A 112,375-nucleotide genomic window follows, 5' to 3' on the forward strand; every position below is an offset into this window, starting at 1 on the left:
ACCACAACGCACGATCGGAGAAGCTCCGCAAGGCCACCACAGGAACCCGCCAACCACTACAGTGAAGACCGCTCACAGGTGATGAATTTCGCCGAGCACATCTGCTGAAGTTCGCTGAGCCTCGTCAGGAGTGAAGCGGCGTGGGAGAAACTTCTTCTTTGCGTCGGCCTTGGCCATGCCGAGGGTTACGGGGTCCATGTCAGCTCGCGATTCCGGTCAGGTTGCCCGACCCGTCGTAGGTGTAAGTGCGAGTGACCCCGGCCCGAACGTCGGTCGCAACGGTGCCATCGGAGTTGTACGTGTAGGTCGTCGTGACGCCGTTCTCGGTGACCGTGGCGACCGAACCGTCCGAGTTGTAGGTGATCCCGGTCGTCGGAGAAACGGGTGCATAACGGACGTCATGTGCCGCGTGCTTTAACGGACGGGTGTCTGCGGCCGACCCGGGATGTCGAATGTGATCCAACCCGTCCGGCGTACACACGGATTGGATCTAACAAGTTGGCGTTAATCAACTGCAGTGTGCAATTGCGGTTGCGGGTCCTACCGAGGGTGACTCAGCCGTCGTATTTGGATAGGTATCCGGCGGTGATGGCGTCGGCGAGCGAAGGTGCGGCTTTGTCCTTGTCTGACAGTTGGTAATCGAGGGGTTGTCCGTTGCGGCCGTGGGTGGGCCAGGTGATCGCCAGGTCCGGATCAAGTGGGTTCAGGTCGCGGTCGAGGGACGGGGTGTACTCGATCGAGCACAGGTACATCACCGTCGAGCCGTCTTCGAGGGACAAGATCGCATGCCCGAGACCTTCGGGCAGATACACCGCGCGCCGGTCGACGTCGTCGATGAGCACACTGTCCCACTGCCCGAACGTAGGCGAACCAACCCGCAGGTCGACGATCACGTCGAGGAACGCGCCCTTCACGGCGGTGACGTATTTCGCCTGCCCGGGAGGGGTGTCGGTGAAATGGATACCGCGCAGCACCCCGGCCGCGGACACCGAACAGTTCGCCTGCTGTAGCTCGAGCGGCCGCCCGATCGCTTCTTCGAACGCGGTTGATTTGAACCATTCGAAGAACACGCCACGATCGTCACCGAACTGGCGTGGGGTGAACTCGTAGGCGCCGGCGATCTTCAACTCGCGAAAAGTCACGTCTTATTTCCCTCGGTCGAGCAGTTCGAGCAGGTACTGCCCGTAGCCGGATTTGACGAGCTTCTCCGCCCGCTCACGCAGTTCGTCATCGGTGATGAACCCGCGACGCCACGACACCTCCTCGGGGGCGCCGATCTTCATGCCCTGGCGTTCTTCGATGGTACGGACGAAGTTCGAGGCGTCGAGCAGCGAATCGAAGGTGCCGGTATCGAGCCAGGCGGTGCCGCGGGGCAGGACTTCGACGCACAGTTTCCCGGCATCGAGGTAGTGGCGATTGACGTCGGTGATCTCGTACTCCCCGCGCTCGGAGGGCTGCAGATCGCGGGCGATGGTGATGACGTCGTTGTCGTAGAAGTACAGGCCCGGCACCGAGAAGTTCGACTTCGGGACCTTCGGCTTCTCCTCCAAAGAGATCGCTCTGCCGGCGTCGTCGAACTCGATGACACCGTAGGCGGTGGGGTCCTTGACCTCGTAAGCGAAGACGGCGCCGCCGTCGATGGAATCGAAGCGCGACAGCTGCGAACCCAAGCCGGGGCCGTAGAAAATGTTGTCCCCCAGGACGAGGGCGGCGCTGTCGCTGCCGATGTGATCCGCGCCGAGTACGAAGGCTTGCGCGAGACCGTTCGGCTCGTGCTGGACCTGGTAGGTCAGGTTGATGCCGAACTGCGAACCATCGCCGAGCAGACGTTGGAACTGGTCTGCATCCTGCGCGGTGGTGATGATCAGAATGTCGCGGATGTTCGCCAGGATCAACGTCGAGAGCGGGTAGTAGATCATCGGCTTGTCGTAGACAGGCACCAACTGCTTACTGATCCCCATCGTGATCGGATGAAGACGCGAACCGGTACCACCGGCCAAAATGATTCCCCGCATCTTTGCTCCAATCACCACCTCGGTTCTAAGCAGGTTCGATACACTCACCGTCTTGCTCTCTCGGCAATGGCTGTACCTCGCCTAGAATCCGCTGCGAACGCAAGCGCGTCGGCGTAAGACCGGCATACAGAATCCCAGGTGTAACTGTCGAGAGCTCGTTGATATCCCGCTGCACCAAGCGAACTCTGCAACGCGCGGTCCTCAATGACACTGATAACGCCGTCGGCAATTGAAGCAGCGGTGGGTTCGACAAAGACCGCACATGATCCAAGAACTTCCCGGTTAAAGACGGTGTCCCGAGCGACGATAGGTGCACCACACGTCATCGCTTGCACCAACGCCGGATTGGTTCCTCCGACACTGTGGCCGTGGAAATAAGCATTTGCATTCTGCCACAGCGAAAACAGCTTCTGATCGTCACTTACGTGGCCATACCAGTGAATGCGGTCGTTTCGAGACGCCATCGCCTCAACACGCACGTCAAATTCGCCGCCATAACCGGACGATCCTACGATTACAACATCGCACTTTTGAGTGATTGATTCCGCCGCATCGAGAAACTCTGAGACCGTGTTCTCGGGCACAAATCGTGCCACCATTAGAGCGTATGATCCAGTGGAAGGTTTGAACACGGGATCCAAGTCTCCCGGATCAGTGCCTCCATACGGAATAAAAAAACCTGTCCGTCCAAAGTCACGCTCCCATCTCTTGCCCAGTTCGATCGAGTCGTAAACTAAATGATCTGCAAATCTTGCGGTCAGTGACGCGCCGCCACGAAACACCGCTTTGGCGTTCCGGCCCCACTTCTGGCGCTCCCACTCAATACCGTCGACGTTGAGAACACTGGGGATTCTGCGCGACCGCAACAACGGCAGCCAGTAACCGTTAGCCACATTCATAATGAGGGCTACATCGGGCTTCTGCCGTGCAGCCGCTGCGGTCGAGCTGAGTCCATACGACAGCGTGCTCAGTGACCTGGACTCGACACCGCGAGTCATTAGCGACCTCACGCGGTCGTCAACCTCCACATCGTCTGGACGCGTAGCACCGTGCCGCCCGTAGACGGTCACATCCCACCCATCATTTACGAGATAGGGTGCTAGTTTACGAACTAACGTCTCAAACCCGCCATAATAGCTCGGATAGCCCCTAGTACCAATTATCGAAACAGACCTTGACATAGCTCTCTCCTTAACACCCGAGGACACACTCTAAGCTCAACCTGCAAACTAGGCTGCCCCCCACCGTTCGGGGCTTACGACGATAAATCTTTTTCACATTAGGGCGTCCAACCAAAACGAACCAGTCGACAACTATTGCAAGACACCAACCGGCCACTGCACGGACTCGTCTTTCCGAGGCTGAAACAGCTACCCATGCTATGGAGGCTTCAGCAAGTACAGCCATTTGCAACGGAAGATTGAGGGCAGCAGGAATCACGAAGGAGAAGGTGAAGGTGCCCAGAAAGACGTAATAATAGGCAGGGATTCGGCTCTCAGTCGACCTAGCAGAAACCACATGCACTGCGACTAAATTGACCGCCGCTCCCCCGAGTAGCACTCTCCAGTCTGCAACCGCCGATAGGGCGCCCGCGCCTGCTCCAAGGAGGGTGAGGCAAAGGTATATCGTCGACTTAGACATGGTCGTCTGTTAAACGATCGTAATTGACTAACGCTCGATCAAACAACGGATTAAGTACGTCAAGGGTCTTAGTGCCCCATCGCATTTCCGCTGCGATTCTCTCAGGAATGCGAGCCACCCGCGTCCGCCCGGCTAGCTCGGCGTCGAGAAATGCGATGTGCTTTTCCGCTGCTAGAACCGTGACGGACCCCAGGCCACGGGATCCAGCTCCGGCCACGGGCGTGCTTAGCACGGGCAAGCCTGCAGCGCGATACTCATAGGTTTTGATGACGTCACCGCCGACTTCTCCCTCGCCGACTCGGTGCGGTACCCATCCGATGTCAAAAGTTTGCAGGAGGCTTGGCATCTCGTCGTAATGCACATCCCCGATGAGCTTTACATTGGGAATAAACTCGAGACCCGTTTTATATTCCGCGTCCAGAACGGGACCTGCCATCACAAATTGAAAATTTGGCAGCTGTCGTGCCGCTTGTTGAATCAGCTCCAAATCAAGCCGACGCCCAATTTTACCGACATAGCCCACAGTGATCGGTCCTTTAGCGGCACTTATGGTACTGAATCTTTGCGGGTCCACGCCGTTTAGGATCATTGTAACGTCTGATCGCCCGAATCTTCGGGCTAATGCTGCGGTGCCCTCAGAATTCGCGGTGACGTAGGTTGCCGACTCAAACGCGGCAGCGTAGGCTGCCTCAACCTCTTTCTTAATGGCCCCAAAAGCAAAATGGTGTGTCCAGTCGTCTAACAGATCGAGATGGACCATTCGTTGTCCGTTGAACACGATATCCGCAACATTTGAAACTGCTACGAACGGGTTCCACACTAGGGCTGGAATCCGGCCAGAATCTGCACGCGGCCTTCGATATGAATTCTTCGATGTTTCCCACCACCGCTGCCGGTCCGATAGCGACGGCAGGCGCATGGAGTATGAGTTCATCTCGTTGAGGCTCGCATGCTTCGCCGTAAGCGTCATCCGTCGATAGTCACGATACGCAAGCACGGCTGGTTCGGGTCGCGAGTAGACATCGATACGATGGCTGCTTCCGAGTATCTTTGCGGACCACTCTAGAAAGTGACCATCGCGAGTTCGGAACCCCTCACGTATCAATTTTCCACTGCCATGCATAGGGAACGCCAATAGGGTAGGCTCAATTTCCATCTTTAGGCTCCCGGTTCCACATGTTGATCGATATCCTCAAATTGTTCTTTTACTCTCCTGGTTGTCTTCCGTTGCTTACATAAGAGTGCTAGGCCTGCAATCCAGCACACGTAGGAGCAGAGAAGCACTAAGGACACCGCATTGCTGCCACCGACGCGAACCACAGTGAAATTCACCGCGACACTTGCGATAGCGATGGCCAATGACATGAAGGCGGCCAACTTTGTACGGTTAGTCGCAATGACTTTGAGGTAAAGCGGTGCGCTTGCAAACATCACAGCAGATGCCGAGCACAGCGTGATTGCCAGCGACCACGTCGCTGTATACCGGCCGCCTGATACCAAGAAGGTTACCTCTGGGATGAGCAGCACAGCTACCACGCACAACGACACCGACAACAGAATCCAATTGCGCGTCGACTGCCGAAATCTGCCTTCGAACGCATTGGCTAAGTTCCTCGCAACATAGGCTGTTTGTATGGATCGAAACCCTCGGTCCGTCAACGCATAAGCCAGCGTGAATACGGCAATCTCGGGTGCTGGCACCCTTCCGTCCATTACAATCCGGCCCGCGCCACTTACTATCCAAAGCCCAAAATTTAGAATTCCGATCCACTCTGTAAAATAATCGGTCTCTCGCATTGGCTTTGAGATCCACACGGAAGTTCCTAGGCCGACGGCTCCGAATAGATTTCCGACCATTATACAGACCATGGCCCAAGACAGGGATACCGACGGTGCAAGAATAGACATTCCTAGTAACGCAAACACTGGGAATGACGACTTTAGAGCTACTACCAGCAGGTATGAACTGTATTTTCGGCGCCCCAACTCAAGGGAAGCCCGAGCCTCAGCAAGAACAAACGATGCCATTGTCAGCGCAGCAATCACACCAACTGCAACAGATTGCCAGGCTAAAACGCTGTAGAGCGTGCTAGCAAGAGAAGCTAATAATATCGTTAGAACGTCTCGTTGCGTCAACTGTATCTTCGCACCCGACAGCACGGCCGAACGGGCGACACGCGTTCCAATACTTGTCCCAATGACAGCGTTTCCAATGGCCCATATGGCGGTGAGAACGCCATACTTTGCATAATCACTGACGTCTAAGACACGAGTCAGAATCAGTATCTGCCCCAGGGCGAAAAGTACATTCAGAAGCTGTGCTAGGAGAGTTGGCTGCGCGAGCCGATGCGTAAATCTTCTTAGATTATTATTTTCCAAGGCCATGTCAAACTCCTGACGCTGCGCTTGAGGGCGCCTGCTCCAAGAGACACACGAGCTCAGTCGCAACAACCGCTGGTGTCGCCAAGTTCTCGAACCGCAGCCTAGACTGCTTACCGTCTAGCCCAGCAGCCTGACATATCAGGCTTAGAGCCTCGTCGACAGTTGCCCGTTCGCCCAAGTAGGTGACTGTTTCACCAGCAATCTCACGGATTGCGCGTGTTGGGGAAGTAACGATCGGCACCCCAGCCCGCATGGCGTCGATTAACTTCGCCGGAAGTTGAACATCCGCGCCTAGGTCCTCGTTCATCGGGATGAATGCCACATCGATCTGTGAGTAGATTTGAGATAAGCCAGCGTCGGGTGATTCCTCGACGATCCGGTCAGACACAACTCCAGCCTCGACTAGCCCCGACCCCTTGAACACATGTAGTTCAATACTGTCAGAGCCGTTGACAAGGTCCACCAGCAACTTCAGACCCTTGTGGCTTCGCAGGGTTCCGAAAGTGCCGACTCGAATCGGGCGCTCGTTCGAACGCGTGGCCGGCACCACAGGTTCAAGGGCACGGACGTGCGGAACCCTCACTCTCGGCACGAAATTTGAGTCGAAGTTCTCTGCGAGAGCGAATGTTGAAAACGTAAAGCCGTGCGACAGACGTGCAATCTTGCTTTGTGCCATACGGATTCGGTGTGGATGCATCCGGCGGAAAGGGTGCAGAATGATACGGTTCATGACCCTACGCGTGATGAAATCCTGGGCCAATGCTCGATCATCGTCGTCAAGATCAAGGATAACTATGATTGACGGGTCATCAGCTATCGCGCGCCGCACGACGTCAGCTATTGGATCAATCCCTTTGCTAACCCACACCACCCGCTGCACAGTAGAGTCCGAGCTGGTCCAGCGAAGCTGATCCCTTGATGCGAACGGCTTGACTTCTTTCCCGAACTGTCGAATGCCGGACCACTCGGGTCCGTCCTGGAAAGCCCAGACCGCGGTTGGCCCGATCTGTTCAGCCACCGATGCCATTGCCAAAGCACGCCCAACTGCGTTGGAGCTAATTGAGTGCGAGATTATGGAAATTTCGTACACGGTCGTCCTTAGAAGGCACGCCAAGACACGCGTCTGGCGCTTGGGTGAGTGTGGTAAGACGTCAGGCCTCAGTAAGCCCCGTCGCTCCCAGCGACAGCCTTCACGGTCTTGGCAATAATCAGAATGTCCCCAACCATCGACCAGTTCTCCACGTACGAGAGATCGAGTCGCACAGTCTCTTCCCACGACAGGTCGCTCCGACCACTGACCTGCCAGAGACCAGTGATGCCCGGCTTGACGAGGAGACGGCGTCGTACATCTCCGTCGTAGGTCTCTACCTCGCGACGCAACGGCGGACGCGGGCCGACCACGCTCATCTCGCGGCGCAGCACGTTGAAGAACTGGGGCAGCTCGTCGATGCTGTACCGGCGCATGAACTTGCCGACCTTCGTGACCCGCGGATCCTCACGCATCTTGAACAGCACGCCGCCCTCGCTCTCGTTCTGAGCGAGCAGCTTGTCGACCTGCTTGTCGGCGTCCTGAACCATGCTGCGGAACTTGATCATCGGGAACGGCTTACCGTCGATGCCCATGCGCTCCGACTTGTAGAACACCGGACCACGGCTCGTCAGCTTCACAGCCGCAGCCACCACCAGCAGGATCGGAGAGATCAGAAGCAGAACCGTTGCCGCGAAGACGAAGTCGAAAGCCGTTTTGCTGAACCGCGTCGCACCGTTGTACTGCGGCTTCTCCACGTGAATCAGCGGGAAGCCGGCAACGGGACGCATGACCAGGCGCGGACCGGCCACGTCGACCACACCGGGCGCCACGACCAGATCGACGTTCTTCTTCTCGAGGTCCCACACCATCTTGCGAATGCCCTTGTGGCCCAGGTGCTCGGTCGCGGTCACAGCCACGGTATCGGCACCCGACGCCTCGATTGCCTCGGTCACGGTGTGTTCGTCGCCGAGGACAGGTATCTCGTAACCGTCGACGGTCACTGCATCATCGGCGCCGTGCACCTCGTAGCGCGGTAGGCACATGCCGACCACGCTGTAACCGGCCGACGGAGAACGCTCGAACTGCTTGGCCATCGCCACAGCGGCCTTGCGGCTACCGACGATAAGGACCGACGTCTGGTACTGGCCCTTCTTGCGCTGGCCTGCAACGCTCTTACGCCACACCCACCGAGTGAGCAGCAGGCCGAGCAAACCGATCGGCAGAGCGATAGCCAGATAGAGCCGCGCAATGTCGATCTTGAACAGAAGCGACAGAATGGCGATGACGCCGAACAACCGGAACGTCGCCGACACGATGCGGCGATATTCCTCCGCGCCGTTACCGATGACACGCGGCGAGCGCGTACGGAAGATCGCGAGGAACGCGATCCACAGACCAGCCAGCGCGAGCGACACCCCTGTGTATGCGTAGAACGCCGTGGGCTGACCTGCTTGCGCCTCGCCGAAACGAATGAGCTGAGCGAGCGCGACCGCGGTGACGACGACCAGAACGTCCGTGACCCTCAACCGGTCGACGTACTGGTGTTCCCACACGCGCCGAGACGTGAGACGACGAACGCGCCACGCCTGCCTTGCCGGAGATACCCCCTGCGGAGCCTGCTGCACCGATCCCAGTGTTGCCACCGACTCCCCCTCCTTACGATGCTCCGACAGCTTGTGGCCGACGGTCCGATGGGTTCTGAGCGAACCTTCTCCACTCACATCCGCACTGACGTGAAGAAAACCGGTCACTGTTGCCCGCTGTTCGAGCTTTCAAATTTTCGCACGCAGTCAGGTTTAGAACTCTGCCAAGTGGGTTACATCACAGGACGATCACGTAACCATTCCTGGTGTATCACACCCGCAGGTAGCCCTGCAGACACAATGAGAGTAATTCCCGACCAGACCAAGCATCGCTGCACGTCTTCGCGGCGTTACAGCCGGCACCGACCGTCGATCGACTGCCGAATCATGCTGCGACACAGCGTTTCTGTGACATCGATTCACAATCACAACCCCGTTGTCGTGATTGTTAACAACGTAAAAACTTTTCCCGACGCGCATTTCGGACGATGGCAGGCGCCATCCATCACGAAACAATCCATTGAACGGATTGATGCTCGATCGACGATCATTCTGCCGGGTCGTGAGGACACTATCCAAACGGAGACGCAATTGGTTCGTTCAACTGAACGACATTAGTTTTCTCCGTCGGGCACGCTGGTTTTCTTCAGGTCACGGACGACCGAGCCCGCGGTACGTCCAGCCGGCGTCGCGCCATTGCTGCGGATCGAGACAATTTCGGCCGTCGATCAGGACTTTCGCCCGGACCACGCCGTCGAGATCGGCAGGCGTCAAAGCCTTGAACTCTTTCCACTCCGTCAGGACGAGCACGACGTCGGCACCCTCACAGGCGTCGAGCGCCGAGCTGCTGTAGCCGAGCGTCGGGAAGAGCGCACGAGAGTTGTCCGTGGCCTTCGGGTCGTACACGTTGACCGCTGCGCCCTGAAGCTGGATCTGGCCGGCGACATTCAAGGCCGGCGAATCGCGGACGTCGTCGGAATCGGGCTTGAAAGCGGCACCGAGCACGGCGACGCGAGCGCCGAGGAGCGATCCGCAGGCTTCACGCGCCAACTCGACCATGCGGGTGCGTCGTCGCATGTTGATGTTGTCGACCTCGCGGAGGAACGTCAGCGCCTGGTCGGCACCGAGCTCACCGGCGCGAGCCATGAACGCGCGGATGTCCTTGGGGAGGCAGCCACCGCCGAAGCCGATGCCTGCATTGAGGAACTTGCGGCCGATGCGCTCGTCGTGACCGATGGCGTCGGCCAGTATCTTGACGTCCGCTCCAGACGCTTCGCAGACCTCGGCGATGGCGTTGATGAACGAAATCTTCGTGGCCAGAAATGCATTGGCCGACGCCTTGACCAGCTCCGCCGTCGCGAGATCGGTGACGAGGAACGGGATCTGCTCGTCGAGCAGCTGCGCATAGACCTCACGAGCCAGAGCCTCTGCGCGGCCGGGACGGTCACGGTCGACGCCGAGCACCAGACGATCGGGGTGCAGCGTGTCCTTGACGGCAAAGCCTTCGCGGAGGAACTCGGGGTTCCACGCCACCTCGACGTCGTCACCCGCGGGCGAGAGCTCACGAGCCCGCGCACCCAGGCGAGACGCGGTGCCGACGGGAACCGTCGACTTACCGAAGATCACGGCAGGCTTGGTCAGCAGCGGAGCGAGGGTTTCGACGACGGAGTCGACGTACACCATGTCGGCGGCGTACTCGCCCTTCTTCTGGGGCGTGCCCACACCGAGGAAGTGGACGTCGGCGAACTCCGCGGCTTCCTCGTACGACGACGTGAAGCGCAGCCGGCCCGCGGCAATGTTGCGCTGCAGCACCTCTTCGAGGCCGGGCTCGTAGAAGGGGACCTCACCGGCTTCGAGCTTGGCGAGCTTGGCGGGATCGACGTCGACACCCAGAACCTCGTGCCCCAGCTCGGCCATGCACGCCGCATGGGTTGCACCGAGATAGCCCGTGCCGAAAACCGTGATCCGCATGATCTGTGTGTCCCCCGGATTGCAAATGAGTATGCGCAGGAACGTCGACGTTCCAACAGGGAGATAGTAGAGCCACGCACCGACAACTGCCTCATCGGACAACTTCCGTTCATTCGAACGAAATACCAAGTTACTCGCCGGTTTACGTGGGAGGGCGGCCGCGCCACCCGTGCGCGGATGGTTGATCCCTGTTGCAACCACCACGCACGGCTAGACAGGCCGTCGCAACGCATTCAGGTTGGTCAGGATCACACCCGCGATGACCGTGACTCCACCGACGGCCTGGGCGAGAGAGAACGGTTGCCCGAGCGCCACACTGATCAGCACGGTGAAGACGGTGATGAGATTCAGGTACACACCGGCCCGCGCGGGTGGAATGACCGTCAGCGCCTTGTTCCACATGACGTAGGAGATGACCGACGGTCCGAGGCCGACGAACAGCAACGCCCAGATCGGGCCGGATTCGACGGGTATGTGCGGCCCGCCCGTCAGCAGGACCACGGGTGTCAGGACGACGATCACGATGACCGCTTGCACGGCCGTCGCGGTGATCGGCGGGATGGTCGTGCGGCGTCGTCCGAGCAAGGTGTAGGCAGTCCACGCGCAGATGGCGCCGACCATCAGAACGTTGCCGAGGCCGAGGCCCGTCGACACCAAGGTCGTCGGGTGGCCGTCGCTGAGAACCCACAGGACACCGACCAGTGCGACGCCGATGCCCAGCACCGACGTTCTGTTCAGTCGTTGGTGCAGGAACAGCGCGGCGGCGAGGCTGATCAATGCCGGGTTGAACGCGTTGATCAGCGACGCACTGACCGGAGTGGTGTGCTGCAGCGCCGAGTACAGAAGAAAGTTGTAGGCCAGCAGGCCGAAGAGTGCGGGCGCGATCATCGTCGGCCAGGATCTGGCGACCACCGACCAGTCGGGCTTCTCGATCAGCTGAGCCAGAGCAAGCAGCGGGACCAGAGCGATGACCCAGCGCGACGCCGTCAGATCCAGCGGAGAGATCGACGAGACCGCGGCGCCGCCCACGACATAATTGCCTGCCCAGAAGAGTGTGGCGGCAAGGAGGGCACCCATCCCGAGAACAGTGGCGCGAGCGGTGGTGCCGGTGGACATGGGTCAGATTGTGCGGCTTCGCCACCCGTGCGCGCAAAGTTGGCCTCCGCTCGGCCTATTCGCGCACGGCCGGTGCTATCGCAGGTTGAATACGACGTTGTAGGCGGGTCGGCGCCGAATCCTCACTCGAAATCCCGATCCTCACGGCATGCATCGCCTGAGCATTACGAGCGGGAGTGAGGATTCGCGAGCCCGGCCGTCAGCCATCGATTCGCAGCACGATCTTCCCGCTACTCGCTTCGGACCGAGCATGGGCCCGCGCCGCATCTCGGAACGACATGACCTCACTGACGTGCGGCGTGTAGTGCCCGGCGTCGGCAAAGACTGCTGCACGACGCAGTAGAGCCAAGTCGTTTTCGGCGTTCACGCTGCGCACACCCAGGTCGCTCGCACCTCGATGATCTGCGACGGTGACGACATGTGCTGCGCCACCGGCAAGTTCGATCAGCTGAGGAAGCGACCCTGACCCCGCCGCGTCCAAGGCGAGGTCGACGCCGTCGGGAGCCACGGCGCGGACGCGGTCGACGAGTCCGTCGCCGTAGGTCACGGGCGTTACGTTCATGGCACGGAGGCGCTCGTGGTTGGCCTCGCTTGCGGTGCCGACGACGCGCACCCCGTCGGCGACTGCAAAGGCCGCGGCCGCGCTTCCCACGGCACCGGCGGCTCCGTCGACCAGCAGACTCGAGCCGTGGCCCAGTGCGTCCAACGCTCGTAGCGCGGTCACCGACGCCAGCCCCGCCGCGGCAGCCTCGTCGTCGGTCCACACTGCGGGCACCTTCGCCCACGCGGTGAGGACCGCGTACTCGGCGGTCGTGTCGCTGACGCCACCGAGCCCGAACACCTTGTCGCCGATCGCGACATCGGTGACACCGTCACCGAGTTCTTCGACGATGCCCACGGCGTCGCGACCAGGGATGGCCGGTAGCTCGAGCGGCAGAACCTCTTTCAGATGCCCAGCCCGCAGGAGTCTGTCGATCGGATTGATACTGACGGCCAGCACGCGGATGCGCACCGAATTCGGTCCGGCATGCGGATCGGAACGCTCGGCGACTTCGAGCACCGAGGGGTCACCGAACGAGTTGTACTGCACTGCGAGCATTGACGGGCCTTCGCCTTCGAATCGAGGAGTATGTTCGAATCAACCGTAGAACCTCTCGTCGATGTCAGGTTCAAGCCTTTGTGAGGGGAGTCACCTATGCGGATCGGCGAATTGGCGCGACGCACGGGGGCCAGCGTCCGATCGCTGCGCTACTACGAGGAGTGCGGCCTGCTGGATTCACGGCGCAGCGGGTCAGGCGCACACCGTGTCTACGACGCCGACGCGGTCGATCGAGTCAGGCTGCTGCGTCAGCTCTATTCGGCAGGCCTGTCGAGCACCGTCATCGCGTCGATCCTGCCGTGCGTGGACGCGCCGTCGTCGGATGTCACTCGGGAGTCCATCGCAATCATGCTCGCCGAGCACGACCGTCTCGGCGAGCAGATGCAGGCTCTCGCCGAGACGCGTACTCAGCTCAGCTACCTCATCGAGCACGCGAACAGGTATCTCGAAACAGCAACGCCTGCATAATGTCTCGTCACTGATCCAGCTTCTTGATCTCCGACGCCGGAACCCCTGCCACCATCGTCCGAGCCGGAACGTCTCGCGTGACGACGGCACCCGCCGCGACGATGGCGTCGTCGCCTACGGTCACCCCTTGCAAGATCATCGCCGACGCGCCGATCCACACGCCTCGCCCGATGACGATGGGTGCCGACGTGATGCCCGTCCGCCGCTCGTCCGGGCCGATCGGATGGCCCGAGGTGATGAGGCTGACGCTGGGACCGATCATGACGTCGTCGCCGATGTCGATTCCGCCGATGTCGTTGAAACGGCAGCCCTGATTGACGAAGACGTTGCGGCCGACGGTGATGTTGATTCCATGATCCGAATAGACCGGCGGGATGAGATGAAAGGACTCGTCGACGGTTCTGCCGGTCAGCTCGCTCCATGCCGCGCGAATCGCATCCTGCTCTGCATAACGCAGTAAGTTCAGGTCCTCGGTCAGTCGGATCGCGCGTTGGACTCGTTCGACGAAGCTCACCCCAGCATCCTCGTCGGCCCATGGCTCGCGGACAAGACACCCCGTTCCGGTCGAAATGTCGCCTGCGATTTTCGGACCGCATGGCTCGCGCTACGCTGGCGGGGGCTTACGGCCCGATGAAAGGATTCACCCGTGGCAACGATCAGACCCGGAACTGCCTCTGACGCAAGCGAAATCGGCGAGATCTTCAGCGAGGCATTCGACGGTGATCCGGTATGGGCAGCGCACCTGCCCGATGCATCGACGCGACGCCGCGCGCTCGCCGAGTTCTACGCAAGCGAGGCCGAGGGCACACCCGAGCACGTGGACGTCGCAGTCGACGAGGACGGAAAGTTGCTCGGCGCGCTGTTATGGGAACCTCCCGGCCCCCGTGACGAATCCGGCAGCTCGAGTCCTACCGAAGCCGGTCGTGCACATGATCGAGCGATCGAAGATCAACGACCGGACGAACCGCACTGGTACATCCACGACATCGCCACATCGGCGCGAGCCCGAGGTACCGGAGTGGGCACGTCGCTGATTCAGTACCGCCTGGACCAAATCGGTTCCACAACAGCCTTTCTCGAATCCACGACGCCCGCGAGCCGACGACTCTACGAACGATTCGGTTTCGAAGCCCGCATCACCGACGGGATGATTCCCGGCTCGTCGGCCATGATCCGCCGCGCGTGATGGTGAAACAACACCTGCCGACGGACCTTTCGCGAATCCGGACGAGTCAGGCGACCGTGAATCTGACGGTGTTCGCCAAGGGGTTCAGGTAGGTCGTGCTCACCGCGTTGGGCGCGACGACGACCGAGCCGCCACCTGATGGCATCGGGAACGTGACCTGGCCGGTCAGAGGAACGAACGCCCGTGAGTCGGAGGGAAGCAGAATCGACGGATTCCCGCTCCCTGCGCCGTCGGAACCAGAGGCAGACAGGTAGTTCACAGAGATGGCGTTGTGACACTGGGCTGTGAAGAAGGGCAGCCACGTCACACTCACCGTCACCATCCCTGGCCGGTCGTGCGGCGTATGCACGAAGCCCGTCAACTGTCCGCTGCACGGCACCGAAAAATTCACACCCAGTGAGTACGCCACCGGAAGCGGAGTCACGTCCTGGTGATGCGCGTGCGCCAATGCAGGCGCACCGATAGCCGACACCACCACTGCACCGGCAATTGCCGCCAACCTCGCCACCGCTGTCTTGATCATGGGAACGGACCTTACAGACCAGGCAAATCGGGCATTCCGCTCGTCAAGTGTCGTCGTTCCCCAGAAGGCGGCGTTCTAGCACACCTTACGGAAGTTGCGCTTTAATTATGTACATGACTACATTGCCGGTCGCAGATGCACGGGCTCGTCTGTCCAATATCGTCGACGACGCGGAACGTACCCACGCCCGCTACGAGATCACCCGCAACGGCCACCGCGTCGCAGTGCTGCTCGGAGCCGACGATTTCGACGCGCTGCAAGAGACCATTGCCGTCCTGTCGGACCAGGAACTGCTGGCCTCGCACGTCCAGGGACAGACCGAGCTGACCAAGGGTGACAGTCTCGACGCTGAACAGTTGGCAGCGGCCATGAAGGCTGCTGGCCGGTCCGGTCGAGCGTGAGCGAACCCGGCGAACCGTACCGGCTTGTTATCGCGCGGTCCGCGTCCCGCGCCCTCGGGCATAGTCTTCCAGAAAAGGTCGCCGCAGCTGTCTACGAGTTCATCACCGGCGCGCTGCTGGACAATCCCCAGCGGGTGGGCAAACCCCTCGCCCCGCCGCTCGCCCCTGCCTACAGTGCTCGGAGGGGCACCTACCGCGTTCTCTACCTGATCGACACAGAGCAACGCACAGTGCAGGTCACCGCAATTTGGCACCGATCGGATGCCTACCGCTGAAGTGAGTTCGTCCGTCGCTGTGGGCTCCGGATCTGATCGTGTGACGAGATGGACTTCGGCTCTCCGATTGCTGCCGAGAAGCACGAAATACCCGCGGCAGGTCCTCTCGACGCGGAAAACAGACCGCTTTACAGGATCGCGGCTGCGTCGACACAGACCGACCACCCGGTTACGGAGTCGTTCTTGGAACCGAAACAACGAATGTTTGCCGAATCGGGGTCCGGGTAGCCCCGACTCAACTCTTCGGTTGAGACAACAGCTGGGAGCCAGCACCGGCTAGCTCCTGGCTGTCGGCGCGGATGCCCGCAGTACTGTTCGCTGTTGCCTCGCTTACAGTACTGCTGGTGTTCGAGCGTAGTTGCGCCACAACACTTTCGATGCGTGTACACCCAAGTGCACTGCGACACGTGATCACCAGCCTGCCGAATACTTCCAGACCTCCCGTTCTGAGCCTTCAACCGTCCAAACCCTTGTATACCCCCCAGGGTACTTGCATACCCCCCTAGGTATATGGCACAGTCGGCACAGACCTACTTCCACCACCCGACTAGAGCCAGACAGATACCCCCACCCGTATAAGGATCCTTATGCCTCAGCCAGAGATCGCGCCGCCCCACGACACCGAAACGAACGGCGGCCCTACGCCCGGACCCCTCGGCCGAATGGGGTACGCGATGGTCACCCTCCGCAGGTGGGTGTTCGGTTTCTGGCTGATCGCACTCGTCGCTCTGGGATCCGCCGCGCCCTCGGTGTTCGGGTCTCTCGCGGGCGCGGGTTGGCAGGCCAACGGGTCCGAGTCCGTCCAGGTTCGTGAGCTGGCCCAACAACACTTCGGCGGGAACTCGTCGGCCGCAGTACAGGTCGTCATGCACTCCGACAACTCGTCGATCGACTCCCCTGCGATGCAACAGACCCTCACCGAGGTAAGTGACGTTTTTGCCGGCGACAGCCGATTCGGCGAGGTCGTCCCACCACAACCCGGCATGACGATCAGCCCCGACGGGCACACCGGGATAGTCGTCGCAGGCGCGAACGCGAGCACCGACGACATGGTCAAAGCCGTGGACGACGTCAAAGGCGACCTCACCGCACTGTCCGGTGACGGCATCGAGGTGTATCCCACCGGGTCGTCCGCGTTGTGGTCGGACTTCAACAAGGCCAATCACGACGCGATGATCAAAGCCGAATTGTTCTCGTGGCCAGTCACATTGGCGATCATGGTGCTCGCGTTCGGTTCGCTCGTAGCAGCAGGCCTTCCTCTCCTACTGACCGTTGCCGGGCTCGTCGCATCGGCGGGCGGATTGGTCCTACTCAATCAGGTGACACCGATTTCGGTGTGGGCGATGAACTTCGCGATGATGTTCGCGCTCGCGCTGGGCATCGATTACGCCCTGTTCATCGTCTCGCGCTTCCGCGACGCCCTTCGACAGGGCGATCCGCGGGCTGCAGTTGCCGAAACCATGGATACCGCAGGCAAAGCCGTCGTCCTGTCCGGCCTGACCGTCTTGGTCAGCCTGTCCGCGGTCCTGCTCGTTCCGGCGCCTGCGGTGCGGACGATGGCCGTCGGCATCATGCTGGCTGTCGCATTCGTGTTGATCGCCACCATGACGTTGCTTCCTGCAACGCTGGGCGCACTCGGCCCGAAGGTCAACGCCGCGTCACTTCCCTACGCCAAGCGTCAACAGCACCGCTCGCCCAAATTCGCTGCGTGGGGAAACCTCCTGCACAAGCATCCGTGGCCGTTCGCGATCGTCTCCGTCGGCGTTCTCGTCGCGCTGGCGCTGCCGGTTCTCGGACTGAAAGTGGCGATGCCGTCGATCGCCGTCGTCCCGCAGGACGCACCGGTACGCCAGGGCTATGAGCTGGTTCAGGCACAATTGGGCGACGGCGCACCCGGCGCCCTGCAGATAGTCGTCCCGACGTCCGATGCCGGCGTGACCGCGTCGTCGGCCGCCTCGGTCGACGGGATCGCCATGGTCACGCCTCCGCAACCGGCCTCCGATGGGTCCGATTATGCTCTGCTGCAAGCACTTCCGACCGTCGGCCCGTCGGATGCTTCCATGTCCACGATTCTCGCCGATCTACGTGGAGAACTTCCAGAGTCTGCCCTCGTCGGCGGCGCCCCGGCGGAGAATGTAGACCTGCAGCAGGCATTGAACGATTACCTCCCGCTGGTCGTCGGCATCATCCTTGCTCTCGGCTTCGTTCTACTGCTCGTCGCTTTGCAGGCGCCCGTCATCGCGATTCTAGGAACCGTGGTCAGCCTGCTGTCGACGGCTGCAGCGTTCGGTACCGCGAAACTGATCTTCCAGGACGGCCACGGCGCGTCGCTCCTGGGCTTCACACCCCAGGGATTTCTCGACGGCTGGGGCCCGGTCTTCTTCTTCGCGATGATCTTCGCCATCGCCATGGACTACACCGTCTTCTTGCTTGCTACGGCGAAAGAGCATTACGAACGATCCGGCGATCCGAAAACCGCCCAGGTCGACGGCCTCGCGCATTCCGGGCGGGTCATCTTCGCAGCCGCAGCGGTCATGGTGGCGGTGTTCTTCACGTTCGCCTTGTCGGATCCGCTCCCACCCAAGGAAATGGGGATTATTCTCGGTGTCGCCGTCCTGCTCGACGCAGTCCTCATCCGACTGATCCTGCTTCCGGTCCTTCTACGGGTGACCGGCCACGGAGCGTGGTGGTCGCCGCGCTGGCTCCGCAGGATTCTGCCGTCCATACGGTTCTCGCACTGACAAAAGCTCCATCAGACAACGAGTTTCAGTTTTCCGAATCGAACGACGAAAGGACGATGACCATGAACATTGCACTCTCCACCACCGTGACCGACACCGACTTCGACGCCGCCGTCGAGAAGACCAAAGCGGCACTGGCCGAGCAGGGATTCGGAATCCTTACCGAAATCGACATGCAGGCGACGCTGAAAGCCAAACTCGGCGAGGACATGGAGCCGTATCTGATCCTCGGAGCATGCAACCCTCCCCTAGCGCACCGTGCCGTCGGCGTGATGCGACAGATCGGACTACTGCTGCCGTGCAATGTCGTCGTTCGAGCCGACACGTCCACACCCGGATCGGTGATCGTCGAGGCCATGAATCCGGCAGTCATGGTCGAGGTGACGAGCGAGCCAGGTCTGTCCGACGTCGCCGACGAGGCCACCACGAGACTGAAGGCCGCTATCGCCGCCCTGACGGACTAGACGGCCGGGCGATGTTCCTCTATGCCCCCGGGGGTACCCTGGAGCTCATCAACACCCCCTGAGGAGACGGACATGATCGGCGACGAAGACAGCATCGCTTTGGTACTCAACCGCTTGCGACGAGCGCACGGCCAACTCGCCGGAGTCATCGGAATGATCGAGAACGGGCGGGACTGCAAAGACGTCGTCACCCAACTTGCCGCCGTATCCCGAGCCCTGGATCGGGCGGGGTTCAAGATCGTCGCCACCGGTCTGCGCGAATGCATGACCGGCGACACGGCGGACAACAAGGAGCCCATGACCGAAGCGGAGCTGGAGAAACTGTTCCTCGCCCTGGCCTGATCGTCACGGTGCTACACCGGCGACTGAGTCAGCTCCGCGGAACGGCAGTCAGGCGACCGTGAACCTGACCGTGTTCGCCAACGGATCCAAGTACGTCGTGCTCACCCCGTTGGTCGTCACAGTCATCGATCCCCCGCCCGATGCCATGGGGAACGTGATCTGCCCGGTCAGCGGCTGGAAAGCCCGCGACTCGAACGGCAGCAGGATCAGGCGCGTTCCACTACCCTCGCCGTTTTCGCCCACTGCGGACCAGTAGTTCACGAATATCGCGTTGTGGCTGCTCCAGCTCTCCGCAACGAAATGTCCCGACGCGCCCACCTCCACGCCGGGATGCGCCTTGGGTGATTGTGCGGGAGCGACGGAGCCGGACCAGGCTCGGTGTCGCGGTAGCTCTGCTTTCGATCTACGCCCGAGAACACGATCCGATCACTTCGATCCCACGGAGGACGCGCGCGGGTCAGACTGAGGCTTCGTGACCGTAGCCGACGATCGGAGACCGGATGAAGCCTCTCGCCAGGTCCGCGTCTGCGATTGCGGCGGCCGTGATCGCGATCCTGGTCGGTTTCGGCCTCGGCTCGGTCGCGCACGCGAACCCAGCCGTCGACCCGGTCAGCGCCCTGCAGGAAGCCGGCGTCCCCACTGAAGTCGCCGTGTTGGCAGCGCAGCCGACGCTCGTGGCGGGCGGCGTCGACACCGTGAGCTTCGAGTCTCGAGGCGACGCGGTCGTCGATCACGCGGCCCAGCGCGTGACGGTGACGCTCGGCGGGCCGTCCGTACACATCGGTTGGGCCAACCTGCGTACGGGAGATGCGGGGATCAGCGATCGGGCAGGTGTGCTGCCCACCGGCGCCGGGCCGGTGGTGATCGTGGTCTACGGGGACGGCGGTCCTGGTCCGACGGCTGCACTGATTCGGGTGTAATTCACTTACTTGACAAACTGAAGAGTAAGCTGGCCTCGCCGAACCCCGTCGAGAAAGTGGCCACGTCATGCCCGAAACGAACGCCAATCGCTACGTCCACATCGTCGCTCCGAAGCAAGCCGAGACCGTCGAAGAGACGCGCATGCCGGAGCCGTCCGAATTCGGCGTCGTCGTCGCGATCACCTACTGCGGAATCTGCGCGACGGATACACACGGCTACTCGTCGGCTGCGCTGCCGCCGGCGGTGTTCGGGCACGAGTGGACCGGAAAGGTGCTGGCCATCGGATCGGGCGTGACGACGGTGACGGTCGGGCAGCGGGTCGTGGCAGGCGTCGGGCCTGCGTGCGGCAAGTGCGCCATGTGCACCGCCGGTCATGCGGCGCACTGCGATCTCGCCTTCGCCGAGGCCAACGGAATCACCGACGACGCACCCGTCCACGGCGGCTTCGGCACGGTCCTCGCGGTCTCCGAGCGTCGTGTCGTCCCCGTCCCCGACGCGCTGTCCGACGAAGAGGCAGCCCTCGTCGAACCCGCCACAGTCACGTTCCACGCCGTCAAGCGCACGGCGATGAAGGTGGGATCGACGGTGGTCGTGCAGGGCGCAGGCCCGATCGGACTCCTCACGGCACAGCACGCACGCAACAGCGGCGCGGGACGTGTCATCGTGTCGGAGCCGTCGCAGGCGCGTCGTGACGCGGCCGTGAAGCTGGGGTTCCGCGATGTGGTCGAGCCGTCGGAACTCGCGGATGTCTTGAAGGCCGCCACCAACGGGCTCGGTGCCGACGTGCTGTTCGAATGCACCGGCGTCGCACAGCTTTTCCAGCCGTCGGCCGAGTTGGTGCGCCGCGGCGGAATCCTGTCGCTGCTCGGCTACCCGGGCACGGACTCGCAGGTCAGCTACGGCGACTGGCAGAGTCGCGAACTGACGGTCATCGGATCGCTGGCCTATTCGCACGAGGACTTCGTCGGATCGATGACGGCGATCGCCGAGGGCCGCGTCGACGTGCTGTCACTGCACACCGGAACCATCGGCTTGGGTGAGTTGACCGCAATGTTCGACGAGTTGGATTCGGGACAGAGCGTGCACGCGAAGGTTCTGGTGGATCCGCGGCGGTAGGTCGTTCACACTGTGGTCGTGAGGAAACTGTCGACCGCAGCGATCTTGGCCGTGCTCGGCGCCGCAGGACTGTTCAACGGAGTGTCCTTGGTGACCGATTCCTCGGGCCGTTCGCTGGGATTGCGCGTCGACATGCTCCCGTCGTGGCACACGTGGGACTACCGCTACTCGGGCCTGTTCGTGCTGGTGTTCCTCGGGATGTTGCCGCTCCTCTGCGCGACGGCGTTGCTCGTCGACATCACCGGGGCATCCACTGCGGCAGGACTGATCGGGGCTTTGGCCATCGGGTGGGTGCTGTGGCAGATCGTCGTGCTCGACCTGTGGGTCCCGAGGGCGCACCTCGCGTTGATCGTCGCCGGTGCGGCATTGGTTCTGCTGTCGGGAATCTCGTTGCGCCGCAGGCGCTCAGCTCAGGAGACGTTCAAGTAGGGCGTCCACGCCACGAACGAGCGGCCCATGGATGTGCACGTGAGTTGACCCTTGACGCCGACTTCGCACGTCGCACCGCCGTAGCTGAGTGTGCCCTGCAGCGGCGTGCTTCCGGCCCGGCCGCGAGGACCACCGATGCCGAACGTCGGGTGCGCAGGGAACCACGGAACATCGATCTGTACGTCGTAGACGCGAGGTGTGAACGGGACCTGGCTCATGATCATGCCGTTCGGAAGATCGCAGCCCACGATTCCGCCCGGATACATCGCGCAGTTCGCAGCTGGCCCGTACGAGAAGTACGCGGTATCGCCCTGCAGATAGTTGGCTGGGTTCTGCGGCGCGGGAGCATATTCGTCCGCGGACGCGGTGCCTGCGGAAAGAACCATGGCTGCAGCGCCGGCGGCTGCCACAGCGACGAGCTTCTTGATCGAGAGCATCTGACGTCTCCTTGCCGTTGATTCCCGGGCACGGGGTGTGTCGACGGTCGGGTGGGGGGTGTTACGTCGTCGCCTGCTGCGGAATCCTCACGGCGATTCCTGATTCTCATCCAATGCATCGCGTGAGGAGTGGAGGTGCGGGTGAGGATTCCGGAGGGCGCTGCGGTGGTCCCCGTACATCCCGAGCCGCGGACAGTTCACCGCGGCCTGACCGAGGACCCTGAACCACCCACTTCCCTTTCCGCAGCACTGATGGCATCATCTATCGATATTCGATAGCTTTGTATCGGATATCGATAGAAAGGACTCGTCATGGGACGGATCGTCGTCGCGGCTCTTCGAGTCGTCATCGCGCTCGCGCTTGCGGGTTCGGTGTTCGTGCAAGCCGTCATGGTGCCGTTGACGTGGATTGATCTCGACGACGCGCCCGCCTCGGTGCGTGTACCGCTGGTCGTGATCGTCGTGCTCGGGATCGTCACCCTCCAAATAGTCGCGATCTGCGTGTGGAGGCTACTGACGCTGGTCCGCAAGGGAACCGTGTTCTCCACCAGATCTTTTCGGTTCGTCGACGTCATCATCGGCGCCGTGACGGCAGCTGCCGTTCTCGCGTTCGCCCTCGCGGTGGTGTTGGCTCCGGGAGAAGCGGTGCCGCCGGGAATCGTTGGGTTGATCTGCGGCGCATCGTTGGTGATCGGAGGAGTGGCTCTACTGGTCCTCGTACTGAGAATGCTTTTGTCACAAGCGGTTGCGCGCGATACCGAAGCCACCAAGCTGCAGTCCGAACTCGACGAAGTCATCTGATGCCCATCGTCATCGACATCGACGTCATGCTCGCGCGTCGGAAAATGTCCGTCGGCACTCTCGCCGAACTCGTCGGCGTGACGCCTGCCAACATCGCCGTGCTGAAGAACGGGCGCGCGAAGGCCGTTCGCTTCACGACACTCGAAGCGCTCTGCGAAGCACTGGACTGCCAGCCCGGCGACCTACTTCGGTGGGAGCCCGCTTCCGACCTACGAATCGCCGACGCGTAAGCCCGGATCTGTTGCGACGGTGATCATCTGGTCTCGTGTGAGGACATCACTCGACACATCGATCTTGCTGCCGTCCGGCACGTAAGCGATAACGCGGCGATCGGAGATGTCCAGAACGATTCCATCGTCGTCGGTACGTCGTTCGTCGACGGTTCCGGCGAAACAAGGGCCGGGCCCGTCGTCGGAGTGCAGCACCCGCACGGCCAGCTGTCCGGCGCGGCCGTCGACGGACACCTTTCCGATCGCGGTTACTTCCTCCCCGCCGGTCGTTGACTCGAAAGCGAACGGAGGCCACGACGGATCCGGTTCGACGACGACGTCCTCCGGCACCGACTGCACCAACGCGTCGGACAGTGCTTTCATCTCTGGTTCGGACAGCCAGGAAGCGTCGCCGCCACCAACAATCGCAAAATTGATGCGCTCCATCTCCTCCGGTTGGATGACCTCGTCGCATCCGGGGATCGAGATTGCGTCGGACTGCGGCTCGTTCGACAGACCCGCGACGACGGTGCCCGCCGCGACGATTCCGACGATCACTGCCGCCGTCGACCATGCAGATCCGCGTGCGCTTTCGGTGCTCATGGAGGTAATCGTATGGGTGCCGCTGTAGCTGCAACTCGCATGCAACCAAAGCCTGGATACGCTCGAGCCGGGCGAGAGTGGAGCCTGCAGGAACGAACCAATTCAGGAGGCAGACATGACCGAACCCGTGACCCTGCGCCAGCTCACCGGCCTACCCGATGCTCCGGCTGCGCTGAGCGACTCCACCCTTGTGATGATCGACTGCCAGAACACGTACACCGAGGGTGTGCTCGAACTCGAGAACGTTCAGCCCGCTTTGGATGCTGCGGCAGCGCTGCTCGATCGTGCGCGACGCGCAGGCACCCCGATCGTGCACATCATGCACGACGCGGGCGTCGGAACCCCGTACGACGTCACGGCCGACATCGGCCGAATCGTCGACCGCGTCGCACCCCAGGGCGACGAGAAGGTCATCGTCAAGAACTTCCCGAATTCGTTCGTCGGCACCGACCTCGACGACACGTTGAAGGCGCTCGGCCACGAGAAATTGTTGTTGGCGGGCTTCATGACTCACATGTGCATCAACTCCAGCGCGCGTGGGGCGTTCAGTCTCGGATATCAGCCGACCGTCGTCGCAAGTGCAACCGCAACACGACGCCTTCCCGACGCGGCCGCCTCGGCTCTGCAGGTAGCCAGCCTCGCCGCGATTTCCGATCTGTTCGGCGTCGTGGCTCCCGACGTCGCGTCCATACCCGACTGATCTGTAAGGTGCGTCGAGACCCGCGCACACCCGATGGGAGGGCACCGACATGGTCACCGTGCACGGACCCACCGTCGACGATCAGACGAGATGCATCCATTACGCGACGGCCCTCGACATCGTCGCGATGGAGTTCCACTGCTGCGGCAAGTTCTATCCGTGCTACCTGTGCCATGACGAGACCGAGGATCATGCGCGGACCGTCTGGCCTGCGTATACCTTCGACTCCCCCGCGATTCTGTGCGGCGTTTGTCGTACTCGCATCAGCATCGAGAGCTACCTGAACGTTACCGAATGCCCGCACTGCTCTTCGGCATTCAATCCGGGGTGCAGGCTCCACAGTCACCTCTACTTCGACGCGCAGACCGGTTGATAGATTCGGGGCATGGCCGCCCCCGTCGAGGACGAACAGACCCGAGTCGCGAAGCTGATCGACGCCCAGGCAAAAGCCGTCGCACTGTTCGACGCCATCACCGACCGCGGCTTGATCCGCGCCGGCGCGCAGGAGAAGCAGGTCAGCGACCAGATCCGCGACCTCGCGTCGGACATGTTCGGAACGACCAAGTTCTGGCACAAGCGCATCGTCCGCAGCGGCGTCAACACGCTCGAGCCCTATCGCCAGAACCCGCCGAACAGGACGATCGCCGACGACGACATCGTCTTCTGCGACTTCGGCCCGATCTTCGAGCAGTGGGAAGCCGACTTCGGCCGCACCTACGTCTTGGGTGACGACCCGATCAAACACCGATTGCGCGACGCCCTCCCAACGGTGTTCGATGCCGGCCGCGCCCACTTCGAGGCCCATCCCGACATCACCGGAGAGCAGCTGTATGCCCGAGTCGTCGAACTCGCCGAAGAGTCCGGGTGGGAGTTCGGAGGCTCCATCGCAGGGCATCTCGTCGGTGAGTTCCCCCACGAGAAGATCGCCGGCGAGGAGATCGGTTCCTACATCGCGCCCGGGAGCGATCGGCCGATGCGCCGCGACGACCGATCCGGGCGCCGATGCCACTGGATCCTCGAGATTCACCTCGTCGACCGCGAGCGCGGAATCGGCGGGTTCTACGAGGAGCTGCTCGACCTGGGGCATGGGTCGGTTTGATCGGAGGGAGTCGGCACCGGTCCCGACTCACGAAAGCCGTTGTGGCCTTGGCACTTGACCTCGAGTCCGCTTCAGGTTCTACCGTTGCGTGCATGAATTCGACGCGCCCGATGCAACCACCCGAACGTCAGCCTCTCGGATTTTGGACCGTCCGCGCAGGCGAGGCTATTCGTCGACGCACGCAGGGCGCATTACGCGACATTGGTATGACACAACCCGAATGGTGGCTGCTACACCAGATTTCGCTCCATCCCGGCGGTGTCGCCCGCAACGCGACGGTCGAGAAGATCGGACACAACGACACACCCCGGGCGATCGTCGACGCCATCGAATCGGCCATGTCGAAAGGGTGGATTTCCGCATCGATTTCGATGTTGACGTTCACCATTGCTGGTGCGGAGCAGTTCACTCGCGCGGAAACGTTGCAGCGCGAACTGCAGACCGAGCGCATGCAGGGCATCACCGAAGACGAATTCGCAACGACAATTCTGGTCCTGCAGCGCACGATCGAGAACGTCGGAGGCGACGCCTGGCACTGGTGATGCCGTCGGCCGTACTTGTCGGAGGGTCGTTGTATCTTCCCCGCCATGCACGAGTTGGGGGACTTGTACGGTGCCGCGGAGGCGTTGTCCGACCAGGAGATCATCGACAGCGTCGTTGCGATCCATGCTGCAGAAAACCTCCTCGCAGCACGCAAACTCGCGGCACTTGCAGAGTTTTCGAAGCGGGGTCTGAGCGAGATGGTCGGGCACACGAAACCCGGACCGTGGCTCGCTCTGGCGACACGCGTCGCACTGGGGAACGCATACCGGCAATTCGACACCGCGGTCTGGCTCGGTTCATTCCCGACGGTCACCGCTGCCCTCGCAGCCAGCGACATCCACGCCGGCCATTTCAAAGCAATCTACGACGGCCACAACCACATCAAGACAGCCGATCCCACCCTGACAGCAGAGAAGTTGGCCGACGTGGTTGCCGACCTTCTCACGTCCGCGACAGCCGGCACTCCAGAGGACGTCAAGGTCCGTGCACAGGAACTCGCTCACGCCGCCGCGGAGGATGCGCGCGCCCGATACGAGGAGAAGAAGCGCGAGCAGGACGAGAGGCGTGACGCCGAACCACCTGTCGACGACGAGGACCCTATCGGACCTCCACCGCCCGCTGTCTCGGAGAATACGGACCTCAACAAGCTCGACCTGTACGAGCAGGCCAACGGCCGCACCACCATTCAGGGAGACGTCGACAAAATTCTCGGGGAGAAACTGCGATCGGCCATCGCCGAGCATTCGCGGCCTGAACCTGGGCCCGACGGCACCCGCGACCCGCGAAGTGCGTCGAAACGGCAGGCCGACGGCCTTTCCCGCATCCTTGAACTCCAGGCTGGCCGTGGCGACGCAAGCGGACCTGCCACACGTGTCAACGCGACGGTCAAGCTTCGCGACCTGCTTGCCCCCGGCGCCGATTGCACTCCGTCGCCTTCGTCGAACAGAAGGGCCGAGTATCCGGGCTGGCCTTTTCACCTGGACTGGACCGGCCCGATCAGCCACAGCCTCGCCCGCATGCTCACGTGCGACGCCGAGTTCAACCCGATCATCGTCGACGACAACGGCGCCGTCCTCGCCATGGGACAGTCTGTCCGACTCGCCACACGCGAACAGCGCATAGCAGTCACCGTGCGCGACCGTTGCTGCATCAAATGCGGTTCGGTTGCCGATTGGTGCCAGGTGCACCACATCGTCTTCTGGCGCGACGACGGTAACACCGACATCACCAACCTGACGCTGCTCTGCACGAACTGCCACAACGACATTCACCACCGGGGCTGGGACGTCGTGATGGGCGACGACGGCCACCCGTTCCTCGTACCCCCGATATCGGTCGATCCGGAGCGAAAACCGATTCCCAGTTATCACCGGCGGCGAAAACCTGCTGCGTAGAAGCCACTGCGAAGTGACTTCCTCCCACCTCGCCGACGCCACCCGTCGGCGAGGCAGTGGCCGTTGCGGGGAGAACTCCAGTTCGCACATACTCTGAGTCAGTGCGCCCACTCGTGCTACTACTCATGGTTGTCGGACTCGCAGTCGGACTGCTGCCCATGGTCTTCGACTACGTGCAGCAGACGTTCTTCGAACCCGAGGTCATGTACAACGGCGTGTACGAACCACTACGAGGTGTCGAGATGAGCCGCGCCTACGAGACGTCGATGAACCACGACTTCGACGTCCGATCTGGGCTGTTCCTCCGTCGTTGGTTCGTAGCGCTGCCTGTCATCGGATCGATCATCGGTGCGGCGCTCGGAATCCTGTTGCATCGACGGGGTTTCCGCCTTACAAAGCAGACCGACGGATGATGGCCTGAGTGCGGCTACGCCCTCAAGCCCCGAGTTTCGCCGCGATGTCGTCGACCACCGGCGCGTAGTTCTCGAGATCCTGCGCCGACGGGTGCTCGGTACCCAACTCCGCGAGTCGGTCGAGCAACCCGGCGCGGGTGATCACCTCGACGACATCGTTGTCGACATGCTGTTCGGGTACGTCGAGCACGAGTCGACCCTCTTCGAGAATCAGCCGCGCATTGGGTGCGCTGTCGTACAGGGCCTGCAAGCTCTCTGCGGTCTGCGACATGGTTCCTCCTCCGGTGACTGGACCTGAGTTCGAACTACCCAGATGCGCGGCCGTCAATCTCAGAAGGCGCTACCGCTGGGAAGAAGCGAACCCAGGTCCGGGATGAGGCTCGGCGGCCCGACCGTGACGACCGTCGATGCCTGCTGCACCGTGAACACCGTCCACGGGAACGTTCCCAGCTGATCCTGGATGCCGGGGTAGTCCGAGATCCAGGCGTACGCCGGGTCGCTGTCCTGCGTACCGCACGTCGCGAGCACGACGTAGTCACCCGCGGGGACGTCGGAGACCGTCTGCGTACTCACTCCTGGCTGTCCGGCAGGGTCGGTCGAGTACAGAGTTTGACCGTTGGCGAGCACCTCGGCCACCGGTGGGAGTACCCCGCCGGGCGCAGGGGCAAGCGACGTACCGCACTGCAACTGCACACCCGAATTGTTGGTGATGGTGTTGGTCACCGACGAACCGTTCACCGCATACGAGTAGGTCACGTCGCCGGGCTCGGCGGCCGCCGCGGTGGAGGGCAGGGCCAGCATCAGCGGCGCACACGCGGCCGCTCCGGTCAGAACTCGTGCAAGTGGGCGCATAGGAATCCTTTTCGGTGAGTAGGACGTCGAAAATGTAGTGTGCACCACACCGAACCACTCGAAACCCCCACCGACCGGGCGGCCGCATGACCTATCGCTACCGGGCGAAGAACCCAGGAATCACGCGTCCTCCAAGCGAATTCCCTTGGTCTCGCGCATGAAGACACATGCCAGACCGGTCAGGACGCACAGCACCATGATGTAGACCCCGAACGCCCAACCGATCTCGAGGTTGATCAACAGCTGGTTCAAGTACGGTGCGGTACCACCGAAGATGGCCACCGACAACGAGTACGCGAACCCGATCGACTGCGTCCGCAACGCGGTCGGGAAGCTCTCCGACAGCGTCGCCGACAATACCGACGCGGGAATCGACACGATGAGAAGCGCGACCGTCGTCGACACCAACAAGGTCCAGCCGGCGTCGGTGATCATCATCGTCAGCGGCACCTGCAGCGCGAACAACAACACCGCGAACGTGAACAGCATCGGACGACGGCCGATGTTGTCGGACAGTCTGCCCCAGAACGGAAGCGACACAAGCGCGATCAACTGCGCGATGACGAGCATCCAGTACGCGACGTCCGGGTCCATGCCCTTCTGCGTGATCGCGAAGGTCGAGATGTACGACGTCCACGTGTAGTGCGCGGCAGTGATTCCCGACGTCATGCAGATCATCAACAGGACGGCACGAACGATGGTGCGACCCGGAATCTTCACCCGCTCGGGCGCGTCGGCCTGACCGTCGAACACCTCGCTCTCCTCCATGCTGCGTCGCAGGTAGAGCGCAACGAGCGCCAGCACCGCACCGATCAGGAACGGAATACGCCAACCCCATTGACCGACAGCACTTTCCGACAACGTCGAAGTGATCGCCCCACCGATCGTGTACGCGAGCACGGATCCGCCGAAGATCGCGATGAATGCGACACTGCCCCACATGCCGCGACGGTTCGGCGGCGCGATCTCGCTGACGTAGGAGTACGCCGTCGCCGATTCACCGCCGTGCGCGAAGCCCTGCACCATCCGGGCACCGAGCAGGATGATCGACGCCCACACCCCGACCGCGTCGTACGTCGGCATGACGCCGATGACGAGGCTGCCGCCTGCCATCATCAGCATCGTGCAGATCAGGACGAACTTTCGGCCGCGCCGGTCGGCGATGCGTCCGAACACGATGCCGCCCAGCGGACGCATCAGGAAGCCGACCGCGAACACGGCCAGCGTCGACAGCAGCGCCGAGACGGGGTTGTCGCTGTTGAACACGACCGCTGCGATGAACGGCGCGAACACGGCGTAGACGCTCCACTCGTACCACTCGAGTACGTTGCCGACCGCACTCGCGAAGAGCGACTTACGTTTTGCACGCATCGTCAACGCAGGCGTGCCGTTCTGCTGGGTGACGTCTTGACTCATCGGGTGACCTTCGCTTCTGTGTTGCGCAGCTCCGTGCGGCGGATCTTGCCGGTCTGCGTCTTGGGTAGTTCGTCGACGATGTGAATGTATTTGGGGCGCTTGTATGCTGCGAGCCTGTCGCCGACGAACGCTCGCAGCTCCTGCTCGGTGACCTCCGCGCCGCGGACGAGCGAGACGAAGGCGACGACGGATTCTCCCTGATAGTCATCGGGCTGTCCGACGACGCCCGCCTCGCCCACAGCCGCGTGCGCGACCAACGCGTCCTCGACCTCGCGTGGCCACACCTTGTAGCCGGACACGTTGATCTGGTCCTTCAGGCGGTCGACGAGGTAGATCCAACCGTCGGCGTCGCGGATGGCGACGTCGCCGGTGCGGAGTCGGCCGTCGGGAAACGTCTTCGCGGTGGCTTCAGGCTTCTGCCAATACCCGGAAACGACCTGCGGCCCAGCGATTTCGAGCTCGCCCTGCGTGCCGTCGGGCAGCGGCGTCCCGTCGAAGTCGACGACGCGAATTTCCACCTGCGGCAACGCCATACCGATGGACAACGCTCCGCTGGCGGGATCGACGGGTGCGCGACGGTCCGGCGGGACGGCGATGACGCCCGACGACGTCTCGGTCATCCCGTAGGCGTTGTGAATGTAGTGGCCGAACTTGTTCTCGAACTTCTCGACAGCAGCCGGGGGTATGGGCGCACCACCGGAATACAGCGTCTTGATGGACGCGAAGTGAGCCGCCGTCGCTGCAGGCGAGTTGTAGAGCGCGTTGAAGACGGTGATGGAGCCGATCGTGTACGTGACCTCGTGCTCGGCGAATGCGTCGAGCGTGACGTCGGCGGCGAAGCGGTTCGCGAACACCAGGGTGCAGTCCTTCATCAACGCGATCGTGGCGTTGATGACCGCGCCGGTGATGTGGAACAGCGGCGCGACGGCGAGCACGACGTCGCCGTCGTCGACGCGGGCGAGCTCGGCGAACGTCGTCGCAACCGCGAGAACATTCGCGTGAGAGTTCAACGCGCCCTTGGGCGGTCCGGTGGTTCCCGACGTGTAGGCGAGGATGGCGGTGTCGGTAGGACTCACCTCTGCCGCCTCAGGCGTCGCGCCGCGGAAGCGCTCGACGAGCTCGACCAGATCGTCGGCACCGTCGTGGCGCTCCCGAATCCGGTCACCGAACACACGCGGGTCGTTGCGCGTCTGGAAGTCGAGATCGCTGGTGCCGACGATCCACCGAACAGTGCTGTCCTGCATCGTTTCTGCGTTCTCGGCGACGGCGGTGTCGGCGCAGATGATGCCGACGGCACCCGCGTCGTCGACGAGGTGGCGCAGTTCCGCCTTGCGGTACATGGGATTCAGCACCAGCGCCGCGGCACCGAGCTTCCACAGCGCAAGAAAGGCGATCGCGTACTGCGGAATGTTCTGCAGGTGGATGCCGACCCTGTCACCGTGTCCGACGCCTTTCTCGACGAGCGCGACGGCGAAGGCGTCGGACATCTCGTCGACCTCGCGTGCACTCAGGATGCCGTCGAAATACGCGATCGCGGGATGTTCGGGGTTCGCCGCCACCCGCGCTTTCCAGACGTCCACGAGCGTCGCCATGTAGATCCTCTCCGTCGTACCGACCGACCGATCGCTCGGTCACGGAGAGTGTTGCGCGTCACAGACGCGCGTGTCAACTCGGCCTTGCTCCCGCCGTCAGCCGCGGCGAGTGAAGACGCCCGCCGAGGCCAATGCGACGCGTCGGCGCGCTCTCTGCTCGTCGTCCCCCAGACGGTCGACGCCCCACGACAGGGTCATGGCGAGCTCGTACACGTCGTCGGGACTGACGTCGTCGACGGCATCTCCCGACTGCTTGGCCGCGTCCAACAGCGTCGCAGTCTGCTGCACCAGCGGAGCGCACGCTTCGTAGACCGACGAGTCCGCATCGACGTAGGTCGCGGCGACGCGATCCGGTAGATCGTGCCAGATGCGCAACTGCCACGTCAGATGAAAGATCCACTCCGCCAGCGCATCCCGAGGCGATCGCGCACTTCGAAGCTCCTCCGCCGCCTCGATCGCCTTCTCGATAGCGAGCTGGATGACTGCGGCCAACAGGTCGTCGCGCGTCGGAAAGTTTCGGTACAGGGTCGCATTACCGACCCCGGCACGGACAGCAATGGCATCCAGAGAGCACAGGACGCCGTCGGCCTCGAACACGTCACGCGCAGCGGACAGGATGGCGTCGCGGTTGCGTTGCGCGTCGGCACGCAACGGGCGGGCAGCGCTCATGAATCCTCCTTGACTAAGTGGGGGATGTCCCCACATACTTGCAATCGGGGACAGTCCCCACTTGAAACAGGAGTTTAGATGAACAACACCCTCGACGGTCGGACAGTTCTCGTGACCGGCGCCAACGGCGGCCTAGGCGGCGAATTCGTACGCCAGGCCCTGGAGCGCGGCGCCCGCAAGGTGTACGCCGCGGCCCGCTCTCCGAAGCACTGGGACGACCCGAGAGTCGACGCGCTGACACTCGACATCACCGACGCGGCCAGCGTTGCTCGTGCCGTCGAGGCCGCACCGGATGTCGACCTCGTCGTCAACAACGCGGGCATAGCACCTGCGGGAGACTTCATTTCGGGCCCCGAGGATCAACTGCGCCTCATCTTCGAGACCAACTTCTTCGGAAATCTCCGTGTCGCGAACGGATTTGCACCGGTGCTCGGCAAGAACGGCGGCGGCTCGCTGCTGAACGTGCTCTCGGTGGCAAGCTGGAGCAACATGCCGACCGGCTACGCCGTCTCCAAGGGCGCGATGTGGTCCGCCACCAACGCACTTCGATTCGCCCTGGGAAGCCAGAACACGCAGGTCACCGGTTTGCTCGTCGGCATGATCGACACGCAGATGACCGCAGACATCGACGCACCCAAGAGCAGTCCCGCCACAGTCGCCGCGCTGGCGTACGACGGGATCGCCGCCGGGCAGCTCGAAATCTTGGCCGACGACTTCACGCGCGCCGTGAAAGCGCAACTGTCCACTCCCGGCGACGAGCTGTACCCCTGGATGGACTCGCTGCTCGCCGGTATGAGCCTCTGAGTCGACGCCGATGACGAGCGCACCGTAGCGCTCATCCTGAGTGCCATGAGGCTCGACATCGACGAACAGCGGGTCACCGCAGCTCTGACGCTCCAGCCACCCGACCTTCACGTGGTGCTCACCGGCGCAGACAGCGTGGCATTCGCGTCGTCGATTCTTGCACGCGATCCGCGCAGTCCGATCTTCGACTACCTCGAGCCCGGTCGTGCCTGTTCGGCCATCTTCGCCGCCTTTTCGGGCTCAGGCGTCGTACGGTTGTCGACGGCTTCTTGTTTGGTCGCGTCGTCGCCACCGACCACATGGTCGACGCCGGAGATCAATGCGTCGTACCCCTGCTGTGCGACAACTGCTTTGTCGTTCTTCCAACTGTTGTCGCCGAATTTCGTATCACCCATACCTGCGTTGGCGTGAAAGTCGCTGTCGGTGGCGCCCGGCAGCAAGGCGGTAACACTGACACCACTGTCCCGCAGTTCTTCTCGCAACGATTCGGCGAACGAGAAGCCGAACGCCTTCGACGGTCCGTACACGGTTTCGTAGGGAGTCGGGGTGGTCGCCGACACCGACGACACGATCAGAATCTTCCCGCGACGGTTCGGAACCATGTGTTGCACAACCCTTTTTGCCATGTGCACAGTCCCGGCGACATTGATGGCGATGAGCCTGAGCTCGTCGTCGAGGTCGTTGTCGACGAACGCACCTCCGAGCCCGATCCCGACATTCAACGCCGCCGCCTCGACGGGTCTACCGAGATCGGCAACGAAAGTCCAAAAACTTTCGACTCCGTCGTAGGTGGCAGCATCGGCGCGGTGCGGATACGCCTCGACACCCAGTCCACGTAACGCGTCGGCCGATGCGTAGACACGTTCACTCTGCCCTGAGATCGCGACGTCGTACCCGTGCTGTGCGAATTGTTTGGCGAGTTCGAATCCAATCCCCGATGATCCGCCGGTGACCAGCGCGAGGGGGCGGCTGTCTGACATGGTGATACTTCCTTCCGTAGACGCGGGGGTCTTACGACCGCATAACCCGCTCACCCATGCGGTAATCGGAAGGCGCCTATCCTGAGTGTCATGCCTGCGCCGAAGAGCACCACGTGAAGGTCGAGTGGCTCGAGAAGCATCAAATTCCGCTCTACCTGTCGGCGCTGCTCGCGGGTGCGGTCATCGGGCTGCTCGCGCCGAGCACGGCCCCTGCGTTCGGGCACGCGATCAATCCGGTTCTGCTCGTCCTGCTGTACGCCACGTTCCTCGCGGTCCCGTTCTCGGACATCGGTACTGCGTTGCGCGACAGCAGCTTTCTGACCAGCTCCGTCGTCCTCAACTTCCTTCTGGTACCGATCGTCGTCTTCGGTTTGACGCGGTTCGTCGCCGGCGATCATGCTCTGCTCGTCGGCATCCTGCTGGTTCTGCTCGCCCCCTGCATCGACTACGTCATCGTGTTCAGCGGCCTGGCAGGTGCGGCGTCGGAACGACTGCTCGCCGCCGCTCCGATCCTGATGCTGCTACAGATGGCGTTTCTCCCGCTGTACCTGTGGATCTTCGTCGGATCGGATCTGGTGTCGATCATCGACATCGCCCCGTTCGTCGAGGCTTTCGTCGTACTCATCGCCATCCCGTTGTCGCTGGCCGCGGTGACGCAGAAGGTTGCGCGACGCCACCGCGTCGGCGCGCGGGTGATGGATGCGATGGCGTCGGCGATGGTTCCGATCATGATGGCCACACTGTTGGTCGTCGTCGCGTCGCAGATCGAGGAGGTTCGGGCACACGGCACCGAACTGCTCTCGGCAGTACCGATTTTCGTGGCATTCCTGGTGATCATGGCGTTCGCTGGCCTCGCGGTGAGTCGCGTATCGCGTCAAGACGTCCGAGCGACAAGGGCTTTAGTGTTCTCGGGCGCGACGCGGAACTCACTGGTCGTCCTACCGTTGGCCCTGGCGCTTCCGGAGGAACTGTCGTTGGCAGCAGTCGTGGTGGTGACGCAGACACTCGTCGAACTTGTCGGTATGGTCGCGTACGTTCGCCTCGTTCCACTGCTCGTTCGCGACTGAGTGAGGAGAAGATATGCATGATGTGGTCGTCGTCGGCAGCGGTCCGACAGGATTGATGCTCGCCGCTGAATTACGGCTCGCCGGAGTGGATGTCGTCGTACTCGAACGGCGCGGGTCGCAGACTCTGGTCGGGTCACGCGGCGGCGGAATACACGCGCGCACGATCGAATTGCTCGATCAGCGCGGCATCGTCGATCGGTTTCTCACGGAGGGCACTACCATTCCTGCCGCGACGTTCGGCAGCACTCGGATCGACCTGAGCGCCCTGCCGACGCGCCACCCGTACACACTTGCGTTGTTCCAGAACCACATCGAACGCATCCTGCTCGGCTGGGCCGAGGAATCGGGCGTCACGATCCGCCGCGGTATCGAGGTCACCGGTATCTCGCAAGACCCTGACGGCGTCGCCGTCGAGACCTTGTCCGGCTCGGTGCGGGCACAGTATGTCGTAGGCGCCGACGGCGGTCGCAGCACCGTGCGCCGCGACGCAGGAATCGACTTCGTCGGTCCCGACGCGTCCCGCAGCAGTCTCATCGCCGAAGTGCAGGTCACGGAGAAGCTGCCGGACGCAGGCAAGGTCGACGAACGCGGCGTACACGGACTGCACCCGATGGGCGACGGCGTAGTTCGGGTGGTGGTCACCGAGTCGGACATTCGAAGGGCCGAGCCCACTCTCGACGATCTACGGGATGCATTGACCGACGTGTTCGGCACCGATTTCGGAGTGCACAGCCCAACCTGGTTGTCGCGCTTCACCGATGCGACGAAACAGGCGGCGTCGTATCGCGTCGGTCGTGTCCTCCTGGCGGGCGACGCTGCCCACGTGCACTCGCCCACCGGCGGCCAAGGCATCGGACTCGGGGTTCAGGACGCCGTCAACCTGGGCTGGAAGCTCGGGCAGGTCGTGCGGGGCGAATCAGACGAGTCTCTGCTCGACACCTATCACACCGAGCGGCACCCCGCCGGCGCTCGAGCGTTGAAATACACGATGGCGCAATCACTTTTTCAGAAAGCCGACCCGCGGCAGGAAGCGTTACGTGACCTGCTCGACGACGTTCTCCGCGTCGACGACGCTTCCCACCGCATCGCTTCACTGATCACCGGACTCGACGTCGCCTACGACCTCGGTCCTGGTCACCCACTGCTGGGTCGCCGGATGCCGGATCTCGACATCACTACGCCCGACGGGCCGACACGCGTGTTCGAGTTGTTGCGTGACGCCAGGCCGGTACTGCTGAGTTTCGACGGTTCCGGCCTCGGCATCTCTGCCACCGTCGCGGGCCGGTGGACTCTGCCGGTGGTCGGAGACGTCCCAGCGCCGTCAGCCGTCTTGATCCGCCCCGACGGTCACGTCGCCTGGGTCGGAGAGGGCACGTCCGACGGACTCGACGACGCGCTGCACCGCTGGGGCTTCACACGTTGACATCGAACCCCAGATCGACGTCTCACGCCGCCTGCCCCCGTCGCGCGAATTACCCGTCGTGAGTGCGAATGTAGAGCCTGCTCTACATTCGCACTCACGACCGGTGCCCGGCGATCCGATCTGCCGCCCCACGCAGCGCACTCGATACCGCATACATCGCAGGCGTGTACTGACGACGTGCCAGGGAGGCGATGTAGATGACGCGGGTGGGAACCCGGTCTGCCGAACGAAATGCGAGCGGCTGAACATCGGGCCGGTGATGTACCACTGCCAGACCCGGCACCATTGCTATGCCGACCCCCGCAGCAACCATCGCCTCGATCTCCTGATAATCGTGTGCCTCGTAGACCACCTCTGGCTCGAAGCCGACTGCTCGGCAACTGCGGTACAGAACCTCAGCGGCCGGATGGTCGTTGCTTCGGATGATCCACCGCGCCCCCTTCAGGTCCGGGAGCGCCATCTCGTCGGACGCACGGTGGTCGTCGACAGGCAGGAGCAGCATCGTCTCGTCTTCCATCAACGATTCGAGTGACAGCGATCTTTCCGCTTCTTCCGTCCACGCGTAGCTCCACAGCAACGCCAGATCGACCTCGCTGGAATGCAGCATCTCCAGCAGCTGCGGACGTACCGCAGAGCGAACGCGAACGTCGACGCCGGGCCACCGCGCGTGGTACTCCTTCAACGCATCCGACAGCAGCGACGAACTCACCGTCGGAAACGAGCCGAGCCGCACCGCACCCCGCTCCAGCCCACGTATTGCTTCGAGATCACCACTCGCGGCTCGCATTTCGCGCCTGAACAGCCGCGCGCGACTTGTCAGAATTTCACCGGCCTCGGTCAGCTGCACTCCCCGGGGCAGCCGCGTCAGCACGGGCTGTTTGATGCTGTTCTCGAGCTTGGCAATGCGCTGCGACGCGGCCGACGCGGTCATGTTGGCCCTTTCGGCGCCGGCCGTCAGCGACCCTGCTTCTGCGATGTCGAGAAGCAGGAAGAGCGTCACGACGTCGAACGAGTGCTGCATTCACTACCTGCCTTCAGTTGTACTAAACGAGACGGTAGCAAAACCGTATTGTTCTGAATCCGCGCGGTCAATAGTGTGACCTGTACGACGTTCAAGCGCTGAATGTGACCGCCCACGTTTCCCAGCCACCGAAAGACCCGCCATGACCTCCATCGAGATACTCCCGCTCATCGCGCTCGTTGCGATGTTCGTGATCGCGACATTCTTCCCCATCAATATCGGCATCCTGGGCTTTGTCGGCGCCTTCGCAGTCGGCTACTTCGCACTCGGCTACGACGACAAAGAGATTCTCCAAGCCTTCCCGAGTTCGATCGTGCTCACCATTGTCGGGGTCACCTACTTCTTCGGTATGGCCAAACGCAACGGCACCATCGACCTGCTGGTCAATTCGTGTATCCGAGCTGTGCACGGGCGCGTGACAATCGTGCCGTGGGTGTTCTTCTTCTCTGCATCGGTGCTCACCGCGTTGGGAACCTTCAGCCCTGCTGCCGTCGCTCTGATCACCCCGGCCGCGATGGCGTTCGCCGCTCGCACCCGTATGAGTCCACTGGTCATGGGCATCATGACTATCAACGGAGCCCACGCGGGTGCGTTCTCACCCATCAGTGTCTCCGGCGTTCTGGTCCGCGACATCGTCGAAAACAACGGGCTGACCATCAGCCCATGGACGCTCTTCCTCGCCAGCTATGGAATCAACCTGTTGCTGTCGGTGCTCACCGTCGTCGGATACGGGGCTCTGGCGAAGATGCGCGGTCTCGAATTCACCGCAACCGGCACGAACAAGCCTGTCCCGACCAGCGGTTCGCGTGACGACGCACCGTCGTCGCTGGGAACACCGAGCACAGGCGGCGCCGCCGGAAGCACCCAAGTTCTGGCGCGACCGACGTCGACGACCCTGGTCGACGCTCCTGCCCCCGTCACCCGGGTCCAGAAACTCACGCTGTTCCTCATCGGCGCCCTGCTGGTGCTGGTTCTCGTACTGCACCTGCCCATCAGCTTCATCGCCATTGCAGCAGGCGCCGTCCTTGCCTTCACCGACCTGAAGAAACAGAACGAAGCTATCGCCGGGATCAGTTGGTCCACGGTTCTGCTCGTCGCCGGCATGGTCACCTACATCTCGATTCTCGAGGAGGTCGGCACCATCGACACGCTCGCGCACTTTGCAATCACGCTCGGTGCGCCGCTGCTCGTGGCCCTCGTGCTCTGCTACGTCATCGGACTCACGTCTGCGTTCGCGTCGTCGACGGCACTGCTGGCAGCCGTGATCCCGATGGCGATGCCCTTGCTCGGCAGCAGCACCCTGCCCGTGATCGGCGTGGTCGCAGCCCTCGCGATCTCCGCGACCGTCGTCGATGTGTCTCCGTTCTCGACCAACGGCGCCTTGGTGCTGGCAAACGCACAGAACATCGAACGGCCCCGCTTCTACCGTCAGCTGATAGTCAATGCCGGAATCGTCGTCGCCGTTGCGCCTGCGCTGTGCTGGTTGATCTTGGTTGTCGTACCAGGCTTCATCTGATGACTTAAGCGTTACTGAAGGACGACAACATTATTCGTAATTGTGCTTGAGCTCCGGCCCACCCAGGCTGGAACGGTACGACAATCTACGGCGGAAGGCACACCATGTTCACGCTTCGAGGCACGTGGATGCGAGGCGGCACCAGCAAATGTTGGCTGTTCAACGCCGTCGACATCGATCCATATATCGGCGACGCAGGCGGACTCGACAACATACTGACCTCGGCATTCGGTTCGGGCGATCCCCGTCAGCTCGACGGCGTGGGCGGCGGGAGTTCGACGACGTCAAAGGCAGCGATCGTTCGACGCTCCACCGCCCCAGGCATCGACGTCGACTACTTGTTCGCGCAGGTCGCCGTGGACAACCGCACCGTCGAGTGGGGCAGCAACTGCGGCAACTGCGCAACAGCAATCGGCCTCTACGCGCTACAGGCCGGTCTGGTTGCCGTCGACGACCGAGTGACGGTCGTCCGCATGCGCAATCAGAACACCGGCGCGGTGCTGTCCGCCGAGATCGCCACCCCTGGCGGACACGTACCCACTGACGGTGATGCCACGGTTCCCGGCACGACGGCCCGAGGCGTTCCGGTGGGTCTGACATTCACCGATCTCGCCACCGACCGCGTGTCTCTGTTGCCGACCGGCCAACCCGTCGACGAAATCACCCTGTGCGACAGATCCTTTCGTGGAACCTTCGTCACTGCGGGAGCACCTGCCGCCCTGTACGACGCGTCCGATCTCGGACTCACAGGAGCAGAGCCGAATGACGCTCTCTCCGAACATCTTTCCACTCTGTTCGCGCTTCGGCGCCAGGCGGCTCTCCGAATGGGACTCAGCACGCCCGACGAACCCATCACCCACGCGATCCCGAAAGTGGGAATCGTGGGGCCACCCCGGGACTACCGAAGTTCGGACGGTGCCCTTATCGGTGCGTCGGACTACGACATCTCGGTTCGAATGCTGTCCATGATGGCACCGCATCCTGCGATCGGCCTGACTTCCGCGGTGGCGGTGGCCGCCGCCGCAACGGTGTCCGGAGGAGTCGTCGCAGCCAACGCACGAATCGGGTGGCCCGGTTCGCTTCGGATCGGCACCGCGGCAGGCATTCTCGATGTCGACGTCGCCATCGATTCCCACGGGCTCCTGCAGTCGGTGACGCTGCACCGCGCGGTCCGCCGCATCGCCACCGCTGAACTGTTCGTCGCGGTTCCCGTTCTCACCTGAGCCGGATTCGTCACCAGGTTTGACGCCTCCACCTCGTGGAACCCATCTTCGTGAACTTCTGTTGTGACGAATCATGTTGAGCGGCCTCGGTCTGGTCCTGGCGGCGGTGGCGCTGATCGTCGCGGCCCAGGTGCTGTCCAAGAAGACCACCATCCCGTCCGCCGCGCTGCTGACGCTGGCCGGTCTCGGTGTGTCGGCGACGCCTCTGCCCGACATCGTCCTCGACCCCGACGTCGTCCTCACGCTGGTGATCCCGCCCCTGCTGTACAGCGCGGCGCTCAACTCGTCGCTTGTCGCCATTCGCAAGAACGCGTTGACGATTCTCAGCCTCTCGGTCGGTTTGGTGATCGCCACCGCGAGCGTCGTCGGAGTGGGTTTGTACCTGTTGATACCGACCGTCACGCTCGCCGCGGGCATGGCGCTGGGAGCGGCCGTCGCACCACCCGATCCCGTTGCCGCCCTGGCGGTGGGTCGACGCGCAGGCATCCCGCCGAGGCTGGTGACGCTGATCGAGGGCGAAGGACTGCTCAACGACGCGACGGCACTGACCATGCTGACGGTCGCGACGACGGCCATCGCCCTGCACGACATGTCGCCACCGGAAGCCGGGGGCCTGTTTCTCCTCGCCGCGGGCGGCGGCGTCGCAGTCGGTGTCGCCATCGCGTTCGTGATCCGGCTGGTTCAACGCGTCATCGACGATCCGCTGCTGCTGAACATCGTCTCGCTGGTGACACCGTTCATCGCCTACCTCGCGGCCGAGCACGTCCACGCGTCGGGAGTGCTGGCCGTCGTGGTGACGGCATTGATCGTCGGGCACGACACCCGCCATGCCGCGTCGAGCGCAAGCCGCCTGCAGACCGGCGCGGTGTGGCGCCTGATCGACGTCCTGCTGGAAGGTTTCGTCTTCCTGCTGATCGGCGAGCAGCTACCCACCGTCGTCGCAGGGCTGTCGGCCTATTCGCTACCCACGGTGGCGACGGCCGTCGGCGTCACCCTGGCAGGAGTTCTGCTTCTGCGCCCCGTGTGGCTGTACGTCACCGAGCGGCTACCGCGTCGCAAGAACCGCGAGGGCGCCGACATTCCACGTCTGAGCGGCCGTGAGATCGTCGTCATGAGCTGGGCAGGAACACGCGGCGTCATCACCGTCGCCGCTGCGTTCTCGCTGCCGTTGACGCTCGACAACGGGGATCCCTTCGTCGCGCGAGACCTGTTGCTGTTCTGCGCTTTTGTCGTCGTGCTGGTCACCGTGGTCGGCCAGGGCACGACGTTCGCACCACTCGTGCGTCGCCTGAACGTACGCGCCGACGCCGCGACCACGTCCCGGGTCCGCAACGAGGCGAGACAGGGAGCCGCGAAAGCAGCGCTCGCACAACTCGATCGAATCGCCAAGGACGAGAAGCTGAAGCCCGAGGCCACCACGGCCTTTCGAGAGGAACTGGAACACCGGATCGAGCGTTATCGCCGTCGACTCGATCACCTCGACAACGCCGACGAGACTTCCCTGGTCTCCCCGGCACAGCAGGCCTCGCTCGGCACCAGGCGCAAACTGATCGCGACGCAGCGCGACGAACTGCTGCGCTGGCGAGACGCAGGCCGACTACCCGACGAGGACATGCGAGTCCTCGAACACGAACTCGACCACGAGGAACACGCCATGCATCTGCCCGGCTCGGGTCCGGCCTCGTAGCTATCGACGCGCGGGTTCGACGACGAAATCGTCCAGATCGGCGTGGCGGGTCATCTCCCAGTAGTCGACGATCCGCCACGGAAGCGTCGACACCACTCGTCCGGCGTCGTTGCGGTACCAGTTGTTCATGCCCTCGTGCGTCCAGATCATCCGCGCATGCGCCTCGTCGTGGCGGCGCACGTAGTCCTCTTCGACGTCGGGCCTGCATTCGACGGCGCCGATTCCATTGTCCGCCATGGTCGTCAGCAGATCGACGATGTACCGGACCTGGAATTCGGCGATCGTGATGTAGCTGCCGCCGTGGCCGAGAACAGTGCCCGGCCCGCACGTGATGAACAGGTTGGGATAGTCCGGCACGGTGATGCCCAGATACGCGTGCGCGTCCTCCGGACCCCAGAAATCCTTGATGGACTTGCCTGATCGACCGCGAATGTCGATGGGGCTGAGCAGCTTGTGCGTCTCGAATCCGGTGGCGAGGATGACGACGTCGACCTCGGCTTCGGTACCTTCCGATCCCACAACGGAATTCGGTCCGATCGACGCGACTCTTTCCGCCACCAACGTCACGTTGTCTCGTTTGAGCGCGGCGAACCACCCGTTGTCGAGGAGCATCCGCTTGCCGAAGGGCGGGTAATCGGGCAACGACTTCTCGATCAGATCCGGCCTACCCTCCAATTCGCGCTCGAGGTACCGCGTGAACACCCGGCGATGCGCGTCGTTGATCGCGTTGATCGACCGCTCGGGCGTCTCCCACTCGGGATCGACCTGAAGCGACGGATGCACACGATCGTTGAAGTTCCACGCCAATCGCGTTCGGTACCACAGCCGATACAGCGGAACGACGTCCATCAGGTAACTGACGTCGTCGTGGATAGGCGCGAAATACACGTCACTCGACGTCACCCACTGTGGCGAGCGCTGGAACACCGTCGCATGTCCGACGGTCGACGCGATGGCGGGCAACACCTGCATCGCACTCGCACCCGTTCCGACGATAACGACGCGTTTGCCGCTCAGATCGAGATCGGCCGGCCACTCGGCGGTGTGGAAGATCGGACCGGTGAACGTGTCGAGACCCGGAATGGACGGCACTTTCGGACGGTTCAACTGTCCGGTCGCGGTGATCACGGCGTCGGCCGTCAGCACGTCACCGGCGGTGGTGGTCACCGTCCACGACTGCCCGTCGGCGTCGTAGACCGCGTTCGCCACCTCGGTGTCGAACTGGATGCGTCGTCGTAGATCGTGTTGTGCCGCAACGTCACGGAGGTACTGCCACACCTCGTCACGCTTGCCGAAATGCGTGCTCCACGCGCGCGGCTGGAACGAATACGAGTACAGGTGACTGGGCGTGTCGACGCCCGCGCCCGGGTACGTGTTCTCGAACCACCCACCGCCGACGTCGGAATTCTTCTCCAGCACAACGTGTTCGATACCGGCCTCGCCGAGCTTGATCGACGCCAGCATGCCGGAGACCCCGGCGCCGATGACGATGACCGACAGGTCGCTTTTCACGGGCGTCCGCGCGGGTTCGTCGACGAAGCCCATGTCCTCGGCGACCATCGACGCGAACTCCGCAGGCACGTCTTCGCCGACTGCGGCGCTGATCATGTCGACCAGATGGGCGCCGCTCGGGGACGGCACCGCCATCGGGACGCCGTTCGCCCAGTCGGCGATGGCGTCGAGCGCGGCCACCCGGATGCGCGACGCCACCTCCGGTGCGAACCCGCCGCTGTCGTTGTCGTCCATGCCGCGGCTGCGGGTGGGCCGGTAGGGATCCTGCAGCCACGCGTCGTCGCCGGTCAACTGATAGAGGACAGCGACGAGGCTGGGCATGTTGGCCGCGTCGAGAGCACGTTCCAGCCGCGCTCGGTCGATCGCGGTCGCAGCAGTGACGGACACCGGACACCTCCTGGTAGCGGAACTGTTCCAAAACTAACCACAGTTAGGTATCTCGGCACAAGGGTGGTCTCGAAGTGCCGTTTTGGGTATTGACAATGTGTCGCGGACCACACAATGCTGTTGCACATACCTAACGATGGTCAGGCGAAGGGATCGACATGGAACTCACCGAAGCAATGCGCACCACCGGTACGTGCCGGCGCTACGCGGACACACCGGTCCCCGACGAGGTCTTTCGCAACGCCTTCGACGTCGCTCGCTTCGGCCCGCAGGGCGGCAATCGTCAGCCGGTCCGCTGGATCGTCGTCCGCGACGCCGCCCGCAAGCAGGCACTCGCCGACCTCTACCTGCCGATGTGGGACGCCTACTTCGCCGGTATCACCGGAGGCACCGTCGCCGTCGGCGCCCTGCCCAAGACGGTGCAGGACGCGGACTACTTCGCCCGCCACCTCGCGGAAGTACCGGCCATCGTCGTCGTGTGCGCCGCGCTCGACGGTCTGCACCCGACGGACCACGAACTCGGTCGCCTGTCCGTCGTCGGCGGCGCGTCGATCTACCCGACCGTGCAGAACCTCTGCCTCGCGCTGCGCGACCAGGGCGTCGCCACCGCGGTGACCACGCTGCTGTGCCATGAGGAACCGGCCATCCGCGAGTTGCTCGAGATTCCCGACGAGTACATCACCGCCGCGCACATCGCCGTCGGCTATCCCGAGAAGTCGTTCCCGAAGAAGCTGACGCGTAGCCCGGTGGAGGACATCGTCGCCCTCGAATCCTTCGGCCAGCCCATGTTCGCGCCCGCCGCAGCACTCTGATCTCCAGGAGACCACCGATGCCCGAGCTTGCCAGTCAGTTCAGAAACCGAATCGGTCGCGCCACGATCGGCGATCAACTCCGCCGCCACGCGCGCACCAACCCGGACAAGACCGCGTTCATCAGCTACAGCGCCGACGGCACCCGCCAGGTCACCACCTACGGTCAACTCGACACGCGCGCAAACCAATTCGCAAACCTGTTGATCGACCTCGGGGTCGGCCGCGGCGACCGCGTCGCATCGATGGCACGCAACAGCGTCGACGTCGTCGTCGCCTACTACGGCACGCTGAAGGTCGGGGCGGCGTTCACCGGCATCAACGTCATGTACCGCGAACCCGAGGTGCGTCATCAGCTCGAACACGCGGAGCCGACGGTCGTCGTCGCGGATCCCGCATTCGCCGACGTCATCACGGCCGTCAAGCCCGAGAGCACCACGCTCGTCACCTTCGGCGACAACTACGACGAGCTGACGTCGAACACTCCGACGACCGAGCCCGACGTCGACCTCGACGAGAACGACGTCGCCATGGTCATCTACACCTCCGGAACCGAAGCGGCACCCAAGGGCGTCATGATCCCGCACCGCAACTTCCTCGTCTCGACGGCACCGGCGTGGAGCTGGGGGCTGCGCACCGGACCCGAGGACACGTGGCTGTTCGTCATGCCGTTCCACACCATCGCAGGCCTCGGCTCGATGACCACGCTGACGCTGATGGGCGCAACCCTGGTGTTGCCTGCGACCGTGGATCCGGCACAGTCGCTGCGAATCATCGCCGACGAGAAAGTGTCCGTCATCGCGCAGACGCCGACGTTCTACATGGCGCTGGCGCGAGACGAGAGCTTCGGCCCGGCCGCGGTCGGACAGGTACGCCGGTGCATGACGTACGGCGGCCAGGTCGCACCCCACACCATCTCGGCATGGGCATCGGCTGCACCCGACGCGATCTGGGGCACCTACTGGGGACAGTCCGAGCTGTCGCAACTCGGCTCGGTCGGTTGGTTCTCCACGCTCGACGACATCCCCGGCGGCGACGCGTCGTGGATCGGCAAGCCGGTCACACACCTCGAGATCAAGGTGGTCGACGCCGACGGCAACGACAGCGAGATCGGCGAATTGCTGTGCCGCACTCCGTCCGTCATGCTCGGCTACTTCAAGAACGAAGCCAAGACCGCCGAGGTGTTCGACGGCGGCTGGGTCCACACCGGCGACATGGTCCGCATCGACTCCGACGGAAATCTGTTCTTCTACGATCGAATGAAGGACATGATCAAGACCGGAGGTATGAACGTGTCGTCGCAGGAAGTGGAGCGGGCCATTCACGCGCATCCCGACGTGCTGCGTGCTGCCGTCGTCGGAATGCCCGATCCGTACTGGTCCGAGGCCGTCACCGCGTTCGTCATCCCCGCCGAGGGCGCCGCGCCCGATCCGGAAGCGATCATCGAACACTGCCGCGGGCAGTTGGCGTCGTACAAGACGCCGAAGGCGGTACACATCGTGAGCGAACTGCCGGTCGATCCGCAGGGCAAAATTCTCAAACGCGAACTGCGCTCGCTGGCGCCGACCGAACCCGTGCAGGAGACCGTGTGACACTGCCCGACGACGCCCAGGAACTCCCCCGCCAGGTCCGGACGCGTCGACGCCGCGAGGACATCGTCGCCAAGGCGGCGGAGATCTTCGCGCGCGACGGGTACGCGGCCGTCGGCATGAGAGACATCGCCGACGCCGTCGGGATCAAGGGCGCCAGTCTGTACCACCACTTCTCGTCGAAAGAGGAGATCCTGTTCGCGGTGTGCCTCACCGTCACTCAGGAACCGGCGGAACAGACGCTGCCCCTGCTCGATGCACCCGGCACCCCGACCGAACGGCTGTCGGCGCTGGTGCGCGCGCACCTGATTCACCTGAACAGTCGACGCGTGGAATACATTGTCGGACTACACGAATTGGCGTCGCTGACTCCCGAGCATCGGTCGGTGATCGAGGACTACCGCCGTCGGTATCAGCGACGCGTCCGCGATGTCGTCGCCGCGGGTATGCGCACGGGTGAATTCACCGTCGGCAACGCACGTTTGGCGTCGTTCGCGCTGACCGACATGCTCAACGGCATCAGCGCATGGTTCCACGGAGACGGAGCCATGAGCATCGAGGACGTCGCCGACGAATACGTCGACCTGGCCGTCCACCGACTTCTCGGTGGCCGGCGATGATCGTCGAGCCCGGTTTCGAACGGGTCCACGACGTGTTGACCGCGAATCTCGCTGCAGGAGAAGAGCTCGGCGCCTCGATCGTCGTCGACATCGACGGCAGGCGCGTCGTGGACGTGTGGGGTGGTCACCGCGATCTCGCCCGTTCCGAGCCGTGGACCGAGGACACCATCGTCAACGTATGGTCGACGTCGAAGCTGGTGACGAACCTCGCGGCGTTGATGCTCTTCGATCGCGGCCTGCTCGATCCGTACGCGCCGGTGTCGCAGTACTGGCCCGAATTCGCCGCCGCCGGAAAGGAGTCCGTCGAGGTACGGCACATCCTGTCGCACACGTCCGGGGTATCGGGCTGGGACAGACCGTGCGTCGTCGAGGATCTGTACGACGCGGACAAGGCCGCTGCTCGTCTCGCCGTGCAGGAACCGTGGTGGGATTCGCGGACGACGTCGGGCTATCACGCCGTCAGCCAGGGCGCCCTCGTCGGCGAATTGGTACGACGCGTGACCGGAAAGACGTTGCGACAGTTCGTCACCGAGGAGATCGCCGGGCCACTGGGCGCGGACTTCCAGATCGGTGCCCGAGAACAGGACTGGTCACGTATCGCCGACGTCGTTCCGCCTCCGGTTCCGACCGACATCGTACCGGACCCGTTGAAAGTTCGTCGTCGCACGTTCCTCGGCCCTGCCGTCCGTGCAGAGTCGGCGAACACGCCCGAGTGGCGTCGAGCCGAGATCGGTGCGGCGAACGGGCACGGCAATGCACGGTCGGTGGCGCGGATCATGTCGGCGCTCGCGCGTGGCGGAGTGGTCGACGGGGTGCGCCTGCTGAGTGACGATGCGGTTGCCCTCGCGTTCGACGAACAGACGAACGGCGTCGATCTGGCGCTCGGCGTTCCGCTGCGCTTCAGCATGGGTTACGCACTGCCGCAGCCGGATACAGTCCCGTACATCCCCGACGGCCGTATCTGCTTCTGGGGTGGCTGGGGCGGATCGCTGACCGTCGTGCACCCGGACAGCCGGATGACCTTCTCGTACGTGATGAACAAGATGGGGCCGGGGATCGTCGGGTCGGAACGGGCGGAGCAGTATCTGACGGCGGTCTACTCCTCCACGTGAGCGCGAATGTACAGCCGGCTACCCCTCGTGCGCGCGAATGTATAGCGGGCTATACATTCGCGCGCACGTCAGGTACCGCAGAAAGTCTGAAAACCCTCCGTGAACACCTGCGACGCAGGCTCGGCGTACTCCGACCGGTCGTCACGCCGCTCGAACGGGTGGGTGACGACGTCGAGCAACGTCTCGAACGGGCCGAGGTCGCCCGCCGTCGCCGAGCGCAGCGCCGCGTCGACGAGATGGTTGCGCGGGATGTAGATCGGATTGACGCGGTCCATGGCGTCGGCGACGGCCGTGACGTCGTCGGGCAGATAGCCGCGCCAACGCTCGACCCACGGCGCCAGGACGTCGGGAATCGTTGCCGCACCGCGCAGTTCGTCGGCGAGCGCACGGAAGGTGCCGGTCCAGTCCAGGCCGTTCTCACGCATGAGCGTCAGCAGATCATCTGCCAGAGCCGGCTCCACCTGTGTGACACCAAGTTTCGACGCCAGACCTTCGGCGAAGTAGCGGCCGTACCGGTCCGCGTAGCTCTCGAGCACCTCGGTGACGGCGGGCACCGCGTCGTTCGGATCGGCAGCGACGAGCGGCAGCAGCGTCTCGCCGAAGCGCGCCAGATTCCACTGCATCACACCGGGCTGGTTGCCGAAGGCATAGCGCCCGCCGTGATCGATGGAGCTGAACACCGCATAGGGGTCGTACGCGTCGACGAACGCGCACGGGCCGTAATCGATCGTCTGCCCCGAGATGGTCGTGTTGTCGGTGTTCATGACCCCGTGCACGAATCCGGTGAGCATCCACTGCGCGACGAGCCGGGCTTGCGCGTCGACCACCGCCTCGTAGAACGCCAGGTAGCGACCCGTCAGATGCGGGTAATGCCGGGCAATCGCATAATCGGCGAGCAGCTGCAGCTGGCCTTCGCGCCGGGCCGCGAACTCGAAGGTTCCGACGCGCAAGTGGCTGGCCGCGACGCGCGCGAGAACGGCACCGGGCTCCGGCTCACTGCGCATGACGCTGCGGCCGGTGGCGGTGACGGCGAGCGAGCGCGTCGTCGGGATGCCGAGGGCATGCATGGCCTCGCTGACCACGTACTCCCGCAGCATCGGGCCCACGACGGCCAATCCGTCGCCGCCACGCGCGAACGGCGTACGACCCGACCCCTTCAGATGCAGGTCGACGCGGCCGCCCGGGCCGTTCAGCTCGCCCAGCAGCAGCGCCCGACCGTCACCCAGCATCGGCACGAACCCGCCGAACTGATGCCCGGCGTACGCCATCGCGACCGTCTTCGCCCCGTCCGGAGGCGTCGCACCGGCAAGGACGTCCGGCGCGCCGCGAAGGGCGTCGGCGTCCAGACCGAGCGACGACGCGAGTGCGTCGTTGAACACCAGGATTCGCGGTTCCGGAGCTTCCGCGCCCTGCCACGGCACGACGAGGTCACTCAGCTCGTCGGCGTAGGTGCTTTCGAGTCCGGGGAGAACTGAGGTCGGTGCAGCCATGAATTCGAGAGTAACCCTCCCCATGTGCATAGAAATACATAGAGGGCTATGGATTCTCGTGCACGTGCGTTTACGCCCCCCACCATCCGGGCACGCGCCACCGTGCAGACATTTCTTCCCGATGCCGGCTTCGTCCGCTCGGCGCGGGCGCTCGACGACAAGCGCCTCGGCAAGCAACGCGTCGAAACCTTCCAGATTCTGCGCGCCCTGATCTGGCCGACCTACGGATGGAAACGACACCCCGCAGTGACGATGTGGCGCGGCTTCACGCCTGCGCTCGTTGCCTACGGCGTCGCGACGTGCCGGGAATGGGCAGCGCGCGGTCATGCCGACGCGCTCGAGCCACAATTTCTCGACTACGGCACTGCGCGCACCTTCGCTGAATTGAGTCGCGAGGGCTGCCTGCCACCATGGCTCGGAGACGACGCCGTCCACGAGAGCCACCGACGGGCATTGGCGAACAAGGCTCCCGAGCTCTATCCGAAGGAATGGTCCGGCGAGCCGGGATACGTATGGCCCGCACCGCCGTACCCCGTGTGGCCGTTGCCCTTTCGCGTGGGACGCGACCCACTGACCTCGGAGACGCCGACGAAAACCGTCGGCCATCTTCTCGACGTCGGAGCACCCGGTGCCGCCATGCTCGAACCGGGGTACCCCGCGTGGGATGCATTGCGAGGGTTGAAGAAAGGCGAGTCCGTCGACATCCAGTTCGACGAACCGTCGACGCTCACGATAGCGGCCAGTCGGGTGCGTGCCGGACTGACCGCATGCATACTCGATCGCGACGAATTGACCGACGATCCGCTACCCGACGCGACGGCCGAGCAGGGAGGGACCGTGTCGACATCGGTCGCCCGTACGCCCGGCGAACTCGACCGCGAGGCGATGGCCGTCGAGAAGACCGATCCAGGACGAATCCGCTGGTTTCGACGCGGCCAGGCCATCGACCCCTCCGACTTCTCCCTCGTCGTGACCACCGGCGCAGAAATACCGCCCGAGCTGTCCGAATTGCCGACGCTGACGATTACGAGCTCCGAGCGCGGGTAACCGACCGGGTATGAACCTGACTCCGCTGTTCCTGCCGTTGGAAAAAGCGTCACTGCTCGACCCCGTCAGCGATACCGTGGCCACGAAGTTGCGGTCCGCATTGGACGGCTCACCCGTGGACGGGCTGCTCCGAGGGACCTTCGTCGGACACCCGATGCATCCGATCCTGGCGTACTCGGCCGTCGGAACGTGGAGCAGCGCTGTGCTTCTCGACCTGACCGGGGGTAACGCCGAAGCCTCGCGCCTGCTGATCGGCGCCGGACTCATCGCCGCCCCGACGGCCATCGCGACCGGCTGGGCGACCTGGTCGACTCTGACTCGCGAGCAGCGACGCGTGGGCCTCATCCACGCGGGCAGCAATGCGGTCGCGGCCGGGCTGTTCGCGGCGTCGTATCGCCGTCGATCGAAAGCAGTGAATTCGACGCCGGACAAGACCGCCAAAGCGTTGGCGCTCGCGGGATTCACCGTCGCCGGGGTCGCCGGAGCGCTCGGCGGACACCTCGGGTTCAACATGGGCGGCGGAGTCGCAGCCCGCGCAGTCGCCGCGGGGGTGTGACATGGCCGTCGACAACCGATTCGCTGCACTGAAGGCCAGCGGAGTCACCGCCGACGGGGTGCGCCGATTCGCGGACGGCAGTTCGGAAAACCTGAATCCCGACGCGCTCGCAGCTCTGACCGAAGCGAACCTGACGGAGTCCGAACTGCACGACCTCGCCGAATGGCTCGAAACGGCCTAGCTCGAGAATGCTCTAGAAGGTTCCGCCGCCGAGAATGTGGGCGAGACCCAGCCCGATGAACGTGATGACGTAGAGGGGCCCACGAATCGGGTCGCCCGCGCTCGCTCCTTCGTGCAGCCAGGTGAGGAAATCTGCCGATCCCATGGGCCCTCTTCTCGTCGGTGTCCGTCCTGTGATCCGCTCCGATGGTAAGGCGTGAAACCTTCACGTCGGCAGCGAATCGCAGGCAATTGTCGACGCGTCAGTGCGCGTCCTCGTACGCCTCGACAATGTCAGCCGGAATACGGCCACGATCGTTGATTTCGTAGCCACTGTCGGCGGCCCACTGACGGATGGCCCGAGTCTGCGATGCATCGCGCTTCACGGGCGCGGCAGCCTTCGATGCGGCTTTCGTCGTCACTCCGGCCGAAGCGGCTTTTCTCTTGCGTCCGCCGACCCGCGTCGCATAACCGACGTAGTAGTCGATTTTCTTGCGAAAGTCGTTGGCGTTCTTGTTCTTCAGATCGATCACGTAGTCGACTCCGTCGAGCGAGAACTCGATGGATTCACCTTGGCCCTCATCGATTGCAGTGCCGTCGATGTCGTCGATCAATTCGTAGATCACTTGCTTCGCCACGTTGCGATACCTTCCGAAGTTTCGATGAGTGAGCCTCAGGTTAACTACTGTAGGTCCAGAAACGTGAATCGGAGTGACAGACATCGCCGAAAAACGCGACGGATTCCACATATTTCGGAACAATTCCGACGCGGCGAACCTTTCGGTACGAATGCAGCGCGGTGCCGCGTTTCGTTTCCGAGACGCAATCGCCGACAGGCTCCTGGTGTGACAGGGTAGGAATCGGATCACTACTCGCAGAGGAGGCCCGGATGCAAACGAACACACATTCGGTGCGGCGCGCGATCGCGGATCTGGCACGGACGATGCACGCGTCCAGCGGCTCGGGTTCACACACAGCCGACGACGTCATCGCCGAGGTCACAGCCGGTGCCACGCGATTCGTTCCCGGTGTGGACCATGCTGGAATCAGCTTGCTGCAGCGCCACGGAAAGAAGCACACGTTCGAGGCGAAAGCGCCTACCGGCGCGGTTTCCGAGTTCATCGATCGTGTCCAGAACACCGTCGGCGACGGCCCGTGCCTGGATGCCATTCGCAACAGGTGCACCGTTCTCGTCGACGATTACTCGACCGAGTCCCGATGGCCCGAGCTGACCGCGGCCCTGCTGGACAGCACACCGGTCCGTTCCAGCGTGTCGATCCTGCTGTACACCGACCAGCACTCGATCGGAGCACTCAATCTGTACTCCGAAACGCCACACGCATTCGGGGAGACAGTCGTCGACGAAGCCGAAGCCCTCGCCGCGCACGCCGCAGTCGGTATCTCCGGGGCCCGTCGAGACGAGCAGTTCAGGTCCGCACTCGTGTCACGCGACATCATCGGACAAGCCAAGGGAATAGTCATGGAACGCTTCGGACTGGACGCGCTTCAAGCTTTCCGTCTACTGAGCAAGCTGTCCCAGGACCAGAACGTCCCCGTCGTCCAGCTTGCCGGACAACTCGTCGCCTCGGAACACCCGAAACGGCGATAGGGATCAGCGACCGCCCGAATCCCGCTGTCGCTGAACACTTTCGGACGCGAAATCCGATTCGGCCTCCCGCTGACTGACCGCACCGGCGATGTTGTTCTCCCAGGCCGCCTTGCGGTGCTGGGCAGCAGCCTTCCGATGCTCGTCCGCGTCTCCGAAGCCCAGTTCGATGGCGCGCTCGTGCACTTCTGCTGCGCGCACGTGCGCCATCGACGCCCGGTAGTGACCATCGGAGGCGGCGAGATGCGCTCGCGCAGCACGTTCGTACGCCATGTCCGCGCGGGTCTGCGCAGACCGCGCGGTCTCGGGCGTGCACGGTTTACCGGACTTCAAGTCCAGACGCCGCTGCTGCAGCTCCCGCGCTCGGGCGGCTGCTGCATTCCCTCGTTCCACCGGACCGACCGGCGCTCTTTCGGCAGTCACGGAGCCACCCATCCAGACATCCGTTCCACCCAATTTCGTCGACGTCGGTGCCCCTACTGTATGCCTATCTCGGGCGCAATCGTATTGCGTGGAAGAGGAGTAGACTCACCCCTGACCGCGTTCAGTCGAGCACGAGCTGTCCCGCGTCCGAATCGATGCCAATTGTCATGGCTCAGAGGCACTTCCGTTAGGCAGACCGTTGTCCGAAGAAGTAGCAATCACGACCGAGTGGGTCAGCCAGATCCCTGTCGTGCATTTTTGCGGCGTTCTCGACGCGCGAAGTTACTTGCCCGTCCGAAATGCACTCGTCAAAAATGCGACCGATTCGCCCGCAGCGGTCATCGCCGAAGTGGACCAGCTTGCGGCCACAACGGAATCCGCATGGACTGTTCTCACGAGCGCCAGCTGGTTGCTCCGCCGCTGGCCGGGGATTCCGCTGGCCGTCGTCGCCAGTTCCGATCGGCGTCGCCGCGAGCTCACCCGCAACGCCATCACTCGCTACGTGTCCGTCCACAGCAGCGTCGCCGCAGCGATCGAGGCCGTCCATTCCGGGCTGTCCGCACCATCCCCTCGACTACGCGCCCGGTTCGAGCGGCCGCGTACCCCCTCGGTGTTGATTCAGATGCGAGATCTGGTGACGGAGACGTTGACAGAATGGGACCGGGCCGACTGCATCCCAGCCGCGCGATGCGTCATCTCCGTGCTGGTCGGCAACGTACTGCAGCACACCGACAGCGACCTGGACCTGCGCATCGAGCTACGCGGTGATCATCTCACCCTCGCGATGCGCGACGGCAACCCTGCTCCAGCACTTCTGCGCGAATCGGCGGCGACGTCGAACGTCTACGTCTCGGGGCTGGCGATCCTGTCGTCGCTTTCCCACTCGTGGGGTACCGCGCCTGCCGACGACGGGAAGACGGTGTGGGCAGTGCTGGGCCCGGAGCAGTACCGGGCCCTGACCACCGACTAGCTCGAACCGCCCGCGGCGCCATCGGCCTGCATCAGCAGCATTGCGCCCCTGATCTCGCGGTCGTGAACCTTGAACGGGCTGCATCTGACCGTCACCTGCGCCGGCCGACCGCGGCGATTGATCGCGTCGAGCTGGATGCTGCCCGAATAGCTCTCGTCGACCAATGCGTTGCCGATCAACGGACGCAGCTCGGCCGTCGGCAGCCCGATGTCCAGGTTCAACAGCTGCCGACTTCGCGCCTCCTGCTCGGTGACGCCCCACAACTCGGTCGACGCCCGGTTCCACACCGTCACCCGCATGTCGCGGTCGACGACGATGATGCCGACGTCGGCGGAATCGAGGATCGAATCGAAGAACTCCTGCGCCTGCGTCAACTCGACGGTCTTGTCACCGAGAGTTCCGTTGATCTCGTTCAGCTCGTCGTTGGTCGACTGCAGCTCCTCGTTCATCGTCTCGAGCTCTTCGTTGGTCGACTGCAGCTCTTCGTTGGTGGTCTCGAGCTCCTCGACCGTCGACTGCAATTCCTCGTTGGTGGTCTCGAGTTCCTCGTTGGTCGACTGCAGTTCTTCGTACGCGTTCTCGAGCTGCTTGTTGGTCTCCTCGACCTTGTCGAGCAGCGCACGGGTGGTACTGACGTCGAAGAACGCGATGGACACCCCGACGAGACCGTTGCCCGCGTCGATCAGCGGATTGACGTGGATCTCCAGCCAGATCGGCTGATTTCCGTGTTGCAGCCATTCGACGTCGCGAATTCTCGACGACCGTCGCTCGACCTTGGCCTGCTCGACGTACCCGCGCAGCTCGACGGGCCGATACGACAGCTCGAGATCACGCAGCAGCCGTCCGACGTCGCGAGCGGACAATCCGAACAACGACTCGGCCTGCTGGTTGATGAGCGCGACGGTCTCGTCGCCGGTCAGCACGACCTGCGCGACCGGCGTGAACCGAAAAGCCAGATCGCGCAGGTTGGAGACGCCGGGCACGTCGTCGTGTCCGCCGTTGGTCAGCATGTCGCCGGAGGGCCTCATCGACAGTCCGCGCTGATCGATCGCCTTACGGAACAGCCGGTTCTTCAGATCGAACGGCGCGAAACGATCACTGTGGCTGAGCAGCATCTCGGCGTGGCCGAGGAAAAGAATGCCGTGCGGCGCCAGCGCGAAATGAAGTCGGCCCAGTACCCGACGCTGCGTCTCGGCGTTCAGGTACATCAGCGTGTTCCGGCACACCAGCAGGTCGATCCGCGAGATCGGCGCATCCTGCACCAGATCGTTGCGTCCGAAGATGACCGCCCGACGCAGATCCTTGCTGAAGACGTACCGGGTGCCGTCCTGATCGAAGTAGCGCTCGAGATGCTCGGGCGGGATGTTCTCGACGGCTTTGGCGGGATACGACGCCTGACGGGCCTCGGCGAGCGCGTCCTCGTCGACGTCGGTCGCGTAGATCTTGACGCGTTGACGGAAGCTTTCCGGGCCGACGGCGTCGGCGATCAGCATCGCCAACGAATACGCTTCCTCACCGGTCGCGCATCCGGCGCTCCAGACTCGAATCGGGTCATCGGGGCCACGCTGCGCGAGCAGCTGCGGGATGACGATCGTCTTGAGAATGTCCCACGCTTCCGGATCACGGTAGAACGCCGTCACGTTGATCAAAATGGTGTTGAACAGGGCACTGAACTCGTCCGAACTCGCCTGCAAATGATCGAGGTAGTCGGCGAAATTCTCGAATCCGATCTGGTCCATGCGATGGCGCACACGACGCATCAACGAGGTTCGCTTGTACCCCGTGAAGTCGAAACCGCGCGAATCTCGCAGAAACCGCAGCAGCGCCTCGAAATCGTCGTCGAGTTCCTCGGCCACACCAAGTCCTTTCACACCGCAGCTGACTGCCGTCGCGCGGCAATGACAGGGTTCATTCTCGCTTATCGGACCCGCCCCGTGGGTTCGGGCCGAAGTATTCCGGTGAGAACCACTGCAGCCGGGTAGGTTGAGGAAGTGGTTACGAACGGTCCAGCCGTCATCGCCCTCGGCGCCTCCGCCGGCGGCGTCGAGGCCCTGACTGCCCTCGTCGCGCACCTGCCGAGCGACTTCCCGCACGCCGTAGTGGTGGCGCTGCACATGCCTGCGCACGGAAACAGCGCACTCCCCTCGATTCTCGATCGTTCCGGTCTGCTCCCTGCGGTCACGGCAGAAACCGGCACGACGCTGAAGCCCGGAGTCATCTACGCCGCCCAGCCCGACCGACACCTGCTCGTCGAGAACGGCACGATCCACCTCAGCGAGGGACCGACCGAGAGCGGACATCGGCCGTCGATCAACACTCTCTTTCGATCCGTCGCACTGCATTCAGGTTCGCGCGGCGTCGGTGTCCTGCTGTCCGGAGTCGGCGACGACGGTGTCGACGGCCTCGCCGCGATCGCGGAACGAGGCGGCGTCACCATTGCCCAGGACCCCGACGACGCCCTCTACTCGACGCTGCCGTGCCACGCCATCGAGACGATCGGCGTCGACCATGTCCTTCCTGTCGCGAAGATCGGACCGTTCGTGGCCGCCCTCGATCTCCCGAAGGAGGTCGAGACCGAGGACGTTCGACGGGGAATGGAGCCTGCCGGAGCGTCCGTGCCAGGACTGCTCGAGTTCGAGGAAGACATCGCCCGTAGCAATCGTTTCGAAACTCACCCGACCGCCGACGACCTCGGGCCTCCGTCCGGCTACGTCTGTCCCGACTGCGGCGGTGCGCTACTCGCGATCGACGACAAGAACAACTATCGCTGCCGGATAGGACACGCCTGGTCCGGCCCGGCGCTCCTCGACGCGCAGAGTGAACAAGTCGACCAGGCGCTCTCCATCGCGTTGCGCAGCCTGCACGAGCGCGCCAATCTCGCGACCGCACTCGCCAAGCGCACGAAACCCGGTGCACTGCAAGACAAGTACCGCCGGAACGCCGACGAGGCCCGAGAGGCCGCGGACACCCTGAGCGCAGCCCTGTCCAAGCAACCGTTCACGGGGCAGTAGGTTTCAGTCCGCCACGAGCCGAGCGCAACTACATGTTCGCGAAGCTGTCCCACATTCGCCGACCGAGTTCGCGCTGCCCGGCGGCGTTGTAGTGAATCTTCTCGGTCTCGCTGTTGTAGAGCCCGCGCGGCCCCGGCACGTAGACGACGCTGCCTCGACGACGCGGGGTGTCGCGATGGACCGCGTCGATCACCGGATAGTCCGGATGCGCGGATTCGATCTCGTCGGGCACCATCTGACCGATCACGAACGGCACCTCCCCGAACCGACCACGAACGGTGTCGATGACCGAATCCAGTTTCTGCGCATATACCGGGCCGGGGGTCAGCGGCACGTCGCTCTCCCCCTGATGCCACAGCACCGCAGCCAGACTGTTGCCGGGAACGAGCGCGAGCCCGGATTCGATGCGCGCCAATGCATTCCAGAAGAGATTGACACGGGCCGCCCTGTCCGCCGGGTCCCAGGAAATTCCGTTCACGCGCGCGAAGGCCGAATCGCCGCGCGCGTAGGGAACCAGCAGGACAGGCCGACCGGTGTCGTCGGCGAGGCTTCGTGCGAACGTCGTCGCGAATCCGACTGCCTTGGAGGGTACTTCGTGGAAGAGCGGGTCACAGCCCGCGACGATCGTGTTCTTCGATCGACCCGACGACGCCCACTGATGCACCCGCGGGTGCGGCTTGTCCAGGCCGTCGCGATCCAGTCCGACGCCCGCGCCGTGCGCGTTCGATTGCCCCATCACCGCGACGACGAGGTACGGCTCGGTGAACGGTTCCGCCGGCAGGCCCGTACCCAGCCGCCGCTTGACGACGTCCTTCGCACGAAGTTCCAGGTTCCTTCGCAGACTCACGGCCCTGTCCTTCACTTGCAGTCGTCGACGGCGGGTTCGCCGGCGAATCGTTCACCGATCCAATGGTTCACCGCAGTGCCGTCGACGTCGCCGTGTCCCTTCCCCGGCTGTCGATCGATCGCGACGGTATCTCCCAGCGCACACGCCCTTCTCACGGCTTCGTCCGTCCACGCCGCATCGATGTACGTATCCGCGTCGCCGTACACCACGAGCATCGGAGCAGTCGCACCCTGCTGCGGGACGGACATCTCGTCGAGGAAGTAGCGCAACAGTCCGGCCGCATCCTCGGTCTTCGGCGCCAGGTCCGTCGGACCGATCCGCTTCGCCGCCTCACTGCGCGCCGACGCCCCGTCCGGGGTGCACGCGCTCAGTGCGTCCCAGTCCGCGGCGGCGTTGCCACTGCGGTAGAGGTCCAGGTCCAGGCCCGGTAGCTTTCTCGACAGTGACTCCAGAACCCACTGCAGAAGCGGAGCCTGATCTGCGGTCAGAGTTCCTCGTTGCGCCTTGTCGACCAACCCTGCCATGTTGGCTCCTGGAGCGAGGCTCACCGATCCGAGCATCTCCAATTCCGGTGCGTACCCGGCCTGTTCGTTGGCCGCCCACGCTGCACCACCGCCCTGTGAGCCACCGAAGGCGACCCACCGGTTGGACACGTTCGGAAACACGTGCCCGAGCGCACGAACCGCGTCGATCATGTTGTAGCCCGCTGCGATGTTGTCCAGGTACGGGTGCACACCGGGATGCCCTAGACCCTCGTAATCGGTGATGGCGACGGCGAATCCGGCCGCGGTGTATCCCGCGACGAGCGGCGCCACGCCGAGCAGGTCGGACGACAGCGACGGACCGCACGCCTCGTCGATCCCCGTCGTGCCGTGGCCGAACGAGATGACGGGCCAGCCTCCGTCGGGGGCGTCCCCGGTAGGGGTGAACATGCTGCCGGAGACTTCGACATCGCCGACACTTCGGTAGACCACCCGCGCCGCGTTCAGTCCGGACCGAGTGACGCTCCACGGAAGACTCGGCATCGTCTCGGCGCTGACGATCGAGCCCGGGCCCGTGCCGTTCTCCGCGATCTCGATCGGCTCCGGCGGTCTGTCCCGGAGCGCGAACGCGGCGATCCCCGGGACGGCGAACAGCGACGGAGTGGCGGCGCAGCCCGTCAACAGGAGCGACAGGGACAGCACGGCAACAAGTTTGGATCTCATCGCGCCAGCACCTGCGCTCCCGAGTCGACTTCCCACCGGATGCGGCCGAATTCGAAGTCGGTCACCCGCCCGGTACCGTCCTGGTACTCCTCCGACGTGGGGTAACCGATCTCCGGCGTCCACGCGTCGAGAATCGCTCCGCGCACGACGTGCACACCCGTTCGCTCCGAATGGAACACGCGGGCACCGCCGTCGGCGTCCAACTGCTGCATGCCCTGCACGTACGGCCCTGCCGGCAGAAACCCGGACGCCAGAACAGTCGACGCCACCTGATTCGGAGACATCGCGAAACCGTTCGCCGAGCGGAACAACACACCACCGGCGAATTCCTGCGCCACGTAAGGCCTGCCGATACGATCGTGCCCCGGATACACCGGCGTCAACGACTCACCGAGTGACGGAATGCTCTGCGCCACAGCGTTCATGGCCAGATAGTCCGGATCGTCGAGCATGCCCGACTCGATGGCCGAGGTCAGTGCGGTGTACGCAGGCTTCGGAGTGAAATCACGGTGCAGAACCCCGAAGTTGTCCTCCGGATTGTCCGAGCCGGCCAGCCGATCGCGAATCTCGTGCACGTACATCGGTCCCGCGAACGACAGCTGACTCCATTCGTGGATGAACGACGTCATCAACTCGCCCTGACGGTCCTCGGTGATTCCGGCACCCACATCCGTGGGTGAGCCGAACTCGGTAGCCCAGATCTGCTTCTGGTCGTCACCGTGCGTGAGCATGTGGCGACGCATGTCGGCGATCATCCGCAACGCGCCGTCGGGAATCGATTCGGTTCCGACCAGCGTGCCCGGGTACGAGTACGGATGCACGGACAGCGCGTCGAAATAGCCCTGTGCCCCAGCCGCGTACATCCGTTTCAGGAATGTCAGGCCGTTCATCGTGTTCTCGTTGTCACCGACGGCCCCGATCGCACCGCCGATGACCATCGCGTCCGGGTCGACGGCTTTGATCTGCGTGTACGCCTCCCTCAGCATGTCGGCATACAGTTCGGGGTCGGCCCAGGGCGCGAAGAACATCTTGCCGTTCGGCTCGTTCCAGATCTCGTAGTGGTGGACGCGACCCGAGAAGTGCTGTGCCACTTGGCCCGCGTAGCGACCGTACTCCTGCGCCGACGCCGGCTTGCTCGTGAGCCCGAGCGACGGATCGGCAGCAGCCCATACGGGCGTGTAGTCGAGGATCGCGAGCACTTCGATACCGCGGGCGAGAGCCGCATCGACGACGCGGTCCGTCGGCTCCCAGACCTGCACTCCCGGTTGGGGTTCGAGCAGAGGCCACGCCATGTCGAGGCGCAGGCGCGTCGATCCGGATGCCGCCACCGCGTCGAGACTGCGGTCGAGCTCGTCCTCACTCGCCCACAACAGGGGTGCGCCGCCGGTGAACCCGATGGGCTTCAACGGGGCCGGAGCGGAGGGGCCCGGGTCCGGAATGCTGGGGCCGTCGAGCACGAGCGGGTTCTGCTGCACGGCGGGTGCCGACGCGCATCCGGCCAGCAGCACACCGGCGAGCACCACGAGAAACAGTCGCCTCACGTGGACTTGTATCGACGCGCCAACGTCAGCGCCGGCTTCTCCACGAGCCGGTAGGTGACGGTGCCGAAGACGATGCTGACGACCGTCACCACCGCGAAGTTCCACAGCATGCCTGCCGGACTGTCGCCTGCCATCCAGCCGAAGCGTCCGACCATGATCAGAATCGGGAAGTGCCACAGGTAGACACTGAGCGAGATGGTGCCGATGTAGCTCAGCGGAGCCCAATCCGCGAGTTCGGCGAACTTCGACCTCTGACCGCGTGCCAGCGGCACGATGATGAACAGGATCAGCAGGGCGGACCCGATGGCGACGAACGTACTCTGCCAGCGAGAGTTGTCGTCGATCAGCTTCAGCGACAGGGCCGCCGCGGGGATCATCGCCAGGAAAGCCCACCACCGCATCCGAGTGACGAGGCGGCCCTTCATGACTCCGCGTTCGATGGCCACGAACACGACGGCGACGAGCATGCCGTACGTGAAGTTGTCGGCGAGCGACCAGAAGCTACGGCTCAGGACGGCGATCTCGTTGGGGCCCCAGTCCAGAAGCAGCGGATCCGTGATTCCCGACGCCTCCACCCGGCTCTGCGTGTACAGCTTGCCGGTGAGGCCGATGAGGAACATCGCCCCCACCGGGATGAGGGCGAGAACGGGTGCAGGGATGTTCGTGCGCCCCCGTAGGTAGAACGAGATCGCAGCCAGGAGCGGCAACGCGATGTAGAACGCGAACTCGAGGGACAGCGACCACGACGGGTTGATACCGGTCTGCAGGTACTGCGGAATGTAGGAGTGCACGAGCGTCAGGTTCGCCAGCAGTGCGAGCGGATCGGTCAGCATGCCGAGCCCCGCGTCGGTGAAATGCCGTTCGGCGACGGCAGCGTTCTCGACGAAGACCGCACGGAGCACGACACTGCACAGCAGGAAGATCACGATGTACGCCGGGAACACACGCAGGATGCGATGTACCGCGTAGCTCTTGGTGTCGGGCATCGGTTTTCCGGCGAACAGCCGTCGCACCATCGGCAGGAAGATCAGGAAGCCCGACAGTGCGAAGAAGAACACGAGCCCCTGACCGAGCAGACCCAGTTTGAACGTCGCGACCGTCTGCGGGCTGTTGTGTCCGCCCACGTGCACCGCGAGCACCATCAGGCATGCGATACCGCGCGGCCCGTCGAGTCCGAGGATGCGGGCCGGGCGCTTGTCGGTGGACGCCGCCTCGGTAGCGGCAGCGGCCGTCCTGTCAGGGGTTGCGGTCATCGTCTTCGCCTTACGGTTGTGGCGGTGCTGGGCAGGAACTGACGGCCGGTGTGCCCGCGAAGCGTGCGGTGATCCACGGGAACGCAGCAGCTCCGTCGATGTCTGCGTGGCCTGCATTCGGTTGGAGAAGCGATTCGACGGTGTCCCCCGCCGCACATGCTGCGGCGATGGCACCGTCCGTCCACGACTGCGTGATGAGCGAGTCCTGTCCGCCGTAGATCACCAACATCGGTGCCGCCGAACGGGTTCTGGGGAGACTCATCTCGCGTAGATAGCCTTCGAGGGCTCGTTCCGCTTCGGGGGTGGCCGGCCTCAGGTCGTCGTCGTCGATCTGCGCGGCCAGCTCCGTCCGGTCTGCGGCGAGAGGTCCACCGCACGCGGACAATTCGTCCCACCGTTCGGCGACGATGCCGCGGCGATAGTCGTCGAGATCGATCTCGGGGTGCGACTCGGCCAGACCGACGAGCACCCACTGCAGCAGCGGTTTCTGGTCCGCGGTCAACGTGCCGTCGGCCGCGGCCCGTGCGAGGCCGGTGATGTCCGCCGCGGGAACCAAGCTGACCGAACCCACCATCTCGAGACCGTCGCCGTAAGTGCCTGCGAGTTCGTTTGCAGCCCAAGCAGCTTGGCCGCCCTGCGAGCCGCCGAACGACGCCCACCGATCCGACGCGTCCGGGACCAGCTTCTGCGCGGCGCGTACCGAGTCGATCAGGTTGTTCGCGGCGGTCGTGGCATCCAGATACGGGTGATACGACGAGTCGAGCCCGAGACCCTGGTAGTCCGAGACCGCGACGACGTAGCCGGACCGCACGAGTGCGGTGACGATCGGCGAGCTGCCCAGCAGTTCCGGATCGGTCGACGGCGCGCAGTCCGGTTGCACACCCGTCGTGCCGTGGCCGTACGCGATGATCGGCCACCCGCCGTCGGGGGCGTCCCCCTCCGGCGCGAAGATCGTGCCCGACACTTCCGTGGCCGAACCGTCGACACCCGACGTCGATCGGTACACCACGCGCGCCACGGTCGACGAGATTCCGCTGAGCCGGCGATCGACGGTCAGGAGATCGTCGGCGCTGACGAGCGAACCCGGTCCGTCGCCGGAGTAGTCGGCCGTCAGCGTTCCACCCAGCGCAGCCGAATCGGGTTGCGCTGGAGACTCATCGGAACATGCGCCCGCCACCAGGACAGCGGACAGAGCGCACGCCCCGCCGACGCGTCGTAGATGCCTCATCGTCTCGGTACCCCCACCTCTTCGAAGATGTGCTCCACTTCGTCACGGTGATCGACGGCATCACGCCACACCCCCGACGCGATCACCAGGACACAGCTGACGACGAATCCCATTCCCCCGCCGACGATCAGATTGCCGACGAGAGTCTCCTCCTCCTCGGGCACGGCAGCCGCGTCGATCAGCGTCACGTTCGACACCGGTCCGTTCGCACCCAGGTCGATCTCCTCGACCAGTTGAATCAGATTCGTGGCCAACGCATTCGCGATGTCTCGGGCTTGCTCTCCGGACTCGGCGACCGCCGTGATGTCGAACAGCGCGGACGCCGGCACAGGGCTGACGACGACGTCCTGCTTCAGCTCGTCCGGCCCCATCGCCAGACCCAGTTCGACGATGACGCGCCTCAGCACCTGCTCGCTGGCCGTCAACTGCACGTAGCTTTCGACGCGCATCATCGAGCTTCGGTTGCCTTCTTGCGCGGCTCGCGTCGTCGTCGGACCCGGCGCGGTGACGAACACACGCGTCGACGCCGTGTAGGACGGTGCGACAAGCGAAGTGGCGAGCCATGCACCTGCCAGACTCAGTACCGTCGCGGCGAGGATCAGCGACCACGAGGCACGTAGCATCCGGCCGTAATCCTTCAGCCGTGGCACCCCGGTCGGCGCGATCATCGATCCAGCTCGCACGTGTCGACGACGTCCTGACCGGCGAATCGTGCCTTGACCCACGGCAGCGATCGGGTGCTGTCGAGGTTGCCGTGGCCTTCGCCGCGGTGCAGTTCGTACTCGACCACATCGCCCGACGCGCAGGCCTGCTCGAGCGCCTTCTCGGTCCACGGCTCGAGGATGAGGTCGTCCTCGGATCCGTACATGACGAGAAGCGGGGACGTCGACTTCGCCTGCGGCACAGCCATACCGGCCAACCAGCCGCGTAGTCGATCCGTCGCCTCCCGGCTGACGGGACGCAGGTCCGACGGCTGCAGCGCCGCAACGAGTTCCGGGACCAGGTCGGAGCCGGGCGGAACGCACTGCATGAAGTCGTTCCACCGCTCCCTGGCCAGACCGGATCGGTAGTCGTCGAGGTTCATCTCGGGATGCGAGATCGACAGGCCCTCCAGCGCGTACATGAGGAGGGGGTACTGCGCGCGCGTCAACGTTCCGTTCGCGGCCGCGTCGGCAAGCCCGGTCATGTCCGAGACCGGAACGATGGCCGCGGTGCCCACGAGTTCAAGCCCACCGCCGTACTCGCCGTTACGGTCGCTGGCGGCCCACGCCGCCATGCCTCCGAGCGACACCCCGTACGCGGCCCACCGGTTGCTCAGCGTCGGAACCAAGTTCCGCGCCGCGCGGACGGCGTCGATCATGTTGTAGCCCAGCGTCTTCGAATCGAGGTACGGGTGATAGTCACCGCCCAGTCCGAGGCCCTGGTAGTCCGACATCGTCACTGCATACCCGTTGAGGACGAGTGCGGCGACGATCGGCGCGCTGCCCAAGAGGTTCGCGTACTCCGACGGGCCACAGTTGTTCAGCACACCCGTCGTGCCGTGGCCGAACGAGATGATCGGCCAACCTCCCTCGGGCGCAGCGCCTCCCGGAATCAGCACGGTGCCGGACACGTCGGTGACCCTGCCGTCGATACCCGACGTCGATCGGTAGACGACGCGAGTTGCCGTCGCACCGAGTTCGGTCACGTCGTCGGCGATGTCGTCCATCGGCTCGAACGAGCGCAACGAACCGGGTCCGGTATCGGCCAGGTTCGGCGGCGGCAGAGGCTCGGGAGCCGACGTCGTCGCGGTGACGGGCGTCGTGGCCGCGTCGGGCGACAGAACCACCTGGTCGTCCCGGGCACACCCCGCCACCAACGACAGGGCCGCGCACATCCCCGCCGCGATTCGGGCCGGCCTCGTGGACCACAGCATGCGTCTAGCCCCTACTGGACGAGGAAGCGGGTTCCTCCCAGGTGGCGTCGGCTGCCTGCGGCTTGGTCTGTGCCGCAGCACCTCTCGCGTGCGTCGCGGCACGACGACGGGTGGGCTCGAACGTCGTCACCACTCCGAGGACGTTGCCGCCCACACCGCCCAGAACCTTGACGGTCCGGCGCAGCTTGTCACGCGTCGTGCTGCCGACGCGTGCGAGCACCAGTGCGCCGTCGGCGAGCGCGGTGAGAACTGCACCGTCGGTGACGTCGAGCAGCGGAGGCGTGTCGACGATGACGTAGCGATAGTCGCCGCGCAGCGTCTCGAAGAGAACCTGAGCACGGTCCGAGCCGAGCAGCTCGCTCGGGTTCGGTGGCACCGGACCCGCAGGCAGCACGGAGACACCGCTGACGACGTCACGGTGAATGGCGTCGTCCGGACGATGCTCGCCGGACAGTACGGTGCTGAGGCCGCGAGTCTGCGCGATCCCGAGGCGATCGGCGAGCTCGGGCGTGCGCATGTCGCCGCCGACGAGCAGAACCTTGTAGCCGGCCTCGGCCATCACGGCGGCGAGGTCGATCGCGGTCGAGGTACGTCCCTCGCCTGTACTACCACTCGTGACGGTGATGACCCGTGGCGGCGAACCGGCACCGAGGAAACGAATGTTGGTTCGCAGGGCTCGCAGCGGCTCACCCATACGACTGAACGTGGCGACGGCGGTGGACGGTCGCTCCGGGTCGACCGGAAGACCGCCGATGACGGTGCGACCCGAGATGTCCTCTGCGCGAGTACGATCGCGAATCGATCGGTCCATCAACCCGCGAGCGAGCGCAGCGAGGACGCCGACGACGAAACCTGCGACCGCGCCGAGGACCAGCAAGCTGACCAGACCGGTGCCGGACGGGCTCGACGGAACGTCTGCCTGATCGACGATGGTGGCTCCGGCAGCCGGGTTCCCGCCGCGCTGTGACGTCTCGAGTTCCTGGACGACCTGAGTCAGCTGACCCGCGACGGCGTTGGTCAGTGCGCGGGCGACGACAGGATCCGAATCGGTGGCACAGAGGTCGAGCAACACGGTCTTCTCGAGCGGCGTCGCAGTCAGCCTGTCGCGCAACTCGTTCGCGGTCATCGGCAGCTGCAACTGATCGACTGCGCGCTGCGCGACCTGAGTGCTGGTGGCCAGGCCGGCGTACGAGTTCACGCGCTCCTGAGAGAACAGGTTGTTCTGATAGGCCTCGCCGACCGAGCTACCACCCTCGGTCGTGACGAACAGACGAGCACACGCCTGGTACTGCGGCGCCGAGACGAACGAGTACACGAGTCCGCCGACGATGCCGAGCACCGTCGCGACCGCGACGATCCACCATCCTGCACGGAGAATCCGCCCGTACTCTCGAATCTCCACGAAATGCTCCTCTTCGATTGCCCGGTTCGCCAGAAAGAATAAAGTGCAGAGAACAATTCAGCAGTACATACATGTTGCGACCGGATGAAAGCGTGACAACATCAGTGCCCATGAACATCTCGAAACGTGTTGACGCGGCTGTGATCGTCGTCGTCCCGTTGTTCGTTACATTCTTGATGATCGTCGGTGGAACGCCAGGAAAACTTGGTGCTTTCGCCCTTGTCGGGCTTGCGGTGGGAGCTTACATCGGACTCAGGCACCCCACATATCTGACTCGCGCTCTTGCATTTTCGCTGGGCGCGCTTCCGTTCGGCTACGTCCCCGGCGTTCACGCTCCGTTGATATTCACGCTGGGATTCGGCGTCGTACTCGCGTCGGTGATCCACCGCACAGGAGTGAGTCGCGTCACACACGGTGAGATGGCCGTCATCGCATTGATCGTCACGTCCGCACTGTCGGTCGTCGCAACCGGCAGCGCGACAGTGGATTACGCGGAATTCGGGAAATGGCTCGTTTCGACTCTCGTAGCGGTATCGCTGCTCCGGTTGCCGCGGACGGAGCTCGAGTTGTTCGGCAGGATCTACGTCTACGCGGCCTCCCTCGCAGCGGCATTCGCGATCGTCGTTCTGATGGGCGACCCGGCGGGCAAGTTGATCGGCTACCTTTCCCCGTTCGGATACGGCACCGAGGAGGAAAGCACGCGCTTCGTCTATTCCGGCGGCGCGGCGACGGTTCGACTCGCCGGCACGTACATCGACCCCAACGCCGCGGGCATCGGTCTGTTCGTCGCACTCATGCTCTGCGTACTGCTCATCCGCGGCAGGATGCGACTGGCGCTGTCGGCGTTGCTGTTCGGCGCACTCGTGCTGACCCTGTCGCGCGCTGCCCTGTTCTCGGTGGTGTTCGGCGTCGTGCTGATGCTGCTGTTTCAATCCATGCGGACGCGCGACCGCGTCGTCATCATCGGCGGATTCTTCGCCGCGTTCGTGGCTGCACTGTCGGTACCGACCGTGCGTAACCGGGTTTTCTCGTCCTTCGGCAGCGGCGATGCCGGGTCGAGCGCACGAGGTGACGCACTGGCCGATTTCCCCGGGCACATGGCCGGCCACTGGCTGTTCGGGCTCGGCTGGGGGCGCACCGAATTCAAGGATCCCGGCTCGGCGTTCGAGGTCAACTACGTGGCCAACGCCCCGCTGCTGTCCGTCTATCGTGGCGGAATTCTGGCAGGCCTCGCCTTTGCCGCAGTGATCGTCGTCGGCGCGATCATCGGCTACCGATGCCTCCGATCGAAGCACTGGGAACACGGATTCATCGGGGGCGGATTCATCGGGTTCTGCGTCGTCGCGCTGCAGTTGGATTTCCCCGTCGTCACCATTCCGGCGACGACGATGGCCTTTTCGGTATTGATCGTCTTCCTCGTCGTCGCGTGGGAAAAGGCCACCGATAACGTGCCCGACGACCGGAGTCGTACGCCTTTGGCGTCGCCGAGCCCGGTAGCGACAAACATGGCTTGACCAGCAGTTCGATACGAAAAGACAAAGTGATTGCGGCTTGTAACACTTTCGATTCTCCTGCAATGATTTCCCGATGGGCTCGTGAAACGAGCCCCCTTTCCGGAGAGATCATCATGAGCCGTATTCGACTTCGATCAGTGGTGTCCGCGCTGTCGGTAGCCGTGATGACCGCGAGCCTGTCGCTCGGGGTCACGTCCTACGTAGTACCGACCGAGCACACACTCGGCCAGGCCGATGCGGCCGTGACGCCGACGACGGTCGGCGTTTCCGACAACGGTGCGCTGCTGTGGTCGAGCGACGCCGAACTGAACACGACGCTGTCGATACTCGACGCCGCGGGCATCAAGTCGATGCGCGTGTCGATCCCGTGGGCCAACGTCGAGCCCGCACAGAACCAGCTCGTCTGGACCGCCGTCGACCGCGTCGTGAATGCAGTGAACGCGCGCGGCATCTCGATGCTCGGCATCATCGCCTACACGCCGACCTGGGCGACGTCACCACCCGGACAGGCACTCAACTACCGGCCCGCGTCGCCCGCCCTGTTCGGCCAGTTCGCCGGCAAGGTCGCCGACCGATACAAGGGCAAGATCGAGGCCTACGAGATCTGGAACGAGCCCAACGGAGCGATGTTCTACGGTCCGTCCCCCGACGCCGCCGGGTACACCGACCTGCTGAAAGCCGCCTACCCGGCCATCAAGGGCGCCGACCCGTCGGCCACCGTCGTCGGCGGGGTACTGGGAGCCGTCGTCGACAATCACGGGATGCAGAACCCCGTCACGTTCACGCGGCAGATGTACGCCGCGGGCGCAGCCGGGAAGTTCGATGCGCTGTCGTTCCACCCCTACCAGTACACGATGAAGTTCGCCGACGGCACGTACGTCGACGACTCTCCCGTCCGTCAGGTCATGGACATTCGCGCGCTCATGGTCGCGAACGGCGACGGTGGAAAGAAGATCTGGGCCACCGAGTACGGCGTCCCCACCGCCGTCGCGTCGGAAGAGCAGCAGAGCGACATGATCACCCACTTCGTCACGAAGTGGCAGGAACTGCCGTACACCGGCCCGATCTACCTGTACCAGCTGAAAGACCAGCAGACCGGTAGCCAGGACACCGAGATGACGTTCGGCCTGCTGCGCTCGGACTGGAGCGGCAAGCCCGCGCTCTGGGGCGTCATGTCGCAATTGATGAACGGCATTCCGCGCTCGGCCGAGTACAACCGGTTCCAGATGGTTCCGTCCGAGCTGGGTGCAGCCGTCAGCCCGGTCTTCCCGATTCGCGACACGTGGGCGCAGATCCGGGACTACGCGACGGTCTTCCAGACGCCGACCGGGTTCATCGCGTCGCCGAACGTGGTCGCCGACGCGGTCCGCCGCACCGGCTTGCTGCCCACTACCGGCTTCGCGAACGGCTACCAGGACTTCGACAGCCCCTACGGCCTGCGCGTGTTCTCGACGGACCTCGGCGGGACGCGGCTGATCGGCGGCGGCATCATCTCCGCGTGGGACCCGACCCTCGGCCCCGCAACCAGCGACGAGACGCCCATCGACGGCGGCGGTGTGCGCGTGACCTTCCAGTACGGATCGATCACCTGGACGCCGACAGCGGGTGCGCGGGCGCAGCGGTAGGCGCTCCACGTGCGCGCGAATGTATAGCGGGCTATACATTCGCGCGCACGTGGGGACCGAAACAAACTGAAAACCGAATTACTGCCACTTTCACCGACCGGTCGATTACAGACCGGTCGGTGTTTTTATTTCGAACCGAGTTTCACGTTTATTTCTCGCGATATCGCCCGTCGACTCGGAGAATTCATTTCCGTAGTGTTAAATCGCGAGGAATACCGAGTATCCATACTCTCCCGCGACCGATTCGTCATTGTGAAGCACATCACTTAGTGCTACCAATTCAGGCGCATGTCGGATACTTGTTTACTGTGAACGACTGACACAGTGGGGCACCACTGTGTTCGGCGTTCTCGTCCCAGTCGGGGGACGCACATAAGCCCGGAAGTACATCGCACAACGACGTCGCGAAATCCATGCTTTCCGCGGTCGGGAATTCAAGTCAGAGTCTCTTTGTGCACGGTTCGACACGATTGGTACAAGAATGAATGCAAACGCCGCTGTGCAACGGAAACATCTGCGGGTCGCCGCATGACGGAGCAACTCACCCGCCCGATACGCGTCGCCATCGCCCACGACTACCTGACACAGCGCGGCGGGGCCGAGAAGGTCGTGCTCGCCATGACCCGCGCTTTCCCCGGCAGCCCCGTCTACACGACGCTGTTCGAGCCGTCGACCACGTTCCCCGACTTCGCAGGCGTCGACGTTCGCACCTCGACGTTGAACCGAATCGGGTTCCTGCGCAAGAACCATCGCCTCGCGCTCCCTCTTCTGCCGTTCGCGTCGAGCTCGATAGCGATCGACGCCGACGTCGTACTCACCAGTACGAGCGGCTGGGCACACGGATTCCGCACATCTGGACGCAAACTCGTCTACTGCTATTCACCTGCACGATGGTTGTACGAATCGCAGATGTATCTCGGCGAATCCAGCAGCGCACTGAAACGTGTTGCACTGAAGGCACTCTCCTGGCCGTTACGCCGGTGGGACCGTCGCGCAGCAGGTTCCGCAGACCGCTACCTGGCCATCTCCACGATCATCAACAAACGCATCACAGATGCGTACGGCATCGCATCCACCGTGCTTCCCGCGCCGTTCACCGTCGAGACCTCACCGGCCGAACCGATCACCGACGTCGAGAACTGGAGCGGCGGAGAGCCGTTCCACCTGTGCATCTCGCGCCTGCTCCCCTACAAGAACGTCGACAAGGTCATCGCAGCGTTCGCCGGGACCGACCACAAGCTCGTCGTCGTCGGACGCGGCCCCGAAGCCGAGCGTCTGCGAAAAGTCAAGTCGGACAACGTTCTCATGCTCAGCGACCTCAGCGCAGGCGAAATGACCTGGCTGTACACGATGTGTAACGCAGTCGTCGCCGCGAGCTATGAAGACTACGGATTGACCCCCATCGAAGCCGGCTATCACGGGAAGCCGAGCGTCGTTCTCCGATGGGGCGGGTTCCTGGACACCGTCGTCGAAGGCGTCACCGGTGTCTATTTCGACGAACCGACGCCCGAAGCAATCCGGGCAGCGGTCGAGAAGCTCGAACGAACATCATGGGAGCCGCTGAAGATTCAGGCTCACGTGGAGCAGTTCAGTGAAGAACGCTTCGCAGCAGAACTGATTGCGGCAGTCACGGAAATTCACGAAGAGAACATCGAGAGGAAGCTGTCGCAATGACCAAGAGGGCATTGATCACGGGAATCACCGGTCAAGACGGTCTTTACCTTGCCGAGCTTCTACTGAGCAAAGGGTACGAGGTCTTCGGATTGCTTCGGGGACAGAACAATCCGAAGGCTGCAATGCTCGAGCGCGTCCTTCCGCAGGTCGAGGTGCTGACGGGCGATCTGCTCGATCTGTCCAGCCTCATGCGCGCGTTCGCCTACGCAGATCCGGACGAGGTCTACAACCTCGGCGCCGTCTCCTTCGTCGCCTACTCGTGGGAGAACGCACGTCTGACCACCGACGTCACCGGCGGCGGGGTGCTGAACATGCTCGAAGCCACGCGTGGCTACCAGGACATGGCGGGCAAGCAGGTTCGCTTCTACCAGGCGTCGAGCTCCGAGATGTTCGGCAAGGTGCAGGACGTCCCGCAGCGCGAATCGACGCTGCTGTGGCCGCGTTCGCCGTACGGAGTCGCCAAGGTCTACGGCCACTACATGACGATCAACTACCGCGAGTCGTACGACATGCATGCCAGCTCGGGCATTCTGTTCAATCACGAATCACCGCGTCGCGGAATCGAATTCGTGACGCGCAAGGTCACCCGCTCCGTCGCTCGCATCGCACTCGGCCTGCAGAGCGAGATCTCGCTGGGCAACCTCGACGCCAAGCGCGACTGGGGTTTCGCCGGCGACTACGTCGAGGCGATGTACCTCATGCTGCAGCAGGAGCAGGCCGACGACTACGTCATCTCCACCGGAGAGACGCACTCCATCCGCGAACTGCTCGACCACGCATTCGCCGCCGTCGACATCACCGACTGGTCCGAGTACGTCAAGATCGACCCCCGCTTCTTCCGCCCCGCCGAGGTGGACCTGCTCGTCGGCGACTCGTCGAAGGCCCAGGAGAAGCTCGGATGGAAGCCTAAAGTCACCTTCCCCGAACTGGTTTCGATGATGGTGCAGAGCGACTTGGCCGAGCAGTCGGCCGACGTGGTCAAGATCGCGTGACTGCCAGGCGGGAGCCGCCTAGCGCCCTCGTGACGGGGGTTGCCGGGCAGGACGGCAGCTACTTGTCCGAAGCGCTCGTCGATCTCGGATGGACGGTCCACGGAGTGGCTCGGCCGGGCTCGATGAGCGTCGTCGACGACGTCACGATGCATCAGGTCGATCTCGGTGAGCCGGGAGCCGCGTCGGACCTCGTCGGTGCCACCGACCCCGACTACGTCTTCCATCTCGCCGGCATCTCGTCGGTGTGGCGATCGTGGAAGGACCCGGTGTTGACCACCCGAGTCAACGGCGTCTCGGCCGCATCGCTGCTCGACGCCTGCCACACGCATCAGGAGGCGTCGGGCAAGCGGGTCATGGTGATCAACGCGTCGAGTGCCGAGATCTTCGCCGGATCCTCGGACCCGATCCAGAACGAGAACTCGCGTATCGCGCCGACGTCGCCCTACGGTGCATCGAAGGCACTGAGTCACAACATGGTTCAGGTGTACCGATCTCGCGGTCTCGAAGCCACGAACGCGATTCTGTTCAACCACGAGTCACCGCGACGGCCCGATACGTTCGTCACCCGCAAGATCACGAAGGCGGCCGCCGCGATCGCTCGTGGCACGCAGAGCAAGCTCGAGCTCGGCAGCATGTCCGCGCAACGCGATTGGGGTTGGGCGCCCGACTATGTCGCCGCGATGGTCGCGATGGCGTTGCACGGCAAGGGTGACGACTTCGTCGTCGCAACCGGGCAGTCGCACAGCGTCGCCGACTTCGTCGCCGCCGCGATGGCAGCCGTCGGGATCGACGACTGGCGCAGCTACGTGGATGCGGATCCCGAGATGCTGCGTCCCGCCGATTCGGCCAGAATGATCGGCGACGCGTCCAAGGCACGCGACGTGCTCGGGTGGGCGCCCACCAAGAACTTCGAGGAGATCGTCACCGCGATGGTCGAATTCGACATGACCGAGGAGATGGCAGCATGACAGCGGTGGAAGAACCCACGACGGACGCGAAGATCCACCACGTGTCGGACTACAAGATGCAGGACATCTCGTTGGCCCGCAAGATCCGAAACCGGATCGGCACACTGGGTTTCAACATGGTGGTCACCTACATCCCGTCGCACGTCGTACGGCAGAACTTCCTGCGCGCGTTCGGGGCGACGATCGGCAAGGACACGTCGATCTTCCGCGGCACCACGATCCTCGACATCGAGAATCTCGTGATCGGCGAGGCATGCTCCATCGGCTTCCGGTGCATGTTCGACGCGCGCGGCGGAATCACCATCGGCGACAACGTCGTCATCGCGAGCGACACGCACATCATCGGTGGGTACCACGACCACAACGATCCGACGTTCAAGCCGATTCTCGAACCCACGTTCATCGGTGACTACGTCTGGATCGCCAGCCGGTGCACGGTGCTCAGCGGTGCCACGATCGGCCGTGGCGCCGTCGTCGGCGGCTGCTCGATGGTGCGCGGCACGGTGAACGAGCTCGAGGTCGTCGCAGGCACGCCCGCCAAGGTGCGCAGCATGCGTGATCCGAATGCGCTGCAGTACCGCCCGAAGTATCGTCCACTGTTCTACTGATCCCCACGTGCGCGCGAATGCATAGCCCGCTATACATTCGCGCGCACGTGCTCCGAAGGAGCCCTTCCCGTTGATCCTCAGCGACCAGAGACTCGTCTACGTCGCCCCGCGCTCCGGCGTGGGCGGCGTCGGTGACTACTCCGACGACTTCGCGGCCGCCGTGCGTCCGCACTTCGGCGAGGTCGTCGAGTACCGCCACGACGGGCCGGGCAGCGATTCGGTGCGCGACATTCTCGCCCACCGCAAGGCCGTCGCCGCGCTCGTCGACCCCGGCCGCACCATCGTGCACTGCGAGCTCAGCGGTGGGTCCGTCGTCCCGTTCTGGGCGACGCATCGGCTCGCCGGGGCACCACCGGTGACCGCGACGGTCCACGACCCGCCCGGGCTCGTCTGGTGGCCTGCACGCACCAAGCTCCTGGCCGGCCGGAAGGTCCTCAATCACGGTCTGCACTACCCGTTCCGCTCGCTGTGGCGCACGCTCGAACGCCGTGTCGCGGCTGACCGCACCCTGTTCGCACTGACCAAGGCAGGCGCCGACTCCCTGAACGCCGAATACCCCAGGGCCACGGCCAAAGCGAGCACGATCTTCGTGCCGGACCGTCCGGATCTTCCACCGGCGGAGGATCGCCCTCTCGCGGTCGGGCTGTTCGGGCTCGTGTACCGCGGCAAGGGTTTCGAACAGATCCAGAGCCTCCGTGACCGGTTGCCGCGCGATATCGCGATTCGCGTCGCAGGCCGCGGCACCGACCAGCTTCCAGCCGTCGACGGCGTCGAGATCGTCGGCGAAGTCAACGACGCGGACGAGGACGCGTTCTTCGCATCCATTCGTGCACTCGTCGTCCCGTACGGCAAACGCACCATCTACGGCGACGCGTTCCCCGCGTCGTCCGTCGTCACCCGGGCCATCGCGTACCAGACCCCGATCGTCTGCCTGAAATACGGTGCCTTGTCCGAATCCGACGGCGGCGCAGTGGTCGTCGACGGGGGAATCGTCGACGTCGCCGACGCAGCGCGTGATCTGGTCACCGACCCCGGCGCGCTCCGCACGCTCCGGCTCGAGGTCGAGACACTGCGCCGGGCCAACACCGCTGAACTCGTCGTGCGGGATTTCCTGGCGGAGTGGTCCAGGTGAACGCGAACCTGATCAAAGCCGGTGTCGCCGCACTCTGGACGTACGGCGGGCGCGGTATCGGACTGCTGTGGACCGTCGCGCTGATCGCGCAGCTCGGTATCGCCGACTACGGGCACTACGCCATGGCGTTCGCACTCGCCGCGATAATCGCTGCGCCACTGGATCATCCGTTCGGCGTTCGGTCCATCCGCGTCGACGAAGCCGACTACCTCGGCGAGCGCACCACCCGTGCACTGATCGGTGTCGCGCTGATCGCCGTCGGACTGTGCCTGATCGACGTGAACTACGTCGCGTGGTTCGCCCTCGTCGTCGCGGGCGGCGAGATGACCTTCAACGCATACAAATCGAGAGCTCTACGCGACGGCCACCCCGACGTCACCCAGCGGATGGACACCGTGCGTCAGGCGTCGAGCATCGCCTTGGCGACGGCATACCTGTTCGCCGTGTCCGAGCCGACCCTGCTCGTCGCGAGTTTGCTCTACGTCGCACCGTATTTCGTCATCGCCGTCGTCACACTCGTCCAGACACGTGTCGCACGGCCGCTCCTGCCCGGGTCGTGGCGCGAAATCTCGATGTTGTTCTCCGAGAACCTCGCCAACGCCGTCTACATCCAGGGCGACGTGCTGCTGCTCGGCTACCTCACCGACAGCACCATCGCCGGCTACTACTCGGTCGCTTCGGTCACGGCATGGGCCGTCGCGTTCGTCGGCCAGTCGTTCGGGCACACGTTCCACGAGAAACTGCGCCTCGCCGACGGCCGCGTCACGGCGGGCCCAGCCCTGAAGCACACCGTCGTACTCGGCTGCGTCGCAGGTTCTTTGCTGCTGATCGCCGGTGTCGTCCTGTTCTTCACGCCCGCGCCGTCACAGGTCGCCGCAGCGTTGGTCGTCATGTCGTTCTTCGTCGTCATGCGCGTGATGAACTACGTGTTCACGACGGTGCTCTATCTGCAGCATCGCGACCGCACCCGCGTTCTGGCCGCGGCGGTACTCGCGCCGCTGAAGATGGTGCTGATTCTGTGTCTGTTCCCGCTCGGTGCCGTCGGCGCCGCTCTTGCATCGGTGGTCACCGATGCAGTCCTGCTCGTGTGGTTCACGCGGGCTCTCTACCGTGAACCCGCCAAGGAAGAGGTGGCCTCGTGAGGCGTGCTACTTTTCTGCTGTCGAAGGACCCGATCACCGAGCACGGCGGTGATATCGCGTTGTCGCGCTTGATGATGCAGCTCGCCCGCGAAGCGTTCGAGGTGCGGTCGCTGTGCTTGTCGAAAGAGACCGAACCGTCGCCCGATCCCGACGTCACCCGAGTCCTCAAGCCACGTGTCGACGCGAAGCTGCTGCTGAAATCGTTGCGTCCCACGCGCAGTGTCGTGCACGGCCGCTACGACGTCGACGCCTTCGTGCACGCAATCGAGGCGTCCCGCTCGGATGTGTATGTGGCCGAACACAGTTACATGGCCGAGCCGTTCATCCGCTCCGCCAAGTTCGGTTCGCCGTTCGTCATCAATACCGTCAACACCGAGTCCCAGGTGTGGAAGGTGACGCGTGGGCTCACCGGACGAATCGAGGCGCCGCGCATCCTGCGCGACGAGATTCGCGTCGCTCGTGCAGCCGATGCCGTCGGAACCTACGACGCCGACGAGGCAGAGATGTACCGCAGCAACGGCGTCCGAGACGCTCGGTGGATCGATCTGACGCTGGAGCCGACGCCCAAGCTCGACCTCACCGAAACCGCGAACCGTCTCGTCTTCATGGGCACGCGGGACTGGCCACCGAACCAGGAAGCGTTCAAGATCGCGCTGGAGTACTGGCCACGGATCTCGGACGGCATCGACGACGCCGAACTGTGCATCATCGGCGCAAAGGCAACGGGTGCAGTTGATCCCGTGTATCCGCCCGGCGTCCGTGACCTCGGTTTCGTGGACGACCTGCAGGAGTTCCTCGGTACGTGCCGCGCACTGATCGCACCCGTCGCCACGGGCGGTGGAGTGCGTGTGAAGATTCTCGACGCGGCCAGCAAGGGACTCCCCGTCGTCGGAACCTCGGCTGCCGTCGGATCGCTCGGCCCGGTGTTCGAACTGCCCACGTTCGACGACCCCGAGCACTTCGTCGCCGAATGCCGTCGCTACCTCCTCGACCGCAACGCCGCCGTCAAAGCAGGAGAGCGGATCTACGAACTCAACGCGGCCCGCTGGGAAGAACGCATCCCGCACACGACCGTCGCATCGTTGATCGGCGCACCGCTCCGATAACACCTAGGATCACGCCATGCTGACACGACGCTTGCTCACCGTCGCTGCTGCCGCAGCTGTCGCGCTCGGACTGTCCATGCCCACTGCCCAGGCTGCCCCGCCGTCGGGACTCGGTTTCAGCAGCGGTGCACCCTTCGTGCTTCTCGACGACGCGACCCTGAACAACGAGCTCGTCGCCGGCCGAGAGGTCGGTGCATCGTGGGTGCGTGTCGTCGTCAACTGGGCTGCGGTCGAGACCGCGCCGGGCGTGTTCGACTGGAGCAACACCGACCGCGTCGTCGATGCGGCTCGGGCACAGGGATATTCGGTGCTGGCGGTGCTGGCGGGAACACCGGCGTGGGCGCAGGGTCCGATCCCGAGCATTCTGCCGGGTGCCGTTCCCGTCGATCCGAACACCTTCGGTGCATTCTCCGGCGCTGCGGCAACGCATCTGGGCGATCGCGTCGACACCTACGAGGTATGGAACGAGCCGAACATCCCGTCGTTCTTCGCACCCGTGGACGCGTCGCGCTACGTCGGTCTCCTGCGTGCCGCCTACCCGGCGATCCACGCGGGCGATCCCGGCGCGACCGTGATCGGTGGTGGGCTCGCCACGACCATCGACACCGGCGGCTGGACCGTGGCCCCGGTGACGTTCCTGCAGCAGATGTACGCGGCAGGCGCTGCAGGGTTCATGGACGCACTTGCCATGCATCCCTACACTTTTCCGTTCACCGTCGAGAACGACCCCAACGGCCAGTGGGCGCAGGTCGACCAGGCCCACGGCATCATGAATGCCAACGGCGACGGTGGCAAGAAGATCTGGATCACCGAGCTCGGTGCGCCGACCGGGAACGGTCCGATGGCGGTGACCGAGGACGCGCAGGCGGCGATCATCGGAAGCAGCCTGGCACGGGCGTCGACCCTTCCGTACGTGGGGCCGGTGTTCGTTCACTCGCTGCGCGACGCAGGAACCGACGCGTTCGACGCGGAGCAGAACTACGGTCTGCTGCGGAGCGACTTCAGCCGGAAACCGTCGTTCGCTGTGGTGCAGGGCTCCTGACGACGGCGAGTCGGTCCGTTTCGCCGCGTCCTTGCGCAGGTTTCAGCCGGTGCGCAGGTTGCACCGTGCGCGTTCGCTGCAACCTGCGCGGCACCGCCGTCGACGACGGGCTAACCGAGCTGAACCGTGGCAGTGGCGCGGTGCCCGAAGATTCGCTTCCCCTCGAACGTCGCACCGAGCGCGACGACGGCAGTGCGGCTGTCGGCGTCGAGTGATTTGATCTTGCCGCTGAACTCGATCTCGGCGGCCTTGTGCGGGCCGACGGGAATCGGTGCGGTGAACCTGACGGTGTAGTCCTTGACCGCACCCGGGTCACCGATCCACGAGGTGATGTATCCGCCGCCCAGTCCCATCGTCAACATTCCGTGTGCGAGAACGTCGTCGAGGTCGATGAGCTTGGCGAACTGTTCGCTCCAGTGGATCGGGTTGGCGTCTCCGGCAACGCCCGCGTAGTTGACGAGGTCACCGCGAGTCAACAGGACGGTACGGCCGGGCAGCGTGTCCCCGACGGCGACGTCGTCGAACTTCACCCCAGGCTGGGCATGGTGCTCGACGATCTCGAGCGGCGGGTGCTCGACCTGTTCCTCGGCATGGTCGGCCGCTTTGGCCCGAGCGGCCGACGTCGTCGCGCCGTGCATGACGAGGTTCTCGGCCGCCTCGACGATGCCGCTGTCGACGTCACCCTCACGGCCGATGAGCAGCGTAGTGTACGTGGTCTGGACGAGCTCGTTGCGTTGATTGGACACGATGTTCTTGGTGACCATCATGTCCTTGCCCATGACTTCCTTGTAGGAGTCGAGCGAGACGTCGCAGTACAGCTGATCACCGGCGACGATCGGCTGATGGAATTGCAGAACCTGATCGGTCTGCAGCATCTGACTCAGATCGAATCCGACGGCGATCTTCTCGAGCAGCCGACGCTGCGCGAGAGTGCCGACCAACGAGATGAACGTGAGAGGTGCGACGACCCCGGTGTGCCCGAGCGCCTTGGCTGCGTCACCGTCCCAGTGGGCCGGATTGAAATCCTGCACTGCGCGCGCGTATTCGCGAACTTTCTCGCGTCCGACCTCGTAGTAGTCGTCGGTTCTGTAGTGCTGGCCCACCATTGCCCGCGCGTGCTCAGCCGGATCGACCCCTGCCACTGTTGACTCGCTGTCGCTCATTCCAGAAAACCTACCGGTCTCTCCGCGACGGGTTCCACAGGGGACGGAGAGCTTGTGGAACGTCATAGGAACGGTGGGAGCGCATGATTGCTCCCCACAGTTCTACGCCGATCGATCGCGCGCCATCGGGTCGAATCGCGGCGGCGAAATCGTGGTCACGGCGGCGAACGGCTGCGGCGGCCGACGTCGCACTGCATCGGCGGCAAGCAGCGCAGCCCCGTGCGCCGTCAACGATTCGGGGAGCGACGGCGCGAGAACGGGCAGCTTGAGATCCCGACGAAGAACGCGCCGCAGCGACGGAATATGTGCGCACCCCCCGACGAGGGCGAGCGCGCCGACGGCCCTCGGCGCGTCGACGATGATGCTCGCCGTCCAGTCCTCGATCGAACGGATGGATCGGTCGATGATGTCGTCGAAAGAGTTGCGCCACAACCGAACCGGACCACCGACGAACGGACCCGACACCTCCGCCACCCGCAAGCTCGACAGCTGTTCGCGCGCATAGCGGACCGCGGTCGTGAGAGCGTCGAGAGCTGCGGTCGACACGAGTTCGTCGGCGCCGTAGGTCTCGAGCAGATAGTCGCGCACCGCGTCGTCACACACGGCGCCACCGAACAGCGAAGTCCGTGCCGAACCGAAAACCTGTCCCGACGACGGGTCCACGACCGACACCGTCGTACCGGACGCACCGATATCGCAGATCGCGACGGTACGAAGACCGTCGAGCTCGCCGGTCCCGCGAAGAAAACGCAACTGCGCGCCGAGCTCCGACACCACCATGCAGCGCTCGGACCGGTGCATCGAATACGCCGACGTACGCATCCGCGACGCGGGATCGTCCGGAACGGCGAGCACGACGTCCTCCCCGTCGACGCGCTGCGACAAGGCCATCGAGTCGAGAAGGTCAAGGGCGGCGCTGACGTAATCGGCCGGCTCGAACGAGCGCGCGACACTGGCCGACGTCACCGAATCGTCGGCGACGTCGAGTGCAGTTGCGCGTGCCGTCGACGTTCCCACCGAGACACCCAGCACCGCATTCATGACTACCTCGACTTCAGGTCACCCCAATCCGACCAGCAGATACTAGCGGCAAACAAGTCTCGAGGTAGGTCGAACTACAGTTTTGCGATCTTTCGGTTTGTTTTTCGCAGTTCACCCATTGCCGCTCGTCGACGGCTCCGCAGTGGTGGTGCTGATATCCGGCGGCGTGGTCGTCGTGACCGGCGGCGGCGTGGTCGTCGTCAGCTCGGGAGCCTGAGTCGTCCGCGAGGTCGTCGAGGCAACCGGCCCCGGCTGCTGCGTCTGCGTCGACACCGGGCGAGGAGGGACGACGGGCGCAGGGGCGACAGCGTCCCTCGTAACGGAAATCGTTGTGGCCGTGCCGATTTCGACAGGTACGGGCGGACCAGGGATCACGGCCTCGGGCTCGACGGGCTCGAGGGGTTCGACCGTCATCGTCACCGCGTTCGTGGGATGCACCATCTCGACGGGAACGGGCGCGTGATGGGGCGTCGGCGACGACGTCATCGCCCATGCGGTGACACCGCCGAGCGCAGCCAGCACGCACGCGGCGGCGGCCGCGACCGGCCAGGCAGTCCGGCGAGCCCCAGGCAGGGCACCGGGCCTGGGCGCGACGACGTCGACTTCACCGACGAGCAACGCCGCGGCGACGTCGGACGAGAAGGCATCGGTCAGTCGCTCGTCGAAGATGTCGACGACGAGCACCGGATCGGGCTCGGTCTCGGCCAACGCGTCGGCGACGATCTCACGTTGCAGCGAGTTCTCGCACACGACGGCAGCGCCGACGAGGGCCACGTCGTGCTGCCGCGCCTGAACCGACATGAAGCCGAGCGCAGTCGACACCGCACCGGCGATCCCACCCGGCGCTGCAGCAACCGGAACCGTTCGCGTGGCGATCGGGCCCTGCTCCGGCGTGCCGGTCTCGACGAGCGACGCGGTGACCTCGTAGGTGCTCACGTGTACGCCCAGCGCAATACGCACTTCTGTCACGGCTCCCTACGCTCGACGGCCGACCGGGGATTCCGGTCGGTTTCTCGTGCGTCAGGTTACCGCTGTGCCCGGTTCGAGGGACAGTCAGAGGGACAAATCCGACACCTCGGCCCGGGCCGCCTCGGCTGCCTGCATTTCCCGGGCATAGAGCAACCCGAAGGTGAATCCGTTCTCACCCGGCGTGACACCGGCGACGCGGCCGAGTTTCTGCAGTGTCTGCGCAGCGACGACCGAATCCTGATGCTCGCCCAGCACCTCCTGGACGTGCTTGAACTTCTTGATCTCGGCCTTGGCGTCCTTCTTGCCGAGGATCGGCTGCATGAGCTCGGCGGCGTACCGGGCGCGCTTCGCCGCTTTGCGCGCCTTGTGCAGCGCTTCGTCGTCACCCAGTTCGATGGCCTGATCGATACGCCTGCCGACCTTCTTGGACGCTTTCCGCGCCAACTTGGTCAGAGACTTCTCGCCGACGTCCTCGGCTCCGTCGACCAACGGAAGCTTCTGCGACCATGCCGTCAGGGTAGTGAGCAGGTCGCGGTAGCGGTCGCCGTCGAGCTCGGTGGTCACGATCGCACGAGAACGAATCTGCTCGGCCAGCAGGTCGTTCTCGATGCGCGACGCGACCGGGCCCAGCACCAGTTCTTCGGGGAGCGCGTGCACCGCGGCGGAGAATCGGGCTCGTTGAACCTGCCGGTCACGAACCTCACCGAGAAGCCCTGCATACCAGGACAGTTCCTCGTCGAAACGTTCGGCTTGCTCGTCGTCGAACAGATCCGCGAACACACGGAGCGTGCTGCGGTAACGCCGGATCGCCACACGCGTCGAATGAATGGGGTCGAGACCGCGTCGCAGATAGACGTCGCCGGCGAAGATGGCCTGCGCCTGCTCGTCGAGGTAGGCCGCGACCACGCCGATCGGTGTCGACGACGGCCGGGCCGGCCGAGTCGTCAACGCGCGGTGCAGTTTCGACGAACTGGCCGATCGCGTGGCGCCTGCGGACTTCAGGACCTTCGCGGCCTTGTCGAGAGTTTTCTCCGACCCGGCAGGCCCCAGTTCGACTTCGAGCTCACGCCAGACGCTCCCCGGCGCTCCTGGGACGTCGGCGCTGACCGAATCGTCGGCGACCTCGGCGAGTACCGCCCCACCGGCACCGGTGACGACATGAACGCGGCGCAACGACGTGAGCGTCGCGACGGGTACCAGCGGCTTGCCGAGGGCGGCGCCGACGAGAAGGTCTGCGAGCTCGTCAGGAACCACCGCGTCCTCACCGGTTCCGAGCGGGAGCCGAATCTCGGTGCGGGCCTTGTCCGCCGGGACCTTCGCGTGCCACCCGGTATCGGCATCTCCCCGGCGACGACGAAGCGTGATGCCTCGCCGCAGAAGATCCAGGTCGGCAGTGTCGTAGTAACTACTGACCAACTGCACTTCCGATACGTCGATCGAACCGCCCTTCGGGGCCAGATCGGTCAAGGAGGGAAAAACGAAGTCCGCATCCGCGTCGAACTTGTCTTCACGTTCGGTCTGAATCGAAGCCATACCAACCAGTGTGCCCGATTCGGATGAACATCGATCGATCATCCGGCCGGAACGTGCGTCGGAGAGGTGAACACGGCACGGGACGGGTTGCCGTCGCCGCCAGCCTGATCCGCATCCCTCGACACTGCACCGGCGGACGCGGCCACTCCGCCTGCGACCACGAGCGCGACCACACCACCGAGATAGCGGGACTTCTTCAGCCTGCCCCGATGCCTCGACGACGAGTCGCTGTGCCGCGGGCGTCCGGCCGACGTCCCGCTACCACCGACGACGAGCCTGCCCGCGGCGCCTGCGGCACCTCGTGCAGCGAGCAGCTGTGGATCGACGGGCACGAACACGGGCACCGACACCGCGTCGAACAGCGATTGACGGACGATCTGCATGCCGGCGCCGCCGCCGACCGCGAAGAGTGCGTCGACGCGAGCATTCGCGGCGATCATCGCTTCGGCGAGCGTGACGGCGTCGTAGACGTCGTCACGGATGAGGTCGTCCAACTCTCTGCGATGCACCCGGGCCGCGCCGCCCGACAGCGGGCCGTCGATGTCGACCGCGCTGAAACGCGACAGTCGCTCCTTGCCCGCGCACACGCTCTCCACGAACGTTTCCTGCACGTCGGGAGCCAACGGACGGCCGAAGCCGTACCGCTCGAGCAGAAACCGCACGAGGGCCGCGTCGCAGGCATCGCCGGACAACACGGTGGTGCGACGTGAGACGTGTACGTGGCCCGACGCGACGTCGACGATGGACACGGTGACGCCGCCGGCGCCGACGTCGAACAACGCAACGGTCTTCTCGTCGACGAGCAGGCCGGTTTCCTGCAGTGCACCGATCTGCGCACCGAGGTCGGACACGAGTGCAAGACCGTCCACGTACTCGACGCCGTACGCCTCGGTCGGATTCTTGTCGCGCAGCGCCAGTACGGGAGAGGGCGTCTGTCCCGCCATGTCCTTCACCGTCGCGGTGACGGCCTTCCAGTAGTTCTGCGACGCGGCCGGAAGGTCGGCGAACATCTCGGTGCTCGTCGGTGGAGTACTGGTCGATTCCACCGAAAGCCCGTGAATGCCACTCACGCCGAGGGATGCGCCGAATACGGCGGTCATCGAAAAACCTCGCTCCATGTATGCCCCGACCCACACGGTTGCTACGCAAGGCTAGCGGAAAAACCGGCACAACGCAGGTTTCCAACCGATAAACCGACCTCGGGTGCGGTTCAGTCGACCGGGGACTGCACGAAGTTGAGGTAGGCCTTCGACGGCGTCGGACCCCGCTGACCTTGATATTTCGACCCCACGGACGCGCTTCCGTACGGGTTCTCCGCGGGGCTGGACAGCCGGAACAAGCACAGCTGCCCGATCTTCATGCCCGGCCACAACGTGATGGGCAGATTCGCGACGTTCGACAGCTCGAGCGTGATGTGACCGCTGAACCCCGGATCGATGAATCCTGCCGTCGAGTGTGTCAGCAGCCCGAGACGGCCGAGCGAGCTCTTGCCCTCCAGTCGTCCGGCGAGGTAGTCAGGCAGCGTCGTCAGCTCCAGGGTCGAACCGAGCACGAACTCGCCCGGGTGCAGCACGAACGGCTCGCCCTCGGCCGGCTCGACGAGCGTCGTCAACTCGTCCTGCCGCTTCGATGGATCGATGTGGGTGTAGCGAGTGTTGTCGAACACCCTGAACAGCTTGTCGAGCCGCACATCGACACTCGACGGTTGCACCATCGAGGCATCGAACGGCTCGATGCCGAGGTTGCCGGTGGACACTTCGGCACGGATATCGCGGTCGGAAAGCAGCACACCGAAGGCTAACGTGCCGTCCGGGAAGCGCGTAACGCTGCACCACCCGTCTGCGACTGGTTACCGGCGGGTGTCGAGGTCGCCGCCCGCGCGGGCACGCCGAGATCCGTCTTCGCGCCCACCCCTTCGGAAATTTCGCCGGACTCACGTTCGTTCCATTTGCCCCGATAATGAGCAATGTCCACCAATTCTGGCCTCATCACGGGGCTATCACAGAGGGATGACGATGAATTCCACCTTCGTGCTCGATCGGAGAGTCGGAGAACGAATGCGTAATCACGTTCTCGTTCCACCCGAGTCGAGCTATTTCGACCATCAATTGCAGTGCACGGTGCTGGCCACCACGCCGAGCGCACGCCCGGACCTGTGGCGAGAATTCGTCGAGGGCGCGCGAGAGAGTTATTCGCATTTCGGTGTCGAGAAAGCATTGGAGTACGAGCGAATCGCAGACGGGTCGACGACGTCGCTGTTTTTCGCGAAGCTGAGCAGATCGGGAGAATTGTGTGGAGGTCTTCGGGTTCAGGGCCCGTACTCCTACCCCCAGCAGACCCACGCGGATCTGGAGTGGGCGTCGTCGCCGACCGGCCGAACCGCACTGCGGTCGATGGTGGCCGATCGGCTTCCACATGGCGTCGTGGAAATGAAGACCGTGTGGTCGTCGGTCGACGGACCTCGGTGCGGTAGACCCGGATACCTCGGCGCCATCGGTGCATCGCTGGCCGCCGCAGTTCTCGGATGCCGCTTCACTCTCGCGACGAGCGCTGACCACGCTGTGGGCCCTTATCTCGACTCGGGTGCCGTGATGGCGGCCCACATCGACCCAGTGCCGTACCCCGACCACCGTTACAACACTCGAATCCTCTGGTGGGATCATCGCGCGATACATGCGACTGCGAGTGCCGAAACCTATCGCTACATCTCCGACGCGGTCGACGCTCTGTTGGGCCGCGCCCCCATCCCCACGGAGGCTGCTGCATCATGACCACACATTGGCAAGCAATCGTTCTCGACGACACCGACTCGGCGGACCGCGCGGAACTCAGGCGGCTGCGCGACGATCCGACGATCGAGTTTCTCGACACACTGTCGGTACAACGCGAAGGACTCGCGCGGCTGACACCGCCTCCGCCGCAGGAGATTCTCGACGAACCGATGCGGTGGGTGCACTACCCGTGGCGTCGAACCGTCGTCGCGACACTGGGACCCGTCGCCTTCCGCCGACTCCGGCTCGACCGCAATCGCAACAAGATCACCGCCGAGGAACAGGATCGACTCTCGACGCTGAAGATCGGCATCGTCGGCCTGAGCGTCGGACATGCCATTGCCTACGCACTGGCTCTCGACGGAGTCTGCGGCGCACTGCGACTCGCCGACTTCGACGAGATCGAACTGTCCAACCTGAATCGCATTCCCGCCACCCTGCTCGATCTGGGTATCACGAAGCCCATCGTCGCCGCACGCCGAATCGCGGAGATAGACCCGTACCTGCCGATCGAAATCGACGACCGTGGCGTGACCGCCGAATCCGCCGACAGCTTCGTCGACGGCCTGGACCTCGTGATCGAGGAATGCGACTCGCTCGACGTCAAACTCCTCGTCCGTGAGCATGCCCGCGCACACGGCGTGCCCGTCATCATGGAGACCAGTGACCGTGGCTTGCTCGACGTCGAACGCTTCGACCTCGAGCCGGAGCGGGCTCTGTTCCACGGCCTTCTCGGCGACATCGAATCGAGCACGCTGAAGGGACTGTCGACGCACGACAAGGTGCCGTACGTACTGGCGCTCCTGGGGGCCGACGACCTGTCCGCTCGTATGGCGGCGTCGATGATCGAGGTCGACCGTACGACGACGACCTGGCCGCAGCTCGGCAGTGAGGTCGGGTTGGGAGGCGCGTCGGTCGCGGGCGCGGTTCGACGCTTCGGACTCGGGCAGAAGCTCGAGTCCGGTCGCGTCCGCATCCACATCGACGAGCATCTGGACGCACTCGCCGTACCGACCGGCGACGTGCACATCGACGGCGCGGTTTCTCCGCTGTCCGCCGACGAGTCCACGACCGCGACCGCAAGCTCCTTCGACGCGATCGCCGACGCCGCGAACCGGGCGCCCTCGGGAGGGAACGTCCAGCCGTGGCACATCACGGTCTCCGAGGGATCGATCGCACTCGAGGTCGACACGCACCGAACCTCCGGGCTCGACGTCGCGTACCGCGGCAGCCACGTCGCGTTGGGTGCGGCGTTGTTCAACGCTCGCGTCGCTGCAGCGGACCGCGGTCTGGTCGGACAGCCGAAAATCCGAACGAACGGAGACACGGCACAGATCACCCTGTCGCTGACCGACGGCACCGACACCGATCTGGCAGCCAAGTACCCACGTGTGCTGTCCCGTGTCACGAATCGGAATCTCGGAACGCCCCGTCCGTTCGACGACGCGACGAGGTCCGCGTTGTCCGACGCGGCGGACGCCGAGGGTACGCGTCTGGCGCTCGTCACCGACCGCGACGCGATCGAGCGCGTCGCCGACATCATCGCCGAGTCCGATCGCATCCGCTATCTGACGAACTCGCTGCATTCGGAGATGATCTCGGAACTTCGTTGGCCGGGGCAGGCCGATCCGAACACCGGAATCGACGTTCACGCGTTGGCGCTCGATCCGACGGACCTCGTCAAGCTCGACGTGTCGCGTCGCTCGGATGTGATGGCGCTGCTTCATGATTGGGACGCGGGCGTCGCCCTCGGCGAGGACAGTCACGAGCGCATCATGTCCAGTTCGGGTCTTGCGGTCACGATCGTTTCAGGGGACACACCCGCCGATTTCGTGCGCGGCGGATCCGGCACTCAGAACGTGTGGATCACCGCCGAGGAACACGGTCTCGCAGTCCATCCCGCGTCACCGGTGTTCATCTACGCTCACGAGCCCGCGGAATTCGACGAATTGTCGGCGCACTACGCCCAGGCCCTGGCACAGCTGAAAGAGCAGTTCGAGTCGATCGTCGGAATCGACACCGGAGAGTCGATCGCGTTGGTTCTGCGTTTGTCTCACACCGACGAGACGGCTGTGCGCAGCCGTCGTCGAACGCGGTCTCATGTGGCCGAGGAGCCGGTAGAGTCGGGCGCCGTACCGCAGAACTGAGTCAACCGCTGTCGGGCGGGCGTCGAGATGGCCGGGGGTAGCCATGAAACACATCCGTAGTCTCGACGCTCTCGTCACCGACGTTGCATCGGAACTCATGGGAGTCGATGCAGCGTCGGTGATGACCGCGTACACGCGAGTACTGCGCACTCTCGTCGAATACTTCGGTGTGGACGCCGCGTACCTTCGCCACACCGATTACGACAACCGCTCCACGGTCATGGTGGCCGAGTGGCCCGCCCGGCCGGACGCCCCCGATCCGGACCCCCTCGGAGTCGTGTACTTCGCCGACGCCGACCCCGTCTTCGCAGCATGTGAGCATCTGCTGCACCCCAAGGTGTTTCGGCCGCGTCCCGAGGAAGAAGAATATCGACGACGGGTCAAGGCTGCGTCCGGGTACGCGGTCACGTCCATGGCGGTCGTCCCGCTCGTCCAGGGCAGGTCGATCGGATGGGTCGGACTCATCAAGGGCGGCGACCGCGACTGGTCCGAACAGGAGACCAACGCTCTGGTCGCGATCGCGTCCATGTTCACGCAGGTGCACGCTCGAATCGAGGCCGAGGAGTCACTGCGCACGGCGGCCGAGCACGATGCACTGACCGGATTGTCGAATCGGCGTGGCGTGACCGACGATCTGGAACGCCGGCTCGACGCCAAGGCCACCGGCGGGCCGGTCGCGGTCCTGTTCCTCGACCTCGATCGATTGAAGGCACTCAACGACTTCTACGGTCACACCGCAGGGGACGCCTATCTGTGCGCACTGGCCGACACCCTGCGGGGTGTGCTGGATCCCGACGTCAGCATCGCGCGATGGGGCGGAGACGAATTCGTCGTCGTACTCCAGCCCGCGACGATCGACGGCAAGACCGCGTCGCCGTACGACGTGGCATGCCGAGTGCTCGACGCGGTCTCCTCCACCCGGGTTCTCATCGCCGGTGACGCGATCAACCGAACCGCGAGTATCGGTGTGACGACGGCATATCCGGGTGTCGACAGTGTGCACGAGGTGATCGCGAACGCCGACCAGGCCGCGTTGGTGGCGAAGCGAACCGGCGGAAACAGCGTCGCATTGTTCGACTCCACCATCAGAGCCCGCAACGCGCTGAGGAACGACGTCGAACTGCATCTGCATTCGGCGATCGAAAACGGAGAGCTGACACTGCATTACCAACCGGAGATCGACCTGCAGACCGGTCGCATCACCGCCGTCGAAGCGTTGGTTCGGTGGCAGCACCCCTCACGCGGATTACTACCCCCTGCGGACTTCATCGACATCGCCGAATCCTCGGATCTCGCAACCGAACTCGGCCGATGGGTCCTCGAGGATGCGCTACGCACCTACAGTGAGTGGGCCCGAGACATTCCGACGCTGGACATCGTTCTGCGCGTGAACGTCTCGCCTGCCCAGCTCCTGGCGACCGAATTCGTCGACATCGTCGCGCGCGCACTGACCTCGGGCTCGGTGGCCCCCACCCATCTCTGCCTCGAGATCACCGAGAACGCCGTCGTCCAGGACACCGGGCAGACAGCGAAGGTCCTTACGATGCTCCGCGAGCTGGGTGTGAGTATCGCGATCGACGACTTCGGTACCGGGTTCAGCTCTTTGGCGCACCTGAAGATCCTTCCGGTCGACGCGCTCAAGATCGACCGCGAGTTCGTCGAGCATCTCGACTCGGATGCAAGCGACCAGGCCATCGTTCGATCGATCGCCTCGCTCGCGAGAGCATTCGACCTCGACCTGATCGCAGAAGGCGTCGAGACCGAAGCGGCGCAGTCCGAACTACTCGCTGTCGGATGTCATCGCGCACAGGGCTACCTCTTCTCGCGCCCCGTTCCGGAAGAAGACATGCGGAACATGCTGGTCTCGGCTGTAGAGTCAGCTCCGTGACGCGGGGAGTCTCGAGGTAGGAGAGGAAACTGAATCGACGTCGGAGTCTGGATGCTGTGGTGACCGATGTCGCGACCCAGCTCATGGGCGCCGACGCCGCGACCGCCCGCGAGACCTACGAGGCAGTTGTCCGAGGACTCGTCAACAGCTTCGAACTGGACATCGCGTTCCTCCGCCACGTCGATTTCGACACACGGTCGAGTGTGCTGATCGCCGAATGGCCGCCGCGCACCGACGTCAAGCATCCGGACCCGCTGCACATCGTCTCGTTCGTGAACGCCGAACCCGTGTTCGCGTCGACCGAACTGCTGCGCGACATTCGCGTCATCCGCGCCGGCGACGGAGCCGACGGATACCGGAAACTCGTCGAGTCGGCGTCCGGATTCGTCGCCGACACCTTGGCAGTCGTGCCGATGGTCGACAACGGTGTCACGGTGGGTGCCCTCGGGTTCGGAACAGTGTCCGCGCGTGAATGGTCGTACGACGAACTGAACGCCCTCAGGGCCATCGCGGCCCTGATGACACAGGTCCACGCAAGAGTCGACGCCGAGAATCGCGTCCGGTACGCCGCGACGCACGACGAGCTGACGGGCTTGTTCAACCGCCGTGCACTGCTCACGTATCTGCACGAGCGACTCGACGATCATTCGACCGGACCGATCGCGGTACTGGCCCTGTACCTCGATCAATTGAAGGCGCTCAACGATTTTCTCGGCCATCTTGCCGGGGACGAATACATCGTCGCCGTGGCAGAGACCCTGCGCACCGAGATCGGATCGGACGCGGTGATCGCACGTCTGGGCGGCGACGAATTCGTCATCGTGCTGCGCGGACCCGCCAACGCCCACATCGCCACGGTGACCGCGAAGTCCGTCCTCGATGCAGTCGGAGCGCTGAATGCGCCTGGCGTGGACGGAAACCGTCGAGCGAACATCGGGATATCCGTCGCCCACCCGGGACGCATCTCCGCCGAGGCCGCGTTGAAAGGCGCCGACCAGGCCGCGCTGATCGCGCAGGCCGACGGCGGCAGAAACATTGCGCAGTTCAACGAAGAGGTACAGCGGGAGAGCGAATTGCGAAGCGACGTCGAGGTGCATCTGCGGAATGCAATCGAGGACAACGCATTGCTGCTGCACTTCCAGCCGGAGATCGACCTGATCAGCGGCAGGGTCACGGCATTCGAAGCCCTCGTGCGATGGCAGCACCCGATCCGTGGCCTCCTGCCCCCGAATGCCTTCATCCCCGTCGCCGAAGCGACCAACCTCGCACCCCAACTCGGCCGGTGGGTACTCGAGAACGCGTGCCGAACGCTGGCCGACTGGCGCAGCACACTACCCGGACTCGACATCTCGATGCGGGTGAACGTCTCACCCACACAGTTGGTGTCCACCGACTTCGTACGCACCGTCGCGGCGGTGCTGCGGCAGTACGGCATCGCGCCCGCGTCACTGTGTCTCGAGATCACCGAGGTCGCCGTCGTGAAGGATCTGGAACGCACCCGACGAACCCTGCACGGGCTGCGCCGTCACGGTGTCCACGTCGCCATCGACGATTTCGGCACCGGCTACAGCTCTTTGTCGCACCTGAAGGAACTACCGGTCGATGCCTTGAAGATCGACCGGGCATTCGTGGCCAGCCTCGGAACTGCCGATCGAGACGACGTCGCGATCGTCGCTTCGGTCGTCGGACTCGCTGCATCCTTCGATCTCGACGTCATCGCCGAGGGCGTCGAGACGCGTGAGGCCGCCGACGTTCTGGTGGGGCTCGGATGCCGACGCGCCCAGGGCTACCTGATATCCCGACCTGTCCCCGCAGCCGACGCACTCGAGCTGCTACGGGGCGTCACCATCGACATCTGACGCATCCCCGTGCTGCTACAGTGTCTTCTCGCGGGTCGTACGACCCGAAACGCCGGTGTAGTTCATTGGTAGAACGCGACCTTCCCAAGGTTGAGAGGCGGGTTCGATTCCCGTCACCGGCTCTTCACGGAGTTATCGGCGTGTAACGACCGACCTGCCTTTTGTGAACAATCCCGATACATCCCCTCGCTCGCTGCGACAAGTCACCACGACCGGCATATCGTGAAGGCAACGCGGGGGAGAATGCGCGAGGGATTGTGTGAACCGCACACTGACTGTGGCTTTCTGCACGGTAGCGATCGCGCTCGGTGCCGGCATCGCGACGGCACAGCCCGTCGTGCCGTCCGTTCCCGGCCCTGCGCAATCCAGTCATGCCGACGCGATCCGTTACTCGGAAGCGCATCCGAACTCGACACCACCCGGCGTCAACGACACCTCGTGCGTGCCGTCGCCGAACCATCCGAACCCCGTGATCCTGGTGCACGGCACCGATGCGACGGCGTATGCCGACTGGGCGGGCCTCGGTCCGGTCCTGCAGACACAGGAGTACTGCGCGTATGCACTGAACTACGGCGCGTCGCCTGACGGAACGACTTACGGATACAGCGACATTCGCGACAGCGCAGCCGAACTGAAGGACTTCACCGAACGCGTTCTCGCGCGAACCGGCGCCGAGAAGGTGGACATCGTCGGATACTCGCAAGGCGCCGCGGTGTCACGGTATTACACCAACGAGTTGGGCGGGGCGGCCGTCGTCGACGAATGGATCGGTATCGCGTCACCGACCTACGGCGGAAACGCGTACGGCTTTTCCCCTGTCGTGCAATCCATTCCGGGTGGAACCACAGCGGTGTCGAGTGAATTCGGGCCCGCGCTCGTGCAACTGCTTCAGGGATCGGAATTTCTGAACCAGTTGAACGCACACGGTGACACCGTGCCCGGCGTCCACTACACGTCCATCGCGACCCGCGTCGACGAGACGATCCAGCCCTACACCAACGCGCTGTTCCACGACCCGGACGTGACGAACATCGTGGTGCAGGACGTATGCCCGATCAACAACGTCGCGCACTTCACGATCACCTACGATCCGACGACGCTGGGACTCGTTCTCGCAGCGCTCGATCCGAGCGCGGGAATCGTCCCCTACTGCGGTCCGGTTCCTCTCGGTGCAGGCATTCTCGACGTCGTCGTCGCGAGCAACTGACTCCGACGCGTCAGCCAGTCGACCGCGAATGCGGTGATCTCCCGCGCGTCGACGAGCACGCTGTCCGCGTCGCCGATCGTGCCTCGACGGCCGGAACCGGTCGCGAGGAAATCCTCGACGACGGACGCGAAGTAGTCGTCGTCCAGGCCGTCGACGATCGGTCTCGACGTGTCGAACTCCTCCACCCACCGCCAGACCGTGCTGCCGTCGTCACCCCGTAGCGGGTATTCGATGCGCACGCGACGTTTGTCCGGTATGTCGGCGGTGGCCTCCGCATGATGCAACACCGTCATCGTGTCGAGAGGCGCCCCGACCATCAGCACCATGCCACCCGACGCGACGATCCGTGCCAACGGTGTCGAGGCGCCGTAGCCGTCGTCCATCGGGTGATCACGTGTCAGTTCGTCGGCGCGACAACCCAACGCGGACATGGCAGCTCCCGGGTTGGCGCTGGTGTGCACACCGGGCCTGGAACGAATGGTCGACGCCAGGATGCCGTGGTCGCGAGCGGGCCGGGACGTCGCGGGGTCGTACGGAGGGACGTGCGCGCGCAGCGGCTCCTGCACACTGCCGTCGTCGTTCCAGATGTCGACACCGACGCCCCAATCCTGGTACGACACAACCGTTCCCGACGGCCCGACGACGTCGAGCACGGCGTCGACGAGCGCATCGGGGCCTCCGAGAACCGGACCGACTCGGCTGAACGCCGCGTGCATCATGACGATGTTCCCGTCGCCGAGACCCAGTGCTGCCGCGTCGGCCGCCAGGCTCGCCCGTGTATGCGGGCTCACTGGATCGAGCCGTCCATGCACAGCTGATAAGCACGTAACCCGATGAACAACTCCGACGCGTGGACCGGGTCGAGGAAGTCCCGCCCCGTCAACTCCTGTATCCGCCGCAAGCGGTACAGCACGGTGTTGCGGTGATAGTGCAGCCGTTCGGCTGCGTCGGTGGTCGACCCCTCGGAGCGGAACCACGCGTCCAACGTGGCCAGCAGGCTCGACCTCTCGGCGTCGGGGAGATCGAGGAGTTTACCGAGGATCTGCCGTCCTGCGGTGCGTCCGGAATCGGGGTTTCCGGCGAGCAGCAGCGGGACCGGAACCGAGTCGAACCGCGTCGACGCGGAATCGTCCACGCGTGCACACGCCCGGGCGAGCCTTGCCTGCTCGACCGCGGCAGGCGTACCGGACGGAGACGAGAACAGTGAGCTGACGCCGATGTTGCCGCTGCCGGCAGGAATGGCGTCGACGACGGCGTCGAGAAGGGCATCGGAACCGGCGAACAACAGTCCGAGCACGCCGTCGACCTCGCTGTCCCAGATCGCATCGACCCCGCGAGTAGCGATGTCGGCGCAGGACGCCTCGGCCGACACGACGACGAAACTGCCACGCTCGGGGATACGGAACGTGCGCAGTGCGTCGGAGACGGCGGCCGGATTCGATCCGTGACCGGCGAACACCGCGCGGACGAGCCGTCGTCGCACATCGGCGTCCTGCTCGGCCCTGGCCTCGGTGCTCAGTCGATAGGCGTCCGCCGCTGCATCGGAGTAGACGTCCACGAGGGCCCACACCTGGGCAGCGATGTCGAGCAGCGCCCGTGGTCGGTCCGCCTCCGAACGCTCCATGAGTTCTTCCCAGATGAGGCGTCCGCCCAATCGAAACGCATGGAGCAGAGCGGCCAGCGGAACGCCCTGTTCGGCCTTCAAGCGACCCGCTGCTCGCGCGGAGTCCAAGTCGATCGGTCGTATGCCCGCGAGGTTCGAGATCAGCGCCGTGACGTTCGCGAAACAAGCCTCGCGAAGTTGCTCCCGCGTCAACGACGTGGACTCGACATACCCGTGCTCGGCGTCGAGGATGCGTCGAACTAGCTCGTCGGTGAGGCTGTCCACCGCATCCATCAGCGGCGCCGCCAGCTCGTAGGACGCGGTGGCGGCCGGTGCAGTCGTCATGATTCGATGCTAGATCACCCGGTGTTAGCCAGGCCACAGTTTCTTTGTGCGACGGCACAAGAAGTCGACAGCGTCCGCCCATAGCGTCCGCGTTCGGTTGCGATGACAATCACAGCGAAGGACCGATGCCGAGCGAGACGGGGGCTGCCCGAAGTGACCGAACGATCCACAACCCATCTGCACGTCGATCGGAACGCGGAGATCGAGGCACGCCATGCCGTCGACACGGCCCTCGCAGAGCTCGGCGAGGGCGAGAAGACATGGGCGTCGCTGTCGCTGTCGAAGCGCGCGGATCTTCTCGGTCGCGTCCGTGACCTCACTGTCGAGCACGGCAACGAATGGGTCGACGCCGCCCGCGTGATCAAGGGCCTGAGCGAGTCGTCGCCGCTGCTCGGTGAGGAGTGGATGTCGGGGCCCTACGCGTTCGCCGGCGGAGCGAGCACGCTCATCCACACGTTGACTGCGCTGGACTCCGGCAACAGCCCGCTCGCGTCGGTCGAGTTCGGTTCGGCCCCGGGCGACCGCACGACCGTTCAGGTCCTACCGATGACCATGTACGATTCGTTGCTGCTCAGCGGTTTTCGCGCCGACGTCTGGCTGAAACCCGGCATCGATGCAGCGACTGCGACCCGCAGCGCCGGGCTGGCCCAACGTGAGCCGACGCGGACCGGCGGCATCGGCGCCGTCCTCGGTGCAGGCAACATCACGTCGATCGCACCGCTGGACACGTTCTACGAGCTGTTCGCGCACAACCGCGTCGTCGCATTGAAGCTCAACCCCATCACCGATCCGATGCTGCCCGTCCTGACGACGGTGTTGGCGCCGCTGATCGAGGTCGGCGCGGTCCGCATTCTGACCGGCGGCCCGGAAGTCGGAACGTACCTCGTGCAGCATCCGTCGGTGGCGCACGTGCACATGACCGGTAGTTCGATCACGCACGACGCCATCGTGTTCGGTCCAGGTGAGACCGGCGCCGAACGAAAAGCAGCCAACGACCCGATCCTGACGAAACCCATGACGAGCGAACTCGGTGGCGTGTCACCGACCATCGTGCTTCCCGGCAAGTGGAGCCGCGCGGACATCGAGTTCCAGGCCGAACACATCGCCACACAACGACTGCACAACAACGGCTACAACTGCGTCGCAGCGCAGGCGGTGATCATCTCGTCGGCATGGGACCAGCGCGACGAATTCCTCGCCGCCCTGCGTGACGCCCTCGACCGCGCGCCCGGTCGCCGCGCCTACTACCCCGGCAGCGACGCGCGGGTGACCGGCGCGCTCGACAGCTATCCCCGGTCGGAACGGTTGAGCAACGGACGCGTGCTGATCGGCGACATCGATCCGGGCGACGAAACGGCCCTGCTGACCACCGAGTACTTCGCACCGGTCCTCGGTGTCGTCGAACTACCCTGCACCGGAAACTCATTCGCCGAGAAGGCAGTGCAGACCGCGAACGACGACTTCGTCGGAACGCTCGGGATCAACATCATCGCGCATCCCTCGACGATCGCCGAGATGGGCGATCGCTTCGAATCCCTTCTCGCCGAACTGCGCTATGGAACGGTTGCCGTCAATACGTGGACGGGCCTCGGATTCCTCTCCGCCGCAGCCACGTGGGGCGCATTTCCCGGACACACCATCGACGACGTCCAGAGTGGAATCGGCATCGTGCACAACGCTTTGCTGATCGACGGCGCAGAACGGACGGTGGTGCGCGGCCCGTTCCGGCCGGCGCCGCGCTCGCTGCTGGCCCGGGAATGGGCGCTCACCCCCAAACCTCCGTGGTTCCTTTCCAACCGAACGGCCGCCACGACAGGTAGGTTGCTGACAGCATTCGCCGGTAAGCCGTCGTGGGCGAAACTTCCCGCGATCTTCGCCTCGGCGTTGCGCGGATAAGGGGGAAACATGGACCACCCATCGATCGCCGACTACGTCGTCGTCGGCGCAGGATCCTCGGGGGCTGTGCTGGCGAACCGGCTGAGCGCCGACCCACGCAACAGCGTCGTCCTCCTCGAAGCGGGGCCGGAGGACAAGAACAAGTTCGCGCACATTCCGGCGGCGTTCTCGAAACTGTTCCGGAGCGACGTCGACTGGGACTACGACTCCGAGCCCCAGCCCGAACTGAAGGGCCGCAGCATCTTCTGGCCGCGAGGCAAGATGCTCGGCGGGTCGTCGTCGATGAACGCCATGATGTGGGTGCGCGGATTCGCGGCCGACTACGACGAATGGGCGTCACTGGCCGATTCGTCGTGGTCGTTCGACAAGATCGTCCCCTACTTCCGCAAGATAGAAAGCATCGAGAACGCAACAGCTCTCGACGCCGGCAACTCCGGCCCGTTGATCGTGTCGAACCAACGCAGCCCGCGTGCACTGACGTCGTCGTTCCTCGAGGCCGTGCGCGAAGCCGGCTACCCCGTCGAACCCGCGAATCTGCCGGAGCCGAAAGGCTTTTCGCAGACCATGGTCACGCAGAAGCGTGGGGCGCGGTGGAGCACGGCGGACGCGTACCTGAAGCCGATCCGCAAGCGCTCCAACCTGACCGTTCTCACCGAGTCGCAGGCGCAGCGAGTGGTGTTCGACGGGACCGCGGCGGTAGGCGTCGAATACGTCTCGGGTGGTGTCGTCCGTACCGTGCGTGCCGCGCGCGAAGTCGTTCTCGCCGGCGGGGCGGTCAATTCACCGCAGCTTCTCATGCTGTCCGGCATCGGAGACAAGGCACAGCTCGACGCACACGGCATCGAGGTCCTGCACCATTCGCCTCACGTCGGCAAGAACCTCACCGACCACCTCGCCGCGTTGATCGGCTGGAGCGTCGAGAAGGATTCGCTGTTCTTCGCCGAGAAGATCCCCGAACTGGTCAACTACCTCGTCCGACGACGCGGAATGCTCACGTCCAACGTGGCCGAGGCGTACGGGTTCATCAGGAGTCGTGACAGCGTCTCGCTGCCCGACGTCGAGCTGATCTACGCGCCCGCGCCGTTCTTCGACGAAGGCCTCATCGCGCCCGACGCGCATGCGGCCGTCATCGGGTCCGTCCTGCTCCGGCCCGAAAGCCGCGGCGAGATCACGTTGCGCTCCGCCGACCCGCTCGCCAAGCCCATCATCGAACCCCGCTACCTCAGCGATCCCGACGGGGTGGACCGGCAGGCGATGATCGAGGGACTGCGCGTGTGTACGCAGATCGCGTCGCAGCCGGCGCTCAAGGGGTTGCTCGGCGACATCGTGCGGCCGAGGGTCGGTGCCGACGCCTCCGCCGACGACCTCCTCACCGAGGCGCTCGAACAGAACGCGCACACGCTGTACCACCCCGTCAGCACCTGCCGCATGGGTAGCGACGCGTCGAGCGTCGTCACGCCGGACCTGCGGGTGCGCGGTGTCGACAAGCTGCGCGTCGCGGACGCGTCGATCATGCCGACGATCATCCGCGGGCACACCCACGCGCCGAGTGTCGTGATCGGCGAGAAGGCCGCGGATCTGATTCTGGGCTGAGCGCCCAGGCGAAATTCAAACATCACGGTACGGTAACGAATCGTACCGTGATGTGTCACGGGCCGTAACGATCGTGCTGAACGAGTGACCCTGCCCCCTTGCCGATGTAGCGTCGAATATGCCACCGCCACAACATGTATGGCGGCGTCGCTGGAAGACGAACGAGCGCCGGGTGAACCGGCCATCGACTTTCGACCCATCCGGATTCGAGGCTGCGGCGAATCCCCCACAACGCTCGGGTAAGACGAGCCAACGCAAGGGAGAAAAATCATCATGATCTCGATCCGTAAAGTCATGGCCGCCACCGCAATCGGTGCGATGACGCTCGTACCGCTCGCGGCGTGCTCCAGCGACGATTCGTCCAGCTCCAGCTCCAGCGACACCACGTCGGCAGCAGCCACCTCGGCCGAAGCTACCCCGGAGCCTGTTGCCGAGGTCGACGACCTGTCCAACGGCGTCAGCACCGCGGTGGCCCTCGACCCCGGATTCACCGGCGCGCTCACGACCCTGGGCCTCACCCCAGGAACCATCGGAACCGCCACTCTCGCAGACGGTTCCATCTCCTTCCCGATCACCGGCGGCGAGGTCAAGTACTGGGAGCCGGGCACCGTCGACCCGTACGTGCAGGGCGAGATCATGCACGACGGCAGCGGACTCTCGCTGACCGCAGGTGACACCGTCGTCGAGCTGACGGACTTCGACATCGATCCGGGAACGTCTCTGCTGACCGGCACGGTCACGGTGAACGGCGACGTCGCCGCAGAAGATGCCGTCATCTTCGATCTCGACGGCCGCACCCTGAACCCGCTGGCCACCGGCCCCGACAACACCGCGATCCTGCAGGGCACCCAGGTCAAGATCTCGGAGACCGCAGCCGGCCTGCTGAACGATACGTTCAAGACCGACGCCGTCACCCCGGGCCTGCTCGTGGGCGTCGCAACCATCACCATCGCCACTGCGTAAAACACCGATGGGTTTTCGCAGCCCGCTCCGCGGACCGTGGTTCACCTCGGTTCTCGGAGCGGTTCTGCTCGTCGGCCTGCCGATCGTCATCGTCACCGGGCTGCTGTCCTACATCGCGTATGGACCGCAGTTCGGGCAGGCGATGCCCGGCGACGTCGGCTGGCTGCGGTTGCCGCAGTTCGATTGGCCCACCGATCCCGTCTGGCTGTATCGCCTCACGCAAGGCTTGCACGTCGGACTCGGACTGGTGCTCGTTCCGATCGTGTTGGCCAAACTGTGGTCGGTCATTCCGAAGCTCTTCACGACACCACCCGTACGGTCGATTGCCCAAGCGCTCGAACGTCTTTCGCTCCTCGCGCTCGTCGGGGGCATCCTGTTCGAGATCGTCACCGGTGTTCTGAACATCCAGTACGACTACATCTTCGGCTTCAGCTTCTACACGGCCCACTACTGGGGCGCGTGGATCTTCATCGCCGGATTCGTCAGTCACGCGATTCTCAAGACACCGTTGATGATTCGTACGCTCCGCGGACGCTCGCTGATGCAGACTCTTCGTGACGGGCAGGAGCACGGCGACTCCGATCTGATCGCCGCCGACCCGTCGGAGCCCACTATCAGCCGACGCGGTGCGCTTGCCCTCGTCGGTGGCGGTGCGGCATTCGTCGCAGTACTCACCGTCGGGCAGACGACGGGCGGATTCCTTCGAAACGCAGCGATTCTCCTTCCCCGTGGCCGTTCCTACGGCGACGGACCCAACGACTTCCAGGTCAACCGGACCGCCGCTGCTGCCCGGATTCCCGAAGACCATGCGGGGTGGACTCTCACCCTGACAGGAGGGACGTCGCCGGTGACCTTCACGCGCGAAGCGTTGCTGACGATGCCTCAACACACTGCCCGGTTGCCTATCGCCTGCGTCGAGGGCTGGTCGACGGTACAGACATGGACGGGAGTGCGGCTACGCGACCTGGCCGCCGCTGCCGGAACACCCGAACCGGGATCCGCGCAGGTCACGTCACTCGAGAAGGACGGGCCGTTCCGTCAGGCGATGCTGCAGTCCAATCAGGTGCTGCACCCGGACTCGCTGCTGGCGCTGCGAGTCAATGGAGTCGACCTGTCGCCGGACCACGGTTACCCGGCTCGCATCATCGTCCCGGCCATGCCCGGGGTGCACAACACCAAATGGGTCGAGACCATCGAATTCAGGACTGTCTCGTGAGGTACTTCGTCCGCTTCTACGGGGCGCACCCATTGCATGTGCTGGCAATGGGTTTCGCCTTCGCCCTCATGGGCTATGTGGTCTGGATGGCAGGCATACAGACATTCTGGAATCGTGATGTCTGGTGGCAGTCCATCGCAGTGTGGTTCGCAGGGGCCGTCGTCGTGCACGATCTGGTGCTGTTCCCGCTCTACGCAGTCGTCGACCGGTCTCTCTCGAGCGGTATCGCCGCTGTCCGCGGCCGCGCCCCTCACGTCCGCTGGCGTGTATCGCCGCTCAACTACATACGAATCCCGTTGATGGGGACGGCATTGACATTCGTGCTGTTCCTGCCCGGGATCATCTCGCAGGGCTCGCAAACCTATGTCGCCGCAACGGGTCTGACTAAGGACCCGTTCCTCGGACGGTGGCTCGCGCTCACCGCAGCATTGTTCGGGATCAGCGCCATCACCTATGCACTTCGCACCGCACTCACCAGGAGGCCTGCATGACTGTCACAGCCGACGAGCTGTTTCGACGGGCCTCTTCGGGCCTTCCCTGTTGGATGGGAGATTCCGACGGCACACGCGTCTCGTTGCCGATCGCTCGATGGATGGGTGGCGACGCGTCGACGGCCGAAGACCGTATCGCCGACAATCGCATGATCGGCCATTGCAGCGGTCCCACACTCGATCTCGGCTGCGGGCCCGGCCGTCTCACCGAAGGTCTTGCGCGACGCGGCATCTCGGCTCTGGGCGTCGACACCTCCCGTGAGGCCGTTCAGTTGACCGTCGGGCGTGGAGGCCGTGCGGTGCTGCGAGATCTGTTCGAACCCCTACCGAACGCCGGCGAGTGGGCCTGCGTCCTGCTGGCGGACGGAAACATCGGCATCGGCGGAGATCCGGTCCGGCTGTTGCGTCGTGCCGCCGAACTGATCCGCCCCGATGGCACGATCATCGCCGAGGTCGATCCCCCGGGCGACGGCGCCGTACGTCGACGGACCGTGCGGTGGGAGACCGACACGATGGTCGGCGACTGGTTTGCGTGGGCCAGCGTCAGCGCCGACGCGACGGCCGATCTGGCACGCTCGGCCGGCTTACGCGTCGTCGACATCGGGCAGATTCACGGGCGATACGTCGCGCGCATCAGTGCGCCTTCGGCACCCGTGCGCGGATAGTCGGTGCCTGGGCCAACTATGCACGCACGGGCGGCGCAGCCGCACTACCAGTTCGTGAACAGCAGATGATTGATCAGCAGCGCTGCCAATACCTGCAGGGCGAGCCAGAACTTGTGCGTCCGCGCGGGAAGTACCGCGGGGGCCAACAACATCCACATCGCGAACGGCAGCCAGATGCGTTCGGTCTCGGCCTTGCTGAGTTGACTCAGGTCGGCCATGACGACGGCGGCGAGCCCCGCGAGCACGAGCAGATTCACCGGATGCAGCCTCGTGAAGATGCGCGGCAGTGCGGCCGGTACGGCAACACCCAACGCGCAGAACAGCGCTGCGAAGTTGGCCCAGCCCCAGTACGCGAACGGCCGGTCCGTGGCGATGCCCTGGTAGTAGCGTTCCTGGACCAGCTCGTACCCGTCGAACCACCAGAAGCCGTACGCCGTGAAGATCGCCGTGACGACCAGCGCACCGGCGACGGCGCCGATCAACGGCCACGCCGTGCGCGCCGCGATCAGCACCGCGATCGCAGGCAGCCCCATCAGCACGAGACCGTAGTTGAGGTAGATGCCGAACCCGAGCAGCACACCGGCCGCGATGGACGCCGGCCACCGGTGATGCTTCGTCGAAACGGCCAGCAGCGCAATGCCCCACGCGACGACACCCGTGTAGAACGCGTCGGCGGACACGGCAATCCAGATCGCGGCAGGTGCGATCGCGACGAACGGCGCTGCCCGACGCGCCATCGTCTCGTCACCGAGAGCCCGCAGCGCCACCATGACCGCCATCGCCGCGCTGGTTCCGACGACAACGCACAGCCCTGCGGCCCACGCGCCGCCGCTCAGCCCGAGACGGTCGAGCCACACGAACGTCAGCAACGCACCCGGCGGGTGGCCGGAGACGTGCGTCGTCCACGAGTCGGGTTGGTAGTCGAGGATGCGTTCGGAGAAGCCGCGCAACGTCTCCGGGATGTCGGTGATGCCGGGGACCTCGTGCAGATACTCGTCGGTCGACGCGAGCCGGTCGACGAATCCCCGTCGCCACCCGTCGATCATCGCGAGCGACATGGTCCACGCACCCGACGCGGCCCACGTCGACAGCAGGAGCCGTCGCCACGGCAGCCGTCGAGCGATCTCGGGACCCCACAGCACGGCGGCGACACCGAGCAGGATCGCGAACGGTGTGCCCCAGCCGAAGTGGATCTCACGGAACCCGAAAAGCGGTGCTGCGTCGGCGAAATCGCGGACCTGCTGCGGAGTTCTGTTGATGATCGGCGTGACGAGCTCGTTGCCCAGGTAGGGGACGACGAACGCCACCGCGACGAGTGCAACGGCAAGAACGGCCGCGACGGATTCTCTCCAATACCGGATGATGTTCACCTAACGTTCGTGCGAGTCACTCGTTGCGCTCAGCATAGAAGAGGATGGAAGAGGGAACCATGACAACCAGTCTCCGCCCCGATGTAGCCGTCATCGGCGGTAGCGGCTTCTACTCGTTCTTCGACGACGACGCCGAGTCCGTCGTGGTCGACACCCCGTACGGGGCTACGAGTGGGCCCATCACCGTGGGCGATGTCGACGGGCGCAGCGTTGCGTTCCTGCCTCGACACGGCGCGAAGCACGAGTACTCCCCGCACACTCTTCCGTACCGGGCGAACATGTGGGCGCTGCGGTCGCTCGGCGTACAGCGCGTCTTCGCCCCGTGTGCCGTCGGCAGTCTGGTGGCCCGGTACGGGCCGGGAACCTTCGTCGTACCCGACCAGCTCGTCGACCGTACGTCCGGGCGCGCGCAGACGTACTTCGACGAGGGTGGGGTGCACGTCGAGTTCGCCGATCCGTACTGCGGGGATCTGCGTGCTGCGGCACTGCAGGACGGAGTCGTCGACGGCGGCACGATGGTGGTCGTCGAAGGACCGCGGTTCTCGACGCGGGCCGAGAGTCAGTGGTTCGCGCAGCAGGGTTGGACGCTGGTCAACATGACGGGCCACCCGGAAGCAGTCCTCGCCCGGGAACTCGAGCTCTGCTACGCGCCGATCGCCCTCGTCACCGATCTCGATGCAGGAATCGAAGCGGGACAGGGCGTTCGCGCGGTCGACGTGTTCGCCGAATTCGCGCGAAACATCGCGCCGTTGAAGACGTTGGTGCGCGGCGCCATCGGCGCAGCTCCGACCGGCCCGTGTTCGTCCTGCCGAATCCACGACGGCGCCGACCTCCCGATCGAGTTGCCATGACACGCGTATTGCTCACCGGTGCAGCCGGTTTCATAGGCGGCCACATTCTCGAGGCGCTGCGTCCCCAGCACGACGTAGTGGCCGTCGACGCGTATCTGGCGTCGGCTCACGGTGATTCGGGGCGCTCCGACGGCATTGCCGCAGTCGACGTGCGGGACCGAGAGGCGTTGGCGGCCTCACTGAAAGGCGTCGACGTCGTCTGTCATCAGGCTGCCGTCGTCGGCGCCGGTGTGAATGCCGGTGACGCCCCGGCATACGCAAGCCACAACGACTTCGGCACCGCCGTGTTGCTCGCGGCGATGGCCGACGCCGGCTGCACGCGGCTGGTGTTGGCGTCGTCGATGGTCGTCTACGGCGAGGGACGGTATCGGACCGCGGACGGCAGGATCGTCGTTCCTGGCCCGCGGACCCGCGCAGATCTGGATTCGGGCCGCTTCGATAACACCGACCCGGACACCGGCGACGTGCTGGTGTGGACTCCAGTACCCGAGGACGCGCCGCTGCAACCTCGAAGCACCTATGCCGCAAGCAAGCTCGCCCAGGAGAACTACGCACTCGCCTGGTCGCTCGCGACGGGCGGATCCGTGACAGCGCTGCGCTACCACAATGTCTACGGTCCGCACATGCCGCGGAACACGCCGTATTCCGGTGTCGCAGCGATGTTTCGGTCGTCGCTCGAGGCCGGTCGCGCGCCGCAGGTATACGAAGACGGGGCGCAGGCCCGCGATTTCGTCCATGTCCACGACATCGCGTCGGCCAATGTTCTGTCGATCGACGCCGCGTTGCCGGGGTTCACGGCGCTGAACGTGTCGTCCGGACAGCCGATCACCATCGGCGAGGTCGCCACCGCACTGTCCGACGCGTGCAACGGCCCAGCCCCCGAGGTGACGGGCCAGTATCGATCGGGCGACGTCCGGCACATCGTCGCGAGCCCGGAGCGGGCGCGACAGCTGATCGGGTTCGAGGCAACCGTAGGGCCACAGGACGGACTGCGCGAGTTCGCAACAGCTCCCCTGCGCGACGCCCAGAGCACAGGAGCGCCGAGTGTCTGACGTGACCGTGATCATCCCGTGTATGAACGAGTCCGGTTCTCTCCCCGGCGTTCTCGCGCGCGTCCCGATCGGGTACCGCGTCGTCGTGGTCGACAACAACTCGACCGACGGTACCGCCGACGTCGCTCGCGCGCACGGGGCGTCGGTCGTCCACGAGACCCGGCCCGGGTACGGGTCGGCCGTGCACGCCGGGGTTCTGGCCGCCGAGACCGACATCGTGTGCGTTCTCGACGGCGACGGCTCGATGGATCCCGCCGAGCTACCGATGCTCGTCGCGGAGTTGGACCGCGCCGACCTCGTGGTGGGGCGCCGCAGATCGAGACACTCGCCGATACATGCACGCGTCGGCAATTACGTTCTGGCCCTGCGTCTTCGCACGAAATACGGCCTACCCGTGCACGATCTCGGTGCGATCCGCGCGGTGCGTCGCGCAGCGCTCCTCGACCTGAACGTCACCGATCGCCGCTCCGGCTACCCGCTGCAATTGCTGGTGCTCGCGTCGAAGGCGGGATGGCGCGTCGTCGAACGAGACGTCACCTACAGCCCACGCACCGCGGGCGCATCGAAGGTGTCCGGTTCGATCAAGGGCACCGTCGTCGCGGTGCGCGATTTCTGGAAGGTGCTGTCGGAGTGAACGTCACCGCGCTCGTCGTCGCCAAGGCCCCGGTCCCCGGTCTCGCCAAGACGCGGCTGGCCGCCACCGTCGGTGCCGACGCGGCCGCCGACATCGCCGCCGCCGCGCTGCTCGACACGCTCGACGCGGTCGCGGACGCCGACTTCGCGACCCGCGTCGTCGCACTGACAGGCGACCTCGACGCCGCCGCCCGAGGGACCGAGATCGCCGCCAGGTTGGCGTCGTACACCGTGGTTCGACAGCGCGGCGACGGATTCGCCGAGCGACTCGTGAATGCACACATGGACGCCTTCCACGGGCTACCTGTGTTCCAGATCGGCATGGACACGCCTCAGGTGACGCCCGAGCTGCTGAACGTGTCGGCGTCGCGGTTGACCGACGGGCAATCAGTGCTGGGCATGGCCGAGGACGGCGGGTGGTGGGCGCTGGGAATCCCCGACCCGTCGTTGGCGCGGGCGCTGCTCGACGTGCCGATGTCCACGCCCGAGACGGGTGCCGAGACGCTGGCGGCCCTGACGGCCCGGGGCGCGGAGGTCACGATGCTCGACGTGCTGCGGGACGTGGATCATGCGTCCGATCTGGCGATCGTCGCGGCGGATTGTCCGCCGGGTGGGCGCTTCGCCCTCGTGAGTGCGATTGTATAGAGGGCTGTACATTACTGCTCACGGGCGCCGATGGCGTAGGATAGGGAAGTATGGGGAATGACTTCTACACCGCCGAGCAGGTCGCCGAGCTTCTCGGCCTGCACGTGCGGACCGTACGCAACTACATCCAGGACGGCCGGCTGCCCGCGGTGCGGATCGGCAAGCAGTACCGCATCACGCCTGCCGGACTCGCGTCGCTCACCGGAGGCGACGCTCCCGCCGATCGTCCCGACGTGCACGTCACCAGCATCGTCACCGTCGACACGATCGACCGGCAGACCGCGTCGCGCCTGGCCACGTCGCTTCAGGCTTCCGCCATGGGCCGCGGCAACGCCGGAACACGCCTGCGGATCGACACCGCGTACGACGACACCGCGTCGACCTGCAAGATCGTCGTGATCGGCGACGCCCTCGACACCGCGGAAGTGCTGCGTCTCGTCGACGCCTTCGTCGAGGGGACGCGATGACCATCCTGTTCGTCGACGCCGAAGGACCGAAGCTCGGTTCGGAATCCGATGCCGTCGACCTGGTCGGTGACGCATTCGGACTTGAAGCAACAATGATCGCCATTCCTGCCGAACGATTTCGTCCCGAATTCTTCGAGCTCCGAACTCGGCTGATGGGGGAATTCACGCAGAAATTGGTGAACTATCGAATTCGGCTGGCCATCGTGGGTGACATCAGCAGATTCACGCAGGTCAGCGAGTCGCTGCGCGCATTCGTCGCCGAGTCCAATCGTGGCCGACACATCTGGTTCGTTGCCGACCGAAGATCTCTACAAGATCGCATCGCAACAATCGACTAGCTGGTTTCTACGGTTTTTCTCAGAGGCGAGTGCTAGAAACATCATGTGGTCGGGTTACTCATCGGCATTGCGATCTGGTTGGCGTTGGCATTGATTGTCGCCGTCGTACTGGGCCGTGTCGCGAAGCGAGCCGACAACGAAGAACTCGGCTCGACGCTGAACTGGAACACCTCGGAGATCGACGACAGCGTGCATCACGACTGAGCGCTAATCGGCCCGTTCCACTATTCCGTTCAGGATGTCCGCAGCGGTGGCCAGCGTGTCACGCTGCTCGTCCGTCAACTCGGCCAACTGCTCCGCGAGAACTCTCTCGCGTGACGCGACATCCTGCGACGCCACTCGACGGCCCTCGTCGGTGAGCGTCAGCAGCACCTGGCGACCGTCCGTCGGGTGCGGAACACGCTCGATCAAGCCCATCTCGAGCAGCGCGGACGACGACCGTGAGATCGACGGTGGCTTGATCCGCTCTCGCACGGCGAGCTCACCCGTCGTCGTCGGCCCCTCGCGAAACAGCGTCGCCAGAATCGACAGATGTGCGACGGGAATCTTGTCGCTGGAATGCCGCAACCTGAGCTGCCGGTTCAGACGCATGGCCATGACCGACAGATCCCTCGCGAGGTGCGGGTCGGTGCTCACACGATCAGGTTAGCGCGGCGAATCAGTGCAGTTCGAGAACCGATTTCCCGTTTCTGTCGGTTTCTTGGGCTAAACTACCGGGCGCTCGTTCGAAACAGGGTGGTAGCCGGGGGGCTTGGTGAAACGATCTCTTGCCGTAGGTATTGCTGTGCTCGTGATGTCGCTGGTCGCTGCAGGACCGGCTGGCGCGAACCCCAATGCCGTCAATCCGATTCCGGGTCTCAACGGGGTGTTCGGCCTCCCGCCCCTGACGGGACGCACTGTCGCGGTCGCACAGGCGACAGGCCTCGCCAGCGCCAACATGACCCAGAACTACAACATGCTCGGCACCGACCTCGGCATCATGTGGGACAACAGCAACGGCGAAATCCTCACCGCCTTCGGAGACACCGCCGGACTCGGCCTGCCCAATCTGTTGCAGGGCAGCGTCTGGTCCTGGAAGAGCAACTCGCTCGTGCGCAGCCGCGACGGCAATCTCGCCGACGGCATGAACTTCGACAGCATCGTTCGCGACCCACTGGGCCAGGCCAAGGAACTCGTTCCCAGCCCGAAGATCCCGTTCGTCGAGATCAGCCGCATTCCGACGGCCGGGGTCGCCCTCGGCCCCAACCAGTTCATGAGCTTGATGTCGGTCAAGAACTGGGGCCAGCCCGGCAAGTGGGAGACCAACTACTCCGGCCTCGCCGTTTCGGGCGACAACGGCGAGAACTGGGCGGTCGTCCCCGAGACGCAGCGCAACTGCGACGGCGGGAACCGCAACTTCCAGCAGAACGCGTTCTTGAAGGACGGCGGTTTCGTGTACGTCTACGGAACCCCTCCGGGACGAGGCAACTTCGGTCACGTCGCACGGGTGCCCGAGAAGGACATCCTGAATCTCGGCGAGTACGAGTACTGGAACGGCAGCGAGTGGAAGAAGAACGATCCGGCAGCGGCTGTCCCGATCGTCGACAACGTCGGGGAGCTGTCCGTCGCGTACAACGAATACCTGGGCCAGTACCTGATGCTCACCACCGACCCCTTCAACTCCATCGTGATGCGGCGCGCCTCGTCCCCCGCCGGTCCGTGGAGTCCGCCCGAGGTCGTCGTCGACACGCGACAACTCCCGAGTGCATACGCGCCGTTCATTCACCCATGGTCGTCGGGCCGGGATCTCTACTTCCTCGCCACCGTGCATCAGAACTACAACGTCCTGCTGCTGCGTACGACGCTGTAGGACAGCCCGTTTCAGCCGGGCTGCTGGCTGCGGTGTCACGCCGATAGGCTCGTGACATGGACGCCGCAGACTGGGACCGCAAGTATTCGAGCCGGGATCTGGTCTACGGAGCGCCGCCCAATCAGACGCTCGTCGAGATCGCCACGTCGCTGCCGCGCGGTCGTGCGCTGGATCTGGCGTCGGGCGAGGGGCGCAACGCGCTCTGGCTCGCGACGCGCGGCTGGGAAGTGACGGCCGTCGACTTCTCTGCGGTCGGACTGACGAAGGGGTACGAGATCGCGTCGCGGTCGCCGAAGTCGGTCCGCGACCGGCTGACGTGGGTTCATGCGGACGTGACACAGATCGCTCCCGAACCGACGTATGACTTGGTTCTCGTGCTGTATCTACATCTGCCCCACGAGCAACGACGCAAAGCAATCCACAACGCGCTCGACGCGTTGAAACCTGACGGAATCCTCATGATTCTCGGGCATCATTCCGACAACATCTCCGCTGGGGTGGGCGGACCCCAGAATCCCGAACTACTCTATACGGCAGAGGAATTGGCGATCGATGTCGGGGATCGAGCCGTCGTTTCTCGATGCGACAGAAGGCTCAGAACAACCGACAGTGGTACCGCCATCGATGCTTTGCTACTCGCCGGTAAGTCCGGTCTTGGCAGCCGGAACGAACGGGGGTAACATGCCTCTATGTTACCGACGAGTAGCTAACTTGGGCGGTACTCACGAGACCGCACCACCGACTGGAGAGCGACGCAATGGGCCATTACAAGAGCAACCTTCGGGATCTCGAGTTCAACCTCTTCGAGCTGTTCGGGCTCGACGAGTCCCTCTCGGGTGACAACTTCGGCGACCTCGACGGCGAGGCGGCCCGCGACATGCTTCGCGAGGTAGTACGCCTGTCCGAGGGCCCGCTGGCCGAGTCCTTCGCGGACGCGGACCGCAACCCACCCGTGTTCGACCCCGAGACCCACACCCTGAAGCTGCCCGACTCGTTCAAGAAGTCGTTCAAGGCGCTCTACGACGGTGAATGGTGGCGCGTCGGCCTCGACGAGGAGATCGGCGGCATCGCTGCACCTCGCAACCTGGGCTGGGCCATCAACGAGATGCTCCTCGGTTCTCAGCCCGCTGCATTCATGTACTCCGCCGGACCTTCCTTCGCCAACGTGCTGTTCCACAACGGAACCGACGAGCAGAAGGAATGGGCCAAGGTCATCGCAGAGCGCCAGTGGGGCGCCACGATGGTTCTCACCGAGCCGGACGCCGGATCCGACGTCGGCGCAGGCCGCACCAAGGCGATCAAGCAGGAAGACGGCTCCTGGCACATCGAGGGCGTCAAGCGCTTCATCACCTCGGCCGTCTCCGACGACCTGTTCGAGAACATCTTCCACCTCGTGCTGGCCCGCCCCGAGGGCGCAGGACCCGGCACCAAGGGGCTCAGCCTCTTCTTCGTCCCGAACACGCACTTCGACTTCGAGAAGGGCGAGCTGGGCGAGCGCAACGGCGTCTTCGTCACCGGCGTCGAGCACAAGATGGGCCTGAAGGCGTCGGCCACGTGTGAACTGACGTTCGGCGGCCACGGCATTCCCGCACAGGGATGGCTCGTCGGCGAGGTCCACAAGGGCATCGCGCAGATGTTCGACGTCATCGAGCACGCACGAATGATGGTCGGCACCAAGGCAATTGCGACGCTGTCCACCGGCTACCTCAACGCACTCGACTACGCCAAGGAGCGTGTCCAGGGCGCCGACCTGACGCAGATGACGGACAAGTCCGCGCCGCGCGTCACCATCACGCACCACCCCGACGTTCGACGCAGCCTGATGACGCAGAAGGCGTACGCCGAGGGCCTCCGCGCGGTCTACCTGTTCACGGCCGCCCACCAGGATCCGATCACCGCGAAGCAGGTATCCGGCGCCGACGAGGACCTCGCCTTCCGCGTCAACGACCTGCTGCTACCCATCGTCAAGGGTGTCGGTTCGGAGATCGCGTACCACCAGCTGGCCGAGTCGCTGCAGACTCTCGGTGGATCCGGCTTCCTGCAGGACTACCCCATCGAGCAGTACATCCGTGACTCGAAGATCGACTCGCTGTACGAGGGCACCACGGCCATCCAGGCGCAGGACTTCTTCTTCCGCAAGATCGCCCGCGACCGTGGCGTAGCGTTGGCTCACGTTGCAGGACAGATCAAGTCGTTCATCGACAGCGAAGCGGGCAACGGCCGTCTCAAGGCAGAGCGCGCACTGCTGAACACCGCGCTCGAAGACGTGCAGGCCATCGTCACCTCGATGACCCAGCAGCTCATGGGCGCTCAGGAACACCCGACCGAGCTGTACAAGGTCGGACTCGCATCCGTGCGCTTCCTCATGGCCTTCGGTGACCTGCTCATCGGCTGGCTGCTGCAGCGTCAGGCCGAGATCGCCATCACGGCACTCGACAACGGTGCCGAGGGCGCAGACAAGGCCTTCTACGAGGGCAAGGTCGCTGTGGCATCGTTCTTCGCCAAGAACGTGCTCCCGCAGCTCACGGCAACTCGCACCATCCTGACGAACCTCGACCTCGACGTCATGGAGCTCGACGAAGCCGCGTTCTGATCTTCGGCTTCTCGACGGCCGCACCCGACTTCGGGTGCGGGCCGTTGGTGTTTCGGGGTTTTGCGCGCAGACGCTCACCATTTCGCTGGATGCACGCGTAATCGTTGGCCATTTGCCGTGCACCTGGCAAAACGGTGAGCCACTAACGAAGCTTTCCCGGCCGCACGCTGGCCGTCGGCTTCGGGGAGTTCTCGGCCCTCACGATCGCTCGACGGATTCGGTCCACTACGACGTCGAACGTGAAGATCTCGCTCCACGTCCACCTGACGACCTGCAGTCCGGTGTCGCGGATCGAGTCCTCTCGTTTCTTCTCCTCGAAGACAGCGTCCCCGGGATCCTGCCCAGGGCGAAGGAATTTCCCGTACTTCACCTTGCCGTCGCACTCACCCATGACCGCAGGCGTCACACCGAAATCACTTCGGCCGAGGAACCTGCCCCTCGGATCGCGAACCTCAACCTGTAGCTCGACGTCCCGAAAACCGTGCTGATGCAGCCGAATTCGACTCAACGACTCGGCGACGCTTTCGCTCCGCGCGTCCACCATGTCCGCGACACGCCGGGCAGAGGCGATGCCCTGCCATCGACGTGCA

Annotated in this window: 113 protein-coding genes, 1 tRNA gene and 1 pseudogene (1 of these 115 cut by a window edge); 66 read left to right on the forward strand and 49 right to left on the reverse strand. The window is 64.2% G+C overall.

What is annotated here, in order from left to right:
* Positions 1-72 precede the first annotated feature (72 nt).
* The 12 genes from RhoFasB10_RS26615 to RhoFasB10_RS09370 form a co-directional block, all read right to left on the reverse strand.
* The gene (locus RhoFasB10_RS26615) at positions 73-198 is read right to left on the reverse strand and encodes a hypothetical protein (RefSeq protein ID WP_277345858.1); all 126 of its coding nucleotides are present in this window, start codon (positions 196-198) and stop codon (positions 73-75) included.
* A gap of 1 nt (position 199) precedes the next feature.
* Positions 200-481 (reverse strand): hypothetical protein, encoded by a 282-nt coding sequence (locus RhoFasB10_RS09320; RefSeq protein WP_167676152.1) that lies wholly within the window; start codon positions 479-481, stop codon positions 200-202.
* 73 nt (positions 482-554) lie between these two features.
* Positions 555-1,142, reverse strand: a complete 588-nt coding sequence (gene rfbC / locus RhoFasB10_RS09325) for a dTDP-4-dehydrorhamnose 3,5-epimerase (RefSeq protein ID WP_167676154.1) — start codon at positions 1,140-1,142, stop codon at positions 555-557.
* Between the two features lie 3 nt (positions 1,143-1,145).
* A complete protein-coding gene (gene rfbA / locus RhoFasB10_RS09330) occupies positions 1,146-2,015 on the reverse strand; it encodes a glucose-1-phosphate thymidylyltransferase RfbA (RefSeq protein WP_068422977.1) in 870 nt (289 codons plus the stop codon).
* Positions 2,016-2,059: 44 nt separating this feature from the next.
* Positions 2,060-3,196: a glycosyltransferase gene (locus RhoFasB10_RS09335; RefSeq protein ID WP_084423600.1), complete on the reverse strand. Its 1,137-nt coding sequence runs from the start codon at positions 3,194-3,196 to the stop codon at positions 2,060-2,062.
* A 452-nt stretch (positions 3,197-3,648) separates the two neighbouring features.
* A complete protein-coding gene (locus RhoFasB10_RS09340; protein WP_167674239.1) occupies positions 3,649-4,626 on the reverse strand; it encodes a glycosyltransferase in 978 nt (325 codons plus the stop codon).
* A 188-nt stretch (positions 4,627-4,814) separates the two neighbouring features.
* On the reverse strand, positions 4,815-6,041 hold the full coding sequence (locus tag RhoFasB10_RS09345) for a hypothetical protein (protein ID WP_157105246.1): 1,227 nt from the start codon (positions 6,039-6,041) through the stop codon (positions 4,815-4,817).
* Position 6,042: 1 nt separating this feature from the next.
* Entirely contained in the window at positions 6,043-7,056 is a 1,014-nt protein-coding gene (locus RhoFasB10_RS26620; protein WP_167674238.1) for a glycosyltransferase, read from the reverse strand.
* A 140-nt stretch (positions 7,057-7,196) separates the two neighbouring features.
* The gene (locus RhoFasB10_RS09355) at positions 7,197-8,693 is read right to left on the reverse strand and encodes a sugar transferase (protein WP_068423016.1); all 1,497 of its coding nucleotides are present in this window, start codon (positions 8,691-8,693) and stop codon (positions 7,197-7,199) included.
* A 609-nt stretch (positions 8,694-9,302) separates the two neighbouring features.
* Positions 9,303-10,622 carry a UDP-glucose/GDP-mannose dehydrogenase family protein gene (locus tag RhoFasB10_RS09360; RefSeq protein WP_167676156.1) on the reverse strand — a complete coding sequence of 440 codons (1,320 nt, stop codon included), beginning with the start codon at positions 10,620-10,622 and terminating at the stop codon, positions 9,303-9,305.
* 210 nt (positions 10,623-10,832) lie between these two features.
* A complete protein-coding gene (locus RhoFasB10_RS09365) occupies positions 10,833-11,738 on the reverse strand; it encodes a DMT family transporter (RefSeq protein ID WP_167676158.1) in 906 nt (301 codons plus the stop codon).
* Between the two features lie 199 nt (positions 11,739-11,937).
* Positions 11,938-12,837 (reverse strand): NADP-dependent oxidoreductase, encoded by a 900-nt coding sequence (locus tag RhoFasB10_RS09370; RefSeq protein WP_068422966.1) that lies wholly within the window; start codon positions 12,835-12,837, stop codon positions 11,938-11,940.
* Between the two features lie 96 nt (positions 12,838-12,933).
* Here RhoFasB10_RS09370 and RhoFasB10_RS09375 point away from each other — a divergent pair, with 96 nt between their 5' ends.
* Positions 12,934-13,305 carry a MerR family transcriptional regulator gene (locus RhoFasB10_RS09375; RefSeq protein ID WP_068422963.1) on the forward strand — a complete coding sequence of 124 codons (372 nt, stop codon included), beginning with the start codon at positions 12,934-12,936 and terminating at the stop codon, positions 13,303-13,305.
* A gap of 7 nt (positions 13,306-13,312) precedes the next feature.
* On the opposite strand, the gene RhoFasB10_RS09380 is transcribed toward RhoFasB10_RS09375, so the two are convergent.
* A complete protein-coding gene (locus RhoFasB10_RS09380) occupies positions 13,313-13,819 on the reverse strand; it encodes a DapH/DapD/GlmU-related protein (RefSeq protein WP_157105244.1) in 507 nt (168 codons plus the stop codon).
* A 132-nt stretch (positions 13,820-13,951) separates the two neighbouring features.
* On the opposite strand from RhoFasB10_RS09380, the gene RhoFasB10_RS09385 reads away from it, so the two are divergent.
* On the forward strand, positions 13,952-14,491 hold the full coding sequence (locus RhoFasB10_RS09385; protein WP_167676160.1) for a GNAT family N-acetyltransferase: 540 nt from the start codon (positions 13,952-13,954) through the stop codon (positions 14,489-14,491).
* A 46-nt stretch (positions 14,492-14,537) separates the two neighbouring features.
* On the opposite strand, the gene RhoFasB10_RS09390 is transcribed toward RhoFasB10_RS09385, so the two are convergent.
* Positions 14,538-15,014, reverse strand: coding sequence for a hypothetical protein (locus RhoFasB10_RS09390; protein WP_068422953.1), 477 nt, complete (start codon positions 15,012-15,014; stop codon positions 14,538-14,540).
* 113 nt (positions 15,015-15,127) lie between these two features.
* Here RhoFasB10_RS09390 and RhoFasB10_RS09395 point away from each other — a divergent pair, with 113 nt between their 5' ends.
* From RhoFasB10_RS09395 to RhoFasB10_RS09415, 5 genes are all read left to right on the forward strand, one after another.
* The gene (locus tag RhoFasB10_RS09395) at positions 15,128-15,415 is read left to right on the forward strand and encodes a type II toxin-antitoxin system Phd/YefM family antitoxin (RefSeq protein ID WP_240931003.1); all 288 of its coding nucleotides are present in this window, start codon (positions 15,128-15,130) and stop codon (positions 15,413-15,415) included.
* Positions 15,412-15,690 (forward strand): type II toxin-antitoxin system RelE/ParE family toxin, encoded by a 279-nt coding sequence (locus RhoFasB10_RS26315; RefSeq protein ID WP_068422943.1) that lies wholly within the window; start codon positions 15,412-15,414, stop codon positions 15,688-15,690. Before RhoFasB10_RS09395 ends, RhoFasB10_RS26315 begins: the two co-directional genes overlap by 4 nt.
* A 587-nt stretch (positions 15,691-16,277) precedes the next feature.
* Positions 16,278-18,431 (forward strand): MMPL family transporter, encoded by a 2,154-nt coding sequence (locus RhoFasB10_RS09405; protein ID WP_084423597.1) that lies wholly within the window; start codon positions 16,278-16,280, stop codon positions 18,429-18,431.
* A gap of 62 nt (positions 18,432-18,493) precedes the next feature.
* Positions 18,494-18,895 (forward strand): DUF302 domain-containing protein, encoded by a 402-nt coding sequence (locus RhoFasB10_RS09410; protein ID WP_068423011.1) that lies wholly within the window; start codon positions 18,494-18,496, stop codon positions 18,893-18,895.
* 72 nt (positions 18,896-18,967) lie between these two features.
* The gene (locus RhoFasB10_RS09415; RefSeq protein ID WP_068422936.1) at positions 18,968-19,237 is read left to right on the forward strand and encodes a metal-sensitive transcriptional regulator; all 270 of its coding nucleotides are present in this window, start codon (positions 18,968-18,970) and stop codon (positions 19,235-19,237) included.
* Between the two features lie 48 nt (positions 19,238-19,285).
* Here the strand turns inward: RhoFasB10_RS09415 and RhoFasB10_RS09420 are convergent, their stop codons facing one another.
* On the reverse strand, positions 19,286-19,498 hold the full coding sequence (locus RhoFasB10_RS09420; RefSeq protein ID WP_240931004.1) for a hypothetical protein: 213 nt from the start codon (positions 19,496-19,498) through the stop codon (positions 19,286-19,288).
* Positions 19,499-19,737: 239 nt separating this feature from the next.
* On the opposite strand from RhoFasB10_RS09420, the gene RhoFasB10_RS09425 reads away from it, so the two are divergent.
* The 3 genes from RhoFasB10_RS09425 to RhoFasB10_RS09435 all read left to right on the forward strand — a co-directional run bounded on the left by RhoFasB10_RS09425 (position 19,738) and on the right by RhoFasB10_RS09435 (position 21,703).
* Positions 19,738-20,157, forward strand: coding sequence for a hypothetical protein (locus RhoFasB10_RS09425; RefSeq protein WP_068422933.1), 420 nt, complete (start codon positions 19,738-19,740; stop codon positions 20,155-20,157).
* Positions 20,158-20,224: 67 nt separating this feature from the next.
* On the forward strand, positions 20,225-21,274 hold the full coding sequence (locus RhoFasB10_RS09430; RefSeq protein WP_068422930.1) for a zinc-binding dehydrogenase: 1,050 nt from the start codon (positions 20,225-20,227) through the stop codon (positions 21,272-21,274).
* 18 nt (positions 21,275-21,292) lie between these two features.
* Positions 21,293-21,703, forward strand: a complete 411-nt coding sequence (locus RhoFasB10_RS09435) for a hypothetical protein (protein ID WP_254303434.1) — start codon at positions 21,293-21,295, stop codon at positions 21,701-21,703.
* On the opposite strand, the gene RhoFasB10_RS09440 is transcribed toward RhoFasB10_RS09435, so the two are convergent.
* Positions 21,685-22,140, reverse strand: a complete 456-nt coding sequence (locus tag RhoFasB10_RS09440; RefSeq protein WP_068422925.1) for a hypothetical protein — start codon at positions 22,138-22,140, stop codon at positions 21,685-21,687. The genes RhoFasB10_RS09435 and RhoFasB10_RS09440 overlap by 19 nt on opposite strands.
* 312 nt (positions 22,141-22,452) lie before the next feature.
* Between RhoFasB10_RS09440 and RhoFasB10_RS09445 the strand changes: the two genes are divergently transcribed.
* Positions 22,453-22,941 carry a DUF2975 domain-containing protein gene (locus RhoFasB10_RS09445; protein WP_068422921.1) on the forward strand — a complete coding sequence of 163 codons (489 nt, stop codon included), beginning with the start codon at positions 22,453-22,455 and terminating at the stop codon, positions 22,939-22,941.
* The gene (locus tag RhoFasB10_RS09450) at positions 22,941-23,171 is read left to right on the forward strand and encodes a helix-turn-helix transcriptional regulator (protein WP_068422918.1); all 231 of its coding nucleotides are present in this window, start codon (positions 22,941-22,943) and stop codon (positions 23,169-23,171) included. Before RhoFasB10_RS09445 ends, RhoFasB10_RS09450 begins: the two co-directional genes overlap by 1 nt.
* Here RhoFasB10_RS09450 and RhoFasB10_RS09455 read toward each other — a convergent pair.
* A complete protein-coding gene (locus RhoFasB10_RS09455) occupies positions 23,151-23,753 on the reverse strand; it encodes a hypothetical protein (protein WP_068422915.1) in 603 nt (200 codons plus the stop codon). The two genes, RhoFasB10_RS09450 and RhoFasB10_RS09455, sit on opposite strands and share 21 nt — an antisense overlap.
* A 115-nt stretch (positions 23,754-23,868) precedes the next feature.
* Here RhoFasB10_RS09455 and RhoFasB10_RS09460 point away from each other — a divergent pair, with 115 nt between their 5' ends.
* The 6 genes and pseudogenes from RhoFasB10_RS09460 to RhoFasB10_RS26320 form a co-directional block, all read left to right on the forward strand.
* A complete protein-coding gene (locus tag RhoFasB10_RS09460; RefSeq protein ID WP_068422912.1) occupies positions 23,869-24,453 on the forward strand; it encodes an isochorismatase family protein in 585 nt (194 codons plus the stop codon).
* A 49-nt stretch (positions 24,454-24,502) separates the two neighbouring features.
* Positions 24,503-24,826: a CHY zinc finger protein gene (locus RhoFasB10_RS09465; protein ID WP_068422909.1), complete on the forward strand. Its 324-nt coding sequence runs from the start codon at positions 24,503-24,505 to the stop codon at positions 24,824-24,826.
* 12 nt (positions 24,827-24,838) lie between these two features.
* The gene (locus RhoFasB10_RS09470) at positions 24,839-25,552 is read left to right on the forward strand and encodes a M24 family metallopeptidase (protein ID WP_068422906.1); all 714 of its coding nucleotides are present in this window, start codon (positions 24,839-24,841) and stop codon (positions 25,550-25,552) included.
* Between the two features lie 206 nt (positions 25,553-25,758).
* Positions 25,759-26,094 (forward strand): hypothetical protein, encoded by a 336-nt coding sequence (locus RhoFasB10_RS09475; RefSeq protein ID WP_240931005.1) that lies wholly within the window; start codon positions 25,759-25,761, stop codon positions 26,092-26,094.
* A gap of 45 nt (positions 26,095-26,139) precedes the next feature.
* The gene (locus RhoFasB10_RS09480) at positions 26,140-27,489 is read left to right on the forward strand and encodes an HNH endonuclease signature motif containing protein (protein WP_068422901.1); all 1,350 of its coding nucleotides are present in this window, start codon (positions 26,140-26,142) and stop codon (positions 27,487-27,489) included.
* A 185-nt stretch (positions 27,490-27,674) separates the two neighbouring features.
* A pseudogene (locus tag RhoFasB10_RS26320) lies at positions 27,675-27,800 on the forward strand (hypothetical protein); the annotation flags it as partial.
* A 124-nt stretch (positions 27,801-27,924) separates the two neighbouring features.
* Here RhoFasB10_RS26320 and RhoFasB10_RS09490 read toward each other — a convergent pair.
* From RhoFasB10_RS09490 to RhoFasB10_RS09510, 5 genes are all read right to left on the reverse strand, one after another.
* Positions 27,925-28,173 (reverse strand): hypothetical protein, encoded by a 249-nt coding sequence (locus RhoFasB10_RS09490; RefSeq protein WP_114329244.1) that lies wholly within the window; start codon positions 28,171-28,173, stop codon positions 27,925-27,927.
* 59 nt (positions 28,174-28,232) lie between these two features.
* Entirely contained in the window at positions 28,233-28,754 is a 522-nt protein-coding gene (locus tag RhoFasB10_RS09495) for a hypothetical protein (protein WP_068422893.1), read from the reverse strand.
* A gap of 120 nt (positions 28,755-28,874) precedes the next feature.
* A complete protein-coding gene (locus RhoFasB10_RS09500; protein ID WP_167676164.1) occupies positions 28,875-30,170 on the reverse strand; it encodes an MFS transporter in 1,296 nt (431 codons plus the stop codon).
* Positions 30,167-31,762 (reverse strand): AMP-binding protein, encoded by a 1,596-nt coding sequence (locus RhoFasB10_RS09505; protein WP_167676166.1) that lies wholly within the window; start codon positions 31,760-31,762, stop codon positions 30,167-30,169. The genes RhoFasB10_RS09500 and RhoFasB10_RS09505 overlap by 4 nt, the downstream gene beginning before the upstream one ends.
* Before the next feature lie 96 nt (positions 31,763-31,858).
* The gene (locus RhoFasB10_RS09510) at positions 31,859-32,431 is read right to left on the reverse strand and encodes a TetR/AcrR family transcriptional regulator (protein WP_206030726.1); all 573 of its coding nucleotides are present in this window, start codon (positions 32,429-32,431) and stop codon (positions 31,859-31,861) included.
* A 78-nt stretch (positions 32,432-32,509) separates the two neighbouring features.
* On the opposite strand from RhoFasB10_RS09510, the gene RhoFasB10_RS09515 reads away from it, so the two are divergent.
* Positions 32,510-33,235 (forward strand): SDR family oxidoreductase, encoded by a 726-nt coding sequence (locus RhoFasB10_RS09515; protein WP_068422881.1) that lies wholly within the window; start codon positions 32,510-32,512, stop codon positions 33,233-33,235.
* 188 nt (positions 33,236-33,423) lie between these two features.
* On the opposite strand, the gene RhoFasB10_RS09520 is transcribed toward RhoFasB10_RS09515, so the two are convergent.
* Positions 33,424-34,215, reverse strand: a complete 792-nt coding sequence (locus RhoFasB10_RS09520; protein ID WP_174551367.1) for an SDR family NAD(P)-dependent oxidoreductase — start codon at positions 34,213-34,215, stop codon at positions 33,424-33,426.
* A gap of 113 nt (positions 34,216-34,328) precedes the next feature.
* Between RhoFasB10_RS09520 and RhoFasB10_RS09525 the strand changes: the two genes are divergently transcribed.
* Complete coding sequence (locus tag RhoFasB10_RS09525; RefSeq protein ID WP_068422878.1) at positions 34,329-35,282, forward strand: arsenic resistance protein; 954 nt, start codon at positions 34,329-34,331, stop codon at positions 35,280-35,282.
* Between the two features lie 13 nt (positions 35,283-35,295).
* Positions 35,296-36,705 carry an FAD-dependent monooxygenase gene (locus RhoFasB10_RS09530; protein WP_167676170.1) on the forward strand — a complete coding sequence of 470 codons (1,410 nt, stop codon included), beginning with the start codon at positions 35,296-35,298 and terminating at the stop codon, positions 36,703-36,705.
* 94 nt (positions 36,706-36,799) lie between these two features.
* Here the strand turns inward: RhoFasB10_RS09530 and RhoFasB10_RS09535 are convergent, their stop codons facing one another.
* Complete coding sequence (locus RhoFasB10_RS09535) at positions 36,800-37,726, reverse strand: LysR family transcriptional regulator (protein ID WP_114329304.1); 927 nt, start codon at positions 37,724-37,726, stop codon at positions 36,800-36,802.
* A 142-nt stretch (positions 37,727-37,868) separates the two neighbouring features.
* Here RhoFasB10_RS09535 and RhoFasB10_RS09540 point away from each other — a divergent pair, with 142 nt between their 5' ends.
* The 3 genes from RhoFasB10_RS09540 (at position 37,869) to RhoFasB10_RS09550 (ending at position 42,152) form a co-directional block, all read left to right on the forward strand.
* The gene (locus tag RhoFasB10_RS09540; RefSeq protein ID WP_167676172.1) at positions 37,869-39,242 is read left to right on the forward strand and encodes an SLC13 family permease; all 1,374 of its coding nucleotides are present in this window, start codon (positions 37,869-37,871) and stop codon (positions 39,240-39,242) included.
* A gap of 104 nt (positions 39,243-39,346) precedes the next feature.
* On the forward strand, positions 39,347-40,465 hold the full coding sequence (locus RhoFasB10_RS09545; protein ID WP_068422867.1) for a PrpF domain-containing protein: 1,119 nt from the start codon (positions 39,347-39,349) through the stop codon (positions 40,463-40,465).
* A gap of 73 nt (positions 40,466-40,538) precedes the next feature.
* A complete protein-coding gene (locus tag RhoFasB10_RS09550) occupies positions 40,539-42,152 on the forward strand; it encodes a Na+/H+ antiporter (protein ID WP_114329310.1) in 1,614 nt (537 codons plus the stop codon).
* On the opposite strand, the gene RhoFasB10_RS09555 is transcribed toward RhoFasB10_RS09550, so the two are convergent.
* On the reverse strand, positions 42,153-44,051 hold the full coding sequence (locus RhoFasB10_RS09555) for an NAD(P)/FAD-dependent oxidoreductase (RefSeq protein ID WP_167676174.1): 1,899 nt from the start codon (positions 44,049-44,051) through the stop codon (positions 42,153-42,155).
* Between the two features lie 158 nt (positions 44,052-44,209).
* Here RhoFasB10_RS09555 and RhoFasB10_RS09560 point away from each other — a divergent pair, with 158 nt between their 5' ends.
* The 4 genes from RhoFasB10_RS09560 to RhoFasB10_RS09575 are packed head-to-tail and all read left to right on the forward strand — an operon-like array spanning position 44,210 to position 48,181.
* Positions 44,210-44,863 carry a nitroreductase family protein gene (locus tag RhoFasB10_RS09560; protein WP_068422850.1) on the forward strand — a complete coding sequence of 218 codons (654 nt, stop codon included), beginning with the start codon at positions 44,210-44,212 and terminating at the stop codon, positions 44,861-44,863.
* Between the two features lie 17 nt (positions 44,864-44,880).
* Positions 44,881-46,452 carry a class I adenylate-forming enzyme family protein gene (locus RhoFasB10_RS09565; protein ID WP_167676176.1) on the forward strand — a complete coding sequence of 524 codons (1,572 nt, stop codon included), beginning with the start codon at positions 44,881-44,883 and terminating at the stop codon, positions 46,450-46,452.
* On the forward strand, positions 46,449-47,069 hold the full coding sequence (locus tag RhoFasB10_RS09570) for a TetR family transcriptional regulator (protein ID WP_167676178.1): 621 nt from the start codon (positions 46,449-46,451) through the stop codon (positions 47,067-47,069). The genes RhoFasB10_RS09565 and RhoFasB10_RS09570 overlap by 4 nt, the downstream gene beginning before the upstream one ends.
* Positions 47,066-48,181, forward strand: a complete 1,116-nt coding sequence (locus RhoFasB10_RS09575) for a serine hydrolase domain-containing protein (RefSeq protein ID WP_167676180.1) — start codon at positions 47,066-47,068, stop codon at positions 48,179-48,181. The genes RhoFasB10_RS09570 and RhoFasB10_RS09575 overlap by 4 nt, the downstream gene beginning before the upstream one ends.
* 68 nt (positions 48,182-48,249) lie before the next feature.
* Here the strand turns inward: RhoFasB10_RS09575 and RhoFasB10_RS09580 are convergent, their stop codons facing one another.
* Positions 48,250-49,671: a protein adenylyltransferase SelO gene (locus RhoFasB10_RS09580; protein ID WP_167676182.1), complete on the reverse strand. Its 1,422-nt coding sequence runs from the start codon at positions 49,669-49,671 to the stop codon at positions 48,250-48,252.
* Positions 49,672-49,719: 48 nt separating this feature from the next.
* Here RhoFasB10_RS09580 and RhoFasB10_RS26130 point away from each other — a divergent pair, with 48 nt between their 5' ends.
* From RhoFasB10_RS26130 to RhoFasB10_RS09595, 3 genes are read left to right on the forward strand one after another with little or no spacing between them, the layout of a single operon-like run.
* The gene (locus RhoFasB10_RS26130; protein ID WP_206030727.1) at positions 49,720-50,718 is read left to right on the forward strand and encodes an MSMEG_6728 family protein; all 999 of its coding nucleotides are present in this window, start codon (positions 49,720-49,722) and stop codon (positions 50,716-50,718) included.
* A gap of 10 nt (positions 50,719-50,728) precedes the next feature.
* Entirely contained in the window at positions 50,729-51,274 is a 546-nt protein-coding gene (locus RhoFasB10_RS09590) for a DUF2231 domain-containing protein (RefSeq protein ID WP_068422832.1), read from the forward strand.
* A gap of 1 nt (position 51,275) precedes the next feature.
* A complete protein-coding gene (locus RhoFasB10_RS09595; protein WP_167676184.1) occupies positions 51,276-51,455 on the forward strand; it encodes a hypothetical protein in 180 nt (59 codons plus the stop codon).
* 12 nt (positions 51,456-51,467) lie between these two features.
* Here the strand turns inward: RhoFasB10_RS09595 and RhoFasB10_RS26625 are convergent, their stop codons facing one another.
* Positions 51,468-51,599 (reverse strand): hypothetical protein, encoded by a 132-nt coding sequence (locus RhoFasB10_RS26625; protein ID WP_261768936.1) that lies wholly within the window; start codon positions 51,597-51,599, stop codon positions 51,468-51,470.
* Between the two features lie 97 nt (positions 51,600-51,696).
* Complete coding sequence (locus tag RhoFasB10_RS09600) at positions 51,697-52,071, reverse strand: Lsr2 family protein (protein WP_068422826.1); 375 nt, start codon at positions 52,069-52,071, stop codon at positions 51,697-51,699.
* Between the two features lie 251 nt (positions 52,072-52,322).
* Between RhoFasB10_RS09600 and RhoFasB10_RS09605 the strand changes: the two genes are divergently transcribed.
* Positions 52,323-53,042, forward strand: a complete 720-nt coding sequence (locus tag RhoFasB10_RS09605; protein ID WP_068422823.1) for a GAF and ANTAR domain-containing protein — start codon at positions 52,323-52,325, stop codon at positions 53,040-53,042.
* 3 nt (positions 53,043-53,045) lie between these two features.
* On the opposite strand, the gene RhoFasB10_RS09610 is transcribed toward RhoFasB10_RS09605, so the two are convergent.
* On the reverse strand, positions 53,046-53,462 hold the full coding sequence (locus tag RhoFasB10_RS09610; RefSeq protein ID WP_167676186.1) for a hypothetical protein: 417 nt from the start codon (positions 53,460-53,462) through the stop codon (positions 53,046-53,048).
* A 199-nt stretch (positions 53,463-53,661) separates the two neighbouring features.
* On the opposite strand from RhoFasB10_RS09610, the gene RhoFasB10_RS09615 reads away from it, so the two are divergent.
* A complete protein-coding gene (locus RhoFasB10_RS09615) occupies positions 53,662-54,432 on the forward strand; it encodes an ATP-binding protein (protein ID WP_167676188.1) in 771 nt (256 codons plus the stop codon).
* Here RhoFasB10_RS09615 and RhoFasB10_RS09620 read toward each other — a convergent pair.
* Complete coding sequence (locus RhoFasB10_RS09620) at positions 54,429-56,288, reverse strand: CheR family methyltransferase (protein ID WP_308115234.1); 1,860 nt, start codon at positions 56,286-56,288, stop codon at positions 54,429-54,431. The genes RhoFasB10_RS09615 and RhoFasB10_RS09620 overlap by 4 nt on opposite strands.
* A 135-nt stretch (positions 56,289-56,423) precedes the next feature.
* On the opposite strand from RhoFasB10_RS09620, the gene RhoFasB10_RS09625 reads away from it, so the two are divergent.
* Entirely contained in the window at positions 56,424-57,443 is a 1,020-nt protein-coding gene (locus RhoFasB10_RS09625; protein ID WP_068422809.1) for a chemotaxis protein CheB, read from the forward strand.
* 28 nt (positions 57,444-57,471) lie between these two features.
* Here RhoFasB10_RS09625 and RhoFasB10_RS09630 read toward each other — a convergent pair whose 3' ends face one another.
* Genes RhoFasB10_RS09630 through RhoFasB10_RS09665 form a run of 8 tightly spaced genes read right to left on the reverse strand, consistent with a single transcriptional unit; the run spans position 57,472 to position 66,834 of the window.
* Positions 57,472-58,290, reverse strand: a complete 819-nt coding sequence (locus RhoFasB10_RS09630; RefSeq protein WP_167676190.1) for a sialate O-acetylesterase — start codon at positions 58,288-58,290, stop codon at positions 57,472-57,474.
* Positions 58,291-58,301: 11 nt separating this feature from the next.
* Positions 58,302-59,495, reverse strand: a complete 1,194-nt coding sequence (locus RhoFasB10_RS09635) for a lipase family protein (protein ID WP_167676192.1) — start codon at positions 59,493-59,495, stop codon at positions 58,302-58,304.
* On the reverse strand, positions 59,492-61,036 hold the full coding sequence (locus RhoFasB10_RS09640; RefSeq protein WP_346764374.1) for a cellulase family glycosylhydrolase: 1,545 nt from the start codon (positions 61,034-61,036) through the stop codon (positions 59,492-59,494). Before RhoFasB10_RS09640 ends, RhoFasB10_RS09635 begins: the two co-directional genes overlap by 4 nt.
* Complete coding sequence (locus tag RhoFasB10_RS09645) at positions 61,033-62,289, reverse strand: acyltransferase (protein ID WP_167676194.1); 1,257 nt, start codon at positions 62,287-62,289, stop codon at positions 61,033-61,035. The genes RhoFasB10_RS09640 and RhoFasB10_RS09645 overlap by 4 nt, the downstream gene beginning before the upstream one ends.
* A gap of 10 nt (positions 62,290-62,299) precedes the next feature.
* Complete coding sequence (locus RhoFasB10_RS09650; RefSeq protein ID WP_167676196.1) at positions 62,300-63,517, reverse strand: lipase family protein; 1,218 nt, start codon at positions 63,515-63,517, stop codon at positions 62,300-62,302.
* Positions 63,514-64,185 (reverse strand): Wzz/FepE/Etk N-terminal domain-containing protein, encoded by a 672-nt coding sequence (locus RhoFasB10_RS09655; protein ID WP_068422796.1) that lies wholly within the window; start codon positions 64,183-64,185, stop codon positions 63,514-63,516. The genes RhoFasB10_RS09650 and RhoFasB10_RS09655 overlap by 4 nt, the downstream gene beginning before the upstream one ends.
* Positions 64,182-65,432 carry a lipase family protein gene (locus RhoFasB10_RS09660; protein ID WP_240931006.1) on the reverse strand — a complete coding sequence of 417 codons (1,251 nt, stop codon included), beginning with the start codon at positions 65,430-65,432 and terminating at the stop codon, positions 64,182-64,184. Before RhoFasB10_RS09660 ends, RhoFasB10_RS09655 begins: the two co-directional genes overlap by 4 nt.
* A 4-nt stretch (positions 65,433-65,436) precedes the next feature.
* Entirely contained in the window at positions 65,437-66,834 is a 1,398-nt protein-coding gene (locus RhoFasB10_RS09665) for a polysaccharide biosynthesis tyrosine autokinase (protein ID WP_167676198.1), read from the reverse strand.
* A 110-nt stretch (positions 66,835-66,944) separates the two neighbouring features.
* On the opposite strand from RhoFasB10_RS09665, the gene RhoFasB10_RS09670 reads away from it, so the two are divergent.
* The 10 genes from RhoFasB10_RS09670 to RhoFasB10_RS09715 all read left to right on the forward strand — a co-directional run bounded on the left by RhoFasB10_RS09670 (position 66,945) and on the right by RhoFasB10_RS09715 (position 78,637).
* A complete protein-coding gene (locus RhoFasB10_RS09670) occupies positions 66,945-68,348 on the forward strand; it encodes an O-antigen ligase family protein (RefSeq protein WP_167676200.1) in 1,404 nt (467 codons plus the stop codon).
* Positions 68,349-68,461: 113 nt separating this feature from the next.
* Positions 68,462-69,973 carry a cellulase family glycosylhydrolase gene (locus tag RhoFasB10_RS09675; protein ID WP_167676202.1) on the forward strand — a complete coding sequence of 504 codons (1,512 nt, stop codon included), beginning with the start codon at positions 68,462-68,464 and terminating at the stop codon, positions 69,971-69,973.
* Between the two features lie 528 nt (positions 69,974-70,501).
* Entirely contained in the window at positions 70,502-71,647 is a 1,146-nt protein-coding gene (locus tag RhoFasB10_RS09680) for a glycosyltransferase (RefSeq protein ID WP_167676204.1), read from the forward strand.
* Entirely contained in the window at positions 71,644-72,639 is a 996-nt protein-coding gene (locus RhoFasB10_RS09685) for a GDP-mannose 4,6-dehydratase (protein ID WP_114332024.1), read from the forward strand. Before RhoFasB10_RS09680 ends, RhoFasB10_RS09685 begins: the two co-directional genes overlap by 4 nt.
* Positions 72,636-73,607 (forward strand): GDP-mannose 4,6-dehydratase, encoded by a 972-nt coding sequence (locus tag RhoFasB10_RS09690; protein WP_167676206.1) that lies wholly within the window; start codon positions 72,636-72,638, stop codon positions 73,605-73,607. Before RhoFasB10_RS09685 ends, RhoFasB10_RS09690 begins: the two co-directional genes overlap by 4 nt.
* Entirely contained in the window at positions 73,604-74,215 is a 612-nt protein-coding gene (locus RhoFasB10_RS09695; protein ID WP_068422779.1) for an acyltransferase, read from the forward strand. The genes RhoFasB10_RS09690 and RhoFasB10_RS09695 overlap by 4 nt, the downstream gene beginning before the upstream one ends.
* A 70-nt stretch (positions 74,216-74,285) precedes the next feature.
* Positions 74,286-75,347, forward strand: a complete 1,062-nt coding sequence (locus RhoFasB10_RS09700; protein ID WP_206030728.1) for a glycosyltransferase — start codon at positions 74,286-74,288, stop codon at positions 75,345-75,347.
* Positions 75,344-76,489, forward strand: coding sequence for a polysaccharide biosynthesis C-terminal domain-containing protein (locus RhoFasB10_RS09705; RefSeq protein ID WP_167676208.1), 1,146 nt, complete (start codon positions 75,344-75,346; stop codon positions 76,487-76,489). Before RhoFasB10_RS09700 ends, RhoFasB10_RS09705 begins: the two co-directional genes overlap by 4 nt.
* A complete protein-coding gene (locus RhoFasB10_RS09710) occupies positions 76,486-77,595 on the forward strand; it encodes a glycosyltransferase family 4 protein (RefSeq protein WP_167676210.1) in 1,110 nt (369 codons plus the stop codon). The genes RhoFasB10_RS09705 and RhoFasB10_RS09710 overlap by 4 nt, the downstream gene beginning before the upstream one ends.
* A gap of 16 nt (positions 77,596-77,611) precedes the next feature.
* The gene (locus RhoFasB10_RS09715) at positions 77,612-78,637 is read left to right on the forward strand and encodes a beta-galactosidase (protein WP_167676212.1); all 1,026 of its coding nucleotides are present in this window, start codon (positions 77,612-77,614) and stop codon (positions 78,635-78,637) included.
* A gap of 110 nt (positions 78,638-78,747) precedes the next feature.
* Here the strand turns inward: RhoFasB10_RS09715 and RhoFasB10_RS09720 are convergent, their stop codons facing one another.
* The 6 genes from RhoFasB10_RS09720 to dcd all read right to left on the reverse strand — a co-directional run bounded on the left by RhoFasB10_RS09720 (position 78,748) and on the right by dcd (position 85,132).
* The gene (locus RhoFasB10_RS09720; protein ID WP_068422770.1) at positions 78,748-79,800 is read right to left on the reverse strand and encodes a fused (3R)-hydroxyacyl-ACP dehydratase subunits HadA/HadB; all 1,053 of its coding nucleotides are present in this window, start codon (positions 79,798-79,800) and stop codon (positions 78,748-78,750) included.
* A 102-nt stretch (positions 79,801-79,902) separates the two neighbouring features.
* On the reverse strand, positions 79,903-80,841 hold the full coding sequence (locus RhoFasB10_RS09725) for an Hsp70 family protein (RefSeq protein ID WP_157105240.1): 939 nt from the start codon (positions 80,839-80,841) through the stop codon (positions 79,903-79,905).
* A 111-nt stretch (positions 80,842-80,952) separates the two neighbouring features.
* The gene (locus RhoFasB10_RS09730; RefSeq protein ID WP_254303427.1) at positions 80,953-81,810 is read right to left on the reverse strand and encodes a hypothetical protein; all 858 of its coding nucleotides are present in this window, start codon (positions 81,808-81,810) and stop codon (positions 80,953-80,955) included.
* A gap of 84 nt (positions 81,811-81,894) precedes the next feature.
* Entirely contained in the window at positions 81,895-83,343 is a 1,449-nt protein-coding gene (locus RhoFasB10_RS09735; RefSeq protein ID WP_068422765.1) for a CYTH and CHAD domain-containing protein, read from the reverse strand.
* Positions 83,344-83,381: 38 nt separating this feature from the next.
* Positions 83,382-84,443 carry an Hsp70 family protein gene (locus tag RhoFasB10_RS09740; RefSeq protein ID WP_167676214.1) on the reverse strand — a complete coding sequence of 354 codons (1,062 nt, stop codon included), beginning with the start codon at positions 84,441-84,443 and terminating at the stop codon, positions 83,382-83,384.
* Positions 84,444-84,553: 110 nt separating this feature from the next.
* Positions 84,554-85,132 carry a dCTP deaminase gene (dcd, locus tag RhoFasB10_RS09745; protein ID WP_068422760.1) on the reverse strand — a complete coding sequence of 193 codons (579 nt, stop codon included), beginning with the start codon at positions 85,130-85,132 and terminating at the stop codon, positions 84,554-84,556.
* Positions 85,133-85,358: 226 nt separating this feature from the next.
* Here dcd and RhoFasB10_RS09750 point away from each other — a divergent pair, with 226 nt between their 5' ends.
* The 6 genes from RhoFasB10_RS09750 to RhoFasB10_RS09775 all read left to right on the forward strand — a co-directional run bounded on the left by RhoFasB10_RS09750 (position 85,359) and on the right by RhoFasB10_RS09775 (position 93,215).
* Positions 85,359-86,114, forward strand: a complete 756-nt coding sequence (locus RhoFasB10_RS09750; RefSeq protein ID WP_167676216.1) for a hypothetical protein — start codon at positions 85,359-85,361, stop codon at positions 86,112-86,114.
* Entirely contained in the window at positions 86,111-88,261 is a 2,151-nt protein-coding gene (locus tag RhoFasB10_RS09755) for an Rv1355c family protein (RefSeq protein WP_167676218.1), read from the forward strand. The genes RhoFasB10_RS09750 and RhoFasB10_RS09755 overlap by 4 nt, the downstream gene beginning before the upstream one ends.
* A 43-nt stretch (positions 88,262-88,304) precedes the next feature.
* Positions 88,305-90,149, forward strand: coding sequence for a bifunctional diguanylate cyclase/phosphodiesterase (locus RhoFasB10_RS09760; RefSeq protein WP_068422751.1), 1,845 nt, complete (start codon positions 88,305-88,307; stop codon positions 90,147-90,149).
* A gap of 59 nt (positions 90,150-90,208) precedes the next feature.
* Positions 90,209-92,008, forward strand: coding sequence for an EAL domain-containing protein (locus RhoFasB10_RS09765; protein ID WP_254303426.1), 1,800 nt, complete (start codon positions 90,209-90,211; stop codon positions 92,006-92,008).
* A 51-nt stretch (positions 92,009-92,059) separates the two neighbouring features.
* Positions 92,060-92,130: transfer RNA gene (locus tag RhoFasB10_RS09770), tRNA-Gly, on the forward strand.
* Positions 92,131-92,267: 137 nt separating this feature from the next.
* Positions 92,268-93,215, forward strand: coding sequence for an alpha/beta fold hydrolase (locus RhoFasB10_RS09775; RefSeq protein WP_068422749.1), 948 nt, complete (start codon positions 92,268-92,270; stop codon positions 93,213-93,215).
* Here RhoFasB10_RS09775 and aac(3) read toward each other — a convergent pair.
* Positions 93,155-94,006 carry an aminoglycoside 3-N-acetyltransferase gene (aac(3), locus tag RhoFasB10_RS09780; protein WP_068422746.1) on the reverse strand — a complete coding sequence of 284 codons (852 nt, stop codon included), beginning with the start codon at positions 94,004-94,006 and terminating at the stop codon, positions 93,155-93,157. The genes RhoFasB10_RS09775 and aac(3) overlap by 61 nt on opposite strands.
* Entirely contained in the window at positions 94,003-95,163 is a 1,161-nt protein-coding gene (locus tag RhoFasB10_RS09785; protein WP_167676220.1) for a PucR family transcriptional regulator, read from the reverse strand. The genes aac(3) and RhoFasB10_RS09785 overlap by 4 nt, the downstream gene beginning before the upstream one ends.
* A gap of 201 nt (positions 95,164-95,364) precedes the next feature.
* On the opposite strand from RhoFasB10_RS09785, the gene RhoFasB10_RS09790 reads away from it, so the two are divergent.
* The 6 genes from RhoFasB10_RS09790 (at position 95,365) to RhoFasB10_RS09815 (ending at position 101,987) form a co-directional block, all read left to right on the forward strand.
* Positions 95,365-97,059: an aldehyde dehydrogenase family protein gene (locus RhoFasB10_RS09790; RefSeq protein WP_254303437.1), complete on the forward strand. Its 1,695-nt coding sequence runs from the start codon at positions 95,365-95,367 to the stop codon at positions 97,057-97,059.
* Between the two features lie 9 nt (positions 97,060-97,068).
* Positions 97,069-98,652 carry a GMC family oxidoreductase N-terminal domain-containing protein gene (locus RhoFasB10_RS09795; RefSeq protein WP_068422740.1) on the forward strand — a complete coding sequence of 528 codons (1,584 nt, stop codon included), beginning with the start codon at positions 97,069-97,071 and terminating at the stop codon, positions 98,650-98,652.
* Between the two features lie 273 nt (positions 98,653-98,925).
* Positions 98,926-99,615, forward strand: a complete 690-nt coding sequence (locus tag RhoFasB10_RS09800; RefSeq protein WP_068422737.1) for a hypothetical protein — start codon at positions 98,926-98,928, stop codon at positions 99,613-99,615.
* A 7-nt stretch (positions 99,616-99,622) separates the two neighbouring features.
* Entirely contained in the window at positions 99,623-100,831 is a 1,209-nt protein-coding gene (locus RhoFasB10_RS09805; RefSeq protein WP_068422734.1) for a molybdopterin-dependent oxidoreductase, read from the forward strand.
* A complete protein-coding gene (locus tag RhoFasB10_RS09810) occupies positions 100,828-101,322 on the forward strand; it encodes a hypothetical protein (protein WP_346764375.1) in 495 nt (164 codons plus the stop codon). The genes RhoFasB10_RS09805 and RhoFasB10_RS09810 overlap by 4 nt, the downstream gene beginning before the upstream one ends.
* Complete coding sequence (locus tag RhoFasB10_RS09815) at positions 101,319-101,987, forward strand: methyltransferase domain-containing protein (protein WP_167676224.1); 669 nt, start codon at positions 101,319-101,321, stop codon at positions 101,985-101,987. Before RhoFasB10_RS09810 ends, RhoFasB10_RS09815 begins: the two co-directional genes overlap by 4 nt.
* A 44-nt stretch (positions 101,988-102,031) precedes the next feature.
* On the opposite strand, the gene RhoFasB10_RS09820 is transcribed toward RhoFasB10_RS09815, so the two are convergent.
* Positions 102,032-103,351: a hypothetical protein gene (locus RhoFasB10_RS09820; protein ID WP_167676248.1), complete on the reverse strand. Its 1,320-nt coding sequence runs from the start codon at positions 103,349-103,351 to the stop codon at positions 102,032-102,034.
* Between the two features lie 65 nt (positions 103,352-103,416).
* Between RhoFasB10_RS09820 and RhoFasB10_RS09825 the strand changes: the two genes are divergently transcribed.
* From RhoFasB10_RS09825 to RhoFasB10_RS09855, 7 genes are read left to right on the forward strand one after another with little or no spacing between them, the layout of a single operon-like run.
* Positions 103,417-104,208: an S-methyl-5'-thioadenosine phosphorylase gene (locus RhoFasB10_RS09825; protein WP_068422986.1), complete on the forward strand. Its 792-nt coding sequence runs from the start codon at positions 103,417-103,419 to the stop codon at positions 104,206-104,208.
* Entirely contained in the window at positions 104,205-105,260 is a 1,056-nt protein-coding gene (locus tag RhoFasB10_RS09830; protein ID WP_068422722.1) for an NAD-dependent epimerase/dehydratase family protein, read from the forward strand. The genes RhoFasB10_RS09825 and RhoFasB10_RS09830 overlap by 4 nt, the downstream gene beginning before the upstream one ends.
* A complete protein-coding gene (locus tag RhoFasB10_RS09835) occupies positions 105,253-105,894 on the forward strand; it encodes a glycosyltransferase family 2 protein (RefSeq protein ID WP_217266251.1) in 642 nt (213 codons plus the stop codon). The genes RhoFasB10_RS09830 and RhoFasB10_RS09835 overlap by 8 nt, the downstream gene beginning before the upstream one ends.
* Positions 105,891-106,538, forward strand: a complete 648-nt coding sequence (locus RhoFasB10_RS09840) for a DUF2064 domain-containing protein (RefSeq protein WP_167676226.1) — start codon at positions 105,891-105,893, stop codon at positions 106,536-106,538. The genes RhoFasB10_RS09835 and RhoFasB10_RS09840 overlap by 4 nt, the downstream gene beginning before the upstream one ends.
* 50 nt (positions 106,539-106,588) lie before the next feature.
* Positions 106,589-107,005: a helix-turn-helix domain-containing protein gene (locus RhoFasB10_RS09845; protein ID WP_068422716.1), complete on the forward strand. Its 417-nt coding sequence runs from the start codon at positions 106,589-106,591 to the stop codon at positions 107,003-107,005.
* Positions 107,002-107,343, forward strand: coding sequence for a DUF4180 domain-containing protein (locus tag RhoFasB10_RS09850; protein ID WP_068422714.1), 342 nt, complete (start codon positions 107,002-107,004; stop codon positions 107,341-107,343). The genes RhoFasB10_RS09845 and RhoFasB10_RS09850 overlap by 4 nt, the downstream gene beginning before the upstream one ends.
* A 45-nt stretch (positions 107,344-107,388) precedes the next feature.
* On the forward strand, positions 107,389-107,547 hold the full coding sequence (locus tag RhoFasB10_RS09855) for a hypothetical protein (protein WP_165839641.1): 159 nt from the start codon (positions 107,389-107,391) through the stop codon (positions 107,545-107,547).
* A gap of 3 nt (positions 107,548-107,550) precedes the next feature.
* On the opposite strand, the gene RhoFasB10_RS09860 is transcribed toward RhoFasB10_RS09855, so the two are convergent.
* Positions 107,551-107,979, reverse strand: a complete 429-nt coding sequence (locus RhoFasB10_RS09860; protein ID WP_254303425.1) for a MarR family transcriptional regulator — start codon at positions 107,977-107,979, stop codon at positions 107,551-107,553.
* Positions 107,980-108,136: 157 nt separating this feature from the next.
* On the opposite strand from RhoFasB10_RS09860, the gene RhoFasB10_RS09865 reads away from it, so the two are divergent.
* The 3 genes from RhoFasB10_RS09865 to RhoFasB10_RS09875 all read left to right on the forward strand — a co-directional run bounded on the left by RhoFasB10_RS09865 (position 108,137) and on the right by RhoFasB10_RS09875 (position 111,785).
* On the forward strand, positions 108,137-109,192 hold the full coding sequence (locus tag RhoFasB10_RS09865) for a DUF4185 domain-containing protein (RefSeq protein WP_167676250.1): 1,056 nt from the start codon (positions 108,137-108,139) through the stop codon (positions 109,190-109,192).
* 56 nt (positions 109,193-109,248) lie between these two features.
* Positions 109,249-109,872 carry a class I SAM-dependent methyltransferase gene (locus tag RhoFasB10_RS09870; RefSeq protein WP_167676228.1) on the forward strand — a complete coding sequence of 208 codons (624 nt, stop codon included), beginning with the start codon at positions 109,249-109,251 and terminating at the stop codon, positions 109,870-109,872.
* A 77-nt stretch (positions 109,873-109,949) separates the two neighbouring features.
* Positions 109,950-111,785: an acyl-CoA dehydrogenase gene (locus RhoFasB10_RS09875; RefSeq protein WP_114332050.1), complete on the forward strand. Its 1,836-nt coding sequence runs from the start codon at positions 109,950-109,952 to the stop codon at positions 111,783-111,785.
* A 142-nt stretch (positions 111,786-111,927) separates the two neighbouring features.
* Here RhoFasB10_RS09875 and RhoFasB10_RS09880 read toward each other — a convergent pair whose 3' ends face one another.
* Positions 111,928-112,375: the 3' portion of a hypothetical protein gene (locus RhoFasB10_RS09880; RefSeq protein ID WP_068422703.1), read on the reverse strand. It continues 509 nt past the right edge of the window; the window shows 448 of its 957 coding nt (coding positions 510-957); its start codon lies off the right edge, out of view; the stop codon is at positions 111,928-111,930.

Source organism: Rhodococcus sp. B10 (genome assembly GCF_011770055.1).
GTDB classification, from domain to species: Bacteria; Actinomycetota; Actinomycetes; order Mycobacteriales; family Mycobacteriaceae; genus Rhodococcoides; species Rhodococcoides kyotonensis_B.

What these genes read in the sequence shown, in the direction of transcription:
- RhoFasB10_RS26615 (WP_277345858.1), bottom strand. Translation starts at nt 198, where the DNA reads ATGGACCCCGTAACCCTCGGCATGGCCAAGGCCGACGCAAAGAAGAAG.
- rfbA (WP_068422977.1), bottom strand. Translation starts at nt 2,015, where the DNA reads ATGCGGGGAATCATTTTGGCCGGTGGTACCGGTTCGCGTCTTCATCCG.
- RhoFasB10_RS09335 (WP_084423600.1), bottom strand. Translation starts at nt 3,196, where the DNA reads ATGTCAAGGTCTGTTTCGATAATTGGTACTAGGGGCTATCCGAGCTAT.
- RhoFasB10_RS09340 (WP_167674239.1), bottom strand. Translation starts at nt 4,626, where the DNA reads ATGACGCTTACGGCGAAGCATGCGAGCCTCAACGAGATGAACTCATAC.
- RhoFasB10_RS09345 (WP_157105246.1), bottom strand. Translation starts at nt 6,041, where the DNA reads ATGGCCTTGGAAAATAATAATCTAAGAAGATTTACGCATCGGCTCGCG.
- RhoFasB10_RS09360 (WP_167676156.1), bottom strand. Translation starts at nt 10,622, where the DNA reads ATGCGGATCACGGTTTTCGGCACGGGCTATCTCGGTGCAACCCATGCG.
- RhoFasB10_RS09365 (WP_167676158.1), bottom strand. Translation starts at nt 11,738, where the DNA reads ATGTCCACCGGCACCACCGCTCGCGCCACTGTTCTCGGGATGGGTGCC.
- RhoFasB10_RS09370 (WP_068422966.1), bottom strand. Translation starts at nt 12,837, where the DNA reads ATGCTCGCAGTGCAGTACAACTCGTTCGGTGACCCCTCGGTGCTCGAA.
- RhoFasB10_RS09375 (WP_068422963.1), top strand. Translation starts at nt 12,934, where the DNA reads ATGCGGATCGGCGAATTGGCGCGACGCACGGGGGCCAGCGTCCGATCG.
- RhoFasB10_RS09390 (WP_068422953.1), bottom strand. Translation starts at nt 15,014, where the DNA reads ATGATCAAGACAGCGGTGGCGAGGTTGGCGGCAATTGCCGGTGCAGTG.
- RhoFasB10_RS09395 (WP_240931003.1), top strand. Translation starts at nt 15,128, where the DNA reads ATGACTACATTGCCGGTCGCAGATGCACGGGCTCGTCTGTCCAATATC.
- RhoFasB10_RS09405 (WP_084423597.1), top strand. Translation starts at nt 16,278, where the DNA reads ATGCCTCAGCCAGAGATCGCGCCGCCCCACGACACCGAAACGAACGGC.
- RhoFasB10_RS09410 (WP_068423011.1), top strand. Translation starts at nt 18,494, where the DNA reads ATGAACATTGCACTCTCCACCACCGTGACCGACACCGACTTCGACGCC.
- RhoFasB10_RS09415 (WP_068422936.1), top strand. Translation starts at nt 18,968, where the DNA reads ATGATCGGCGACGAAGACAGCATCGCTTTGGTACTCAACCGCTTGCGA.
- RhoFasB10_RS09425 (WP_068422933.1), top strand. Translation starts at nt 19,738, where the DNA reads ATGAAGCCTCTCGCCAGGTCCGCGTCTGCGATTGCGGCGGCCGTGATC.
- RhoFasB10_RS09430 (WP_068422930.1), top strand. Translation starts at nt 20,225, where the DNA reads ATGCCCGAAACGAACGCCAATCGCTACGTCCACATCGTCGCTCCGAAG.
- RhoFasB10_RS09440 (WP_068422925.1), bottom strand. Translation starts at nt 22,140, where the DNA reads ATGCTCTCGATCAAGAAGCTCGTCGCTGTGGCAGCCGCCGGCGCTGCA.
- RhoFasB10_RS09445 (WP_068422921.1), top strand. Translation starts at nt 22,453, where the DNA reads ATGGGACGGATCGTCGTCGCGGCTCTTCGAGTCGTCATCGCGCTCGCG.
- RhoFasB10_RS09450 (WP_068422918.1), top strand. Translation starts at nt 22,941, where the DNA reads ATGCCCATCGTCATCGACATCGACGTCATGCTCGCGCGTCGGAAAATG.
- RhoFasB10_RS09455 (WP_068422915.1), bottom strand. Translation starts at nt 23,753, where the DNA reads ATGAGCACCGAAAGCGCACGCGGATCTGCATGGTCGACGGCGGCAGTG.
- RhoFasB10_RS09460 (WP_068422912.1), top strand. Translation starts at nt 23,869, where the DNA reads ATGACCGAACCCGTGACCCTGCGCCAGCTCACCGGCCTACCCGATGCT.
- RhoFasB10_RS09465 (WP_068422909.1), top strand. Translation starts at nt 24,503, where the DNA reads ATGGTCACCGTGCACGGACCCACCGTCGACGATCAGACGAGATGCATC.
- RhoFasB10_RS09470 (WP_068422906.1), top strand. Translation starts at nt 24,839, where the DNA reads ATGGCCGCCCCCGTCGAGGACGAACAGACCCGAGTCGCGAAGCTGATC.
- RhoFasB10_RS09475 (WP_240931005.1), top strand. Translation starts at nt 25,759, where the DNA reads ATGACACAACCCGAATGGTGGCTGCTACACCAGATTTCGCTCCATCCC.
- RhoFasB10_RS09480 (WP_068422901.1), top strand. Translation starts at nt 26,140, where the DNA reads ATGCACGAGTTGGGGGACTTGTACGGTGCCGCGGAGGCGTTGTCCGAC.
- RhoFasB10_RS09490 (WP_114329244.1), bottom strand. Translation starts at nt 28,173, where the DNA reads ATGTCGCAGACCGCAGAGAGCTTGCAGGCCCTGTACGACAGCGCACCC.
- RhoFasB10_RS09495 (WP_068422893.1), bottom strand. Translation starts at nt 28,754, where the DNA reads ATGCGCCCACTTGCACGAGTTCTGACCGGAGCGGCCGCGTGTGCGCCG.
- RhoFasB10_RS09500 (WP_167676164.1), bottom strand. Translation starts at nt 30,170, where the DNA reads ATGAGTCAAGACGTCACCCAGCAGAACGGCACGCCTGCGTTGACGATG.
- RhoFasB10_RS09505 (WP_167676166.1), bottom strand. Translation starts at nt 31,762, where the DNA reads ATGGCGACGCTCGTGGACGTCTGGAAAGCGCGGGTGGCGGCGAACCCC.
- RhoFasB10_RS09510 (WP_206030726.1), bottom strand. Translation starts at nt 32,431, where the DNA reads ATGAGCGCTGCCCGCCCGTTGCGTGCCGACGCGCAACGCAACCGCGAC.
- RhoFasB10_RS09515 (WP_068422881.1), top strand. Translation starts at nt 32,510, where the DNA reads ATGAACAACACCCTCGACGGTCGGACAGTTCTCGTGACCGGCGCCAAC.
- RhoFasB10_RS09520 (WP_174551367.1), bottom strand. Translation starts at nt 34,215, where the DNA reads ATGTCAGACAGCCGCCCCCTCGCGCTGGTCACCGGCGGATCATCGGGG.
- RhoFasB10_RS09530 (WP_167676170.1), top strand. Translation starts at nt 35,296, where the DNA reads ATGCATGATGTGGTCGTCGTCGGCAGCGGTCCGACAGGATTGATGCTC.
- RhoFasB10_RS09535 (WP_114329304.1), bottom strand. Translation starts at nt 37,726, where the DNA reads ATGCAGCACTCGTTCGACGTCGTGACGCTCTTCCTGCTTCTCGACATC.
- RhoFasB10_RS09540 (WP_167676172.1), top strand. Translation starts at nt 37,869, where the DNA reads ATGACCTCCATCGAGATACTCCCGCTCATCGCGCTCGTTGCGATGTTC.
- RhoFasB10_RS09545 (WP_068422867.1), top strand. Translation starts at nt 39,347, where the DNA reads ATGTTCACGCTTCGAGGCACGTGGATGCGAGGCGGCACCAGCAAATGT.
- RhoFasB10_RS09550 (WP_114329310.1), top strand. Translation starts at nt 40,539, where the DNA reads ATGTTGAGCGGCCTCGGTCTGGTCCTGGCGGCGGTGGCGCTGATCGTC.
- RhoFasB10_RS09560 (WP_068422850.1), top strand. Translation starts at nt 44,210, where the DNA reads ATGGAACTCACCGAAGCAATGCGCACCACCGGTACGTGCCGGCGCTAC.
- RhoFasB10_RS09565 (WP_167676176.1), top strand. Translation starts at nt 44,881, where the DNA reads ATGCCCGAGCTTGCCAGTCAGTTCAGAAACCGAATCGGTCGCGCCACG.
- RhoFasB10_RS09575 (WP_167676180.1), top strand. Translation starts at nt 47,066, where the DNA reads ATGATCGTCGAGCCCGGTTTCGAACGGGTCCACGACGTGTTGACCGCG.
- RhoFasB10_RS09580 (WP_167676182.1), bottom strand. Translation starts at nt 49,671, where the DNA reads ATGGCTGCACCGACCTCAGTTCTCCCCGGACTCGAAAGCACCTACGCC.
- RhoFasB10_RS26130 (WP_206030727.1), top strand. Translation starts at nt 49,720, where the DNA reads ATGGATTCTCGTGCACGTGCGTTTACGCCCCCCACCATCCGGGCACGC.
- RhoFasB10_RS09590 (WP_068422832.1), top strand. Translation starts at nt 50,729, where the DNA reads ATGAACCTGACTCCGCTGTTCCTGCCGTTGGAAAAAGCGTCACTGCTC.
- RhoFasB10_RS09595 (WP_167676184.1), top strand. Translation starts at nt 51,276, where the DNA reads ATGGCCGTCGACAACCGATTCGCTGCACTGAAGGCCAGCGGAGTCACC.
- RhoFasB10_RS26625 (WP_261768936.1), bottom strand. Translation starts at nt 51,599, where the DNA reads ATGGGATCGGCAGATTTCCTCACCTGGCTGCACGAAGGAGCGAGCGCG.
- RhoFasB10_RS09605 (WP_068422823.1), top strand. Translation starts at nt 52,323, where the DNA reads ATGCAAACGAACACACATTCGGTGCGGCGCGCGATCGCGGATCTGGCA.
- RhoFasB10_RS09635 (WP_167676192.1), bottom strand. Translation starts at nt 59,495, where the DNA reads ATGAGATCCAAACTTGTTGCCGTGCTGTCCCTGTCGCTCCTGTTGACG.
- RhoFasB10_RS09645 (WP_167676194.1), bottom strand. Translation starts at nt 62,289, where the DNA reads ATGACCGCAACCCCTGACAGGACGGCCGCTGCCGCTACCGAGGCGGCG.
- RhoFasB10_RS09650 (WP_167676196.1), bottom strand. Translation starts at nt 63,517, where the DNA reads ATGAGGCATCTACGACGCGTCGGCGGGGCGTGCGCTCTGTCCGCTGTC.
- RhoFasB10_RS09655 (WP_068422796.1), bottom strand. Translation starts at nt 64,185, where the DNA reads ATGATCGCGCCGACCGGGGTGCCACGGCTGAAGGATTACGGCCGGATG.
- RhoFasB10_RS09660 (WP_240931006.1), bottom strand. Translation starts at nt 65,432, where the DNA reads ATGCTGTGGTCCACGAGGCCGGCCCGAATCGCGGCGGGGATGTGCGCG.
- RhoFasB10_RS09670 (WP_167676200.1), top strand. Translation starts at nt 66,945, where the DNA reads ATGAACATCTCGAAACGTGTTGACGCGGCTGTGATCGTCGTCGTCCCG.
- RhoFasB10_RS09675 (WP_167676202.1), top strand. Translation starts at nt 68,462, where the DNA reads ATGAGCCGTATTCGACTTCGATCAGTGGTGTCCGCGCTGTCGGTAGCC.
- RhoFasB10_RS09680 (WP_167676204.1), top strand. Translation starts at nt 70,502, where the DNA reads ATGACGGAGCAACTCACCCGCCCGATACGCGTCGCCATCGCCCACGAC.
- RhoFasB10_RS09685 (WP_114332024.1), top strand. Translation starts at nt 71,644, where the DNA reads ATGACCAAGAGGGCATTGATCACGGGAATCACCGGTCAAGACGGTCTT.
- RhoFasB10_RS09695 (WP_068422779.1), top strand. Translation starts at nt 73,604, where the DNA reads ATGACAGCGGTGGAAGAACCCACGACGGACGCGAAGATCCACCACGTG.
- RhoFasB10_RS09715 (WP_167676212.1), top strand. Translation starts at nt 77,612, where the DNA reads ATGCTGACACGACGCTTGCTCACCGTCGCTGCTGCCGCAGCTGTCGCG.
- RhoFasB10_RS09720 (WP_068422770.1), bottom strand. Translation starts at nt 79,800, where the DNA reads ATGAGCGACAGCGAGTCAACAGTGGCAGGGGTCGATCCGGCTGAGCAC.
- RhoFasB10_RS09725 (WP_157105240.1), bottom strand. Translation starts at nt 80,841, where the DNA reads ATGAATGCGGTGCTGGGTGTCTCGGTGGGAACGTCGACGGCACGCGCA.
- RhoFasB10_RS09735 (WP_068422765.1), bottom strand. Translation starts at nt 83,343, where the DNA reads ATGGCTTCGATTCAGACCGAACGTGAAGACAAGTTCGACGCGGATGCG.
- RhoFasB10_RS09740 (WP_167676214.1), bottom strand. Translation starts at nt 84,443, where the DNA reads ATGACCGCCGTATTCGGCGCATCCCTCGGCGTGAGTGGCATTCACGGG.
- RhoFasB10_RS09750 (WP_167676216.1), top strand. Translation starts at nt 85,359, where the DNA reads ATGAATTCCACCTTCGTGCTCGATCGGAGAGTCGGAGAACGAATGCGT.
- RhoFasB10_RS09755 (WP_167676218.1), top strand. Translation starts at nt 86,111, where the DNA reads ATGACCACACATTGGCAAGCAATCGTTCTCGACGACACCGACTCGGCG.
- RhoFasB10_RS09760 (WP_068422751.1), top strand. Translation starts at nt 88,305, where the DNA reads ATGAAACACATCCGTAGTCTCGACGCTCTCGTCACCGACGTTGCATCG.
- RhoFasB10_RS09785 (WP_167676220.1), bottom strand. Translation starts at nt 95,163, where the DNA reads ATGACGACTGCACCGGCCGCCACCGCGTCCTACGAGCTGGCGGCGCCG.
- RhoFasB10_RS09795 (WP_068422740.1), top strand. Translation starts at nt 97,069, where the DNA reads ATGGACCACCCATCGATCGCCGACTACGTCGTCGTCGGCGCAGGATCC.
- RhoFasB10_RS09800 (WP_068422737.1), top strand. Translation starts at nt 98,926, where the DNA reads ATGATCTCGATCCGTAAAGTCATGGCCGCCACCGCAATCGGTGCGATG.
- RhoFasB10_RS09805 (WP_068422734.1), top strand. Translation starts at nt 99,623, where the DNA reads ATGGGTTTTCGCAGCCCGCTCCGCGGACCGTGGTTCACCTCGGTTCTC.
- RhoFasB10_RS09815 (WP_167676224.1), top strand. Translation starts at nt 101,319, where the DNA reads ATGACTGTCACAGCCGACGAGCTGTTTCGACGGGCCTCTTCGGGCCTT.
- RhoFasB10_RS09825 (WP_068422986.1), top strand. Translation starts at nt 103,417, where the DNA reads ATGACAACCAGTCTCCGCCCCGATGTAGCCGTCATCGGCGGTAGCGGC.
- RhoFasB10_RS09830 (WP_068422722.1), top strand. Translation starts at nt 104,205, where the DNA reads ATGACACGCGTATTGCTCACCGGTGCAGCCGGTTTCATAGGCGGCCAC.
- RhoFasB10_RS09845 (WP_068422716.1), top strand. Translation starts at nt 106,589, where the DNA reads ATGGGGAATGACTTCTACACCGCCGAGCAGGTCGCCGAGCTTCTCGGC.
- RhoFasB10_RS09850 (WP_068422714.1), top strand. Translation starts at nt 107,002, where the DNA reads ATGACCATCCTGTTCGTCGACGCCGAAGGACCGAAGCTCGGTTCGGAA.
- RhoFasB10_RS09865 (WP_167676250.1), top strand. Translation starts at nt 108,137, where the DNA reads ATGTCGCTGGTCGCTGCAGGACCGGCTGGCGCGAACCCCAATGCCGTC.
- RhoFasB10_RS09870 (WP_167676228.1), top strand. Translation starts at nt 109,249, where the DNA reads ATGGACGCCGCAGACTGGGACCGCAAGTATTCGAGCCGGGATCTGGTC.
- RhoFasB10_RS09875 (WP_114332050.1), top strand. Translation starts at nt 109,950, where the DNA reads ATGGGCCATTACAAGAGCAACCTTCGGGATCTCGAGTTCAACCTCTTC.